This is a genomic window from Leclercia sp. M50 (assembly GCF_037150775.1).
Classification (GTDB): domain Bacteria; phylum Pseudomonadota; class Gammaproteobacteria; order Enterobacterales; family Enterobacteriaceae; genus Enterobacter.
Genome location: NZ_JBBCPK010000008.1, coordinates 1 through 81,752, shown reverse-complemented (window position 1 = coordinate 81,752; position 81,752 = coordinate 1). Strand labels below are relative to the sequence as shown.

The 81,752-nt window shown below is 56.7% G+C and carries 75 protein-coding genes, 6 tRNA genes and 1 rRNA gene; 61 read left to right on the top strand and 21 right to left on the bottom strand.

Annotated elements, in window-relative coordinates:
• From rrf to WFM46_RS03575, 3 genes are all read left to right on the top strand, one after another.
• A 5S ribosomal RNA gene (rrf, locus tag WFM46_RS03585) occupies window positions 1-106 on the top strand; the annotation flags it as partial.
• Between the two features lie 55 nt (window positions 107-161).
• Window positions 162-238 (top strand) — tRNA-Asp (locus WFM46_RS03580).
• A 50-nt stretch (window positions 239-288) separates the two neighbouring features.
• Window positions 289-364, top strand: a tRNA-Trp gene (locus WFM46_RS03575).
• Between the two features lie 101 nt (window positions 365-465).
• Here WFM46_RS03575 and hdfR read toward each other — a convergent pair.
• Window positions 466-1,287 carry an HTH-type transcriptional regulator HdfR gene (gene hdfR / locus WFM46_RS03570; RefSeq protein ID WP_156655365.1) on the bottom strand — a complete coding sequence of 274 codons (822 nt, stop codon included), beginning with the start codon at window positions 1,285-1,287 and terminating at the stop codon, window positions 466-468.
• Between the two features lie 118 nt (window positions 1,288-1,405).
• Between hdfR and WFM46_RS03565 the strand changes: the two genes are divergently transcribed.
• Complete coding sequence (locus WFM46_RS03565; protein ID WP_039031246.1) at window positions 1,406-1,744, top strand: DUF413 domain-containing protein; 339 nt, start codon at window positions 1,406-1,408, stop codon at window positions 1,742-1,744.
• 25 nt (window positions 1,745-1,769) lie between these two features.
• On the opposite strand, the gene WFM46_RS03560 is transcribed toward WFM46_RS03565, so the two are convergent.
• Window positions 1,770-3,290 carry a YifB family Mg chelatase-like AAA ATPase gene (locus WFM46_RS03560; RefSeq protein ID WP_336997073.1) on the bottom strand — a complete coding sequence of 507 codons (1,521 nt, stop codon included), beginning with the start codon at window positions 3,288-3,290 and terminating at the stop codon, window positions 1,770-1,772.
• Window positions 3,291-3,632: 342 nt separating this feature from the next.
• Here WFM46_RS03560 and ilvL point away from each other — a divergent pair, with 342 nt between their 5' ends.
• The 7 genes from ilvL (at window position 3,633) to ilvA (ending at window position 10,187) form a co-directional block, all read left to right on the top strand.
• A complete protein-coding gene (ilvL, locus tag WFM46_RS03555) occupies window positions 3,633-3,731 on the top strand; it encodes an ilv operon leader peptide (RefSeq protein WP_001311244.1) in 99 nt (32 codons plus the stop codon).
• A gap of 86 nt (window positions 3,732-3,817) precedes the next feature.
• A complete protein-coding gene (gene ilvX / locus WFM46_RS03550) occupies window positions 3,818-3,868 on the top strand; it encodes a peptide IlvX (protein WP_197090613.1) in 51 nt (16 codons plus the stop codon).
• A gap of 2 nt (window positions 3,869-3,870) precedes the next feature.
• Entirely contained in the window at window positions 3,871-5,517 is a 1,647-nt protein-coding gene (ilvG, locus tag WFM46_RS03545; RefSeq protein ID WP_180210058.1) for an acetolactate synthase 2 catalytic subunit, read from the top strand.
• The gene (gene ilvM, locus WFM46_RS03540) at window positions 5,514-5,783 is read left to right on the top strand and encodes an acetolactate synthase 2 small subunit (protein ID WP_103177473.1); all 270 of its coding nucleotides are present in this window, start codon (window positions 5,514-5,516) and stop codon (window positions 5,781-5,783) included. Before ilvG ends, ilvM begins: the two co-directional genes overlap by 4 nt.
• 16 nt (window positions 5,784-5,799) lie before the next feature.
• Window positions 5,800-6,729 (top strand): branched-chain-amino-acid transaminase, encoded by a 930-nt coding sequence (ilvE, locus tag WFM46_RS03535; RefSeq protein ID WP_103825309.1) that lies wholly within the window; start codon window positions 5,800-5,802, stop codon window positions 6,727-6,729.
• 60 nt (window positions 6,730-6,789) lie between these two features.
• Window positions 6,790-8,640 (top strand): dihydroxy-acid dehydratase, encoded by a 1,851-nt coding sequence (ilvD, locus tag WFM46_RS03530; protein WP_336997072.1) that lies wholly within the window; start codon window positions 6,790-6,792, stop codon window positions 8,638-8,640.
• Window positions 8,641-8,642: 2 nt separating this feature from the next.
• Window positions 8,643-10,187, top strand: a complete 1,545-nt coding sequence (gene ilvA / locus WFM46_RS03525) for a threonine ammonia-lyase, biosynthetic (RefSeq protein ID WP_180210059.1) — start codon at window positions 8,643-8,645, stop codon at window positions 10,185-10,187.
• Here the strand turns inward: ilvA and ilvY are convergent.
• Window positions 10,184-11,074 carry an HTH-type transcriptional activator IlvY gene (ilvY, locus tag WFM46_RS03520; protein WP_103181002.1) on the bottom strand — a complete coding sequence of 297 codons (891 nt, stop codon included), beginning with the start codon at window positions 11,072-11,074 and terminating at the stop codon, window positions 10,184-10,186. The genes ilvA and ilvY overlap by 4 nt on opposite strands.
• A gap of 151 nt (window positions 11,075-11,225) precedes the next feature.
• On the opposite strand from ilvY, the gene ilvC reads away from it, so the two are divergent.
• Complete coding sequence (gene ilvC, locus WFM46_RS03515; RefSeq protein WP_156655362.1) at window positions 11,226-12,701, top strand: ketol-acid reductoisomerase; 1,476 nt, start codon at window positions 11,226-11,228, stop codon at window positions 12,699-12,701.
• Between the two features lie 86 nt (window positions 12,702-12,787).
• Here the strand turns inward: ilvC and ppiC (WFM46_RS03510) are convergent, their stop codons facing one another.
• Window positions 12,788-13,069, bottom strand: coding sequence for a peptidylprolyl isomerase PpiC (gene ppiC / locus WFM46_RS03510; protein ID WP_008501570.1), 282 nt, complete (start codon window positions 13,067-13,069; stop codon window positions 12,788-12,790).
• A gap of 49 nt (window positions 13,070-13,118) precedes the next feature.
• Window positions 13,119-13,400, bottom strand: coding sequence for a peptidylprolyl isomerase PpiC (gene ppiC / locus WFM46_RS03505; protein WP_103825311.1), 282 nt, complete (start codon window positions 13,398-13,400; stop codon window positions 13,119-13,121).
• A 112-nt stretch (window positions 13,401-13,512) separates the two neighbouring features.
• Here ppiC (WFM46_RS03505) and rep point away from each other — a divergent pair, with 112 nt between their 5' ends.
• The gene (gene rep, locus WFM46_RS03500) at window positions 13,513-15,534 is read left to right on the top strand and encodes a DNA helicase Rep (RefSeq protein WP_180210060.1); all 2,022 of its coding nucleotides are present in this window, start codon (window positions 13,513-13,515) and stop codon (window positions 15,532-15,534) included.
• Between the two features lie 45 nt (window positions 15,535-15,579).
• Here rep and gppA read toward each other — a convergent pair whose 3' ends face one another.
• Complete coding sequence (gppA, locus tag WFM46_RS03495) at window positions 15,580-17,064, bottom strand: guanosine-5'-triphosphate,3'-diphosphate diphosphatase (protein ID WP_180210061.1); 1,485 nt, start codon at window positions 17,062-17,064, stop codon at window positions 15,580-15,582.
• Window positions 17,065-17,068: 4 nt separating this feature from the next.
• Entirely contained in the window at window positions 17,069-18,334 is a 1,266-nt protein-coding gene (gene rhlB / locus WFM46_RS03490) for an ATP-dependent RNA helicase RhlB (RefSeq protein ID WP_336997071.1), read from the bottom strand.
• Between the two features lie 144 nt (window positions 18,335-18,478).
• Here rhlB and trxA point away from each other — a divergent pair, with 144 nt between their 5' ends.
• The 17 genes from trxA to WFM46_RS03405 all read left to right on the top strand — a co-directional run bounded on the left by trxA (window position 18,479) and on the right by WFM46_RS03405 (window position 33,705).
• Window positions 18,479-18,808: a thioredoxin TrxA gene (gene trxA, locus WFM46_RS03485; protein ID WP_006179218.1), complete on the top strand. Its 330-nt coding sequence runs from the start codon at window positions 18,479-18,481 to the stop codon at window positions 18,806-18,808.
• Window positions 18,809-19,145: 337 nt separating this feature from the next.
• Entirely contained in the window at window positions 19,146-20,405 is a 1,260-nt protein-coding gene (rho, locus tag WFM46_RS03480; RefSeq protein ID WP_001054528.1) for a transcription termination factor Rho, read from the top strand.
• 240 nt (window positions 20,406-20,645) lie between these two features.
• A complete protein-coding gene (gene wecA / locus WFM46_RS03475) occupies window positions 20,646-21,749 on the top strand; it encodes a UDP-N-acetylglucosamine--undecaprenyl-phosphate N-acetylglucosaminephosphotransferase (protein ID WP_103177465.1) in 1,104 nt (367 codons plus the stop codon).
• Between the two features lie 12 nt (window positions 21,750-21,761).
• Window positions 21,762-22,808 carry an ECA polysaccharide chain length modulation protein gene (gene wzzE / locus WFM46_RS03470; RefSeq protein WP_103177464.1) on the top strand — a complete coding sequence of 349 codons (1,047 nt, stop codon included), beginning with the start codon at window positions 21,762-21,764 and terminating at the stop codon, window positions 22,806-22,808.
• Window positions 22,809-22,865: 57 nt separating this feature from the next.
• Window positions 22,866-23,996 carry a non-hydrolyzing UDP-N-acetylglucosamine 2-epimerase gene (gene wecB, locus WFM46_RS03465; protein WP_336997070.1) on the top strand — a complete coding sequence of 377 codons (1,131 nt, stop codon included), beginning with the start codon at window positions 22,866-22,868 and terminating at the stop codon, window positions 23,994-23,996.
• Window positions 23,993-25,255, top strand: coding sequence for a UDP-N-acetyl-D-mannosamine dehydrogenase (gene wecC, locus WFM46_RS03460; RefSeq protein ID WP_336997069.1), 1,263 nt, complete (start codon window positions 23,993-23,995; stop codon window positions 25,253-25,255). The genes wecB and wecC overlap by 4 nt, the downstream gene beginning before the upstream one ends.
• On the top strand, window positions 25,252-25,929 hold the full coding sequence (gene rffC / locus WFM46_RS03455; RefSeq protein ID WP_103177461.1) for a dTDP-4-amino-4,6-dideoxy-D-galactose acyltransferase: 678 nt from the start codon (window positions 25,252-25,254) through the stop codon (window positions 25,927-25,929). The genes wecC and rffC overlap by 4 nt, the downstream gene beginning before the upstream one ends.
• 4 nt (window positions 25,930-25,933) lie before the next feature.
• Complete coding sequence (rffA, locus tag WFM46_RS03450; RefSeq protein ID WP_336997068.1) at window positions 25,934-27,064, top strand: dTDP-4-amino-4,6-dideoxygalactose transaminase; 1,131 nt, start codon at window positions 25,934-25,936, stop codon at window positions 27,062-27,064.
• 1 nt (window position 27,065) lies between these two features.
• Window positions 27,066-28,316 carry a lipid III flippase WzxE gene (gene wzxE / locus WFM46_RS03445; protein ID WP_214422512.1) on the top strand — a complete coding sequence of 417 codons (1,251 nt, stop codon included), beginning with the start codon at window positions 27,066-27,068 and terminating at the stop codon, window positions 28,314-28,316.
• Window positions 28,313-29,392: a TDP-N-acetylfucosamine:lipid II N-acetylfucosaminyltransferase gene (locus WFM46_RS03440; RefSeq protein WP_336997067.1), complete on the top strand. Its 1,080-nt coding sequence runs from the start codon at window positions 28,313-28,315 to the stop codon at window positions 29,390-29,392. Before wzxE ends, WFM46_RS03440 begins: the two co-directional genes overlap by 4 nt.
• Entirely contained in the window at window positions 29,389-30,741 is a 1,353-nt protein-coding gene (gene wzyE, locus WFM46_RS03435) for an ECA oligosaccharide polymerase (protein ID WP_103177457.1), read from the top strand. Before WFM46_RS03440 ends, wzyE begins: the two co-directional genes overlap by 4 nt.
• 12 nt (window positions 30,742-30,753) lie before the next feature.
• A complete protein-coding gene (gene wecG / locus WFM46_RS03430; RefSeq protein WP_325942059.1) occupies window positions 30,754-31,494 on the top strand; it encodes a lipopolysaccharide N-acetylmannosaminouronosyltransferase in 741 nt (246 codons plus the stop codon).
• A gap of 268 nt (window positions 31,495-31,762) precedes the next feature.
• Window positions 31,763-33,145 carry a bifunctional threonine/serine APC transporter ThrP gene (gene thrP / locus WFM46_RS03425; RefSeq protein WP_336997066.1) on the top strand — a complete coding sequence of 461 codons (1,383 nt, stop codon included), beginning with the start codon at window positions 31,763-31,765 and terminating at the stop codon, window positions 33,143-33,145.
• A gap of 105 nt (window positions 33,146-33,250) precedes the next feature.
• Window positions 33,251-33,327: transfer RNA gene (locus WFM46_RS03420), tRNA-Arg, on the top strand.
• Between the two features lie 74 nt (window positions 33,328-33,401).
• Window positions 33,402-33,477, top strand: a tRNA-His gene (locus WFM46_RS03415).
• A 21-nt stretch (window positions 33,478-33,498) separates the two neighbouring features.
• Window positions 33,499-33,584, top strand: a tRNA-Leu gene (locus tag WFM46_RS03410).
• Between the two features lie 44 nt (window positions 33,585-33,628).
• Window positions 33,629-33,705: transfer RNA gene (locus WFM46_RS03405), tRNA-Pro, on the top strand.
• Between the two features lie 501 nt (window positions 33,706-34,206).
• Here WFM46_RS03405 and WFM46_RS03400 read toward each other — a convergent pair.
• From WFM46_RS03400 to hemC, 5 genes are all read right to left on the bottom strand, one after another.
• Window positions 34,207-35,412 (bottom strand): MFS transporter, encoded by a 1,206-nt coding sequence (locus WFM46_RS03400; RefSeq protein WP_336997065.1) that lies wholly within the window; start codon window positions 35,410-35,412, stop codon window positions 34,207-34,209.
• A gap of 159 nt (window positions 35,413-35,571) precedes the next feature.
• Entirely contained in the window at window positions 35,572-36,771 is a 1,200-nt protein-coding gene (gene hemY, locus WFM46_RS03395) for a protoheme IX biogenesis protein HemY (protein WP_103825327.1), read from the bottom strand.
• A 2-nt stretch (window positions 36,772-36,773) separates the two neighbouring features.
• The gene (gene hemX, locus WFM46_RS03390) at window positions 36,774-37,946 is read right to left on the bottom strand and encodes a uroporphyrinogen-III C-methyltransferase (protein ID WP_336997064.1); all 1,173 of its coding nucleotides are present in this window, start codon (window positions 37,944-37,946) and stop codon (window positions 36,774-36,776) included.
• A 21-nt stretch (window positions 37,947-37,967) separates the two neighbouring features.
• A complete protein-coding gene (hemD, locus tag WFM46_RS03385) occupies window positions 37,968-38,708 on the bottom strand; it encodes a uroporphyrinogen-III synthase (RefSeq protein ID WP_336997063.1) in 741 nt (246 codons plus the stop codon).
• Window positions 38,705-39,646, bottom strand: a complete 942-nt coding sequence (gene hemC / locus WFM46_RS03380) for a hydroxymethylbilane synthase (protein WP_336997062.1) — start codon at window positions 39,644-39,646, stop codon at window positions 38,705-38,707. Before hemC ends, hemD begins: the two co-directional genes overlap by 4 nt.
• Window positions 39,647-39,991: 345 nt before the next feature.
• Between hemC and cyaA the strand changes: the two genes are divergently transcribed.
• Window positions 39,992-42,538, top strand: a complete 2,547-nt coding sequence (cyaA, locus tag WFM46_RS03375) for a class I adenylate cyclase (protein ID WP_103177448.1) — start codon at window positions 39,992-39,994, stop codon at window positions 42,536-42,538.
• A gap of 91 nt (window positions 42,539-42,629) precedes the next feature.
• Here cyaA and cyaY read toward each other — a convergent pair whose 3' ends face one another.
• Window positions 42,630-42,950, bottom strand: a complete 321-nt coding sequence (gene cyaY, locus WFM46_RS03370) for an iron donor protein CyaY (protein ID WP_103177447.1) — start codon at window positions 42,948-42,950, stop codon at window positions 42,630-42,632.
• Window positions 42,951-43,086: 136 nt separating this feature from the next.
• Here cyaY and lptM point away from each other — a divergent pair, with 136 nt between their 5' ends.
• The 8 genes from lptM to corA all read left to right on the top strand — a co-directional run bounded on the left by lptM (window position 43,087) and on the right by corA (window position 50,041).
• On the top strand, window positions 43,087-43,290 hold the full coding sequence (gene lptM, locus WFM46_RS03365; protein WP_103177446.1) for an LPS translocon maturation chaperone LptM: 204 nt from the start codon (window positions 43,087-43,089) through the stop codon (window positions 43,288-43,290).
• A 32-nt stretch (window positions 43,291-43,322) separates the two neighbouring features.
• Entirely contained in the window at window positions 43,323-44,147 is an 825-nt protein-coding gene (gene dapF, locus WFM46_RS03360) for a diaminopimelate epimerase (RefSeq protein WP_114388254.1), read from the top strand.
• Window positions 44,144-44,851: a DUF484 domain-containing protein gene (locus WFM46_RS03355; RefSeq protein ID WP_336997061.1), complete on the top strand. Its 708-nt coding sequence runs from the start codon at window positions 44,144-44,146 to the stop codon at window positions 44,849-44,851. Before dapF ends, WFM46_RS03355 begins: the two co-directional genes overlap by 4 nt.
• Window positions 44,848-45,750 (top strand): tyrosine recombinase XerC, encoded by a 903-nt coding sequence (gene xerC, locus WFM46_RS03350; RefSeq protein ID WP_156655353.1) that lies wholly within the window; start codon window positions 44,848-44,850, stop codon window positions 45,748-45,750. Before WFM46_RS03355 ends, xerC begins: the two co-directional genes overlap by 4 nt.
• Complete coding sequence (gene yigB / locus WFM46_RS03345; protein ID WP_103177442.1) at window positions 45,750-46,466, top strand: 5-amino-6-(5-phospho-D-ribitylamino)uracil phosphatase YigB; 717 nt, start codon at window positions 45,750-45,752, stop codon at window positions 46,464-46,466. The genes xerC and yigB overlap by 1 nt, the downstream gene beginning before the upstream one ends.
• 107 nt (window positions 46,467-46,573) lie before the next feature.
• Complete coding sequence (uvrD, locus tag WFM46_RS03340; protein ID WP_103177441.1) at window positions 46,574-48,736, top strand: DNA helicase II; 2,163 nt, start codon at window positions 46,574-46,576, stop codon at window positions 48,734-48,736.
• Between the two features lie 149 nt (window positions 48,737-48,885).
• A complete protein-coding gene (gene ysgD, locus WFM46_RS03335) occupies window positions 48,886-48,942 on the top strand; it encodes a YsgD/CorL family protein (protein WP_212743980.1) in 57 nt (18 codons plus the stop codon).
• Between the two features lie 148 nt (window positions 48,943-49,090).
• Complete coding sequence (corA, locus tag WFM46_RS03330; RefSeq protein WP_039031208.1) at window positions 49,091-50,041, top strand: magnesium/cobalt transporter CorA; 951 nt, start codon at window positions 49,091-49,093, stop codon at window positions 50,039-50,041.
• Between the two features lie 90 nt (window positions 50,042-50,131).
• Here the strand turns inward: corA and rarD are convergent, their stop codons facing one another.
• Window positions 50,132-51,028: an EamA family transporter RarD gene (rarD, locus tag WFM46_RS03325; protein ID WP_114316424.1), complete on the bottom strand. Its 897-nt coding sequence runs from the start codon at window positions 51,026-51,028 to the stop codon at window positions 50,132-50,134.
• A gap of 51 nt (window positions 51,029-51,079) precedes the next feature.
• A complete protein-coding gene (gene yigI / locus WFM46_RS03320) occupies window positions 51,080-51,547 on the bottom strand; it encodes an acyl-CoA thioesterase YigI (RefSeq protein ID WP_103177439.1) in 468 nt (155 codons plus the stop codon).
• A 156-nt stretch (window positions 51,548-51,703) separates the two neighbouring features.
• On the opposite strand from yigI, the gene pldA reads away from it, so the two are divergent.
• The 3 genes from pldA to rhtC all read left to right on the top strand — a co-directional run bounded on the left by pldA (window position 51,704) and on the right by rhtC (window position 55,167).
• Window positions 51,704-52,564, top strand: a complete 861-nt coding sequence (pldA, locus tag WFM46_RS03315) for a phospholipase A (RefSeq protein WP_103177438.1) — start codon at window positions 51,704-51,706, stop codon at window positions 52,562-52,564.
• Between the two features lie 91 nt (window positions 52,565-52,655).
• Window positions 52,656-54,485: an ATP-dependent DNA helicase RecQ gene (recQ, locus tag WFM46_RS03310; protein ID WP_103825341.1), complete on the top strand. Its 1,830-nt coding sequence runs from the start codon at window positions 52,656-52,658 to the stop codon at window positions 54,483-54,485.
• A gap of 61 nt (window positions 54,486-54,546) precedes the next feature.
• The gene (rhtC, locus tag WFM46_RS03305; RefSeq protein ID WP_336997060.1) at window positions 54,547-55,167 is read left to right on the top strand and encodes a threonine export protein RhtC; all 621 of its coding nucleotides are present in this window, start codon (window positions 54,547-54,549) and stop codon (window positions 55,165-55,167) included.
• On the opposite strand, the gene rhtB is transcribed toward rhtC, so the two are convergent.
• Complete coding sequence (gene rhtB / locus WFM46_RS03300) at window positions 55,164-55,784, bottom strand: homoserine/homoserine lactone efflux protein (protein WP_180210071.1); 621 nt, start codon at window positions 55,782-55,784, stop codon at window positions 55,164-55,166. The genes rhtC and rhtB overlap by 4 nt on opposite strands.
• Before the next feature lie 109 nt (window positions 55,785-55,893).
• On the opposite strand from rhtB, the gene pldB reads away from it, so the two are divergent.
• The 3 genes from pldB (at window position 55,894) to WFM46_RS03285 (ending at window position 58,694) form a co-directional block, all read left to right on the top strand.
• A complete protein-coding gene (pldB, locus tag WFM46_RS03295) occupies window positions 55,894-56,886 on the top strand; it encodes a lysophospholipase L2 (RefSeq protein WP_114316427.1) in 993 nt (330 codons plus the stop codon).
• 25 nt (window positions 56,887-56,911) lie between these two features.
• Entirely contained in the window at window positions 56,912-57,712 is an 801-nt protein-coding gene (gene yigL / locus WFM46_RS03290; RefSeq protein ID WP_103177433.1) for a sugar/pyridoxal phosphate phosphatase YigL, read from the top strand.
• Between the two features lie 82 nt (window positions 57,713-57,794).
• Window positions 57,795-58,694, top strand: coding sequence for a carboxylate/amino acid/amine transporter (locus WFM46_RS03285; protein WP_180210072.1), 900 nt, complete (start codon window positions 57,795-57,797; stop codon window positions 58,692-58,694).
• Here WFM46_RS03285 and metR read toward each other — a convergent pair.
• Window positions 58,582-59,535 (bottom strand): HTH-type transcriptional regulator MetR, encoded by a 954-nt coding sequence (gene metR, locus WFM46_RS03280; protein WP_180210073.1) that lies wholly within the window; start codon window positions 59,533-59,535, stop codon window positions 58,582-58,584. The genes WFM46_RS03285 and metR overlap by 113 nt on opposite strands.
• Before the next feature lie 117 nt (window positions 59,536-59,652).
• Between metR and metE the strand changes: the two genes are divergently transcribed.
• On the top strand, window positions 59,653-61,914 hold the full coding sequence (gene metE, locus WFM46_RS03275; RefSeq protein WP_336997059.1) for a 5-methyltetrahydropteroyltriglutamate--homocysteine S-methyltransferase: 2,262 nt from the start codon (window positions 59,653-59,655) through the stop codon (window positions 61,912-61,914).
• Window positions 61,915-62,014: 100 nt separating this feature from the next.
• Here metE and WFM46_RS03270 read toward each other — a convergent pair whose 3' ends face one another.
• On the bottom strand, window positions 62,015-62,824 hold the full coding sequence (locus tag WFM46_RS03270) for a dienelactone hydrolase family protein (protein ID WP_336997058.1): 810 nt from the start codon (window positions 62,822-62,824) through the stop codon (window positions 62,015-62,017).
• Window positions 62,825-63,075: 251 nt separating this feature from the next.
• Between WFM46_RS03270 and udp the strand changes: the two genes are divergently transcribed.
• The 9 genes from udp (at window position 63,076) to tatD (ending at window position 70,943) form a co-directional block, all read left to right on the top strand.
• Window positions 63,076-63,837, top strand: coding sequence for a uridine phosphorylase (gene udp, locus WFM46_RS03265; RefSeq protein ID WP_045417628.1), 762 nt, complete (start codon window positions 63,076-63,078; stop codon window positions 63,835-63,837).
• A 139-nt stretch (window positions 63,838-63,976) separates the two neighbouring features.
• Entirely contained in the window at window positions 63,977-65,401 is a 1,425-nt protein-coding gene (gene rmuC, locus WFM46_RS03260; protein ID WP_103177425.1) for a DNA recombination protein RmuC, read from the top strand.
• Window positions 65,402-65,490: 89 nt separating this feature from the next.
• Window positions 65,491-66,246 (top strand): bifunctional demethylmenaquinone methyltransferase/2-methoxy-6-polyprenyl-1,4-benzoquinol methylase UbiE, encoded by a 756-nt coding sequence (ubiE, locus tag WFM46_RS03255; RefSeq protein ID WP_103177424.1) that lies wholly within the window; start codon window positions 65,491-65,493, stop codon window positions 66,244-66,246.
• A 13-nt stretch (window positions 66,247-66,259) separates the two neighbouring features.
• Entirely contained in the window at window positions 66,260-66,865 is a 606-nt protein-coding gene (ubiJ, locus tag WFM46_RS03250) for a ubiquinone biosynthesis protein UbiJ (RefSeq protein WP_336997057.1), read from the top strand.
• Complete coding sequence (gene ubiB / locus WFM46_RS03245; RefSeq protein WP_103177422.1) at window positions 66,862-68,502, top strand: ubiquinone biosynthesis regulatory protein kinase UbiB; 1,641 nt, start codon at window positions 66,862-66,864, stop codon at window positions 68,500-68,502. The genes ubiJ and ubiB overlap by 4 nt, the downstream gene beginning before the upstream one ends.
• A gap of 76 nt (window positions 68,503-68,578) precedes the next feature.
• Window positions 68,579-68,833, top strand: coding sequence for a Sec-independent protein translocase subunit TatA (gene tatA, locus WFM46_RS03240; protein ID WP_103177421.1), 255 nt, complete (start codon window positions 68,579-68,581; stop codon window positions 68,831-68,833).
• 3 nt (window positions 68,834-68,836) lie between these two features.
• Window positions 68,837-69,364: a Sec-independent protein translocase protein TatB gene (tatB, locus tag WFM46_RS03235; RefSeq protein ID WP_336997056.1), complete on the top strand. Its 528-nt coding sequence runs from the start codon at window positions 68,837-68,839 to the stop codon at window positions 69,362-69,364.
• 2 nt (window positions 69,365-69,366) lie between these two features.
• A complete protein-coding gene (tatC, locus tag WFM46_RS03230) occupies window positions 69,367-70,119 on the top strand; it encodes a Sec-independent protein translocase subunit TatC (protein ID WP_103177419.1) in 753 nt (250 codons plus the stop codon).
• 41 nt (window positions 70,120-70,160) lie between these two features.
• Window positions 70,161-70,943: a 3'-5' ssDNA/RNA exonuclease TatD gene (gene tatD, locus WFM46_RS03225; protein ID WP_336997055.1), complete on the top strand. Its 783-nt coding sequence runs from the start codon at window positions 70,161-70,163 to the stop codon at window positions 70,941-70,943.
• On the opposite strand, the gene rfaH is transcribed toward tatD, so the two are convergent.
• Window positions 70,940-71,431, bottom strand: coding sequence for a transcription/translation regulatory transformer protein RfaH (rfaH, locus tag WFM46_RS03220; protein ID WP_103177417.1), 492 nt, complete (start codon window positions 71,429-71,431; stop codon window positions 70,940-70,942). The two genes, tatD and rfaH, sit on opposite strands and share 4 nt — an antisense overlap.
• Window positions 71,432-71,614: 183 nt before the next feature.
• Here rfaH and ubiD point away from each other — a divergent pair, with 183 nt between their 5' ends.
• Window positions 71,615-73,099 carry a 4-hydroxy-3-polyprenylbenzoate decarboxylase gene (ubiD, locus tag WFM46_RS03215; RefSeq protein ID WP_336997054.1) on the top strand — a complete coding sequence of 495 codons (1,485 nt, stop codon included), beginning with the start codon at window positions 71,615-71,617 and terminating at the stop codon, window positions 73,097-73,099.
• A 43-nt stretch (window positions 73,100-73,142) separates the two neighbouring features.
• A complete protein-coding gene (gene fre / locus WFM46_RS03210) occupies window positions 73,143-73,844 on the top strand; it encodes an NAD(P)H-flavin reductase (protein ID WP_103825360.1) in 702 nt (233 codons plus the stop codon).
• 183 nt (window positions 73,845-74,027) lie between these two features.
• Here the strand turns inward: fre and fadA are convergent, their stop codons facing one another.
• A complete protein-coding gene (fadA, locus tag WFM46_RS03205; RefSeq protein ID WP_336997053.1) occupies window positions 74,028-75,191 on the bottom strand; it encodes an acetyl-CoA C-acyltransferase FadA in 1,164 nt (387 codons plus the stop codon).
• A gap of 9 nt (window positions 75,192-75,200) precedes the next feature.
• Entirely contained in the window at window positions 75,201-77,390 is a 2,190-nt protein-coding gene (fadB, locus tag WFM46_RS03200) for a fatty acid oxidation complex subunit alpha FadB (RefSeq protein WP_336997052.1), read from the bottom strand.
• Between the two features lie 187 nt (window positions 77,391-77,577).
• Between fadB and pepQ the strand changes: the two genes are divergently transcribed.
• Genes pepQ through hemG form a run of 4 tightly spaced genes read left to right on the top strand, consistent with a single transcriptional unit; the run spans window position 77,578 to window position 81,569 of the window.
• Entirely contained in the window at window positions 77,578-78,909 is a 1,332-nt protein-coding gene (gene pepQ, locus WFM46_RS03195; RefSeq protein WP_336997074.1) for a Xaa-Pro dipeptidase, read from the top strand.
• The gene (locus WFM46_RS03190) at window positions 78,909-79,523 is read left to right on the top strand and encodes an IMPACT family protein (protein WP_263950163.1); all 615 of its coding nucleotides are present in this window, start codon (window positions 78,909-78,911) and stop codon (window positions 79,521-79,523) included. Before pepQ ends, WFM46_RS03190 begins: the two co-directional genes overlap by 1 nt.
• A 40-nt stretch (window positions 79,524-79,563) precedes the next feature.
• Window positions 79,564-81,015, top strand: a complete 1,452-nt coding sequence (gene trkH / locus WFM46_RS03185; RefSeq protein WP_103177409.1) for a Trk system potassium transporter TrkH — start codon at window positions 79,564-79,566, stop codon at window positions 81,013-81,015.
• A gap of 11 nt (window positions 81,016-81,026) precedes the next feature.
• Window positions 81,027-81,569 carry a menaquinone-dependent protoporphyrinogen IX dehydrogenase gene (gene hemG / locus WFM46_RS03180; protein WP_336997051.1) on the top strand — a complete coding sequence of 181 codons (543 nt, stop codon included), beginning with the start codon at window positions 81,027-81,029 and terminating at the stop codon, window positions 81,567-81,569.
• Window positions 81,570-81,752: the final 183 nt, after the last annotated feature.

Genomic DNA, 81,752 nt, shown 5'->3' with positions numbered 1-81,752 from the left:
GTAGCGCGGTGGTCCCACCTGACCCCATGCCGAACTCAGAAGTGAAACGCCGTAGCGCCGATGGTAGTGTGGGGTCTCCCCATGCGAGAGTAGGGAACTGCCAGGCATCAAATTACGTAGTAAACCGGGGCAATAAACCGGTAGTTGTAGAAGTATTCGGTGGAGCGGTAGTTCAGTCGGTTAGAATACCTGCCTGTCACGCAGGGGGTCGCGGGTTCGAGTCCCGTCCGTTCCGCCACTTATTTAAACTAAGCCTGCTACATTAGCAGGCTTAGTAGTAAGAAATTTAGGGGCGTAGCTCAGTTGGTAGAGCACCGGTCTCCAAAACCGGGTGTCGCGAGTTCGAGTCTCTCCGCCCCTGCCATATAAAGAATCCTTTGCTTCGGCGAAGGATTTTTTTTTTGCCTGTAATATTTCAACTTTCCCCTCTTTAAGCCTTTAATTGCGTCCCTGCAACAGGCTGATTCACTCCATCACGCTGATTTTAAGTAGATCTTTGATCTGCCCCTGTTTATCACTGTTCTGAAGCCAGATAGCGTACAGCGGCCTCTGGAGCAGGGCTGAATCGGTAACCGCATACAGGCCTGGTTTATTACTGGCCCAGCGTTGTGGTAACCAGGTACAACCTTTAAGCGCTGCGAGTTGTTGGCAGGCTATTTCAGCAGAACTGGTTGTCAGGACTGGAACATCGTCCGCTGCAATCAACCCCGCCTCATGAGGCTGAAAATCGGGGCCCCATTCAAGGCGCAGATAATTCAGGTCGCTTTTCAGAGCGGAAGGTTCCGCCGCATAGAGTCCCAGACTGAACTGGCCGAGAACCTGGCTGCTGAATTCATCCATTTTCGGTGCTTCGGTAGTGATCAGAAGATCCAGTTGTCTTTCATGCAGTTGCTTAACCAGCGACTGCCGTTGCGCAATACGCGCCTCAAACTGCAGATGCCCGTGAGAGCGATATAGCCGACTCAGCCACGGGCTAAGCATGCACTCCCATAGCGAGGCGCTGGCACCGATAGAGAACTCATTATGCTTTGAGGTATGAGCAACCTCTTTACGTGCCGCCTGCCAGGTGTTCATGAGCGTTTCGGCATACGGCAGAAGTTTCTCTCCCGCTGGCGTTAAGCGGATGTTGTTGCGGTGGCGGGTGAAAAGGTTTACACCGAGCTGATTTTCAAGCTGTCGAATACGAAAGCTCACTGCCGACTGCGTCAGATAAAGCGCTTCTGCGGCGCGCCCAAAGTGGCGAGTTCTGCTCACTTCGAGAAAAGTTTTTAGCAATTCCGTATCCACGGGATTCTCCGCAAAATTATTTGTCGTTATGATTTAAATGTTTTGTTTGACGCTCTGTCAAGCGTAACTAATACTCCGCGCCATAAATAGCTCGGCCAAAGATATAGGAGCGTGTAGGATGGCGGAAAGCTTTACGACGACTAATCGTTTTTTCGACAACAAAAATTATCCACGCGGATTTTCTCGCCATGGTGATTTCACCATCAAAGAGGCACAACTGCTTGAGCGCCATGGTTATGCCTTCAATGAACTGGATTTGGGAAAACGTGAACCCTCCACTGAAGACGAAAAATCATTTGTTGCCGTCTGCCGTGGCGAGCGCGAGCCAGTAACGGAAGCGGAGCGCGTATGGATCAAATATATGGCGCGTATCAAGCGTCCAAAGCGTTTCCATACTCTGTCTGGTGGTAAACCACAGATGGAAGGTGCGGAAGACTACACCGATTCAGACGATTAATAAAAAGGGGCTAAGGCCCCTTTTTTTATGCCAGCATCTTTTGCAGGTGTAGCAGCAGGCGGTCAATAGCGCGATAGCTCAGCGCTTCCTGTAGATGCCTGCGTTCAATATTTTCACACTCCTCCAGATCGGCAATAGTACGGGCAACTTTTAACAACCGCTGCCACGCACGTACTGACAGACCAAAATGGGTAAGTGTCTCCTCCAGCCACAGCGCGTCATCTGCCGCTAGCCGGCAAAAAGTGCGGATCTCAGCGTTATCCAGATGCGCGTTACGTTTCTTCTGCCTTGCCAGCTGCCTCTCCTGTGCGGCAATCACTCGGTTTCGCACGGTGAGGCTTGATTCCCCCGTTTTATGCGCCTGGCTTAGTAAGCCTGGCGGCGGGAGTGGGATCTCGAGCGATAGATCGAAGCGGTCGAGGAATGGCCCGGACAAGCGACCCAGATAGCGGAGCGTCTGCTCGGGCGAGCAGCGATTATGATTGCCTTGATAGTGCCCCGTTGGGCTGGGGTTCATGGCGGCGATAAGCTGGAAGCGTGCCGGATAACTGATCTTGGCGCGCGTGCGGGAGATATTAATTTGCCCGGATTCAATGGGCTCGCGTAAGGCGTCCAGCACGCGACGCTCAAACTCGGGCAATTCGTCCAGAAACAGAATGCCATTATGTGCCAGTGAGATCTCTCCCGGCGCGGGGATTGCACCTCCACCCACCATGGCTACCAGCGAGGCACTATGATGCGGGGCCCGGAAAGGGCGCTGACGCCATTGTTTATACATTGATGTGGCGCTGACCAGGCTTACGATAGCCGCGCTTTCCAGCGCCTCATGGTTACTGAGTGGCGGCAGCAGAGTGTTGAGCCGGCTCGCGAGCATGGTTTTGCCGGTGCCGGGTGGGCCAATGAGCAGCAGGTTATGCGCACCAGCTGCGGTGATCTCCAGCGCCCTCTTACCCTGTTCCTGGCCGATGATATCGCTGATGTCACACTCGTTATGTTCGGCAACAAACGGCTCCCCAACGGGCGCGGCCAGCTCATGACGCCCCTCAAGGAAAGCGCATACTTCCTGGAGGTGTTCAGCAACCAGGCAGCCTTTTTCTTCAATAAGGCTAACTTCAGCAGCATTATCTCTGGCGACGATAATCTCTCTCCCGGCGCGTATAGCCGCCAGAGCGCCAGATATCGCGCCAGGAACCCCTCTTAACGCGCCTGTAAGCGCCAGCTCACCCACAAACTCATATGCGCTTATCCTGGAGGAGGAGAGCTGCTCAGAGGCGACGAGAAGCGCGATGGCGATAGGTAAATCGTATCGTCCCCCTTCCTTAGGGAGATCGGCTGGGGCCAGATTGATGGTGATCTTCTTGGCCGGGAAGGTATAACCACTATTGATGATCGCGCTGCGTACCCGGTCTCTGGCCTCCTTAACGGTAGTTTCGGGCAAGCCGACCAGCGTCAGGCCAGGCAGGCCATTACTGAGATGAACTTCTACGCAAATAAGCGGTGCTTCAACGCCTAATGCAGCGCGGGTATAGACAACCGACAATGACATAAATCGCCTCCTTGTCGTGCCACTATGTCATCTGCCCGACGCGATTTTTACCGTCAGTTCGCGTTTTTACGTGGCCTGTTCATGAATATTTTCCCTTAATTGTAATGTTTTCATCACCATGGAGGCCTGCTCGCAAAAGGGTAATAAGCTTGTCTTCTCACCCTCATTGCCCAGGAAAAAATGAAAATAATTCATTTTCTATTTTTGTCATAAAAAACAATGATTTTTATCTAAACTATTAGCGTAATAAGCAAATGAATTATAAAAAAATGTTGTGTTTGATTCGATATCTGTGATAACTCTTTAGGTATTCCTTCGAACAAGATGCAAAAAGAACAGCAAATGACAGCCCTTCTACGAGTGATTAGCCTGGTCGTGATTAGCGTGGTGGTGATTATTATCCCACCGTGCGGGGCTGCACTTGGACGAGGAAAGGCTTAATAATCAAGCCTTAACGAACTAAGACCCCCGCACCGAAAGGTCCGGGGGTTTTTTTATGACCTTAAAACATAAGCGAGGAGCAGAGGATGAGTAACAGCATAAAATTCTGTTTCTCCCGATTTACGACGGGGAAGTAACTATGAATGGCGCACAATGGGTAGTACATGCGTTGCGAGCGCAGGGAGTCGAGACAGTATTCGGTTACCCGGGTGGTGCAATTATGCCGATTTACGATGCTCTGTATGACGGCGGCGTGGAACATCTGTTGTGCCGACACGAGCAGGGCGCAGCAATGGCGGCCATCGGTTATGCGCGTGCTACGGGAAAAACTGGCGTATGTATGGCGACTTCTGGCCCGGGCGCGACCAACCTCATCACCGGTCTGGCTGACGCACTGCTCGATTCCGTTCCCGTTGTGGCCATCACCGGTCAGGTTGCCTCTCCCTTCATCGGCACCGATGCTTTCCAGGAAGTGGACGTTCTCGGTTTGTCACTGGCGTGTACGAAACACAGCTTCCTCGTCCAGTCACTCGAAGAGCTGCCTCGCGTCATGGCGGAGGCATTTGAGGTGGCAAACTCAGGCCGTCCTGGTCCGGTTCTGGTTGATATTCCTAAAGATATCCAGGTTGCGCTGGGCGAGCTGGAGCCTCACTTCTCTACCGTTGAGAACGCCGATGATTTCCCGCATACCGAAGCAGATGAAGCGAGCCAGATGCTGGCCCACGCGCAAAAACCGATCCTCTACGTAGGCGGCGGCGTTGGGATGGCGCAGGCCGTTCCAGCCCTGCGTGAATTTATCGCGGTTACCCAAATGCCCGCGACCTGCACACTGAAAGGGCTGGGCGCGGTGGATGCCGACTACCCGTATTATCTGGGTATGTTGGGGATGCACGGCACGAAAGCGGCCAACCTCGCGGTGCAGGAGTGCGACCTGTTGATCGCTGTGGGCGCGCGCTTTGACGATCGTGTCACCGGCAAGCTGAATACCTTCGCGCCGAATGCAAAAGTTATTCATATGGATATCGATCCGGCAGAGATGAATAAGCTCCGTCAGGCGCATGTGGCTTTGCAAGGGGATCTCAACGCGCTGTTGCCTGCGTTGCAACAGCCATTAGCGATTGACGCCTGGCGTCAGCATGCGGCAGCAATGCGCCGCGAACATGCCTGGCGCTATGACCATCCGGGTGACGCTATCTATGCGCCGCTGCTGCTGAAACAGCTGTCGGATCGTAAGCCAGCCGACAGCGTAGTCACCACCGACGTGGGCCAGCACCAGATGTGGTCAGCCCAGCACATGACCTACACGCGCCCGGAAAATTTCATCACGTCCAGCGGCTTAGGCACGATGGGCTTTGGTCTGCCTGCCGCCGTTGGGGCGCAGGTAGCGCGCCCGGACGATACGGTCATCTGCATCTCCGGTGACGGCTCCTTCATGATGAACGTACAGGAGCTCGGCACCATCAAGCGTAAGCAGTTGCCGGTGAAGATCGTGCTGCTGGATAACCAACGTTTAGGCATGGTTCGCCAGTGGCAGCAGCTCTTTTTCCAGGAGCGTTACAGCGAAACCACCCTGACCGATAACCCCGATTTCCTCGTCCTGGCCAGCGCCTTCGGCATCCCTGGCCAGCACATCACCCGTAAAGACCAGGTTGAAGCGGCACTTGATGAAATGTTGTCCAGCAAGGGGCCTTACCTGCTTCATGTCTCAATCGACGAACTTGAGAATGTCTGGCCGTTGGTGCCGCCCGGCGCCAGTAACTCACAAATGCTGGAGAAATTATCATGATGCAACATCAGGTCGCCGTTCAGGCTCGCTTCAACCCGGAAACGTTAGAACGTGTATTGCGCGTGGTGCGCCATCGTGGGTTCCAGATCTGTTCGATGAACATGGAAACCGCCACCGACGCGCAGAACATAAATATTGAATTGACCGTTGCCAGTCAGCGCCCCGTCGAATTACTGTTTAGCCAGTTGAGCAAACTTGTCGACGTCGCCCGGGTTGATATCCAGCAGCGTGCCGCTTCATCACAAACACAACAAATTCGCGCCTGAGCGCAAAGGAAGAAAAATGACGACGAAAAAAGCTGATTTCATTTGGTCCAATGGTGAGATGATTCGCTGGGAGGACGCTAAAGTCCACGTGATGTCCCATGCGCTTCACTACGGTACTTCTGTATTTGAAGGTATCCGTTGCTACGACTCACACAAAGGCCCGGTGGTGTTCCGTCATCGTGAACACATGCAACGTCTGCGTGATTCAGCCAAAATTTATCGCTTCCCTGTTTCTCAGAGCGTCGACGAGCTGATGGAAGCTTGCCGCGCGGTGCTGCGTAAAAACAACCTGACCAGCGCCTATATTCGTCCGCTGGTTTTCGTGGGTGATGTGGGTATGGGCGTCAACCCGCCAGCCGGTTACACCACCGATGTGATCATCGCCGCGTTCCCGTGGGGAGCATACCTGGGCGCCGAAGCGCTGGAACAGGGGATCGATGCGATGGTCTCCTCCTGGAACCGTGTGGCGCCAAACACTATCCCGACCGCAGCCAAAGCGGGCGGTAACTATCTCTCCTCCCTGCTGGTAGGCAGCGAAGCGCGCCGTCACGGTTATCAGGAAGGTATCGCCCTGGATGTGAACGGCTATATCTCTGAAGGTGCGGGTGAGAACCTGTTTGAAGTGAAAGATGGCGTCCTCTTCACCCCGCCATTCACCTCTTCCGCCCTGCCGGGGATCACCCGCGACGCCATTATCAAACTGGCGCAGGATCTGGGCATTGAAGTGCGCGAGCAGGTGCTGTCCCGTGAATCACTGTATCTGGCCGATGAAGTGTTCATGTCCGGTACCGCAGCAGAGATCACCCCGGTACGCAGCGTCGACGGCATCCAGGTCGGTGAAGGCCGCCGTGGCCCGGTCACTAAACGTATCCAGGAAGCCTTCTTCGGCCTCTTCACCGGCGAAACCGAAGATAAATGGGGTTGGTTGGACCAGGTTAATCCATAAGCATAAATATGGGACGGCACGCACCGTCCCATTTACCAGATAGACGGGAGTAAATAACGCATGCCTAAGTACCGTTCCGCCACCACCACTCACGGCCGCAATATGGCGGGTGCCCGCGCGCTGTGGCGCGCTACCGGAATGACCGATGCCGATTTCGGGAAACCGATTATCGCCGTGGTCAACTCTTTTACCCAGTTTGTGCCGGGCCACGTGCACCTGCGCGACCTCGGGAAGCTGGTTGCCGAGCAGATTGAAGCCTCCGGCGGCGTGGCAAAAGAGTTCAACACCATCGCCGTGGATGACGGGATCGCAATGGGGCACGGGGGCATGCTCTATTCACTGCCGTCGCGCGAGCTGATTGCCGACTCGGTGGAGTACATGGTGAACGCCCACTGCGCCGATGCCATGGTCTGTATCTCCAACTGCGACAAAATCACCCCGGGGATGCTGATGGCCTCCCTGCGCCTGAACATTCCGGTGATCTTCGTCTCCGGCGGCCCAATGGAAGCGGGTAAAACCAAGCTCTCCGATAAGATCATCAAGCTCGACCTGGTCGACGCGATGATTCAGGGCGCGGACCCGAAAGTCTCCGACGAGCAGAGCGAACAGGTTGAACGTTCAGCGTGCCCGACCTGCGGCTCCTGCTCCGGGATGTTCACCGCCAACTCGATGAACTGTCTGACCGAAGCGCTGGGCTTATCTCAGCCGGGTAACGGCTCGCTGCTGGCGACCCACGCCGATCGTAAGGAGCTGTTTATCAATGCCGGTAAACGCATCGTTGAGCTGACCAAACGCTACTACGAGCAGGACGATGCCAGCGCGCTGCCCCGCAATATCGCCAGCAAAGCGGCATTTGAAAACGCCATGACGCTGGATATCGCTATGGGCGGTTCCACTAACACCGTTCTGCACCTGCTGGCCGCGGCGCAGGAAGCGGAGATCGATTTCACCATGAGTGATATCGACAAGCTCTCCCGCAAAGTGCCGCAGCTGTGTAAGGTTGCACCAAGCACGCAAAAATACCACATGGAAGATGTTCACCGTGCCGGTGGCGTGCTGGGGATCCTCGGTGAGCTGGATCGCGCCGGGTTGATGAACCGCGACGTGAAAAACGTGCTGGGCCTGACGCTGCCGCAGGCGCTGGATCAGTATGACGTGATGCTGACCAAAGATGAGTCAGTGAAAAAAATGTTCCGCGCCGGTCCGGCCGGTATCCGTACCACCCAGGCGTTCTCGCAGGATTGTCGCTGGGACAGCCTGGATGACGATCGCGCAGAGGGTTGTATCCGCTCGCTGGAACATGCCTACAGCAAAGATGGTGGCCTGGCGGTTCTGTACGGCAACTTTGCGGAAAACGGCTGTATCGTTAAAACCGCAGGCGTGGATGACAGCATTCTGAAATTTACCGGTCCGGCAAAAGTCTACGAGAGCCAGGACGAGGCGGTAGAAGCGATCCTCGGCGGCAAAGTGGTTGAAGGCGATGTCGTGGTGATCCGCTACGAAGGGCCGAAAGGCGGGCCTGGAATGCAGGAGATGCTCTACCCGACCACCTTCCTGAAATCGATGGGCCTCGGTAAAGCCTGTGCGCTGATCACCGACGGTCGCTTCTCCGGCGGTACCTCCGGTCTCTCTATCGGCCACGTTTCGCCGGAAGCGGCCAGCGGCGGCAACATCGCTATCATCGAAGATGGCGACCTGATTGAAATCGATATTCCGAATCGCGGTATTCAGCTGAAACTGAGCGACCAGGAAATTGCAGCCCGCCGCGAAGCTCAGGTTGCGCGTGGGGATAAAGCCTGGACGCCGAAAGATCGCCAGCGTGAAGTCTCCTTCGCCCTGCGCGCATATGCGACCCTCGCGACCAGTGCAGATAAAGGCGCAGTGCGCGATAAATCTAAACTTGGGGACTAATGATGGCCGAATCCCAACCCTTATCCGCCGCCCCTGAGGGGGCGGAGTATCTCAGGGCGGTACTACGCGCGCCGGTCTATGAAGCGGTGCAGGTCACGCCGCTGCAAAAAATGGACAAGCTCTCGGCGCGCCTCGATAACGTCATTCTGGTAAAACGTGAAGACCGTCAGCCGGTACACAGCTTTAAGCTGCGCGGCGCTTACGCGATGATGGCCGGGCTGACCGATGAGCAAAAAGCGCGTGGGGTGATCACGGCGTCTGCGGGCAACCATGCCCAGGGCGTGGCGTTCTCGTCTGCGCGTCTGGGGCTGAAAGCCCTGATCGTGATGCCTGTGGCAACCGCAGATATCAAAGTCGATGCGGTGCGGGGATTTGGCGGTGAAGTGCTGCTCCACGGCGCCAATTTTGACGAAGCGAAAGCCAAAGCCATTGAGCTGGCGCAGCAGCAGGGCTTCACCTGGGTGCCGCCGTTCGATCACCCGATGGTGATTGCCGGGCAGGGTACCCTGGCGCTGGAACTGCTGCAGCAGGATGCCCATCTTGACCGCGTATTTGTTCCGGTCGGCGGCGGTGGCCTGGCGGCGGGCGTGGCGGTACTCATCAAACAGCTGATGCCGCAGATCAAAGTGATTGCCGTGGAAGCGGAAGATTCTGCCTGCCTGAAGGCGGCGCTGGATGCCGGACACCCGGTAGACCTGCCGCGCGTTGGGCTGTTTGCCGAAGGCGTGGCGGTGAAACGCATCGGGGATGAGACCTTCCGCGTCTGCCGGGAGTATCTCGACGACATCATCACCGTCGACAGCGATGCCATCTGCGCAGCAATGAAAGATTTGTTCGAGGATGTGCGTGCGGTAGCAGAACCGTCCGGCGCGCTGGCGCTGGCGGGGATGAAAAAATATATCGCCCAGCACAATATTCGCGGCGAGCGTCTGGCCCATGTCCTTTCCGGCGCTAACGTCAACTTCCACGGCCTGCGCTACGTTTCCGAGCGTTGCGAGCTGGGTGAGCAGCGTGAGGCCCTGCTGGCGGTGACCATCCCGGAAGAGAAGGGCAGCTTCCTCAAGTTCTGCCAGCTGCTGGGCGGCCGTTCGGTAACCGAGTTCAACTACCGTTTTGCCGATGCTAAAGATGCCTGCATTTTTGTCGGCGTGCGTTTAAGCCGCGGTCTGGAAGAGCGCAAAGAGATCCTCAGCCTGCTGCATGAAGGTGGCTACAGCGTGGTGGATCTCTCTGATGATGAAATGGCGAAGCTGCACGTGCGCTACATGGTGGGCGGGCGTCCGTCTAAACCGTTACGGGAGCGTCTGTTCAGCTTTGAGTTTCCGGAGTCGCCGGGTGCGCTGCTGAAGTTCCTGCATACCCTGGGCACGCACTGGAACATCTCCCTGTTCCACTACCGCAGCCACGGCACCGACTACGGTCGGGTACTGGCGGCGTTTGAACTGGGCGAGCACGAGCCGGATTTCGAAACGCGGCTGAACGAACTGGGCTACGAATGTCATGACGAAACCCACAACCCGGCGTTCCGTTTCTTCCTGGCGGGCTAGTGGTTGGGCAATATCTTCCAGAACGCATCAATAAGCGGCTCATGCAGCCGCTTTTTTTGTGCGCAGACGCCAAGCTCAAACGGCGTTTTCTCGTCGCTGCGCTCCAGAATCATCACGCGATTGCGCACCGGCTCCGGACTGTTCTCCAGCACCACTTCCGGCAGCAGCGCCACGCCGCAGCCGAGCGCCACCATTGAGACCATCGCCTCATGGCCGCCCACTGTCGCATAGATGGAGGGGTTGCTGATTTTCTGACGACGGAACCACAGCTCAATGCGACGACGCACCGGCCCCTGATCGGCCATGATAAAGGGCACCGTTGACCAGTCGGGCTTCTCCACCGACACCTGGTTGCGCACCGGGCAGGGCAGCGCCGGAGCGATCAGCACTACGGCCAGATTTTCCAGCATTGAGAAGGCCACCGCCCCCGGCAGGGTTTCCGGTTTGCCGGCAATGGCCAGATCCGCTTCACCCGTCACCACCTTTTCCATCGCATCGGCGGCATCGCCGGTGGTGAGTTTAATTTCAACCGAGGGATGCTCCGCGCGGAAGCGGTCAAGAATGGGGGGAAGATGGCTATAGGCGGCGGTCACCGAGCAGAAGATGTGGAGCTCGCCGGACAGAGAGGGCCCCTGCTGGTCGATGGTGTGGCGCAGCTGCTGATACTGCAATAACGTCTGTTGGGCAAACGTACGCAACTCTTCCCCCGCTTCGGTGAGCGTCACCGTGCGGTTATCACGCACAAACAGCGGCTGGCCGAGATCCTCTTCCAGACGCTGGATCTGGCGGGAAAGCGTGGAGGGGCTGACATGCATCGCCCGCGCGCTGCGGCCAAAATGGCGGCTTTCCGCCAGATGCAAAAACATTTTTAGATCGCGTAAATCCACCGATTCCACTCCCCCATTTTACATTGCAAATATTGCAACGTGACGTTGTGAATATATCAATTTCCGCAATAAATTTCCTGTTGTAATGTGGGTACATTCTTGCTGAACAGCGAACCGAACAATAAGACACACAACATCACGAGGTATCACCATGGCTAACTACTTCAACACACTGAACCTGCGCCAGCAGCTGGCGCAGCTGGGCAAATGCCGCTTTATGGCGCGCGATGAATTTGCCGATGGCGCAAGCTACCTTCAGGGTAAGAAAGTGGTCATCGTCGGCTGTGGCGCACAGGGTCTGAACCAGGGCCTGAACATGCGCGACTCCGGCCTGGATATCTCCTACGCCCTGCGTAAAGAAGCGATTGCTGAGAAGCGTGCTTCCTGGCGCAAAGCGACCGAAAACGGCTTCAAAGTGGGTACCTACGAAGAGCTGATCCCACAGGCAGATCTGGTTGTTAACCTGACGCCAGACAAACAGCACTCTGACGTTGTGCGTTCCGTACAGCCTATGATGAAAGATGGCGCGGCGCTGGGTTATTCCCACGGCTTCAACATCGTTGAAGTGGGCGAGCAGATCCGTAAAGACATCACCGTCGTGATGGTGGCGCCGAAATGCCCGGGTACCGAAGTGCGCGAAGAGTACAAGCGTGGTTTCGGTGTGCCGACCCTGATCGCGGTTCACCCGGAAAACGATCCGAAAGGCGAAGGGATGGCGATCGCCAAAGCATGGGCAGCAGCTACCGGCGGTCACCGTGCGGGCGTGCTGGAATCCTCCTTCGTGGCCGAAGTGAAATCTGACCTGATGGGCGAGCAGACCATTCTGTGCGGCATGCTGCAGGCCGGTTCTCTGCTCTGCTTCGATAAGCTGGTGGAAGAGGGTACTGACCCGGCATACGCGGAAAAACTGATTCAGTTCGGCTGGGAAACCATCACCGAAGCGCTGAAGCAGGGCGGCATCACCCTGATGATGGATCGCCTGTCTAACCCGGCGAAACTGCGTGCCTTCGCCCTGTCCGAGCAGCTGAAAACCATCATGGCACCGCTGTTCCAGAAACATATGGACGACATCATCTCCGGCGAGTTCTCTTCCGGCATGATGGCTGACTGGGCCAACGACGATAAGAAACTGCTGACCTGGCGCGAAGAGACCGGTAAGACCGCGTTTGAGACCGCTGAGCAGTATGAAGGCAAAATCGGCGAGCAGGAGTACTTCGATAAAGGCGTTCTGATGATTGCGATGGTGAAAGCGGGCGTTGAGCTGGCGTTCGAAACCATGGTGGATTCCGGCATCATCGAAGAGTCTGCTTACTATGAATCCCTGCACGAGCTGCCGCTGATCGCGAACACCATCGCCCGTAAGCGTCTGTATGAGATGAACGTGGTTATCTCCGATACCGCTGAATACGGTAACTACCTGTTCTCTTATGCCTGCGTACCGCTGCTGAAAGAGTTCATGACCACCCTGCAGCCAGGCGATCTGGGCAAAGCGATTGCCGAAGGTGCGGTAGATAATGCCCAGTTGCGTGACGTGAACGAAGCGATTCGCAGCCACGAGATCGAGAAAGTAGGTCACAAACTGCGTGGCTATATGACCGATATGAAACGTATCGCAGTAGCAGGCTAAAACCTCATGTCGGGTGGCGCTGCGCTTACCCGACCTACAAAGCTGTATCAAGTAGGCCGGGTAAGGCGAAGCCGCCACCCGGCTTTTTATTTGCGGTACAGCACTTTAATAACGTGGTAACCGAACTGAGTGTGCAGCGGGCCGGTTGGCTCCAGCACCGGGCAGGAGAAGACCACTTTATCGAACGCCGGAACCATCTGACCCTGGCGGAATTCACCCAGATCGCCGCCGCGTTTGCCTGACGGGCAAATAGAGTGCTTCTTCGCCAGCTTGCCGAAGTCGGCGCCGTTTTTAATCTGCTCCAGAAGATCCAGAGCCAGTTTCTCTTCTTTAACAAGAATATGCAGTGCTGCTGCTGTTTTTGCCATGATCGTGCCTTGAAGGGTTGAGTTAAATCGGGGCGCAATATACCACGCGTTAGCGGCGATACAGCACCTTAATGATATGGTAGCCATACTTCGTTTTGACCGGGCCGTAGGGTTTTAGCAGCGGGCAGCTAAAAACCGCCTCATCGAAAGGGCCCACCATCACACCCTGCTTAAATTCCCCTAAATCGCCGCCGTTGCGCCCGGAGGGACATTTAGAGTAGCGCTTCGCCAGATGATCGAAGCTGATGCCGCGTTCCAGTTTGGCAAGGATCTCCTGCGCCAGTTTCTCTTCTTTTACCAGAATGTGCAGGGCCGCTGCGCTCTTTTTCATGGTTCTGCTCTCGGGGTTAATCGCGTTTTGTTCACTTTATCATTAGCCGGTAAATCTGCGCCCGGCTTTCTGCTACAATCCCCACCCCGTTCGAAGATTGAGCAATATTCCCATGCGTTTAAACCCTGGACAACAACAAGCGGTCGAATTCGTTACTGGACCATGCCTGGTGCTGGCAGGGGCGGGTTCCGGTAAAACCCGCGTCATCACCAACAAAATCGCTCACCTGATCCGCGGCTGCGGCTATCAGGCACGCCACATCGCCGCGGTGACCTTTACCAACAAAGCGGCGCGCGAGATGAAAGAGCGTGTCGGGCAGACGTTAGGACGCAAAGAGGCCCGCGGCCTGATGATCTCCACCTTCCATACCCTGGGGCTGGATATCATAAAGCGCGAATATGCGGCGTTGGGGATGAAAGCCAACTTCTCGCTGTTTGACGATACCGATCAGGTGGCATTGCTCAAGGAGCTGACCGAAGGGCTGATCGAAGATGACAAAGTGGTGCTGCAGCAGTTGATCTCCACGATCTCAAACTGGAAAAACGATCTGATGAGCCCTGCCCAGGCCGCCGCAAGCGCCAAAGGGGAGCGGGATCGGATCTTCGCCCACTGCTACAGCCTGTATAACGATCATCTCAAAGCCTGCAACGTGCTCGACTTTGACGACCTGATCCTGCTGCCCACGCTGCTGCTGCAAAGCAATGAAGAGGTGCGTGAGCGCTGGCAGAACAAGATCCGCTACCTGCTGGTGGATGAATATCAGGACACCAACACCAGCCAGTACGAGCTGGTGAAACTGCTGGTGGGTCAGCGGGCGCGTTTCACCGTGGTGGGTGACGATGACCAGTCGATCTACTCCTGGCGCGGCGCTCGTCCACAGAACCTGGTCCTGCTCAGTAAGGACTTCCCGGCGCTGCAGGTGATCAAGCTGGAGCAGAACTACCGCTCATCCGGGCGTATTCTGAAGGCGGCCAACATCCTGATCGCCAATAACCCACATGTGTTTGAAAAACGCCTCTTTTCCGAACTGGGATACGGCACGGAGCTGAAGGTGCTCAGCGCCAACAATGAAGATCACGAAGCCGAGCGCGTGGCGGGCGAACTGATTGCCCATCACTTCGTTAACAAAACCAACTACAAAGATTACGCCATTCTCTATCGCGGAAATCACCAGTCGCGCGTCTTTGAAAAGATGCTGATGCAGAACCGCATCCCGTACAAAATTTCCGGCGGAACCTCGTTCTTCTCGCGCCCGGAAATCAAGGATCTGCTCGCCTACCTGCGGGTACTGACCAACCCGGACGATGACAGTGCTTTCCTGCGGATCGTCAATACGCCGAAGCGTGAGATTGGCCCGGCGACACTGCAAAAACTGGGTGAGTGGGCGATGACCCGCAACAAGAGCCTGTTAACGGCCAGTTTCGATATGGGTCTGAGCCAGACCTTAACCGGGCGTGGCTATGAATCGCTGACCCGCTTTACCCACTGGCTGCGCGAGATCCAGCAGCTCAGCGAGCGGGAGCCGATTAATGCGGTGCGGGATCTGATCCGCGGCATCGACTATGAATCCTGGCTGTATGAAACTTCCGCCAGCCCGAAAGCGGCCGAGATGCGGATGAAGAACGTCAACCAGCTTTTCACCTGGATGACTGAGATGCTGGAAGGGACGGAGATCGATGAACCGATGACCCTGACCCAGGTGGTTACCCGCTTTACCCTGCGCGATATGATGGAGCGTGGTGAAAGCGAAGAGGAGGCGGATCAGGTGCAGCTGATGACCCTGCATGCCTCGAAGGGGCTTGAGTTCCCGTATGTCTATCTGGTGGGCATGGAAGAGGGCTTGCTGCCGCATCAGAGCAGCATCGATGAGGATAACGTCGATGAAGAGCGTCGTCTGGCCTATGTAGGCATCACGCGGGCGCAAAAAGAGCTGACATTTACGCTGTGTAAGGAGCGGCGTCAGTATGGAGAGCTGGTGCGTCCGGAGCCGAGCCGCTTCCTGCTGGAGTTACCTCAGGATGACGTACTCTGGGAGCAGGAACGTAAGGTCATCACCGCCGAAGAGCGGATGCACAAGGGGCAGGCCAGCATCGCCAATATTCGCGCCATGATGGAAAAAGCGAAAAACCGCTAGCCTGAAGACCCGGTATGCGTAGCGCTACCGGGCATATCATCGTAATTAATGAACCTCAAGCGCCCAGTGCACGTAGCTCTGCCACTGGGACTCCTGTACCAGCATTTCGGCACCCAGCGGATGCGTATCGAGCCAGTTTTCCGGCAAGGTTAGCGTCAGCTTCTCTCCTTCCGCTTTCAGCGTGATGGCCGGCAAGAGATCGTCCCGGCGACGGCTGGCAAAGAGGATCGCCAGACGCAGCAGACGGCACAGATGTTCCGCCACGCGCGGCGGAACCGCATTTTGCTGGTGGAGCGAAGAGAGATCGACAGGGTTGGTCTGGTTTAACAGCAGCGTGGCCAACAATTTCTTTTGCGCCGGAGTAAAGCCGGGCAAATCGAGATTGCGCACCAGATACGCCGCATGCAGCGGCGCTTGTTTGAAATCGACGCTCAGGCCAATTTCATGTAGCTGGCAGGCGCTAAGCAGTAATTCGCGACAGATGGGCTCAATATGCCACTCATTTTCGACGTGATCGAGAAAACGTGTCGCCAGATTCGCTACCCGGTGCGCCTGTTCAATATCGACCATGAATCGCCGCTGGATGTTGCGCAGCGTATGGTCGCGAATATCCTGATCGACCGCCAGATGCAACATGCCGTAGACCAGCCCTTCCCGCAGCGCGCCGCCTGCAAGGGTCATGCACTGAATATTCAGTTCGGTGAAAATGGCAATCAGGATCGCCAGCCCGCTCGGGAAGACCAGCGCGCGCTCAAGGGTTAGCCCTTCAATTTCCAGCTCTTCCAGGCGTCCGCAGAGGATCGCGCGCTGTTTTAACTGCTGAAGTTTCGCCAGCGTGATGCGCTCATCCATCCCCTGCGCCATCATGATTTCCTGCAACGCCTGAACGGTGCCGGACGCGCCAACGCAGACTTTCCAGCCGTGATAACGCAGTTCATCGGCCACCGGACGCAGCACTTCGCGCGCGGCTTTTTCCGCGTCATCAAAGTTTTCTTGCGCCAGATTGCGATCGGTGAAGTAGCGTTCAAGCCAGGTGACACAACCCATCGATAAGCTGTTCAGGGATGTCGCCTGGGCGCCATTACCGGTGACCAGCTCAGTGCTTGCACCACCGATGTCCACCACCAGACGACGCTCGTCACCGCCCGTGGTATGCGCTACCCCCTGATAAATCAGGCGGGCTTCTTCTTCACCGCTGATCACCTGTATCGGGCAGCCAAGGATCTGCTGAGCAGTGGCAATAAATTCACCGGCATTCACCGCCAGACGCAGGGTTGCGGTAGCGACGACGCGGATTTGCTGAGAAGGGATATCCTGCAGACGTTCGGCGAAAAGACGCAGACATTGCCAGCCGCGCTCCATGGCTTCTGGAGAGAGCTGATTATCAGCACTCAGGCCCGCCGCGAGGCGAACCTTGCGCTTTATACGCGTCAGTGTTTGAACACTGCCCGCCACCTCGCGTACAACCAGCATATGAAAACTATTTGAACCTAAATCAATAGCTGCATAGAGCGAGGTAGACCGGAGCATATTTTTAGCCTGAACGACGACGATTACGCGGTGCGCTGTTACGGCGCGGACCATTGCCAGAACGTGCGCGGGTCAGGCGCTTCGGCGGTGGAAGCTCGCTCAACAGCGCTTCCGGGTTATATTTGCTGACCGGAATTGAGTGGCCGATATAGGTCTCAATCGCAGGCAGGTTCAGCGCGTACTCTTCACAGGCCAGGCTGATGGAGTGCCCGCTGGCGCCCGCACGACCGGTACGCCCGATACGGTGAACGTAATCTTCGCAGTCGTCCGGCAGGTCATAGTTGAAGACGTGCGTAACCGCCGGGATGTGCAGACCGCGCGCGGCAACGTCCGTTGCAACCAGAATATCGAGATCGCCACGGGTAAACTCTTCAAGAATGCGCAGACGTTTTTTCTGTGCGACATCGCCCGTCAACAGACCAACACGGTGCCCATCCGCAGCCAGGTGGCCCCAGATATCTTCACAGCGATGTTTGGTATTGGCGAAAACGATGGCGCGATCCGGCCACTCTTCTTCAATGAGCGACTGCAGCAGACGCATTTTCTCTTCGTTAGAAGGGTAAAAAAGCTCTTCTTTAATACGGTGGCCGGTTTTCTGTTCCGGTTCCACTTCGACGTATTCGGCGTTGTTCATCTGTTCGAACGCCAGTTCACGGACGCGATAAGAGAGCGTGGCCGAGAACAGCATATTCAGACGCTGGTTAGCGGCAGGCATGCGACGGAACAGCCAGCGGATATCTTTAATAAAGCCGAGATCGTACATGCGATCGGCTTCGTCCAGCACCACAACCTGGATAGCGCCGAGGTTAATGTGGTTCTGCTTCGCGTAATCGATAAGACGGCCGGTGGTGCCGATCAGAATATCGACGCCGCTTTCCAGCACTTTCAGCTGTTTGTCATAACCGTCACCGCCGTAGGCCAGGCCAAGTTTCAGGCCGGTAGCTTGCGCCAGGGGTTCTGCATCAGCGTGGATCTGTACCGCCAGTTCTCGCGTCGGTGCCATAATCAGCGCGCGCGGTTGGTTAACTTTACGGTCAGCAATTGCCGGATGAGAGAGTAAATAATGAAACGTTGACGTTAAAAACGCCATCGTTTTGCCGGTACCGGTTTGCGCCTGCCCTGCAACGTCGCGACCCGCCAGCGTCAGCGGAAGGGCGAGAGCCTGAATGGGCGTGCAGTTATGAAACCCTTTTTTTTCAAGGGCTTCGATCACTTTTGGGTGCAGGGCGAAGTCGGAAAACTTCTGTTCTGTTAAATGTGTTTTGCTCATAGTGTGGTAGAATATCAGCTTACTATTGCTTTACGAAAGCGTATCCGGTGAAATAAAGTCAACCTTTAGTTGGTTAATGCTACATCAACAGGTCGTTGATGGATGCAAGATCAACGCGCCAGGCTTATTCCTGTGGAGTTATATATGAGCGATAAAATTATTCACCTGACTGACGACAGTTTTGACACGGACGTACTTAAAGCTGACGGGCTGATCCTCGTCGATTTCTGGGCTGAATGGTGTGGTCCTTGCAAAATGATCGCCCCGATTCTGGATGAGATCGCCGACGAATATCAGGGCAAACTGACCGTGGCTAAACTGAACATCGACCAGAACCCGGGCACCGCGCCAAAATATGGCATCCGCGGCATCCCGACTCTGCTGCTGTTTAAAAACGGTGAAGTGGCAGCGACCAAAGTGGGCGCCCTGTCCAAAGGTCAGCTGAAAGAGTTCCTGGACGCCAATCTGGCGTAAGGCTTCTCGTCTGTGCGTCCAGGGTTTCTAAATTGTTTGGATCTCTGGACGCCCGGCTTGAGTCGTGCTAAGTTACCTATGACTTCGTTTTAAACATACCTTGTTGTTTGAATCTTGTTTTACCCGATACTTCCCGTTGTTGACATAAACAGTGCGAGAAGTGGATAGATTCCGGGCTTGTCACTCAATCCGTCTTGTCGTTTCAGTTCTGTGCTTTCCCTGTGAGCAGACAGCGAACAGACATGAGTTGATAGCCGTTAACAGGCATGGATGACCCTGCCATACCATTCACAAATTAAGTTCGAGTATTACCCCGAGTTTAAGAACCCACACCATTATGAATCTTACCGAATTAAAGAATACGCCGGTTTCTGAGCTGATCACTCTCGGCGAAAATATGGGGCTGGAAAACCAGGCTCGTATGCGCAAGCAGGACATCATTTTTGCCATCCTGAAGCAGCACGCAAAGAGTGGCGAAGATATCTTTGGCGACGGTGTGCTGGAGATATTGCAGGACGGATTTGGTTTCCTCCGCTCTGCAGACAGCTCCTACCTCGCCGGTCCTGATGATATCTACGTTTCTCCCAGCCAAATCCGCCGTTTCAACCTCCGCACTGGTGACACCATTTCAGGTAAGATTCGTCCTCCTAAAGAGGGTGAACGCTACTTTGCGCTGCTGAAAGTTAACGAAGTTAACTACGATAAGCCGGAAAACTCGCGCAATAAGATCCTGTTCGAAAACTTAACGCCGCTGCACGCGAACTCTCGCCTGCGCATGGAGCGTGGTAACGGTTCTACTGAAGACTTAACCGCTCGCGTTCTGGATCTGGCTTCGCCGATTGGTCGCGGTCAGCGTGGTCTGATTGTCGCGCCGCCAAAAGCGGGTAAAACCATGCTGCTGCAGAACATCGCGCAGAGCATCGCTTACAACCACCCAGACTGCGTACTGATGGTACTGCTGATTGACGAACGTCCGGAAGAAGTGACCGAGATGCAGCGTCTGGTGAAAGGTGAAGTTGTGGCGTCGACCTTTGACGAACCTGCCTCCCGCCACGTTCAGGTTGCTGAAATGGTTATCGAGAAGGCGAAGCGTCTGGTTGAGCATAAGAAAGACGTTATCATCCTGCTTGACTCCATCACTCGTCTGGCGCGTGCTTACAACACCGTGGTTCCGGCGTCCGGTAAAGTCTTGACCGGTGGTGTGGATGCCAACGCCCTGCATCGTCCGAAGCGTTTCTTCGGTGCTGCGCGTAACGTGGAAGAGGGCGGTAGCCTGACCATCATCGCAACCGCGCTGATCGATACCGGTTCGAAGATGGATGAAGTAATTTACGAAGAGTTTAAAGGTACAGGCAACATGGAACTGCACCTGTCGCGTAAAATCGCTGAAAAACGCGTCTTCCCGGCTATCGACTACAACCGTTCCGGTACCCGTAAAGAAGAGCTGCTCACCACTCAGGAAGAGCTGCAGAAAATGTGGATCCTGCGCAAAATTATCCATCCAATGGGTGAAATCGACGCGATGGAGTTCCTCATTAACAAGCTGGCGATGACCAAAACTAACGATGATTTCTTCGATATGATGAAACGCTCGTAATATAAATAAAGCGCCGAAACGCCACGTTTTTACGTGGCGTTTTTCTTTTATGGCTTATACGCTGTAACAGTAAGCTGTCAAATTATACTGCCGGGGACGAAAATCGGAATGTTCGTCAAAGCAGAAAAGTAATTGTCTGAAAAATAAACAAAGGGACTTGGGCGAGGCCTGCTTTTTCCTTCTTGAGCCGAGCCTTCAAGGTTATACTTTCGGGATTAACATTTGTTGAGAGCATCCATTGTGAATCTACTCACTGCGGTGACTGAGCTAATCAGTATTTTTCTTTTTACCACCTGTTTTTTATTCCTCGCCCGTAAGGTCGCGAAGAGAGTCGGACTGGTGGATAAGCCCAATTATCGTAAACGCCATCAAGGCTTGATTCCGCTGGTTGGTGGGATCTCGGTTTACGCGGGTATCTGCTTCACCTTCGCCATTGCGGATTATTATATCCCTCATGCGGCACTCTATCTGGCCTGTGCCGGCGTGCTGGTGCTGGTTGGCGCGCTGGATGACCGATACGATATCAGCGTCAAATTCCGCGCCGCGGTTCAGGCGGCTATCGGCGTCATCATGATGGTGGTAGGGAAACTCTATCTCAGCAGCCTGGGCTACATCTTTGGCACCTGGGAGATGGTACTGGGGCCATTCGGCTACTTCCTGACGTTGTTTGCCGTATGGGCGGCGATTAACGCCTTTAACATGGTAGACGGCATTGACGGTCTGCTTGGTGGGCTCTCCAGCGTCTCCTTCGCGGCTATCGGCATCATCCTCTGGTTTGATGGCCAGTACAGCCTGTCGATGTGGTGCTTCGCGATGATCGCCGCCATTCTGCCTTATATCTGCCTTAACCTCGGTGTCCTGGGACGTCGCTACAAGGTCTTTATGGGGGATGCCGGCAGTACGCTGATTGGCTTTACCATCATCTGGATCCTGCTGGAAACTACTCAGGGTAACACCCATCCAATCAGTCCGGTGACGGCACTGTGGATCATCGCCATTCCATTGATGGATATGGTGGCAATTATGTACCGCCGTCTGCGTAAAGGCATGAGTCCCTTCTCCCCAGACCGCCAGCATATTCATCATCTTATTATGCGTGCCGGCTTCACCTCACGACAGGCATTTGTCTTGATTACGCTGGCCGCTGCGCTGTTAGCCGGGATTGGCGTTGCCGCAGAATATGCACATTTCATTCCTGAATGGGTAATGTTGGTATTATTCTTGCTTGCATTTTTCCTGTACGGCTACTGTATTAAACGCGCATGGAAAGTGGCGCGCTTTATTAAACGCGTAAAACGCCGTATGCGTAGAAATAATGGCAATAACCCAACTTTAACTAAGTAAATCGGGACTGTAATGACTCAACCGTTGGCGGGAGCAAAATCAGTGGTAACTGAGAATGAGCTGGATGTTCGTGGCTTGTTCCGCGTGTTATGGGCGGGCAAGTTTTGGATTGCAGGTATTGCGCTGGGCTTTGCACTTATCGCTCTGGCCTATACCTTTTTCGCCAGACAAGAGTGGAGTGCGACGGCGATTACCGACCGTCCTACGGTGAATATGCTTGGAGGTTTCTACTCTCAGCAACAGTTTCTGCAGAATCTGGATGTAAAAGCGAATCCTGCGACCGCCGACCAGACTTCGGTAATGGACGAGTCCTACAAAGAGTTTGTTATGCAGCTCGCCTCCTGGGATACGCGCCGTGATTTCTGGAACCAGACCGACTATTTCAAACAGAGAATGGTCGGCAACAGCAAAGCCGATGCAGCCCTGCTGGATGAGCTGATCAACAACATCCAGTTTATGGCGGGCGATCCGCTGCGCAACATCAACGACAGCGTCAAGCTGATCGCTGAAACCGCGCCGGACGCGAATAACCTGCTGCGTCAGTATGTCGCTTTCGCCAGCCAGCGCGCAGCAAGCCACCTTAATGATGAGCTGAAAGGCGCCTGGGCGGCGCGTACCGTGCAGATGAAAGCGCAGGTCAAACGTCAGGAAGAGGTCGCCAAAGCCATCTTTAACCGCCGGGTACATAACCTCGATCAGGCGCTGAAGATTGCTGAAAAGAGCAATATCTCGCGCAGTGAAACCGATGTGCCTGCCGATGAACTGCCCGATTCTGAAATGTTCCTGCTGGGGCGTCCTATGCTCCAGGCGCGCCTGGAAAATCTGCAGGCCGTGGGGCCAGATTTTGACCTCGATTACGACCAGAACCGCGCCATGCTCAACACCCTCAACGTCGGTCCGACACTGGACCCGCGTTTTCAGACCTATCGTTATTTGCGAACACCTGAAGAACCTGTAAAACGCGATAGTCCACGTCGCGCATTCCTGATGATTATGTGGGGGATTGTGGGTGCTTTAATTGGCGCAGGCGTGGCATTAACCCGTCGTCGCAAAATTTAAGAACGCCGTCTACGATGAAGGCTGCTGGCCTTCATCGCTTAATCGAAGAGAATCGATGTGAAAGTACTCACTGTCTTTGGTACAAGGCCGGAAGCCATCAAGATGGCGCCTCTGGTCCATGCGTTGGCAAGCGACCCTTATTTTGAGGCGAAAGTTTGCGTTACTGCGCAGCATCGGGAGATGCTGGATCAGGTCCTAAAACTCTTTTCCATTGTTCCCGACTACGACCTCAATATTATGAAGCCGGGGCAAGGGCTAACCGAAATTACCTGCCGTATTCTGGAAGGTTTAAAACCTATTCTGGAGTCGTTCAGGCCGGATGTCGTGCTGGTGCACGGCGATACCACCACCACCATCGCCACCAGTCTGGCGGCCTTCTATCAACGTATTCCGGTTGGACATGTCGAAGCCGGTTTACGCACGGGCGATCTCTCCTCCCCGTGGCCCGAGGAGGCGAACCGGACCCTGACCGGGCATCTGGCGATGTATCACTTTGCGCCAACCGAGAACTCCCGTCAGAACCTGCTGCGCGAAAACGTTAACGACCAGCACATCTTTGTCACCGGCAACACGGTGATCGACGCGCTGATCTGGGTGCGCGACCGGGTGCTGGCGAACGACAGCCTGCGTGGGCAACTGGCCGAACAGTATCCGTTCCTCGCTAACGGTAAAAAGATGATTCTGGTCACCGGACACCGGCGGGAAAGTTTTGGCCAGGGCTTCGAGCAAATCTGCCATGCGCTGGCTGAAATCGCCGCGCGTAACGAAGATGTCCAGATCGTCTATCCGGTGCATCTGAACCCTAACGTCAGCGAGCCGGTCAACCGCATCCTGGGGCATGTCAAAAACGTCATACTTATTGAGCCGCAGGACTATCTGCCATTCGTCTGGCTGATGAACCATGCCTGGCTGATCCTGACGGACTCAGGCGGTATTCAGGAAGAAGCGCCTTCACTGGGGAAACCGGTGCTGGTGATGCGTGAAACCACCGAGCGTCCTGAAGCGGTTAAAGCGGGGACGGTAAGGCTGGTGGGGACCGATTCACGAGCCATCGTGGAAGAGGTGACGCGCCTGCTACTTAACAACGAAGAGTATCAGGCCATGAGCCGGGCCCATAACCCGTATGGTGATGGCCAGGCCTGTGACCGCATTTTGTACGCACTTAAACACAATCGGGTATCGCTATGAGTTTTACTACCATTTCTGTCATTGGTCTTGGCTACATTGGGCTGCCCACGGCGGCGGCATTTGCCTCCCGTCAAAAACAGGTAGTGGGTGTTGATATCAACCAGCATGCGGTTGAGACGATCAACAAGGGTGAAATTCATATCGTTGAGCCAGATCTCGACAAGGTGGTAAAAACCGCCGTTGAAGGGGGATACCTCAGGGCCAGTACCACACCAGTGGTTGCCGATGCCTACCTGATTGCTGTGCCGACGCCATTCAAAGGCGAGCATGAGCCGGATATGGCCTATGTCGAAGCGGCAGCGAAATCCATCGCCCCGGTACTGGAAAAAGGCGCGCTGGTGATCCTCGAATCCACCTCACCGGTGGGTGCCACCGAGCAAATGGCCCAGTGGCTGGCTGAGGCGCGCCCGGATCTGACTTTCCCGCAGCAGGCGGGCGAGCAGGCCGATATCAACGTCGCCTACTGCCCGGAGCGCGTGCTGCCGGGGCAGGTGATGGTCGAACTGATTAAAAACGATCGGGTTATTGGCGGCATGACTCCGGTCTGTTCCGCCCGCGCCAGCGAGCTGTATAACATCTTCCTCGAAGGCGAGTGCGTGGTGACCAACTCCCGTACCGCTGAGATGTGCAAACTCACCGAAAACAGCTTCCGCGACGTGAACATTGCGTTTGCTAATGAGCTGTCGCTGATTTGCGCCGATCAGGGGATTAACGTCTGGGAACTGATTCGTCTGGCGAACCGCCATCCGCGCGTGAATATCCTGCAACCCGGGCCGGGCGTAGGCGGTCACTGCATCGCGGTCGACCCGTGGTTTATCGTGTCGCAGAACCCCCAGCAGGCGCGTCTTATCCGTACCGCCCGCGAAGTTAACGACAGCAAGCCGCACTGGGTACTGAACCAGGTGAAAGCCACCCTGGCAGATTACCTGACCCAAAGCGGCAAGCGCGCGAACGAGGTGACCATCGCCTGTTTTGGTCTCGCCTTTAAGCCGAACATTGACGATCTGCGTGAAAGCCCGGCGATGGAAATTGCTGAGATGATTGCCGACTGGCACAGCGGTGAAACGCAGGTGGTGGAACCCAATATTCATGAACTGCCGAAAAAACTGGCTGGACACTGCGCCCTGACCAGCGTTGAAGAGGCGTTGGCAACCGCCGATGTGTTGGTGCTGCTGGTGGACCATAACGAGTTTAAAGCGATCCAGGGCGAGGCCGTCCGTCAGGAATTTATCGTTGATACCAAAGGGGTCTGGCGTTGAGTCAGCTCCACGGTGCGTTACAGCCGCTGGAGTGGGAAAGCGAGTTTTTTGCCCTTCCCACGGCGCTTGTGCGCCTCTCTGATGATGCTCCGCTGCTGACGGCTTCCGGGCTGGACGCCTGGCAGCGGGTGCAGGCTAAAATTCCGGCCACCCGCGCCGACTGGCTGGACGCGTTACAGGCGCAGGGCTTCAGGCTGGTGGAAGGCGAAGTCGATCTCGCCATTACCGTGACGCACCACGCTTGCCCTGGCGCGGAACCTGCGATGGAGCAGGATATCCCGGCGCTGCGCCAGCTGGCTGCTCAGGCCTTTGCGCAGAGCCGCTTTCGCGCCCCCTGGTACGCACCTGACGACAGCGGTCGCTTCTATGCCCAGTGGATCGAGAATGCGGTAAAAGGCACCTTCGACCATCTCTGCCTGGTGTTCCGCGCGCCGGATGGCGCCATCCAGGGCTTTGTCTCCCTGCGCAAGCTCAGCGACAACGAGGCGCGTATCGGTCTGCTGGCCGGGCGCGGTATGGGCGAGAAGTTAATGCAGGCGGCGCTGCACTGGGCGCAGCAACAGCAGATTTCTACTTTGCGGGTGGCGACCCAGATGGGCAACACCGCCGCGCTTAAACGTTATATCGCAAGCGGCGGCAACATCGAAACGACCGCTTACTGGCTATACAGGTGACAAGATGATCCCATTTAATGCGCCTCCTGTGGTGGGCACCGAACTCGATTACATGCAGTCTGCGATGGGCAGCGGCAAACTTTGCGGCGATGGCGGCTATACGCGCCGTTGCCAGCAGTGGATGGAGCAGCGCTTTCAGAGCGCGAAAGTCCTCCTGACCCCCTCCTGCACCGCCTCGCTGGAGATGGCGGCCCTGTTGCTGGACATCGGTCCTGGCGATGAAGTGATCATGCCGAGCTACACCTTTGTCTCCACCGCCAACGCTTTCGTGCTGCGCGGGGCGAAAATCGTCTTTGTCGATATCCGTCCGGATACCATGAACATTGACGAGACGCTGATTGAAGCGGCGATCACCGACAAGACCCGCGCCATCGTGCCGGTACACTATGCCGGGGTGGCGTGCGAGATGGACACCATCATGGCGATTGCCAAAAAGCATAACCTGTACGTGGTGGAAGATGCCGCACAGGGAGTTATGTCCACCTACAAGGGCCGCGCGTTGGGCACCATCGGGCACATCGGCTGCTTCAGCTTCCACGAAACCAAAAACTACACCGCAGGCGGAGAAGGCGGCGCGACGTTGATTAACGATCGCGCCCTGGTGGAGCGTGCGGAGATCATCCGCGAGAAAGGGACCAACCGCAGCCAGTTCTTCCGTGGGCAGGTGGATAAGTACACCTGGCGCGATATCGGCTCCAGCTATCTGATGGCGGATCTGCAGGCGGCGTACCTGTGGGCACAGCTGGAGGCGGCAGACCGTATCAACCAGCAGCGTCTGGCGCTGTGGCAGACCTATCACGATGCGCTGGCTCCCCTGGCGCGCAAGGGCCGTATCGAGCTGCCGACCATTCCGGCGGATTGCGTCCATAACGCCCATATGTTCTATATCAAGCTGCGGGATAACGACGATCGCAGCGCGCTTATTGCATATCTGAAAGAGGCCGAAATTCTGGCGGTGTTCCACTATATTCCGCTGCACTCCAGCCCGGCGGGGGAAGCCTTTGGTCGGTTCGTGGGTGAAGATCGCTTTACCACCAAAGAAAGTGAGCGGTTACTCCGCTTACCGCTGTTCTACAACCTCGCGGCGGTCAACCAGCGCACGGTGATCAATACCCTTCTGAGTTATTTCGGCTGATATGTCTCTGGCGAAAGCATCGGTGTGGACCGCCGCGTCCACACTCGTCAAGATCGGCGCGGGATTGCTGGTGGTAAAACTGCTGGCCGTCTCCTTTGGCCCGGCGGGTGTCGGGCAGGCGGGGAACTTTCGCCAGCTGGTCACCGTCCTCGGTGTACTGGCCGGGGCGGGGATCTTTAACGGCGTGACCAAGTACGTGGCGCAATATCATGACGATAAGGCGCAATTACGCACGGTGGTGGGTACCTCATCAGCGATGGTGCTGGGCTTTTCCACCCTGCTGGCGGTCGTCTTTTTACTGGCGGCTGCACCCATCAGCCAGGGGCTGTTCGGTCACACGGGCTATCAGGGTCTGGTAAGGCTGGTGGCGCTGGTGCAGATGGGCATCGCCTGGGCGAACCTGCTGCTGGCGCTGATGAAAGGCTTTCGCGATGCTGCCGGCAATGCGCTGGCGCTCATCGTCGGTAGCGTCATCGGGGTGGTTGCCTATTACGTCTGCTACCGGCTGGGCGGCTATGAAGGCGCACTGCTGGGGCTGGCGCTGGTGCCCGCGCTGGTGGTCGTTCCGGCGGCGTTTATGCTGATGCGCAGGGGCACAATTCCGCTGCACTATCTGAAGCCCGGATGGGATCGGCTTCTGGCGGGGCAGCTGGGCAAATTTACCCTGATGGCGCTTATCACCTCCGTCACCTTGCCGGTGGCCTACGTGATGATGCGAAACCTGCTGGCGGCGCACTACAGCTGGGATGAGGTGGGGATCTGGCAGGGGGTCAGCAGCATCTCCGATGCCTATCTGCAGTTTATTACCGCCTCCTTTAGCGTCTACCTGCTGCCCACGCTCTCACGGCTCACCGCCCGGCAGGAGATCACCCGCGAGATCCTCCGTTCGCTGCGCTTCGTCTTACCGGCGGTGGCGGTTGCCAGCTTTACCGTCTGGCTGCTGCGCGATGTCGCCATCTGGCTGCTGTTTTCCGCCAAATTTACCGCGATGCGCGACCTGTTCGCCTGGCAGTTGGTGGGGGACGTACTGAAAGTAGGCGCTTACGTCTTTGGCTATCTGGTGATTGCTAAAGCGTCGCTGCGGCTCTACATTCTGGCGGAAATCAGCCAGTTTGCGTTGCTGACGGCATTCTCTCACTGGTTGATCCCCGCGCATGGCGCGCTGGGAGCGGCTCAGGCCTATATGGCCACCTATATTGTCTATTTTGCTGCCTGTTGCGGCGTCTTTTTACTTTGGCATAAACGCGCATGACTGCACTGATTCACGTCCTGGGATCGGATATCCCACACCATAACCAGACCGTACTGCGGTTCTTTAATGATGAACTGGCTCCCGGCAGCGCGCTGGCGCGCGAATTTATGGTGGTGGGTAAGGACACCGGCCTTAGCGCCGCCTTCCCGGCACTGCAGCTGACCTTCTGGCCGGACAAAGCTACGCTTGCGAAAGCGGTGATCGCTAAAGCCAAAGCCAACCGCCAGCAGCGGTTCTTTTTTCACGGGCAGTTTAATACCGGCCTGTGGCTGGCCTTGTTGAGTGGTGGGATCAGGCCCGCGCAGTTTAACTGGCATATCTGGGGCGCCGACCTGTATGAAGTCTCCCGGGGCTGGAAGTTCCGTCTCTTCTACCCGCTGCGGCGTATGGCGCAGGGGCGGGTGGGCTGCATCTTTGCCACCCGCGGCGATTTAAACTATTTCGCAAAACAGCACCCGAACGTGCGCGGTGAGCTGCTCTATTTCCCGACCCGCATGGACCCGTCGCTGAACGGGTTAGCCCGGGAGGTGAAACGGGAGGGTAAACTGACGATTCTGGTGGGTAACTCCGGAGATCGCAGTAACGAACATATTGCGGCCCTGAAGGCGGTTCATCAGCAGTTTGGCGATACGGTCAACGTGATCGTGCCGATGGGCTATCCTGCTAATAACGCGGCATACATCGATGAAGTCCGTCAGAGTGGACAGGCATTATTCAGCCCGGACAATTTGCAGATCCTCAGCGATAAGCTGGCCTTTGATGACTACCTGGCATTGCTGCGTCAGTGCGATCTGGGCTATTTCATTTTCGCGCGCCAGCAGGGGATCGGCACGCTCTGTCTGCTGATCCAGGCGGGCATTCCCTGTGTGCTTAATCGCGACAACCCGTTCTGGCAGGACATGGCCGAACAGCACATTCCGGTGCTGTTTACCACCGATGACCTGAACGAAGAGGTGGTGCGTGAAGCCCAGCGACAGCTTGCGCAGGTGGATAAAAACGCCATCGACTTCTTCAGCCCGAACTACCTTACGCCGTGGCACCAGGCGCTGCGGATCGCCTCAGGAGAGAATGCATGAGCCAGTTGCAATTTAGCGGCCTGCTGGTCATCTGGCTTCTGAGCGCCTTGTTTATCGCCACGCTGACGTGGTTTGAATTCCGCCGGGTGCGCTTTAACTTCAACGTCTTCTTCTCGCTGCTGTTTCTGCTGACCTTTTACTTCGGCTTCCCGCTGACCAGCGTGCTGGTGTTCCGCTTCGATGTGGCCGTCGTACCGCCGGAGATCCTGATGCAGGCGCTGCTGTCGGCCACCTGCTTCTATGGGGTCTATTACGTCGCCTATAAGACGCGGCTGAAACCGGCCAGCAGCGACGCATCGCGACGGCCTTTGTTCACCATGAACCGGGTTGAGACGCATCTGACCTGGATGATGCTGATGGGCATTGCCCTTGTCACTGTCGGTATCTTCTTCATGCACAACGGCTTTTTGCTGTTCAAGCTGCACTCCTACAGCCAGATCTTCTCCAGCGAAGTCTCCGGGGTGGCGCTTAAGCGTTTCTTCTATTTCTTCATTCCGGCGATGCTGGTGATCTATTTCCTGCGTCAGGATGCCCGGGCGTGGCTCTTCTTCCTGGTCAGTACCGTGGCGTTTGGCCTGCTGACCTATATGATTGTCGGCGGCACGCGCGCAAACATCATTATCGCCTTCGCGATCTTCCTGTTTATCGGCATTATTCGCGGCTGGATCTCGCTGTGGATGCTGGCTGCGGCGGGTGTGCTGGGGATTGTGGGGATGTTCTGGCTGGCGCTGAAGCGCTACGGCATGGATGTCAGCGGCGACGAAGCGTTTTACACCTTCCTGTACCTCACCCGTGACACCTTCTCGCCGTGGGAAAACTTAGCCCTGCTGCTGCAGAACTACGACAAAATCGATTTTCAGGGGCTGGCACCCATTGTTCGCGATTTTTATGTCTTTATCCCCACCTGGCTGTGGCCGGACAGACCGGGCGTGGTGCTGAATACGGCAAACTACTTTACCTGGGAAGTGCTGAACAACCACTCCGGGCTGGCAATCTCACCGACGCTGATCGGTTCGCTGGTGGTGATGGGCGGCGGCTGGTTTATCCTGCCTGGGGCGATTGCCGTTGGGCTGATTATAAAATGGTTCGACTGGCTCTATACGCTGGGCAATCAGGAGACCAACCGCTATAAGGCAGCGATTTTGCATAGTTTCTGTTTCGGTGCCATTTTCAATATGATCGTACTGGCGCGAGAAGGGCTGGATTCGTTCGTCTCCCGCGTGGTCTTTTTCATGGTGGTTTTTGGCGCCTGTCTGCTGATGGCGAAGCTGCTGTACTGGCTGTTCGACAGCGCCGGGTTAGTGCATAAGCGCGAACCGGTAAACGGCAGGGCGCTTTCGCGAGTCTGAGTAAGGATAATAATGACTGATAATACCTCAGCACCGCAGTATGACTTGCGGGGCCTGAAGCTGATTGGCTGGCGTGATATGCAGCATGCGCTGGACTATCTCTGTGCCGGGGACGGGATCAAAACCGGCACGCTGGTGGCCATCAATGCAGAAAAAATGCTTACCCTTGAGGATAACGCCCAGGTGCGCGACCTCATCGAGGCGGCCGAATTTAAATATGCGGACGGGATAAGTGTGGTGCGCTCCGTGCGTAAGAAGTACCCGGGGGCGAACATCTCTCGCGTCGCGGGGGCCGATCTCTGGGAAGCGCTGATGGCGCGGGCGGGGGCAGACGGTACGCCAGTCTTCCTCGTCGGCGGCAAACCTGGGGTGCTGGCGCAAACCGAGCAGAAATTGCGTGATCAGTGGCAGGTGAATATCGTCGGCAGCCAGGACGGCTATTTCAGCCCTGACGAGCAGCAGGCGCTATTTGCCCGTATTCGAGACAGCGGGGCGAAGATCATCACCGTCGCGATGGGTTCACCGCGCCAGGAGATCCTGATGCGCGACTGCCGTCAGGTCTATCCGGATGCGCTCTATATGGGCGTGGGCGGCACTTACGATGTCTTTACCGGCCATGTAAAGCGCGCGCCAAAAGTGTGGCAGAACCTGGGGCTGGAGTGGCTCTATCGCCTGTTATCCCAGCCGAGCCGGATCACCCGCCAGCTCCGTCTGCTGCGTTATCTCGGCTGGCACTACTCCGGACGCCTGTAATATCTGAATCGCAGCGCGATATACTGCTCGCGCTGCAATACGCCCGTAAATCTGCTGCTTTTCTCAACAATACATTCATTTTTTTAACGCATCGTTTGCCATTTCACAAAATTTAAGAAACCATTCCCCCCCGTCACTACCGTACCAGGCTGTTTTTGCATCACCCGTAAACATAAACGGTCCATTACGCACAGCCTGTGATAGCGCATCTGTACCTATAACAATAACCGGCGCAGGCCGGGAGAGTCGCAAGCACAACCGAGGATTTATGTCAGAGAAAAAACCGGAGCTTCAGCGTGGGCTGGAAGCTCGTCATATCGAACTTATCGCCCTTGGCGGGACGATTGGCGTGGGCCTGTTTATGGGCTCCGCCAGCACCCTGAAATGGGCCGGGCCGTCGGTCCTGCTGGCGTATATCATCGCCGGGCTGTTCGTCTTCTTTATCATGCGTTCCATGGGGGAGATGCTGTTCCTCGAGCCGGTCGCCGGTTCGTTCGCCGTTTATGCGCATCGCTACATGAGCCCGTTTTTTGGCTATCTCACGGCGTGGTCGTACTGGTTTATGTGGATGGCGGTGGGCATATCTGAGATCACCGCCATTGGGGTTTACGTGCAGTTCTGGTTCCCGGAAATGGCGCAGTGGATACCTGCGCTTATCGCCGTGGGGCTGGTGGCGCTGGCGAACCTCGCCGCCGTGCGCCTGTACGGTGAGATCGAATTCTGGTTTGCGATGATTAAAGTAACCACCATTATCGTGATGATTGTCATCGGCGTGGGGGTGATCTTCTTCGGCCTGGGTAACGGGGGTCAGGCGATTGGCTTTGGCAACCTGACGGAACACGGCGGTTTCTTTGCTGGCGGCTGGAAGGGCTTTCTGACGGCGCTCTGCATTGTGGTGGCGTCCTATCAGGGGGTTGAGCTTATCGGGATCACTGCCGGGGAGGCGAAAAACCCGCAGGTGACCCTGCGCAGCGCGGTCGGCAAGGTGCTGTGGCGTATCCTCATCTTCTATGTCGGCGCGATTTTTGTCATCGTCACTATCTTCCCGTGGAATGAGATTGGCAGTAACGGCAGCCCGTTCGTGCTCACCTTTGCCAAAATCGGCATTACCGCAGCGGCGGCGATTATCAACTTTGTGGTGCTGACGGCGGCGCTCTCCGGCTGTAACAGCGGCATGTACAGTTGCGGGCGTATGCTCTACGCGCTGGCGAAAAACCGTCAGCTGCCGGCGGCGGTGGGGAAAGTCTCCGGCGCCGGAGTGCCGGTGGTGGGCGTTGCCATCTCGATTATTATTCTGCTGGTGGGGTCATGCCTGAACTACATCATCCCGAACCCGCAGCGTGTCTTCGTTTATGTCTACAGCGCCAGCGTTCTGCCAGGTATGGTGCCGTGGTTTGTGATCCTGATTAGCCAGCTGCGTTTTCGTCAGGCGCATAAAAACGCGATTGCCAGCCATCCGTTCCGCTCCATTCTCTTCCCATGGGCTAACTATTTAACGATGGTGTTCCTGATCTGCGTGCTGATCGGCATGTACTTCAACGAAGACACCCGCATGTCGCTGTATGTCGGGGCGATATTCCTGGCGGCCGTTAGTGCGGGATACAGGCTTTTTGGCCTGGAGCGACACGTGGAAAGGGTCAAAACGCAGTAATATGCGGCAAAGTGCGCAAAGTCTAAGCAAACGCGCATTTATTTTAAAAAAGCACTAGACAGCAGACCGAGACCTCCGTAATATCCAGCCCCGCAACGGCGCTAAGCGCCCGTAGCTCAGCTGGATAGAGCGCTGCCCTCCGGAGGCAGAGGTCTCAGGTTCGAATCCTGTCGGGCGCACCATTCACCCGGTGCTGGAGCTGCGGTGGTCTGTTAAGTAGGCAGAACCGCGTGAAAGAGTAAAGAATCAAGTAGTGGTGGCTATAGCTCAGTTGGTAGAGCCCTGGATTGTGATTCCAGTTGTCGTGGGTTCGAATCCCATTAGCCACCCCATTATTTAAAGAGTTGTGAATTGCGAAGGTGGCGGAATTGGTAGACGCGCTAGCTTCAGGTGTTAGTGTCCTTAGGATGTGGGGGTTCGAGTCCCCCCCCTCGCACCACGACTTTTAATGAATTGAACTAAAAATTCAAAAAAGCAGTATATCGGCGAGTAGCGCAGCTTGGTAGCGCAACTGGTTTGGGACCAGTGGGTCGGAGGTTCGAATCCTCTCTCGCCGACCAATTTTGAACCCCGCTTCGGCGGGGTTTTTTGTTTTCTGCTTTTCCTGCCCCTGTTGTTTATTGCCGACAGCGATATCCTGGCCTGTCGTGAATAAGTGACATATAACCTATTGATATGAATCAATATATCGCTTTACCCGTCAGCCTGTCTCTTCCTGGAGACACTTTGGACTGATTATTGGCCCATTCTGCTGCCCGTTTCCTGACTGACCGGGATAATTTCCTTTTATCTTAAAAAGTTGAGATACATACAACTTCGTAATGCAACATTGGCACATTGCATGCAATAATATGCGTGTAGATGCTCATTCCACCTCTTATGTTCGCCTTAGTGCCTCATAAACTCCGGAATGACGCAGAGCCATTTACGGTGCTTATCGTCCACTGACAGATGTCGCTTCGGCCTCATCAAACACCCTGGACACAACGTTGAGTGAAGCACCACAAGTTGTCAAACAGACCTGTTTAACGCCTGCTTTTTAGCAGGCGTTTTTTTATGCCTTATCTGCAGTAGCGCGTCAGGATCCCCACCACCATTAGCAGGGCACAGCCCGAAACGCCATACAGCGCCTGTAGCGGCCCCAGCACGTCAGCAACCAGTGCCGTGAGGCCGGTAAAGAGCGATGCGCTGGCGGTTTGCCATCGCCAGGCCCTGCCGCTGGCCGAGGAGATCAGGTCAGCCTGAAAGCTGCTTAACAGGCTAAAAGTGCCCACCGCAAAAACGACGTTCGAAGCGAGATGGGCGACAAAAACGACCCCCAGCGCTTGCATCCCCGATAGCAGCGGGATCGTCCCGTAGGCGAGTAAAAAGAGGCCGAGGCAGGTCAGCAGGAGGCGGTTTTGCCCGGCGTAGCGGGGCAGGCTCTCTCTTTTCAGCAGCAGCGGGCCGCACAGCTGTCCCATGCTGCGGGCAAAAAGCAGAGGCAGGGCCAGCCCGGCAGCATCATTCGGCTCGATCTGCTGCGCCAGTGCAGGCAGCAGCGCCATAGCGGGTGAACCCACGGTGGCGAGGGCAGGAAGCAGCAACAGGCTGCGTTTTTGCTGCGCTCCCAGTGCCTGCCAGCGCATCGCCACCGGTCTTTCGGTTTCTGCTGCCTGCTCAGGCGCCAGAGAAGGCAACGCGCTGCCAGTGAGGCGCAGCATCAGCAAGGAGCCCGCAAAGGTGAGCGCGTCGATCCCCAGCAGTGCCAGCGCGGGCAGATGATGAAACAGCACCATACCCAGCCCGGTGCCCAGTAGCACCTGCGAAGCAAAAATCATCGTCTCCAGGCAGGTCGCCGCAGGCAGCTCGGCTTCGGACAATCCTCGCCGAAACAGCAGGGCCAGCGCGGGCCAGCTCATGCCCGTCAGAAAGGCCTCGGTGGACTGCACCGCCAGCAGCGCTACCATGCTGTGAAACTGAATGCCCAGCAGGGGAAACAGCAGGGCGAGCAGACCCAGCCACTCTGTCAGGAGCAGCAGGCCGATGGGTGAAAAACGCATACAGAACTTCTCCCCGACGAGGCTGCCCAGAAATCCCGGTAGCAGGGCAAACAGATATGCCAGGGTCAGTAAAGAGGCGGGAGCCTGCCACTCTAGCAGCAGACCAAAGACCATCACCTGGGTTAAGCCATTCCCTACAGAGGTGAACAGAAAAGCGCAGGCCAGCAGGCGCAGCCAGCGATGACAGCGCAGCGCGTGAAAAAGCGCATACAAAAGCGTGTTCATGAAACGATCCTTTCAAAAACGATTTAATCCACGCCGTAAAAGGCGTGTACAGAAAAAATGTTCAATGAAAGGAGATCGTTACATTGGCGGAGTGGGTCTCTGAAGAAGATGCTAAGAATGTAGCAAATAAAAAAGGAGGCCGTCAGGCCTCCTGTGCAATTATTGCTGCGGGGGATTGTTCTGTAATGTAAGCAGCAGACCGTCGCGGCGCATTTCGGCAGCCTCTTCCGGCAGATGCAGTTTATCCAGCGTATCCGCCAGCCAGGCATAATCGAACGCATCCGGGCGCTGTTTTAACGCGGCGCGGAAGGCGAGGCTGGCCTCTTTCCATTCGCCATGTCTGGCCAGTGACTGACCCAGAGTGCTCCACAGCAGAGGGCGATCGCCCACGGTTTTGATCTGCTGGCGCAGCATTTTCTCGATCTGCTCCGGATTATTGGTTTTCAGGCGTGGGATCACCATCACCAGACGATCGTCGTACTGGCGTTTCAGGCCATCAAGGATGATGCTCTGGGCGGTATCGTGATCGTCACACTCAATCAGGTGTTCCGCCATCGCCACCTGCAGGGGCACCTGCTGGCGCGTTTTGCGGCTCTGATTTTTCCACCAGGCCTTCAGGCCATCGCTACCCTGATCGGCTCGCGCCTGGTCCATCAGCCCGATCCATGCCTGACGTTGCAGGCTGTCGCGCTGCTCTTCATCGCCGACGTCGGCTTTCGCCATCGACGGGATGATGTCCAGCAGCGAGCCCCACGCGCCGGTGCGGATATAGGCCTGCTCAGCCAGACGCAGCACCTCCGGATGACGCGGCGCGATCTCCAGCAGGCGATCGACGCCGTGACGGGCGGCATGGTTTTCGTTACGCGCCAGCTGCAGGCGCACACGGGTGATCTCAACCGGGATCGGATCGTTTTCAGCCAGCTCGGCGGCACGCTCCAGATGCTGATTGGCGCGTGCTTCGTCGCCGCGCTGCTGTGCGGCTTCCGCCGCCAGCAGATAGTTGACCACCGGCTGTTCAGCATGATCGGCATTCTTCGACATCAGCTTCTCAACCTGCTGATAGTCCCCTTCAGCCAGTTTCAGCAGGGCCTGTTCGGTCTGCTTACGGGCACGGCGGCGCTTGCGGCCGACAAACCAGCTGCGGGTATGGGCCCCGGTACGGAAGATGCGGCGCAGGATCCACTCGATCGCCAGAAATGCCACCATCACCAGGATCAAAATGATCACCAGCCCGGTGACGCTGGTTTCGATATTGTAGTTATCGGTCTGGATCAGCACGTAGCCCTGATGACCCGCCAGCATAGGACCCAGCACGATCCCGGCGAGCAGCAGTGCGAAGAGTAATAAAACTTTTAACATAATTACTCTCCTTGCGGTGCGCTGTCAGGGGCGGGAGCTGGGGCAGGAGACTGCTCCGCCGCTTCGCCCGGCTGTGCCAGCAGGTTACGCACGCGCGTCTGCATCAGCTTCTCCAAAATCGGCTGGCTCTCCAGCTTATCCGGAACGTTCATGGTGATGTTCTGTTGGCTCAGCTTGTCCACCTCTTCGAGGAAAGCGGTAGTGGTGGCATCGTCGGTATCGTAGTAAGCGCGTACCCAGGTGGAGACATTATCCAGCGCCTGCTTGTAGGTCTCTTCCTGATGGCGAGGCACAGCCTGCGCGGCCACCAGCAGACGTGAACGCAGGTTCTCGCGCAGGTAGACGTCCTGATTCGGCGCGAGCAGCGGCACGGCGGTCTCATCGCGGCGGCGAACGGTGATAAAGCTGTCCATAAAGTTCTGCCAGCTTTTTTGCAGGTTGATGCGCCACTCGCTCAATGAGCTGGAGAGTTCGCTGCTGTCGGAATCCATCGGGGAGTCGTCGTCGTTATTATCTGCCAGACGCAGGTTATCGATCTGGTTCGACAGCTGATTCACTTTCAGGATGATGCCGTCATAATCCACCTGCGATACGGTCGACAGGCTGGCGATATCCGCAGTGAGTGCCCGGCGGGCAGTGATCAGGCTTGGGTCGTTCATGTCGCCCAGGCTGGCATCGGCGCTTTTCAGCAGCGCGGCAGCGGTGGTGACATCCTGATCGCTCCACAGCTTGCGCCCGGCCAGTTTGACCAGGAAATCAGCCTGCGCCAGCAGCCAGGTTTTGGCATCGGTACCGGAAATAGCCGCCACTTTTTGCTGCATTTCATCCAGCTGTTTGGTCAGCTCGTCCTGCTTACGGGTGGCAGCGGCCAGCTGATCGGCCTGCTGTTTGATCACCCCATCCAGCTCGGCTTTTTGCGACTGCTGCGCCTGTTGCAGGGCGGTGATTTGCGTCACCAGTTCGTCGTTCGTGGCAACCTGATTGGTCGCTTGTTTTTTCACCAGTCCATACAGACCGACGCCAGCGGCCAGCGCAATGGCGATGGCAATCGCGCTTAACGCCAGACTGGTTTTATTGCTGCCATGCTTTTTCTCTGTCGTTTCTGGCTGTGGCGTGGTGTCCACAGTCTCCCTGGTCTCTTCAACCACGGCGGAGGATTTTTCTTGTTCCGTCATTATGGCTTCCCATTATGAGAGTTATTGTAATGCGCGCAGCAGCGCATCGTTGTCGGCGTTATCAGCGATCCGAATATCTTGCCAGCCCAGTTCCCGGGCGAGGTTCGCCAGACGCTCACTGACGACCAGAAGCCGACAGCGGAGTAACCAGTTTTCACGATACCATTGTGGGATCAGCGACCAGAGGTGTTGCAACATTTCGCCGCTGGTCACCACAAGGGTAGTGACGCCGCGCGACTGCCAGCGCATCGCCTCTTCTGCACCGTCATAGTATTTATTACAACGTTGATAACATTCGCAAAATGTCACTTCTGCTCCGCGCTCGCGCAGCGTGTCGCCCAGCAGTTCCCGCCCACCGTTGCCGCGCAAAATCAGAATGCGCTTTCCCACAACGGTTTGTAATTCAGGTAATTGTAGCAACACTTCGCTGGTTTCCCGATCCAGCGGATAGCGAATCTCTTTGCCACTTTCGGTATGCAGCGCCAGGGCGGTGGTTCTGCCGATAGCGAAATAGCGTGGCGCATCCGGCCAGCGCTGGCCTTCCTGCTGCAGCCGGGCGTGGGCAAATGCCACGGCATGTTGCGACAGGGCAAACAGCATGTCATCGGCCCGCAGCGCGGCAAGATGGCCCGCGAGCAGGGGAAGTTCCCGGCCCGGGGTGAACTCAATCAGCGGAAAGCTCCACGCCACCTGCCCCAGTGCGCGCAGACGGCTCACTAACTGATCTCCTGCGGGAGAAGGGCGGGTGACGAGAATACTCATGCCGGGGGTTCTCCATTATAGACATCCGCGAGAATTTCACGGGCGCCGTTATCCAGTAGCTCTTCCGCCAGCGAAATACCCAGCTGTTCGGCGTCCTGCGGTTTGCCGCGACGTTCGCCGCGTACCATCTGCGAACCGTCCGGCGCGCCAACCAGCGCGCGCAGCCACAGTTCGCCATCTGTTAATTCAGCATAGCTGCCAATCGGCACCTGACATCCCCCTTCCAGGCGGGTATTCATGGCGCGCTCCGCCTGCACGCGGATTGCGGTCTCGTCGTGATTGAGCGGCGCCAGCAGCGCATGGGTACGGGTATCGTCGAGCTGGCACTCAATGCCCACCGCGCCCTGGCCCACGGCCGGCAGCGACTGTTCCGGGGAGAGCGCCGCCTTGATACGCGACTGCAGGCCCAGGCGTTTCAGGCCAGCTACCGCCAGAATAATGGCGTCATATTCACCGTTATCCAGCTTGCTCAGGCGGGTGCCGACGTTACCGCGCAGGGAGCGGATGATGAGATCCGGGCGATACTCGGCCAGCTGGCACTGGCGGCGTAAACTTGACGTGCCAACGATGCTCCCTTGTGGCAGAGCATCCAGGGAGTCGTAATGATTCGAGACAAAGGCATCGCGTGGATCTTCCCGCTCGCAAATGGTGACCAGACCCAGCCCTTCAGGGAAATCAACCGGGACGTCCTTCATGGAGTGAACCGCGATATCGGCGCGACCTTCAAGCAGTGCCAGCTCAAGCTCTTTTACGAACAGGCCTTTCCCGCCCACTTTCGCCAGCGGTGTATCAAGGATGACATCGCCGCGCGTCACCATCGGCACCAGCTCTACACGCAAACCTGCATGGCAGGCCTCAAGGCGCTGCTTAACATAATGTGCCTGCCAGAGCGCAAGGGGGCTTTGGCGTGTGGCAATTCTTAAAACATTGTCTAACATGCTTGTTACCGTCTTAATCGTCTGCTGACCATCCTAACATTGTTGTCTCAGGACTGTCAGGTTTACGGACGTAGAAGGGGTTCAGGACAGGGCAGCGATTCAGGTTGCCTGCTGCCGTATTCAGGAATTTACACGTTCAGAACGGTGCTACACTTGTATGTAGCGCATCTTTCTTTACGGTCAAACGGCAAGGTGTTAAATTGATCACGTTTTAGACCATTTTTTCGTCTCCATGACCATAAAGATAAGGGCGAAAAAGGGTGACGGCTACTTTCGAAATACTGTGAACGCGTAATCCTCGGTCTTGCTGAAGGTGAGCGCTTTCTGAACATCAGGCGATACGTCTTGTACCTCTATATTGAGACTCTGAAACAGCGACTGGATGCCATCAATCAACTGCGCGTCGATCGCGCGCTTGCTGCAATGGGACCTGCTTTCCAGCAGGTTTACAGTCTGCTGCCGACATTGTTGCATTATCACCATCCGCTGATGCCGGGTTACCTCGATGGTAACGTTCCCAAAGGCATCTGCCTTTTCACGCCTGATGAAACCCAACAGCACTATCTGAAAGAGCTGGAACTCTATCGCGGTATGCCGGCGCAGGAGTCGCCAAAAGGCGAACTGCCTATCACCGGCGTCTACACCATGGGCAGCACCTCTTCGGTGGGGCAAAGCTGCTCGTCGGATCTCGATATCTGGGTCTGCCATCAATCCTGGCTTGATAATGAAGAACGTCAACTGCTGCAGCGTAAATGCAGCCTGCTGGAGAGCTGGGCGGCATCGCTCGGCGTGGAAGTCAGCTTCTTCCTGATTGATGAAAACCGTTTCCGCCATAATGAAAGCGGCAGTCTGGGGGGTGAAGACTGCGGCTCGACCCAGCACATCCTGTTGCTGGATGAGTTTTACCGTACCGCCGTGCGCCTGGCCGGGAAGCGTATCTTGTGGAGTATGGTGCCGTGCGACGAAGAGGAGCATTACGACGATTACGTCATGAAGCTCTATGCCCAGGGTGTCCTGACGCCAAACGAGTGGCTGGACCTGGGGGGCTTAAGCTCGCTCTCTGCGGAAGAGTACTTTGGCGCCAGCCTGTGGCAGCTCTATAAAAGTATCGATTCCCCGTACAAAGCGGTGCTGAAAACGCTGCTGCTCGAAGCCTATTCCTGGGAATACCCAACCCCGCGCCTGCTGGCGAAAGACATTAAACAGCGTCTGCATGATGGCGAGATCGTCTCTTTCGGTCTTGATGCCTACTGCATGATGCTTGAGCGCGTCACCGAATACCTGAAAGCCATCGACGATCCGACCCGTCTCGATCTGGTCCGTCGATGTTTCTATCTTAAAGTTTGTGAGAAGCTCAGCCGCGAACGCGCCTGCGTCGGCTGGCGTCGTGAAGTGGTCAGTCAGTTAGTTAAAGAGTGGGGATGGGACGAAGAGCGCCTGTCGATGCTCGATAACCGCGCCAACTGGAAGATCGATCAGGTGCGTGAAGCGCACAACGAACTGCTCGATGCGATGATGCAGAGCTACCGTAACCTGATCCGCTTTGCCCGTCGTAACAACCTCAGCGTTTCCGCCAGCCCGCAGGACATCGGGGTGCTGACCCGTAAGCTGTACGCGGCGTTTGAAGCGCTGCCGGGTAAAGTGACGCTGGTGAACCCACAGATTTCGCCGGACCTGTCTGAACCGAACCTGACCTTTATCTATGTTCCACCGGGTCGTGCGAACCGTACCGGCTGGTATCTGTATAACCGTGCGCCGAGCATGGATTCGATCATCAGCCATCAGCCGCTGGAATATAACCGTTACCTGAACAAGCTGGTGGCGTGGGCCTGGTTCAACGGCCTGCTGACCTCCCGCACGCGTCTGTTTATTAAAGGTAACGAGATTGTCGATTTAGCCAAGCTGCAGGAAATGGTCGCTGATGTGTCGCACCACTTCCCGCTGCGTCTGCCTGCGCCGACGCCGAAAGCGCTCTACAGTCCGTGCGAAATTCGCCATCTGGCGATTATCGTCAACCTGGAATATGACCCGACGGCGGCGTTCCGCAATCAGGTGGTCCATTTTGATTTCCGCAAGCTGGACGTCTTCAGCTTTGGCGAGCAGCAAAACTGCCTGGTGGGCAGCGTCGATCTGCTCTACCGCAACTCGTGGAACGAAGTGCGTACCCTGCACTTCAACGGCGAGCAGGCGATGATCGAAGCGCTGAAAACGATTCTCGGTAAAATGCACCAGGATGCCGCGCCGCCGGACAGCGTCGAGGTGTTCTGTTACAGCCAGCATCTGCGCGGCCTGATCCGTACCCGTGTACAGCAACTGGTCTCTGAATGTATCGATCTGCGCCTCTCCAGTACCCGTCAGGAAACCGGGCGCTTTAAAGCGCTGCGCGTCTCCGGCCAGACCTGGGGCCTCTTCTTTGAACGTCTGAACGTCTCGGTGCAGAAGCTGGAAAACGCCATTGAGTTTTACGGCGCCATTTCGCATAACAAGCTGCACGGTTTGTCGGTACAGGTTGAGACCAACCACGTTAAACTGCCGCAGGTGGTGGACGGCTTCGCCAGTGAAGGGATTATTCAGTTCTTCTTTGAGGAGACGGGGGAGGATGCCGGGTTCAATATCTACATCCTCGACGAAACCAACCGCGCCGAAGTGTATCACCACTGTGAAGGCAGCAAAGAGGAGCTGGTGCGCGACGTCAGCCGCTTCTACTCCTCTTCCCATGACCGCTTCACCTACGGCTCCAGTTTTATCAACTTCAACCTGCCGCAGTTCTATCAGATTGTGAAGGTGGATGGCCGTGCGCAGGTGATCCCGTTCCGCACCCAGGCGATTACCCCGGTCGTCCCTGACAGACAGGACGCCAGTACCCCGCTGTTGCAGCAGTATTTCTCCTGACGGCCATTGCCCGGTGGCGCTACGCTTACCGGGCCTACAAAGGCACGAACCCGTAGGCCGGATAAGCGAAGCGCCATCCGGCAAAACAGCCTTAGCGGAAGCTAACCTCTTCACCCGACTGCTGCGTCGCAGCCTGCTCAAGCAGATCCCAGAAGGTCTCACCGCTGCGATCGCAAATCCACTCGTCGCCTTTCAGGTCGAAGTGGTAGCCGCCCTGTTTGGTGGCGAGCCAGACCTGGTGAAGCGGCTCCTGGCGGTTAATAATGATTTTGCTGCCGTTTTCAAAGCTGATGGTCAGCACGCCGCCGTTGATTTCACAATCGATGTCGCTGTCGCCATCCCAGTCATCCAGGCGTTCTTCGATGGTTTGCCACAGGTTATCGGCGAGGCGATGGAATTCACTGTCATTCATGGTTCTGTTCCTGTTTTTCGTGATGGCGGCAGTATAACGCTAAATAATTCCGGTTGCAGGTTAGCGGCAAACTCTTGCTTTTGTGCCTTCTCCTGCGATGATAGAAAACAGATTTGAACTTACAGGCAACATGATAATGAAAAACGTTTTTCGAACGCTTGCCGTTCTCCTTACGCTGTTTAGCCTGACCGGATGTGGTCTGAAAGGGCCGCTCTATTTCCCGCCAGCAGATGAAACCGCACCACCGCCGACCAAAAAAGTGGAAAGCCCAGTGCAAACCACGATGCCGGATCGTAACGATCGTGGCGACAACAACGGTCCAAGCCAGGTCAATTACTGACAAGCGCTCCTGTCCGCGCAATGGAGTAAATAATGCAGTTTTCTAAGATGCATGGCCTTGGCAATGACTTTATGGTCGTCGACGCGGTAACGCAGAATGTCTTCTTTTCCCCGGAGCTGATCCGCCGTCTGGCCGATCGGCACCTGGGGGTGGGGTTTGATCAGCTGCTGGTGGTTGAGCCGCCCTACGATCCGGATCTCGATTTTCACTATCGTATCTTTAATGCCGACGGCAGCGAAGTCTCCCAGTGCGGCAACGGCGCGCGCTGTTTTGCCCGTTTTGTCCGTCTGAAGGGGCTCACCAACAAGCGCGATATTCGCGTCAGCACCGCCAACGGACGGATGGTACTGAGCGTGACCGACGACGAGCTGGTGCGGGTGAATATGGGCGAGCCGAACTTCGAACCCTCGCAGGTGCCGTTCCGCGCCAACAAAGCGGAAAAGACCTATATCATGCGCGCGGCGGAACAGACAGTCTTGTGCGGCGTGGTCTCCATGGGGAACCCACACTGCGTGATTCAGGTTGATGACGTGGCGACGGCGCCCGTCGAAACCCTCGGCCCGGTGCTGGAGAGCCATGAGCGTTTTCCGGAACGCGCCAACATTGGATTTATGCAGGTTCTCACCCGCGAACACATCCGTCTGCGCGTTTTTGAACGTGGCGCAGGCGAGACGCAGGCGTGCGGCAGCGGTGCCTGTGCGGCCGTTGCGGTGGGGATTACGCAGGGTTTACTGGCACCAGAGGTTCGCGTGGATTTACCAGGCGGGCGTCTTGATATCGCCTGGAAAGGCCCGGGCCAGCCGCTCTATATGACCGGCCCGGCGACACAAGTTTATGACGGGTTTATCCATCTATGAAACAACCAGGAGAAGAACTGCAGGAGACGCTGACGGCAATGGACGACCGGGCGGTTGTTGATTACCTGTTGCGCCATCCTGATTTCTTTATTCGCAATGCGCGTGTCGTTGAAGAGATGCGTGTCCCGCACCCGGTCCGCGGCACGGTCTCGCTGGTTGAGTGGCATATGGCGCGCGCGCGTAACCATATTAACCATCTTGAAGAGAACATCTCCCTGCTGATGGAGCAGGCGAGCAGTAATGAAGGGCTGTTCTATCGCCTCCTGCACCTGCAATCCCGGCTGGCGTCGGCCAGCAGCCTGGACGAATTTCTTCTCCGTTTGCATCGCTGGGCGCGGGATCTGGGGCTGGCGGGTGCCACGATACGCCTCTTCCCGGACCGCTGGCGCATTGGCGCGCCCTCACGTTTTACCCATCTGGCCCTGTCGCGTCAGGCGTTTGAGCCGCTGCGCATTCAGCGTATGGGACAAGCGGACCACTATCTTGGACAGCTGAATGGTCCTGAACTCCTGGTGGTGCTGCCAGAGGCCAAAGCCATTGGGTCGGTAGCTATGTCGCTGATGGGGCGCGACGGCGAGCTTGGTGTAATGCTGTTTACCAGCCGCGATCCGCATCATTACCAGCAGGGACAAGGCACACAACTGCTGCAGGAGATTGCGCAGATGCTGCCCGAGCTGCTGGAGCGCTGGATTGAACGCGTATGACGGACGCTCAGCTGGCACCTGCCGTTACCCGTTTTCTGCGCTATCTGGGCGTTGAGCGCCAGCTCAGCCCGATCACCCTGTTGAACTATCAGCGTCAGCTTGATGCCATCATGCAGTTAGCCGATGAAATCGGCCTGACGAGCTGGCAACAATGTGATGCCGCCACGGTGCGCACGTTTGCCGTGCGCAGCCGCCGTAAAGGGCTAGGCCCGGCCAGCCTTGCGCTTCGGCTCTCGGCACTGCGCAGCTTCTTTGACTGGCTGGTCAGCCAGGGCGAACTCAGCGCCAATCCGGCCAAAGGGATCGCCGCCCCGAAAGCGCCGCGCCATCTGCCCAAAAATATCGACGTGGATGACGTTAACCGCCTGCTGGATATCGATCTCAACGATCCGCTGGCGGTGCGTGACCGCGCCATGCTGGAGGTGATGTACGGCGCCGGCCTGCGTCTTTCCGAGCTGGTTAACCTGGATATCAAACATCTCGATCTGGATACCGGGGAAGTGTGGGTGATGGGCAAAGGCAGCAAAGAGCGGCGCTTGCCCATTGGCCGCAATGCCGTGGTGTGGATTGAGCACTGGCTCGATCTGCGTGGCCTGTTCGGTACCGAAGAGGAGGCGCTCTTCCTCTCGAAGCTCGGCAAGCGCATCTCGGCGCGTAATGTGCAAAAACGGTTTGCTGAGTGGGGGATTAAGCAGGGGCTGAACAGCCATGTTCATCCCCATAAACTGCGCCATTCGTTCGCCACCCACATGCTGGAGTCCAGCGGTGACCTGCGTGGCGTCCAGGAGCTGCTGGGTCACGCCAATTTGTCCACCACCCAAATCTATACCCATCTCGATTTTCAACACCTTGCCTCGGTGTACGACGCGGCGCATCCACGCGCCAAACGGGGGAAATAATGCGTTTTTATCGTCCATTAGGCCAAATCTCAGCCCTGACGTTTGACCTTGATGACACCCTTTACGACAACCGTCAGGTGATCCTGCGAACCGAGCAGGAAGCACTGGCCTTTGTACAAAACTATCATCCGGCGTTAAAAGCGCTGGAAAACAAAGAGTTTCACCGTCTTCGCCAGGCGTTACGGCAGACCGAGCCGGAAATCTATCACGATGTGACGGAATGGCGCCGTCGGGCCGTTGAGCTGGCTATGCTCAACGCGGGTCTGACCGCTGCCGAGGCCGCGCTTGGCGCAGAAGCCTCGATGGCGCACTTCGCGACATGGCGCAGCCGTATCGACGTCCCGCAGGAGACGCACGATACGCTGGCTGCGCTTGCTGAAAAGTGGCCACTGGTGGCTATCACCAACGGCAATGCCCAGCCGGAACTGTTCGGCCTTGGCGACTACTTCCAGTTTGTGCTGCGCGCAGGCCCGCACGGGCGCTCGAAGCCCTTTAACGATATGTACCATCTGGCGGCGGAGAAGCTCGACCTGCCGCTGGGGAATATTCTTCACGTGGGCGATGACCTGACCACCGATGTTGCTGGGGCGATCCGCTGCGGCATGCAGGCCTGCTGGATCAAGCCTGAAAATGCCGATCTGATGACTACGCTGGACAGCCGTCTGCTGCCGCACCTGGAAATTTCACGGTTGGCATCCCTCACCACGCTGATATAATCACCAGTAATATTGTATAAATTACCAGGGTTTTGCGGTCGAAGGCCCGGTAAGCGAAGCGCCAGCGGGCGTTTTGCAGTGTTCCTGATTACTACGTGACGGTGCCAATGGACGTTTCTTACCTGCTCGACAGCCTCAATGACAAACAGCGTGACGCGGTTGCCGCGACGCGCACCAACATGCTGGTACTGGCTGGGGCGGGCAGTGGTAAGACACGCGTGCTGGTGCACCGTATTGCCTGGCTGCAGAGCGTGGAGAACTGTTCGCCATACTCCATTATGGCGGTGACCTTCACCAACAAAGCGGCGGCGGAGATGCGCCACCGTATCGCCCAGCTGATGGGCACCAGCCAGGGCGGCATGTGGGTGGGTACCTTCCACGGGCTGGCGCACCGCCTGCTGCGTGCGCACCACCTGGACGCTAACCTGCCGCAGGACTTTCAGATCCTCGACAGCGAAGACCAGCTGCGTCTCCTGAAGCGCCTGATCAAGGCGATGAACCTCGACGAGAAGCAGTGGCCGCCGCGTCAGGCGATGTGGTACATCAACAGCCAGAAAGACGAAGGGCTGCGTCCGCACCATATCCAGAGCTTTGGTAATCCGATAGAGCAGACCTGGCAGAAGGTCTACCAGGCCTACCAGGAAGCCTGCGATCGCGCAGGACTGGTAGATTTTGCCGAGCTGCTGTTGCGCGCTCATGAACTGTGGCTCAACAAACCGCATATTCTGCAGCACTATCGCGAACGCTTTACCAACATCCTGGTCGATGAATTCCAGGATACCAACAACATTCAGTATGCCTGGATCCGCCTGCTGGCGGGCGACTCCAGCAAAGTGATGATCGTCGGCGACGACGACCAGTCGATCTACGGCTGGCGCGGCGCGCAGGTCGAGAACATCCAGCGCTTCCTGAAGGATTTCCCGGGCGCAGAGACCATTCGCCTGGAACAGAACTACCGCTCCACCAACAACATTCTGAGCGCCGCCAACGCCCTGATTGAAAATAACAACGGGCGCCTGGGCAAAAAGCTCTGGACCGAGGGCATCGACGGCGAGCCGATCTCCCTCTACTGCGCCTTTAACGAGCTGGATGAAGCCCGCTTTGTGGTCAACCGGATCAAAACCTGGCAGGACAACGGCGGGGCGCTGGAGCAATGCGCCATCCTCTATCGCAGTAACGCCCAGTCGCGTGTGCTGGAAGAGGCGCTGCTACAGGCCAGCATGCCCTACCGCATCTACGGCGGCATGCGCTTCTTCGAACGTCAGGAGATCAAAGACGCGCTCTCCTATCTGCGTCTGATCGCCAATCGCAACGACGACGCAGCCTTCGAGCGCGTGGTCAACACGCCAACCCGCGGCATCGGCGATCGCACCCTCGACGTGGTGCGTCAGACCTCCCGGGATCGCCAGCTGACGCTGTGGCAGGCGTGTCGCGAGCTGCTGCAGGAGCGGGCGCTTGCCGGACGCGCAGCCAGCGCGCTCCAGCGCTTCCTGGAGCTTATCGAAGCTCTGGCCCAGGAAACCGCCGACATGCCGTTGCACGTTCAGACCGACCGGGTGATCAAAGACTCCGGCCTGCGCATGATGTATGAGCAGGAGAAAGGCGAGAAGGGCCAGACCCGTATCGAGAACTTAGAAGAGCTGGTGACCGCCACGCGTCAGTTCAGCTACAACGAAGAAGATGAAGACCTGATGCCGCTACAGGCGTTCCTGTCCCATGCCGCGCTGGAAGCGGGCGAAGGGCAGGCCGACACCTGGCAGGACGCGGTGCAGCTGATGACCCTCCACTCGGCCAAAGGTCTGGAGTTCCCGCAGGTATTTATTGTCGGCATGGAAGAGGGTATGTTCCCGAGCCAGATGTCGCTGGATGAGGGCGGACGTCTGGAGGAGGAGCGTCGTCTGGCCTATGTGGGCGTGACCCGCGCGATGCAAAAGCTGACCCTGACCTATGCCGAAACCCGCCGTCTGTACGGCAAAGAGGTCTATCACCGCCCGTCACGCTTTGTCGGCGAGCTGCCGGAGGAGTGTGTGGAAGAGGTACGCCTGCGCGCCAGCATCAGCCGCCCGGTGAGCCATCAGCGTCTGGGGACGCCGGTCTCGGAAAGCGACAGCGGCTTTAAGCTGGGCCAGCGCGTTCGCCATGCCAAATTTGGCGAAGGCACCATCGTCAATCTGGAAGGCAGTGGCGAGCACAGCCGTCTGCAGGTGGCGTTCCAGGGGCAGGGCATCAAATGGCTTGTGGCCGCTTACGCCAGGCTGGAAACCGTGTAACTTTCAGAAAAATATCACTATTTTGTAACTATCTGCTAGCCTTATATGTATAAGGCTATTTATTACCCTTCAGCGTTCCGTTGCGAGTTGACGCCGCCGTGACTGCTGGCGTAACATGCGCGCACGATTACGCTAAGAGGACATTCGCCTTGGACACACCCAGTAGATACTGGCTCAATTCCCTGTCATCCAGGAACAACTCCTAAGGCTATCTCCTCACGCTGATGGCCTTAGTGGTTGTCAGCGACACTTCTTCCCGTCGCGCTGAGTCAGGCTGTTTAATGGTCTGAAACCCAAATTGTTTCTGTGTGCCCACCGAACTGTCCGATATTTTTTGCATTGGGAGTCCCGGTCATGCTGAGCGCATTTCAACTGGAAAAAAACCGACTGATTCGGCTTGAAGCTGAAGAGTCACAACCCCTCATTGATGCCGTTTGGGTGGATCTGGTCGAACCGGATGACGACGAACGCCTGCGCGTACAATCTGAGCTCGGACAAAGCCTGGCCACCCGCCCGGAACTGGAAGACATCGAAGCATCGGCCCGTTTCTTCGAAGACGAAGACGGCCTGCATATTCACTCCTTTTTCTTCTTTGAAGATGCAGAAGATCACGCCGGTAACTCCACCGTCGCATTCACCATCCGCGATGGCCGCCTGTTTACCCTGCGCGAGCGTGAACTGCCTGCGTTCCGCCTCTACCGTATGCGCGCCCGTAACCAGGCGATGGTGGACGGCAACGCCTACGAGCTGCTGCTTGACCTGTTTGAAACCAAAATCGAACAGCTGGCGGATGAGATTGAGAACATCTACAGCGATCTGGAAGAGCTGAGCCGGGTGATCATGGAAGGGCATCAGGGCGATGAGTACGATGAAGCGCTGTCAACGCTGGCAGAGCTGGAAGATATCGGCTGGAAAGTCCGTCTGTGTCTGATGGATACCCAGCGCGCGCTGAACTTCCTGGTGCGCAAGGCACGTCTGCCGGGTGGGCAGCTGGAGCAGGCGCGTGAGATCCTCCGCGATATCGAATCCCTGCTGCCGCACAACGAATCCCTGTTCCAGAAGGTGAACTTCCTGATGCAGGCGGCGATGGGCTTTATCAACATCGAGCAGAACCGCATCATCAAGATCTTCTCGGTGGTGTCGGTGGTCTTCCTGCCGCCTACCTTAGTGGCGTCCAGCTACGGGATGAACTTCGAGTTTATGCCGGAGCTGAAGTGGAGCTTTGGCTACCCGGGGGCGATTGTCTTTATGGTGCTTGCCGGGCTGGCGCCGTATCTCTACTTCAAGCGCCGTAACTGGTTGTGAGTGTTGCGCCCGGTGGCGCTACGCTTACCGGGCCTGGAAAAGCACGAACCCGTAGGCCGGATAAGCGAAGCGCCATCCGGCAAAAAAGCACTACAGCCCTCTGCGCGTCCTGCGCTGGGTATAAATCGCATCCGCCACAAACACCGCCAGCGCCACCCAGATAAACGCGAAAGTCACCATCTTATCCGCACCCGGCACTTCGCCGTAGAACAGCACCGCCAGCAGGAACATCAGCGTCGGGCCGATATACTGGAAGAAGCCCAGCGTTGACAGGCGCAAGCGCGTTGCCGCACCGGTAAAGCAGAGCAGCGGGATGGTCGTGACCACACCGGCCGCCATCAGCATCACGTTCAGCGTCCACGGGTTGCTGCCCATATGGCTGGTGCTGCTGTCGGCGATAGCAAACAGATAAATGGCGGCTACCGGCAGCAGCCACAGGGTTTCAAACAGCATCCCGGTTTGCGCTTCGACGGCGATTTTTTTACGCACCAGACCATAAAAGGCGAAGCTGAACGCCAGCCCCAGAGCGATGATCGGCAGCGAGCCAAAGGTCCACAGCTGAACCAGCACGCCACAAAAGGCCAGCAGCACCGCCAGCCACTGCATCCGACGGAAGCGCTCGCCGAGGAACAACATCCCCAGCACGATATTCACCAGCGGGTTAATGAAATAGCCGAGGCTCGCCTCCAGCATATGCTGGTTGTTCACCGCCCAGATGAACAGCAACCAGTTACCGCCAATCAATACGGCGGAGAGCGCCAGCAGGAAAATTTTCTTAGGCGTTTGCAGAAGCGTTTTCACCCCTGACCACTGACGGCTTACGCTCATCAGGGCCACCATAAAGAAAAACGACCAGATCACGCGGTGAGTGAGAATTTCATCGGCAGGAACGTAGTGAATCAGCTTGAAGTAGGCGGGCGCGATACCCCAAATAAAATAAGCGGCAAGTGCGAGTAAAACGCCCTGCCGCGTCTGTTTAGCATCCATCAGGAAAATCCGTTACAAATATGTCACGCAATTTTACCTGATTTTACCCTCTCAACCCACCATATAAGTGGCAGTTGCGCTGGCGATATAGAGCTGCTCTTCGTTATGCAGTTCCACGCGGGCGACGGCGACTTTATTGCCTGCACGCAGCAGGCTGCTGCTGGCGGTGAAGCGATTGCCGCGACCCGGACGCAGATAATCGACGCGCAGGTCGATGGTTCCCATTCGCGACAGGCGCTGGCGCAGCTCATCTTCGTTAATGGTGTCGTGGCGGGTCAGGGTGCTGCCAACGCAGACCAGACCGGCTGCAACGTCGAGGGCGGAGGCAATAACGCCGCCATGCAGAATGCTTTGAGCCCAGTTACCGACCATCATTGGCTGATTGTTAAAGCTCAGTTGGGCGAAATCTTTTTCGTAGCGCTCAAGCTCCAGCCCCAGAGCACGGTTGAACGGCATGTGGTAGACGAAAATCTCGCCGACAAGCTTCAGCGCTTCTTCGGCAGTAAGCGTGGCAGACATAACACGTCACATCCTTATTGTTAAAAGAATGTTGATTTTATGCCCCATCAAATTGAATTGCCAGATTCGGAGCACAGGTGAAGCCACTCATCATTAAATATGCTAAAAGGGATCAAAATATTTCTCATTAAAACGCTTTGCAGGAGAGCAACACCGATGCGGACATATCAGGCCGTACTCATGGCGGCGGCTGCGCTGCCTCTTTCGGCATTTGCGCAGGACGCGACAACTCAGGAGGTGCCTGCCGTGCGGGGCAGCATCATCGCTAACCTGTTGGAGGAGCACGATAATCCCTTTACGCTCTATCCTTACGACAGCAATTACCTGATCTATACCGTGACCAGCGACCTCAATAAAGAGGCGATCAAAACCTATGACTGGGCCGACGATTCGCAGAAAGATGAGGTGAAATTCCAGCTGAGTCTCGCCTTCCCGCTGTGGCGCGGGATTCTGGGGCAGAATTCCATTCTGGGCGCCTCCTATACGCAGAAGTCATGGTGGCAGTTATCTAACAGCGATGAATCGTCGCCGTTCCGTGAGACCAACTACGAGCCGCAGCTGTTCCTTGGCTTCGCCACCGACTACTCGCTGGCGGGCTGGACGCTGCGGGACGTGGAGTTTGGCTACAACCATCAATCCAACGGTCGCTCCGACCCGACCTCGCGCAGCTGGAACCGTATCTATAGCCGCCTGATGGCGCAGAACGGCAACTGGCTGGTGGAGGTGAAGCCCTGGTATGTAGTGGGTAACATCGACGATAACCCGGATATCACCAAATACATGGGCTACTACCAGCTGCGGGTGGGCTATCAGCTGGGCGAAGCGGTGCTGAGTGTGAAAGGGCAGTACAACTGGAACACCGGCTATGGCGGCGCAGAGATGGGCGTCAGCTACCCGCTGACCAAACATGTTCGTCTGTATACCCAGGTCTACAGCGGCTATGGCGAATCCCTCATCGACTACAACTTCAACCAGACCCGCGTGGGTGTGGGCGTGATGCTGAACGATCTTTTCTAGCCTCCTCGAATGTTTTTCTCTTAAACGTTGAAGTTTCTCTCGCAGGCGCTGAAAATAGCGCCTGTTTTAATTTCGGGCAAATGGGGTTGATGTGGTGCAGGCGGAAGTCGTTAATCAGGAGTCGCTGGCTAAACAGGTTTTGCATGAAACCTTTGGCTATCACCAGTTCCGCCCGGGCCAGGAAACCATCATCAACACGGCCCTTGAGGGGCGTGACTGTCTGGTGGTCATGCCGACAGGCGGCGGTAAATCGCTGTGCTATCAGGTTCCCGCGCTGGTACTGAATGGCCTGACGGTGGTGGTTTCACCGCTGATCTCGCTGATGAAAGACCAGGTCGACCAGCTGCTGGCGAACGGCGTGGCGGCGGCCTGCCTCAACTCTACCCAGACCCGCGAGCAGCAGCAGGAGGTGATGGCCGGGTGCCGCACCGGGCAGGTTCGTCTGCTCTATATCGCTCCGGAGCGTCTGATGCTGGATAACTTCCTTGAGCATCTGGCACACTGGAACCCGGTACTGCTGGCGGTAGACGAAGCGCACTGTATCTCCCAGTGGGGGCATGATTTCCGCCCGGAGTATGCCGCCCTCGGTCAGCTGCGTCAGCGCTTCCCGTCGGTGCCGTTTATGGCCCTTACCGCTACCGCCGACGACACCACCCGGCAGGATATTGTCCGTCTGCTGGGGCTCAACGATCCGCTGATCCAGGTCAGCAGCTTCGACCGCCCGAACATCCGCTATATGCTGATGGAGAAATTTAAGCCCCTCGATCAGCTCCTGCGCTACGTCCAGGAGCAGCGCGGCAAATCCGGCATTATCTATTGCAACAGCCGGGCGAAGGTTGAAGACACCGCCGCCCGTCTGCAAAGCCGCGGCTTCAGCGCCGCGGCCTATCATGCGGGGCTGGAAAACCACATCCGTGCCGACGTGCAGGAGAAATTCCAGCGCGACGATCTGCAAATTGTGGTGGCGACTGTCGCCTTCGGTATGGGTATCAACAAGCCGAACGTGCGCTTTGTGGTGCATTTCGACATTCCGCGCAATATCGAATCCTACTACCAGGAGACAGGCCGTGCCGGGCGTGACGGCCTGCCCGCCGAGGCGATGCTCTTCTACGATCCGGCGGATATGGCCTGGCTACGTCGCTGCCTGGAAGAGAAACCGCAGGGGCAGTTGCAGGATATCGAGCGTCACAAGCTCAACGCGATGGGCGCCTTTGCCGAAGCGCAAACCTGCCGCCGTCTGGTGCTGCTGAACTATTTTGGCGAGGGGCGCCAGGAGTCGTGCGGCAACTGCGATATCTGCCTCGACCCGCCGAAGCAGTACGACGGGCTGATGGACGCCCGCAAGGCGCTCTCCACCATTGGCCGCGTCAATCAGCGCTTCGGGATGGGCTACGTGGTGGAAGTGCTGCGCGGCGCCAACAATCAGCGCATCCGCGAGATGGGGCATGACAAGCTGCCGGTGTATGGCATTGGCCGCGATCAGAGCCATGAGCACTGGGTCAGCGTGATCCGCCAGCTTATCCACCTGGGCTTTGCCACCCAGAACATTGCCCAGCACTCCGCGCTGCAGCTCACCGAAGCCGCCCGTCCGGTGCTGCGCGGCGAAGTCGAATTGCAGCTCGCCGTGCCGCGCGTGGTGGCGCTGAAACCGCGTGTGATGCAGAAATCCTACGGCGGCAACTATGACCGTAAGCTGTTTGCCAAGCTGCGTAAGCTGCGCAAAGCCATCGCCGACGAAGAGAATATCCCACCTTATGTGGTGTTCAACGATGCCACGCTGATTGAGATGGCCGAGCAGATGCCGCTCAGCGCCAGCGAAATGCTCAGCGTCAACGGCGTGGGCACCCGCAAACTGGAGCGCTTCGGCAAAGAGTTTATGGCGCTTATTCGTTCTCATACCGATGGTGATGATGAGGAGTAGTCAGCCCGGCAAAAAAGTGCCAGGATGATTGCTCCCTGAACTATTTCCCCGCGAGTTAATTATGTTAACCCTGTTTCTGACCGTGGCGCTGGTGCATATTGTGGCGCTGATGAGCCCTGGCCCCGACTTTTTCTTCGTGTCCCAAACGGCGGTGAGCCGTTCGCGCAAAGAGGCGATGATGGGCGTGCTGGGCATTACCCTTGGCGTTATGGTCTGGGCTGCCCTGGCCCTGCTGGGCCTGAACCTGATCCTCGCTAAGATGGCCTGGCTGCATAACATCATTATGGTCGGCGGCGGTCTCTATCTGTGCTGGATGGGCTATCAGATGCTGCGCGGGGCGTTCAAAAAAGAGGATAACGAAGCGTCTGAGCCTAAAATGGAGCTGGCGGCCAGCGGACGCAGCTTTGTGAAAGGGCTGCTGACGAACCTCGCTAATCCAAAAGCCATTATCTATTTCGGCTCGGTATTTTCACTGTTCGTGGGTGAGGATGTCGGTGCTGGGGCGCGCTGGGGCATCTTCCTGCTGATCGTCCTGGAGACGTTTGCCTGGTTCACCGTGGTGGCAAGCCTGTTTGCGTTACCCTCCATGCGACGCGGCTACCAACGTCTGGCGAAGTGGATTGACGGCATTGCCGGCGCGTTATTCGCCGGCTTCGGCATTCACCTGATCCTGTCGCGTTAAGCGTGCCTTGCTGATGCCAGCAGCGCACCCACCAACATAAACAGCGAACCGAATACTTTATTCAGGGCCTTCATCTGACGAGGCCCTTTAATCCATGCCGCAATCCGCGTAGCCAGCGTCGCATAGCCAATCATCACAATGATATCGACCACAACAGTGGTCACGCCGAGCACCACGTACTGCATGATCTGGGGCTGATGCGGCACGATGAACTGCGGAAACAGGGCGGCAAGAAAGACGATGCTCTTCGGGTTGGTCAGGTTCACAAATACCGCCCGCTTAAACAGTTTTCCACGGCTTTGCGTCTGGGCGAGCGTGTTGAGGTCAAGGGACCCTGCGGCGCGCCACTGCTGAATACCCAGCCAGATCAGATAGGCTGCCCCGGCCCATTTCAGCACTTCGAAGGCCAGCACCGAACGGGAGAAGAGCGTGCCGAGCCCCACGCCGACCAGCACAATGTGAATAGCCAGCCCGGTTTGCAAGCCGGCAATCGACGCCGCTGCGCCGCGATAGCCGTGGTTCATGGCGGTGGTCATGGTATTGATCGCCCCTGAACCCGGTGAAAGGCTGAGGATAATGGATGTCAGCAGGTAGGCGAACCACCACTCAAAGGTCATTTGAAACTCCCGAATCGTCTATTTTTATGCCACAATACGCTAATGTTGCGTCATTTTACGGCCTGTCACAAAAAAACGATATTCCTTGGCTTACAGGGGCGTAAACCCGATGTTTCAGCTGAATAAGGACTGGGAAACGCGAGAAAAGGCATTTGCTGCTTTCTCCATGGGACCGTTGACCGATTTCTGGCGCCAGCGCGAGGAAGATGAGTTTACGGGCGTTGGGGATATCCCGGTACGCTTCGTTCGTTTCCGTGATGAAAAAAATGACCGGGTGATTGTCGTCTGCCCCGGGCGTATCGAAAGCTACATCAAATATGCCGAGCTGGCGTACGATCTGTTCCATCTGGGTTTTGATGTGTTAATTATCGACCATCGTGGGCAGGGACTTTCCGGTCGGATGTTGCCGGATACCCATCGTGGCCACGTGGAAAACTTCAGCGATTACGTCGACGATCTGGCCGCATTCTGGCAGCAGGAAGTGCAGCCTGGCCCGTGGCGCAAGCGCTATATTCTTGCGCACTCCATGGGCGGCGCCATCTCTACGCTCTTTTTGCAGCGCTACGATCACCAGTGCGATGCCATTGCGCTTACCGCGCCGATGTATGGCATTGTGATACGTTTTCCGGACTGGATGGTGCGCCATCTTCTCGACTGGGCTGAGGGCCATCAGCGCATTCGTGAAGGCTACGCCATCGGAACAGGACGCTGGCGGGCTTTGCCGTTTGCCATCAACGTCTTAACCCACAGCCAGCAGCGTTATCGCCGCAACCTGCGTTTCTATGCCGATGAACCGCGCTTGCGCGTTGGCGGCCCCACCTGGCATTGGGTACGCGAAGGTATTCTGGCGGGTGAAGAGGTGTTGGCGGGTGCCGGTCAGGACGATACGCCCACGCTCATCCTTCAGGCTGAAGAGGAGCGGGTAGTGGATAACCGCATGCACGACCGCTTCTGTGAACTCCGGGCCGCAGCCGGCCACCCCTGTGAAGGGGGTAAACCGCTGGTCATAAACGGCGCGTACCATGAGATCCTTTTCGAAAAGGACGCCATGCGATCGGTCGCACTCCACGCCATCGTCGACTTTTTCGACAGGCATAACTGATATTCACCAGAGGTTAAATTTTTCTATGTACCAGGTTGTCGCGTCTGATTTAGATGGCACGCTGCTCTCCCCCGATCACACTTTATCGCCCTACGCGAAAGAGACCCTGAAACTCCTGACCGCCCGAGGCGTGAATTTTGTCTTCGCCACCGGTCGCCACCACGTTGATGTGGGGCAGATCCGCGATAATCTGGAGATCAAATCCTATATGATCACCTCCAACGGCGCCCGCGTGCACGATCTGGACGGTAATCTGATCTTCACCCATAACCTCGATCGCGACATCGCCACCGATCTGTTCGGGATCATGCACAACAACCCCGACATCATCACCAACGTCTATCGCGACGACGAGTGGTTTATGAACCGTCACCGCCCGGACGAGATGCGTTTCTTTAAAGAGGCGGTATTCAACTATTCGCTGTATGAGCCGGGTCTGCTGGAGCCGGAAGGCATCAGCAAGGTGTTCTTCACCACCGACAGCCACGAAGCGCTGCTGCCGCTGGAGCAGGCGATTAACGCCCGCTGGGGCGATCGGGTTAACGTTAGCTTCTCCACGCTGACCTGCCTGGAAGTGATGGCGGGCGGCGTCTCCAAGGGGCATGCCCTTGAAGCGGTAGCCAAACGCCTGGGCTTTGATCTTAAGGACTGCATCGCCTTTGGCGACGGCATGAACGACGCCGAAATGCTCTCCATGGCAGGCAAGGGCTGCATCATGGAAAACGCCCACCAGCGCCTGAAAGATCTGCACCCGGAGCTGGAAGTGATCGGCACTAACGGCGATAACGCGGTGCCAAAATATCTGCGTAAGCTGTTTCTTGAATAATCTTCATTTGGTTGTTTAACGTTCAGTTGTCAACCGCGGAGTTCGCTACAATGCCTGTCCATCTTTTCAAGAGACAAGCATTGTGGCGCTACTCATTATCACCACTATTCTGTGGGCCTTCTCCTTTAGCCTTATCGGTGAATATCTCGCCGGACATGTCGACAGCTATTTCTCGGTGCTGATGCGCGTGGGGCTGGCGGCGCTGGTGTTCCTGCCGTTCCTGCGTACGCGCGGACAAACGCTGAAAACCCTTCTGCTGTACATGCTGGTAGGCGCGATGCAGCTCGGCATCATGTACCTGTTCAGCTTCCGCGCTTACGTCTACCTGTCGGTATCGGAATTCCTGCTGTTTACCGTGCTCACGCCGCTCTATATCACGCTGATTTACGATCTGCTGAGCAAACGCCGTTTGCGCTGGGGCTACCTGCTGAGCGCGGCGCTGGCGGTGGTGGGTGCGGCGATCATTCGCTACGACAAAGTGAGCGACCATTTCTGGACCGGGCTGATGTTCGTCCAGCTCGCCAACATCAGCTTTGCCATCGGTATGGTGGGGTATAAGCGTTTGATGGAAACCCGCCCGATGCCGCAGCACAACGCCTTTGCCTGGTTTTATATGGGCGCGGCGATTGTGGCGGTCGCAGCATGGTTCATGCTGGGGAACCCACAAAAACTGCCGACCACGACGGTGCAGTGGAGCGTGCTGGTCTGGCTGGGAGTGGTGGCATCCGGGCTGGGTTACTTCATGTGGAACTACGGCGCCACGCAGGTGGACGCCGGGACACTCGGGATTATGAACAACGTTCACGTCCCGGCGGGCCTGCTGGTGAACCTCGCCATCTGGCAGGAACAACCGCACTGGCCGAGCTTCATTATTGGGGGGACGGTGATCCTGGCTTCACTGTGGGTGCATCGCCGTTGGGTCGCTCCGCGCTCCGGACAAACGGCAGATGATCGCAAGCGTGATTCCGCGCTGAGCGAATAAAGGCCTCGGTAACCGGTTGACGCTGCTCGCCATCGCGCACGGCGGCGTACAACCGGCTCCACAATCCCTCGCCCAGGGTTCTGGTCACTACCAGGCCCTGGCGTTCAAAGCTCTCCACCACCCAGTGTGGTAACGCGGCAATACCCATGCGGGCCGCCACCATCTGAATTAACAGCAGAGTATTGTCCACGCTTTTCAGCTGCGGGCTGATACCCGCCGGCTGCAGGAAGTGACGCCAGATATCCAGACGACTGCGCTGGACCGGGTAGATCAGCAGCGTTTCGGTCGCCAGATCTTCCGGCGTAATGCGCGTTCTGGCAGCCAGTGGATGATCCGGGGCCAGCACCAGGCGAACTTCAAAATCAAACATCGGCGAATAGTGCAGGCCACTGCGCGGCAGAATATCCGAGGTCATGACCAGATCCAGCTCGCCCTGCTGGAGTGACGGTTGCGGGTCAAAGGTCACGCCGGATTTAAAGTCCATCTCCACCTGCGGCCATCTCTGGCGGAAGTTCTCAAGCGCGGGTGTCAGCCACTGGATACAGCTGTGGCACTCAATGGCGATGCGCAGCCGGGTTTGCTGGGGCTCATGGCAGGCCTGCAACGCGCTGGCGATCTGCGGCAACACCTGATTCGCCAGCTGCAATAGCACCTCTCCCTGCGGCGTGAAGCGTAGCGGCTGACTCTTACGCACAAACAGACGAAAGCCAAGGCGCTGTTCCAGATCGCTGAACTGGTGGGAAAGGGCGGATTGCGTCTGGTGCAGCGCCGCCGCCGCCGCCGCAAGAGAGCCGCAGTTCCGCAACGCCTGGAGCGTTTTCAGGTGTTTTATCTCGATCATGAATGTCCTTCACTTCGCCATGAACAATTTGCGCTTGAGGAATATACAGTACCTACACATTATGGAAGTGTAAACATCTGGACGGCTAAATACTGAAAATTCCATAAGGGGCACATCATGACAATTCGCAACCATACCCTCGGTTTCCCGCGCGTCGGCCTGCGCCGCGAGCTGAAAAAAGCGCTCGAAAGCTACTGGGCGGGTAACGCCACCCGTGATGAACTGCTGGCGGTGGGACGCGAACTCCGTGCCCGCCACTGGGATCAGCAGAAGCAGGCGGGCATTGACCTGCTGCCGGTGGGCGATTTCGCCTGGTACGACCATGTTCTGACGACCAGCCTGCTGCTGGGCAACGTGCCGGCTCGTCATCAGAACAACGATGGCTCGGTAGATATCGACACCCTGTTCCGCATTGGCCGTGGCCGTGCGCCAACGGGTGAACCCGCGGCGGCGGCAGAGATGACCAAATGGTTCAACACCAACTACCACTACATGGTGCCGGAGTTCGTGAAGGGCCAGCAGTTCAGACTGACCTGGACCCAGTTGCTGGATGAGGTGGACGAAGCCCTGGCCCTCGGCCATCAGGTGAAACCTGTTCTGCTGGGGCCGGTAACGTACCTGTGGCTCGGTAAAGTGAAGGGCGAACAGTTTGATCGCCTGAGCCTGCTGCATGAGATCCTGCCGGTGTACCAGCAGGTGCTGGGCGAACTGGCGAAACGCGGCGTTGAGTGGGTACAGATCGACGAACCGGCGCTGGTGCTGGAGCTGCCGCAGGCATGGCTGGATGCCTTCAAACCGGCATACGACGCCCTCGCGGGCCAGGTGAAGCTGCTGCTCACCACCTATTTCGAAGGCGTGACGCCAAATCTCGATACCATCACTGCGCTGCCGGTGCAGGGGCTGCATGTTGATCTGGTGCACGGTAAAGATGACGTGGCAGAACTCCATTCCCGTCTGCCGTCCGACTGGCTGCTCTCTGCCGGGCTGGTGAACGGTCGCAACGTCTGGCGCGCCGATCTGACAGAAAAATATGGTCAGATTAAAGAGATCGTTGGCAAACGCGATCTGTGGATCGCCTCATCCTGCTCCCTGCTGCACAGCCCGATCGACCTCAGCGTCGAAACCCGTCTGGATGCCGAAGTGAAGAGCTGGTTTGCCTTTGCCCTACAAAAATGCGAAGAGCTGGCCCTGCTGCGCGATGCGCTGAACAGCGGCGATACGGCGGCGATTACCGCATGGAGCGCGCCAATTCAGGCCCGCCGCCACTCTACCCGCGTGCACAACCCGGCGGTTGAGAAACGTCTGGCCGCCATCACCGCGAAGGAGAGCCAGCGTCAGAGTCCTTATGAGGTGCGTGCTGAAGCCCAGCGTGCCCGCTTTAAACTCCCGGCCTGGCCGACCACCTCTATCGGCTCCTTCCCGCAGACCACCGAGATCCGCGGCCTGCGTCTGGACTTCAAAAAGGGCAATCTGGATGCAGGCAACTACCGCACCGGCATCGCCGAACATATCAAGCAGGCGATTGTGGAGCAGGAGCGCCTGGGGCTGGATGTGCTGGTCCACGGCGAAGCCGAGCGTAACGACATGGTGGAGTACTTCGGTGAGCATCTGGACGGTTTCGTCTTTACCCAGAATGGCTGGGTGCAGAGCTACGGCTCCCGCTGCGTGAAACCGCCGGTGGTGATCGGGGACGTCAGCCGCCCGGAAGCGATCACCGTCGAGTGGGCGAAGTATGCCCAGTCCCTGACCGACAAACCGGTAAAAGGCATGTTGACCGGGCCGGTGACTATTCTCTGCTGGTCCTTCCCGCGTGAGGATGTGACGCGTGAGACCATCGCGAAGCAGATCGCGCTGGCGCTGCGTGACGAAGTGGCGGATCTGGAAGCCGCTGGTATTGGCATTATCCAGATTGACGAACCGGCACTGCGCGAAGGGCTGCCGCTGCGTCGCAGCGACTGGGATGCCTATCTGAAGTGGGGGGTGGAAGCCTTCCGCATCAACGCTGCGGTGGCGAAGGATGAGACCCAGATCCACACCCACATGTGTTACTGCGAGTTCAACGACATCATGGACTCCATCGCCGCGCTGGATGCCGACGTGATCACCATCGAAACCTCACGCTCGGATATGGAGCTGCTGGAGTCGTTTGAAGAGTTCGACTACCCGAACGAGATCGGCCCGGGCGTCTATGACATTCACTCCCCGAACGTCCCGAGCGTAGAGTGGATTGAAGCCCTGCTGCAAAAAGCGGCTCAGCGCATTCCGGCAGAGCGCCTGTGGGTGAACCCGGACTGCGGCCTGAAAACCCGCGGCTGGCCTGAAACGCGCGCCGCACTGGCGAATATGGTGAAGGCGGCGCAGAATTTGCGTCAGGGTTAATGATATCGGCAGTTTGCCCGGTGGCGCTACGCTTACCGGGCCTACAAAATCGGCTGTAGGCCGGGTAAGGCGAAGCCGCCACCCGGCAATTTACCCGAACCTACGGTTGCTTTTTATTCCCGTACTGCGCAAACCACGCCAGCATCCGCTGCCAGCCATCCTTCGCTGACTCTTCGTGATAGCTCGGACGGTAATCGGCATTAAACGCGTGACCCGCTCCCGGATAGACCACAATCTCCGCCGTTGCGTTCGCCGCCCGCAGGGCATGACGCATCGTCTCGACGGTATCCAGTGGAATGCCGGTGTCTTCGGCGCCATAGAGCCCCAGCACGGGGGCGTTTAAATCGGTAGCCACATCCACCGGATGCTTTGGTGAGTTCAGGGTTTTCTCGCCGACCAGTTTGCCATACCACGCCACGGCTGCTTTCAGCTGCGGGTTATGGGCGGCATAGAGCCAGCTGATCCGTCCGCCCCAGCAGAAACCGGTCGCCAGCAGACGATGAGGATCGCCACCGTTGCGCGCTGCCCAGTTGGCGACATGATCGAGATCCGCCAGCACCTGCGCGTCCGGTACTTTACTGACCAGATTGCTGAACAGGGTAGGGATGTCGCTGTACTCGTTCGGATCGCCCTGACGGAAGTAGAGCTCCGGCGCGACCGCCAGATAGCCTTCCAGCGCCAGGCGGCGACAGATATCGCGAATATGCTCATGTACGCCGAAAATTTCCTGAATCACGATGACGATCGGCAATGCCCCTTGCGCATTTTTGGGCCGGGCATGGTAAGCAGGCATATTATCGCCCTGGGTCGGAATCGAGGTCTCCCCGGCGGTAATCGCCTCGTCGGGGGTAGTGACAACGGTTGAGGCTTGCAGATCAGCAGCAGGGGCAAATCCAGATGTTCCAGTCATGGCATTCTCCGTACCAATTAGCGCAAAAGTAAATATAGTCCGCAGGTTAACAATCCACAGTGCCCGAAACAGGCTATCTTTTGTGCAACAGATAACGATATAAGTCGTTAATGTGATGTTAATCACTATTTCATGGTAATTAAATGCAATCAATTTCATTTGCGGTGATATCTGTCACGAAATTAAGCTATATGCTCCGGTAAAGTACCGCTTTGCTTCTGCTGACAAACTGACCCACAGAGGAGTTTTCTATGTCTAAGTCTGATGTTTTTCATCTCGGCCTCACTAAAAATGATTTACAAGGGGCTACGCTCGCTATCGTCCCTGGCGATCCTGAGCGTGTGGAAAAGATCGCCGCGCTGATGGATAAGCCGGTTAAGCTGGCAGCCCATCGCGAATTCACGACCTGGCGGGCAGAGCTGGATGGCAAAGCGGTGATCGTCTGCTCAACCGGTATCGGTGGCCCGTCTACCTCTATTGCCGTTGAAGAGCTGGCACAGCTGGGCATCCGTACTTTCCTGCGTATCGGTACGACCGGTGCGATCCAGCCGCACATCAACGTTGGCGACGTACTGGTCACCACCGCGTCCGTGCGTCTGGACGGCGCGAGCCTGCACTTTGCCCCGATGGAGTTCCCGGCAGTGGCCGATTTCGAGTGCACCACCGCGCTGGTGGAAGCCGCGAAATCCGTCGGCGCAACCACTCACGTTGGCGTGACCGCCTCCTCAGACACCTTCTACCCGGGCCAGGAGCGCTACGATACCTTCTCCGGTCGCGTGGTCAGCCGTTTCAAAGGCTCGATGGAAGAGTGGCAGTCTATGGGCGTTATGAACTATGAAATGGAATCCGCTACGCTGCTGACCATGTGTGCAAGCCAGGGTCTGCGTGCCGGTATGGTTGCGGGTGTCATTGTGAACCGTACCCAGCAAGAGATCCCGAACGCCGAGACCATGAAGCAGACCGAAAGCCACGCGGTGAAAATCGTGGTGGAAGCGGCCCGCCGCCTGCTGTAATTACTCCTTTTCTTTGCCAAAGGCCGACCCGTTCGGCCTTTTTCTTTGCGTAGCTCCTCGCAGAAAACCCTTTTCAAACTGGACGTTTATACAGCACAATTCTATTTTGTGCGGGTCATACCTTGATGCAGGGGGCGTCGTGGATATTTCCATCCTTTTTTATGTCGTTATCGCGCTGGTCAGCGTCGGCGTGGGCTGGTTGTTCGCCAGCTATCAGCATGCGCAGCAAAAAGCCGATCAGCTGGCCGAACGTGAGGAGATGGTGGCTGCCTTAAGCGCGCTGAAACAACAGGCGGCGCAAAGCGGACACTGGCGCGACGAGTGCGAGCTACTCAATAACGAACTGCGTAATCTGCGGGATATCAACACCTCGCTGGAAGCCGACCTGCGCGAAGTCACCACCCGCCTGGAATCCACCCAACTGCATGCGGAAGATAAAATCCGCCAGATGATCAACAGCGAACAGCGCCTGAGCGAGCAGTTCGAAAACCTGGCGAACCGCATCTTTGAGCAGAGCAACCGCCGTGTTGACGAGCAAAACCGTCAGAGCCTGAACGGTCTGCTGACTCCCCTGCGCGAACAGCTGGACGGTTTTCGTCGCCAGGTGCAGGACAGCTTTGGCCAGGAGGCGCGGGAGCGACACACGCTGGCCCATGAAATTCGCAATCTCCAGCAGCTAAATGCCCAGATGGCCCAGGAGGCGATCAACCTGACCCGGGCGCTGAAAGGCGACAATAAAACCCAGGGCAACTGGGGCGAAGTGGTGTTGACCCGCGTACTGGAAGCTTCCGGCCTGCGTGAAGGGCATGAATATCAGACCCAGGTCAGTATCGAAACAGAATCCCGCGCGCGGATGCAGCCGGATGTCATTGTCCGCCTGCCGCAGGAGAAGGATGTGGTCATCGATGCCAAAATGACGCTGGTGGCCTATGAGCGTTACTTTAATGCCGAGGACGACTACACCCGCGAGACGGCGTTGCAGGAGCATATCGCCTCGGTGCGGAACCACATTCGCCTGCTGGGGCGTAAAGATTATCAGCAGTTACCCGGCCTGCGTTCGCTTGACTATGTGCTTATGTTTATCCCGGTTGAACCCGCCTTCTTACTGGCGCTGGACCGCCAGCCGGAGCTGATCTCCGAAGCGTTAAAAAACAACATTATGCTGGTCAGCCCGACCACGCTGCTGGTGGCGCTGCGTACCATTGCTAATCTTTGGCGCTACGAGCATCAGAGCCGCAATGCCCAGCAGATTGCCGATCGCGCCAGCCGGTTGTACGACAAAATGCGCCTGTTCGTCGATGACATGTCGTCCGTTGGGCAGAGTCTGGATCGCGCCCAGGATAACTATCGTCAGGCGATGAAAAAGCTGGCCTCCGGTCGCGGCAACCTGCTGGCTCAGGCCGAATCGTTCCGCAGCCTTGGCGTGGAGGTTAAACGCGAGATTAATCCGGATTTAGTCGAGCAGGCCACCGCGCAGGATGAAGAGTACCGGTTGCGTGGCGAGGGCGATGTTCAAAAGACAAACAATACGTTAGCAGAGGCACACGCGTCGGCAGACCTGTAGGGCGTTATTCCTGGGGTGGTTGAATCGTAGGGCAAATTCGCCCAATCTGTTACACTTCTCGTACATTTGATTGATAAGCAGGCTCTGAGATGGTTGAAGATTCACAAGACACAACGCACTTTGGCTTTCAGACTGTCGCTAAAGCGCAGAAAGCTGACATGGTGGCCCACGTATTCCATTCCGTGGCGGCGAAGTACGATGTAATGAATGACCTGATGTCATTCGGCATTCATCGCTTGTGGAAGCGCTTCACTATTGATTGTAGCGGCGTGCGTCGTGGGCAAACCGTGCTTGATCTGGCGGGCGGGACCGGCGACCTTACCGCGAAATTCTCGCGTCTGGTAGGGGAAACAGGCCGCGTTGTGCTGGCTGATATCAACGACTCCATGCTGAAAATGGGGCGTGAGAAACTGCGCAATCTCGGTGTGGTCGGCAACGTTGAGTACGTCCAGGCGAACGCCGAGGCGCTGCCTTTCCCGGATAACACTTTTGACTGCATCACCATCTCGTTCGGTCTGCGTAACGTCACCGATAAAGAGAAAGCGCTGCGTTCCATGTACCGCGTGCTGAAACCGGGTGGACGCCTGCTGGTGCTGGAGTTCTCTAAACCGATTATTGAGCCCCTGAGCAAAGCGTACGACGCTTACTCTTTCCACATTCTGCCGCGCATTGGTGAAGTGGTTGCTAACGATGCCGACAGCTATCGCTACCTGGCCGAGTCCATCCGTATGCACCCTAACCAGGACACGTTAAAGGCTATGATGCAGGATGCGGGCTTTGACAATGTTGATTACTTCAACATGACCGCGGGCGTTGTCGCCCTGCATCGCGGGTACAAGTTCTGAGTGGAGGTGGCAGATGCCGTTTAAACCCTTGATCACAGCCGGTGTTGAAAACGTACTCAATACCTTTCTGTATCGCTCGCCCGCGCTCAAAACGGCACGCCAGCGACTGAACGGTAAAGTGCTGCGCGTGGTGGTAAAAGAGTTTTCCACCCCGCTGGTGCTGGTATTTAGCGAGCGTCAGCTCGACGTGCTGGGCGAGTGGGAGGGCGAGGCTGACTGCTCTGTTATCACCCATATGAGTACGCTGCCTAAACTGCGCGATCGCCAGCAGCTCACCGCCCTGATCCGTAGCGGTGAGCTGGAAGTCGAAGGCGATATCCAGGTGGTACAAAACTTCGTTTCGCTGGCTGACCTGGCGGAATTTGAACCGGCAGAACTGCTGGCTCCCTGGACGGGCGATATTGCCGCAGAGGGGATCAGTAAAGTGCTGCGCGGCGGCGCCTCATTGCTGAAAAAAGGTTTTCAGCGTCAGCAGCGCTATGCTGCGGAGGTGCTTACCGAAGAGTGGCGCATGGCTCCCGGGCCGCTGGAAGCAGCATGGTTTGCAGAAGAAACCGCAGCGGTTGAACGTTCGGTTGATGCACTGACTAAAAGGCTTGAAAAGCTGGAGGGCAAATGACGCCAGGTGAAATTCGGCGCCTCTATTTTATCATCCGCACCTTTTTGAGCTACGGGCTCGATGAGTTGATCCCTCGAATGCGTATTACCTTGCCGCTGCGCCTCTGGCGGCAAACGCTATTCTGGATGCCAAATCGCCATAAAGACAAGCTGCTCGGTGAGCGGCTGCGGCTGGCGTTGCAGGAGCTGGGTCCGGTCTGGATCAAGTTCGGCCAGATGCTCTCGACCCGCCGCGATCTCTTCCCTCCCCAGATTGCCGATCAGCTGGCTCTGCTGCAGGATAAAGTCGCCCCGTTCGATGGCCGGCTGGCAAAGCGGCAGATCGAAAAGGCGATGGGTGATATCCCGGTAGAAAGCTGGTTCGATGACTTCGACATCCAACCGCTGGCTTCGGCCTCTATCGCCCAGGTTCACACCGCGCGGCTGAAAGAGAACGGCAAAGAGGTGGTCATCAAGGTGATCCGCCCGGATATTCTGCCGATCATCAGAGCCGACATGAGACTCATCTACCGTCTGGCTCGCTGGGTGCCGCGTCTGTTGCCTGATGGCCGTCGCCTGCGTCCGATGGAAGTGGTGCGTGAATATGAAAAGACGCTGATTGATGAGCTGAATCTGCTGCGTGAATCGGCGAACGCGATTCAGCTGCGCCGCAATTTTGAAAACAGCCCGATGCTGTATGTGCCGGAGGTCTACTCCGACTATTGCAGCCAGGACATGATGGTGATGGAGCGCATCTACGGCATCCCGGTATCGGACGTCGCGACCCTCGAAAAGCAGGGCACCAACATGAAGCTGCTGGCCGAGCGTGGCGTACAGGTCTTCTTTACCCAGGTGTTCCGCGACAGCTTCTTCCATGCCGATATGCACCCGGGCAATATCTTTGTTAGCTACGAGCACCCAGAAGATCCGCAATACATCGGCATTGACTGCGGTATCGTCGGCTCGCTGAACAAAGAAGATAAGCGCTATCTGGCCGAGAACTTTATCGCCTTCTTTAACCGCGATTACCGCAAAGTGGCTGAACTGCACGTCGACTCCGGTTGGGTTCCACCGGACACCAACGTCGAAGAGTTTGAGTTCGCCATTCGTACGGTTTGCGAGCCCATTTTCGAGAAACCGCTGGCGGAGATCTCGTTTGGCCATGTGCTGCTGAACCTGTTCAATACCGCCCGTCGCTTCAATATGGAAGTGCAGCCGCAATTAGTTTTACTGCAGAAAACATTACTTTACGTTGAAGGGGTGGGGCGGCAACTCTATCCTCAGTTAGACTTATGGAAAACGGCAAAACCGTTCCTTGAGTCCTGGATCAAAGACCAGGTTGGGCTGCCTGCCCTGGTCCGCTCCCTGAAAGAGAAAGCACCTTTCTGGATCGAAAAAATGCCCGAACTGCCGGAACTGGTGTACGACAGTTTGCGTCAGAGCAAAAACTTGCAACATAGCGTAGATAAAATCGCTCGTGAGCTGCAAACCAATCATGTGCGTCAGGGCCAGTCCCGGTATCTGTTTGGTATAGGCGCCACGCTGTTGTTAAGCGGCACGCTATTGCTAATCAACCGTCCTGACTGGGAGTTGATGCCCGCCTGGCTGATGGCCGGTGGAGTGGTGGTCTGGCTGGCAGGATGGCGTAAAACACGCTGAATTGCATCGCTATCGCAGGGCCGCATAACGTATAATGCGGCCTGATTAATTTATCATCTACAACTGAGGAAGAAGTATGGGTGGTATCAGTATCTGGCAATTGGTGATTATTGCCGTCATCGTCGTGCTGCTTTTCGGTACCAAAAAACTGGGTTCTATCGGTTCCGATCTTGGCGCCTCCATCAAAGGCTTCAAGAAAGCGATCAAAGACGATGACGAGAAGCAGGACAAATCCAGCCAGGACGCGGATTTCACTGCTAAATCTATCGCCGATAAACCAGACGACGTCAAAAAGGAAAATGCTAAACGCCACGATAACGAGCAGGTGTAATCCGTGTTTGATATTGGTTTTAGCGAACTGCTGCTGGTATTCGTGATTGGCCTCATTGTACTGGGGCCACAGCGTTTGCCGGTGGCAGTAAAAACAATTGCAGGCTGGGTGCGGGCGCTACGTTCGCTTGCGACAACGGTTCAAAACGAGCTGGCGCAGGAGCTTAAGCTGCAGGAGTTTCAGGACAGCCTGAAAAAAGTGGAGAAGGCGAGCATGGAAAACCTGACGCCGGAACTCAAAGCCTCCATGGATGAACTGCGCGAAGCGGCGGAATCCATGAAGCGCTCCTACAGCGTTAACGACCCGGAAAAAGCGAGTGATGAAGCCAACACCATTCGCAACCCGCTGGTCAAAGATAACGAAGCGCAGCACGAAGGCGTGACGCCTGCTACCGCAGAACACCAGGCCAGTGCGCCCGAACAGACGCCTTCAGAGCCGGTGATCAAAAATTCAGAACCGACGCCAGCGTCCGCAGAGAAGAAGCCTGCCCCCGTCGCTGATGCGTCCCCCTCGTCGAGTGATAAAGCGTAAATATGGCAGTAGATGAAACTCAACCGCTGATTACGCACCTGATCGAGCTGCGTAAGCGCCTGCTGAACTGCATTATTGCGGTCTTCCTCATTTTTATAGGCCTGGTCTATTTCGCCAACGACATCTATCAGGTGGTCTCTGCGCCGCTGATTAAACAGATGCCGCTGGGCGCAACCATGATTGCGACCGATGTCGCGTCGCCCTTCTTCACGCCGATTAAGCTGACCTTCTGGGTGTCGCTGATTGCTTCTGCCCCGGTGATCCTTTACCAGGTCTGGGCCTTTATTGCCCCTGCGCTGTATAAGCATGAACGCCGTCTGGTGATCCCGCTGCTGGTCTCCAGCTCGCTGCTGTTTTATATCGGCATGGCCTTCGCCTACTTCGTGGTTTTCCCCCTGGCCTTTGGCTTCCTGGCAAACACCGCGCCGGTAGGGGTCCAGGTCTCGACGGACATTGCCAGTTATCTGAGCTTTGTGATGGCGCTGTTTATGGCCTTCGGCGTGGCGTTTGAGGTGCCGGTTGCCATCGTGCTGCTCTGCTGGGTGGGGATCACCACGCCGGAAGACTTGCGTAAAAAGCGTCCGTACATTCTGGTGGGTGCCTTCGTCATTGGCATGATGCTAACGCCGCCGGATGTCTTCTCGCAAACCCTGCTGGCAATCCCGATGTATTGCCTGTTTGAGGTCGGCGTCTTCTTCTCGCGCTTCTATATTGGAAAGCGACGTGAAGATCACGAGGAAGAGTCAGAAGAATAAAACCAACCGCCCGCCAGGGCGGTTGTCATATGGGAGCGAGTATGTTTGATATCGGTCTTAACCTGACCAGTCCCCAGTTTGCCCAGGATCGCGATGAGGTCGTTGCCAGGGCCTTCGCTGCCGGGGTAAAGGGCTTACTGCTGACGGGCACCAACCTGGATGAAAGTGAGCAGGCGCAGCAGCTGGCGCAACGTTACGATCGCTGCTGGTCAACGGCAGGCGTTCATCCTCACGACAGCAGCCAGTGGACGACAGAGAGCGCAGATACGCTGCGGGCGTTAGCCGCCTCGCCTGAGGTGGTGGCAATCGGAGAGTGTGGCCTCGACTTTAATCGCAACTTCTCCACCCCCACCGAGCAGGAGCATGCCTTTAGCGCCCAGCTTGCACTGGCCGCGGAGCTGGGTATGCCGGTATTTATGCACTGCCGTGACGCTCACGAACGCTTTCTGGCGTTGCTGGAACCTTGGCTGGATAAACTGCCCGGCGCGGTGCTGCACTGTTTTACCGGCACGCGTGAGGAGGCGATAGCTTGTCTGGATCGTGGCTTATATCTGGGGATCACCGGCTGGGTCTGCGATGAACGGCGCGGGCTGGCGCTGCGTGAACTGTTGCCGGTTATTCCTGCCGAGCGCCTGCTGATTGAGACCGATGCGCCGTACCTGCTGCCGCGCGATCTCAGCCCTAAACCGGCCTCACGGCGTAATGAGCCAGCCTTGCTGGGCCATATTCTTGAGCGGGTGGCCCACTGGCGCGGCGAAGAGACGCAGTGGCTGGCTGCGCAGACGGATGACAACGTGCGTCGTCTGTTTGGCGTCGACTTTTAAACTTTGCGGAAACTGGTGTTTTTCACGCTCTGCTTCACTTCTTTATTCAGCAAGTTCAGCAGCAGCATGGAGCGGGCTTCCCCATCCGGCTCAGCGAAAATCGCTACCAACCCTTCGAACGCCCCTTCGGTGATCACCACATCATCGCCGGAGAAGGGCGTATCAGGATCGGTCATGCCTTCTGGCTGTTTATAAACCGAGAGCTGGTGGATGACGGAAGAGGGCACCGTGGCCGGATGAACGCCAAAGCGCACGAAGTGGCTGACGCCGCGCGTCGCATTGATGGTGGTGGTGTGGATCACTTCAGGGTCGAATTCAACAAACAGATAGTTAGGGAACAGCGGCTCGCTGACGGTTGTACGTTTACCGCGAACCATTTTTTCCAGCGTGATCACAGGCGTCAGACAGTTCACTGCCTGGCGTTCCAGATGTTCCTGAGCACGCTGAAGTTGCCCACGCTTGCAATACAGTAAATACCAGGCCCGCATAATGACTCTTTTCCGCTTGTTATGCCGGCAAGCATATCAAAACCCTGGCGGGATCGCTAAGCTGATTATAATGGCAGTACGCAGAAGAAGCCGTGAATCTTCACGCTAATTTAACAAAAATACAGCATCACGCAGTCTTACGCCGTATAATGAACCGCATACAGAGAGAGCTTGACTAACTGCATGAAATACAACGATCTACGCGACTTCCTGGAACTGCTGGAAAAGCAGGGCGAACTCAAACGTATTACCCTGCCTGTCGATCCTTATCTGGAGATGACAGAGATTGCCGACCGCACCCTGCGTGCCGGTGGGCCCGCGCTGCTGTTTGAAAATCCGAAAGGCTACACCATGCCGGTGCTCTGTAACCTGTTTGGCACACCCAGGCGTGTGGCGATGGGGATGGGGCAGGAAGATGTCAGCGCGTTGCGTGAAGTAGGTAAGCTGCTGGCTTTTCTGAAAGAGCCTGAGCCACCAAAAGGTTTTCGCGATCTCTTTGATAAGCTGCCGCAGTTTAAGCAGGTGTTGAACATGCCGACCAAACGGCTGCGTGGTGCCCCCTGCCAGCAGAAAATCGTGGAAGGCGATGCGGTCGATCTGACCCGAATTCCCATCATGCAGTGCTGGCCAGAAGACGCCGCCCCGCTGATCACCTGGGGCCTGACCGTAACGCGCGGGCCGCACAAAGAGCGCCAGAATCTTGGGATCTACCGTCAGCAGCTGATCGGTAAAAACAAACTCATTATGCGCTGGCTGTCGCACCGCGGCGGCGCGCTTGATTTCCAGGAGTGGTGTGCTGCGCATCCGGGCGAACGCTTCCCGGTCTCCGTGGCGCTGGGTGCCGATCCGGCCACTATACTCGGCGCAGTGACGCCGGTGCCCGACACGCTGTCGGAATATGCCTTTGCCGGGTTACTGCGTGGCACCAAAACCGAAGTGGTGAAGTGCGTTTCTAACGATCTGGAAGTGCCCGCCAGCGCTGAAATCGTCCTCGAAGGCTACATCGAATCTGGAGAGATGGCCCCGGAAGGGCCGTATGGCGACCACACCGGCTATTACAATGAAATAGACAACTTCCCGGTATTTACCGTAACGCACATTACCCAGCGGGAAGATGCGATTTACCACTCCACTTATACCGGCCGTCCACCAGATGAACCTGCCGTACTGGGCGTGGCGCTCAACGAAGTGTTTGTGCCTATTCTGCAAAAACAGTTCCCGGAGATCGTTGATTTCTATCTGCCGCCGGAAGGGTGCTCTTATCGCCTGGCGGTAGTAACCATTAAGAAGCAGTATGCGGGTCACGCTAAACGGGTGATGATGGGCGTATGGTCTTTCCTGCGCCAGTTTATGTATACCAAGTTTGTGATCGTTTGCGATGATGACGTCAACGCCCGAGACTGGAATGACGTAATCTGGGCCATTACCACCCGTATGGATCCGGCACGCGATACCGTGTTAGTCGAAAACACGCCAATTGATTACCTGGATTTTGCCTCGCCGGTTTCCGGTCTTGGCTCAAAAATGGGACTGGATGCCACCAATAAATGGCCCGGCGAAACCCAACGTGAATGGGGTCGACCGATCAAAAAGGATCCTGAGGTGACTGCGCGAATTGACGCGATCTGGGATGAACTGGCCATAATGAATAACGGTAAAGACGCCTGAAGGCGCCCGTTATGCCCTATAGACTTCCCGACAGAGAGAGCGAATGACAACCTTAAGCTGTAAAGTGACCTCGGTAGACGCTATCACCGACACTGTATATCGCGTCCGTTTAGTACCTGAATCGGCGTTCTCCTTCCGCGCTGGCCAGTATTTGATGGTGGTGATGGATGAACGGGATAAGCGCCCTTTCTCAATGGCCTCCACGCCGGATGAGCAAGAGTTTATCGAGCTGCACATTGGGGCGTCGGAGCTCAACCTGTATGCGATGGCGGTGATGGATCGCATTCTGAAAGAGAACGTGATTGAAGTTGATATGCCTCACGGGGAAGCCTGGCTGCGCGATGACGAAGAGCGTCCACTGATCCTGATTGCCGGCGGCACCGGTTTCTCCTACGCGCGCTCTATTCTGCTGACGGCGCTGGCGCGTAATCCGGACCGGGATATCACCATCTACTGGGGTGGCCGCGAGTCGAAGCACCTTTACGATCTGTCCGAGCTGGAAGCGCTGAGCGTGACCCATCCAAACCTGCGCGTTGAGCCGGTGGTGGAGCAGCCGGAAGAGGGATGGCGCGGCCGCAGCGGCACCGTGTTAACGGCGGTACTGCAGGATCATGGCACCCTGGTAAATCACGATATCTATATTGCCGGTCGTTTCGAAATGGCGAAAATTGCCCGTGACCTGTTCTGCAACGAGCGTGGCGCGCGTGAAGATCGTCTGTTTGGCGACGCATTTGCCTTTATTTGAGACGAAAAAAACCCGCCCCTGACAGGCGGGAAAACGGCAACTAAAACTTTCCCCGTCATCATTCACGCTGCCTCTTTGTTGGCTGCCTTTGCTCACCCCGGTCACATAGTTAACTATGCTCCCGGGGATTCGCGCAGTTGCCGCCGCGATGCAACGCGAATGATTTAGGGGAATATTCTTCGATTACACCCTCTCAAACACCGTCGCGATCCCCTGACCCAGGCCGATACACATGGTCGCCAGACCAAACTGAGCATCTTTACGTTCCATCAGGTTAATCAGCGTGGTGCTGATACGCGCCCCGGAACAGCCCAGCGGGTGACCCAGCGCAATGGCGCCGCCGTTGAGGTTAATCTTCTCGTCGATCTGATCCATCAGGCCCAGATCCTTAATGCACGGCAGGATCTGCGCGGCGAAGGCTTCGTTCATCTCGAACACGTCGATATCGCTGGTGGAAAGCCCGGCTTTTTTCAGCGCCAGCTTTGAGGCCGGTACCGGGCCGTAACCCATAATCGATGGATCGCAGCCCACGACCGCCATCGAGCGGATACGGGCGCGCGGCGTCAGACCCAGCTCGCGGGCGCGGCTTTCGCTCATGACCAGCATGGCGGCAGCACCATCGGAGAGGGCGGAAGAGCTGCCCGCCGTCACGGTGCCGGTCACCGGATCAAAGGCCGGTTTCAGCGTGGAGAGCGCTTCAACGGTGGTTTCCGGACGGATCACTTCGTCGAAGTAGAACTGTTTCAGCACGCCATCGGCATCGTGGCCGCCCGTCGGCAGGATCTCATTTTTGAAGGCGCCGGACTGCGTCGCGGCCCAGGCACGGGCGTGCGAGCGGGCGGCAAAGCTGTCCTGCATTTCACGGCTGATGCCGTGCAGACGGGAGAGCATCTCTGCCGTCAGCCCCATCATGCCCGCGGCTTTCGCCACGGTACGGCTCATGCCGGGATGAAAATCGACGCCGTGGCTCATCGGCACGTGGCCCATGTGTTCCACGCCGCCAATCATGCACACCTGCGCGTCGCCGGTCATGATCATGCGTGCCGCATCGTGCAGGGCCTGCATCGACGAACCGCACAGGCGGTTGACGGTGACAGCCGGTACTGAGTGCGGGATTTCCGCCAGCAGCGCGGCGTTACGGGCAATGTTAAAACCCTGCTCCAGGGTCTGCTGTACGCAGCCCCAGTAGATATCGTCTAGCGCGGTGGCTTCCAGCGCCGGGTTGCGCGCCAGCAGGCTACGCATTAAATGTGCGGAGAGATCTTCCGCGCGCACGTTACGAAATGCGCCGCCCTTCGAACGGCCCATCGGGGTGCGAATTGCATCGACAATGACAACCTGTTCCATTGTGACTCCTTAAGCCGTTTTGATTGCGCCAACCGGACGGGCAGGCTCAACCGGGGGATAGTACGCTTCGTTGTGACGCGCTTTGGCACGCAGACCTTCCGGGGCGTGATACAGCGGGCCGAGATGCTCGTACTGTTGCGTCATATCCAGATAGCGGGCGCTGCCGAGCGTATCCAGCCAGCGGAACGCGCCGCCGTGGAACGGAGGGAAGCCCAGGCCGTACACCAGCGCCATATCGGCTTCCGCCGGGCTGGCGATAATGCCCTCTTCGAGACAGCGCACCACTTCATTGACCATCGGGATCATCATGCGGGCAATGATCTCTTCGTCGCTGAAATCGCGCTTCGCCTGGCTGACATCTGCCAGCAGGCTGTCCACGGTGGCATCTTCCTCTTTCTTCGGTTTGCCCTTGCTGTCTTCTTTATAACGCCAGAAGCCGAGGCCGTTTTTCTGACCGTAGCGATTCGATTCAAAGAGTGCGTCGATGGCGTCGCGGTAATCTTTCTGCATCCGCGCCGGGAAACCAGCCGCCATCACCGCCTGGGCGTGATGGGCGGTATCAATGCCGACCACATCCAGCAGATAGGCCGGGCCCATTGGCCAGCCAAACTGTTTTTCCATCACTTTGTCGATCTTGCGGAAATCCGCCCCGTCGCGCAGCAGCTGGCTGAAACCGGCAAAGTAGGGGAACAGCACGCGGTTGACGAAGAAGCCCGGGCAGTCATTCACCACAATCGGGGTTTTGCCCATCTTGCTGGCCCACGCCACCACTTTGGCGATCGTTTCATCGGAGGTCTTTTCTCCGCGAATCACTTCAACCAGCGGCATACGGTGCACCGGGTTAAAGAAGTGCATACCGCAGAAGTTTTCCGGGCGCTTCAGCACGCTGGCCAGTTCGCTGATTGGTATGGTAGAGGTGTTGGATGCCAGCACAGTCTCCGGGCGAACCTTCTCTTCTGTTTCCGCCAGCACCGCTTTTTTCACTTTCGGGTTTTCAACTACCGCTTCGACGACCACATCCACGCGATCGAAACCGCTGTATTCCAGCGTCGGATGAATAGTAGAGATCACCCCGGAGAGCTTCAGACCGTCGATCTTGCCGCGCTCCAGCTGTTTGTTCAGCAGCTTGGCCGCTTCCGTCATGCCCAGCGTCAGGGATTTGTCGTTGATATCTTTCATGACAACCGGCACGCCTTTCCATGCCGACTGATACGCAATACCGCCGCCCATAATGCCCGCACCCAGCACCGCAGCCTGTTTTGGCGTCTCGACATGTTTGGTCAGCTGCTTCGCTTTGCCCTTCACGAACTGATCGTTGAGGAAAATACCCACCAGGGCACGCGCTTCGTTGGTGTGAGCCAGCGGAACGAAACTTTGGTTTTCTAATTTCAGTGCTTCGTCACGGCCCAGACGTGCGGCGGCTTCGATGGTTTTCACCGCGGTGATGGGCGCCGGATAGTGTTTACCCGCCGTCTGCATCACCATGCCTTTAGCGATGGTGAAGCTCATGGTGGCTTCAATTTTACTTAAGTGCAGCGGCTCCAGTTTCGGCTGGCGTTTTGCTTTCCAGTCGAGATCGCCGTTAATCGCCTGGCGCAGTATCGCCAGTGCCCCTTCATGAAGTTTTTCCGGCTTAACGACGCCATCCACCAGACCGAGTTTTAATGCCTGATCGGCACTGACATCTTTACCCGCGGCAATAATTTCCAGGGCGCTATCGGCACCCAGCAGGCGCGGCAGACGTACCGAGCCGCCAAAGCCCGGCATGATGCCCAGCTTCGTTTCAGGCAGACCAATGCGCAGATCCGGCGTCGCCAGACGATAATCGGTCGCCAGCACGCATTCACAGCCGCCACCCAGCGCATAGCCATTAACCGCAGAAAGGGTCGGAACCGGCAGATCTTCCAGACGGTTAAAGACGCTGTTGGCGAAATGGAGCCACTGGCTCAGCTGCTCCTGTGGTACCAGGAACAGCGAGAGGAATTCGGTGATGTCTGCGCCGACAATAAATGCCGCTTTTTCGGAACGCAGCAGCAGACCTTTTAAATCGGTTTGTTTTTCAAGAACGTCCAGCGCCTGGCCAAGGCTGGCCACGGTTGCGGTATCAAGCTTGTTCACTGAGCCGGGGGCGTCGAACACCAGTTCGGCAATGCCACCTTCCAGCCAGTCTACGTACAGGGTGTCGCCTTTGTAGAGCATGTCAGTCTCCTGAATCCAGCAATTGGATCTGGTCATACCAGATGAAACGGAGTGTGGGTTTTGTGTTAATGAAATGCAAATTAGTCATTAAATAATTGTAGGTCTGATCACGCTCGGCGAAGATCTCGCAGCTTTTCTGAGGTGTGCTAAGATGCGGGGACTTGAGGTCAAAACGAAAGGAATAATGATGGACTCACTGGCCGCGCTCTACAAAAATCATATTGTTACGTTACAGGAACGTACACGCGACGTACTGGCTCGCTTTAAGCTGGATGCGTTGCTCATCCACTCCGGCGAACTGTTTAATGTCTTCCTTGACGATCATGCTTATCCCTTCAAGGTGAATCCGCAATTTAAAGCCTGGGTGCCGGTAACGCAGGTTCCCAATTGCTGGTTGCTGGTGGATGGTGTGAACAAGCCGAAACTCTGGTTCTATCTGCCAGTGGATTACTGGCACAACGTGGAGCCGCTGCCGACCTCATTCTGGACGGACGAGGTAGAGGTGATTGCCCTGCCGAAAGCGGACGGTATTAGCAGCCAGTTACCCGCGGCTCGCGGTAACATTGCCTATATTGGCCCGGTGCCTGAACGGGCACTTGCCATGGAGATCACAGCGGAAAACGTCAATCCGAAAGGGGTGATCGACTATCTGCACTATTACCGCTCATATAAGACCGATTATGAACTGGCGTGTATGCGTGAAGCGCAAAAAACCGCGGTTAACGGCCATCGTGCGGCACATGAAGCGTTCCTGTCCGGCATGAGCGAGTTCGATATTAACCAGGCTTACCTGACGGCGACCGGCCATCGTGATACCGATGTGCCTTACAGCAACATCGTGGCGCTGAACGAACATGCGGCGGTGCTGCATTACACCAAACTCGATCACCGCGCGCCGTCCGAAATGCGCAGCTTCCTGCTGGATGCCGGGGCGGAATATAACGGTTATGCCGCTGACCTGACCCGTACCTGGGCCGGAAACAGCGACACCGAGTTCGCTGCGCTTATCAAAGACGTGAATGATGAACAGCTTGCCCTGATCGCCACCATGAAGGCGGGCGTGAGCTACGTGGAGTACCACATCCAGTTCCATCAGCGCATTGCGAAACTGCTGCGTAAGTACCAGATCGTCAGCGATATGAGCGAAGAGGCGATGGTGGAAAACGACCTGACCGGGCCCTTTATGCCGCACGGTATCGGCCATCCGCTGGGTCTGCAGGTCCACGATACGGCGGGCTTTATGCAGGATGATACCGGTACGCACCTGGCGGCGCCGTCTAAATATCCCTACCTGCGCTGCACCCGTATTCTGCAACCGCGCATGGTGCTGACCATCGAGCCGGGCATCTACTTTATAGAGTCGCTGCTGGCGCCGTGGCGTGAAGGGCAGTTCAGCAAACACTTCAACTGGCAGAAAATCGAAGCGCTGAAGCCGTTTGGTGGGATCCGTATCGAAGATAACGTGGTGATCCACGAGAACGGTACTGAAAACATGACGCGAGATCTGAAGCTGGCGTAATGGAAAGCTGGCTCATACCGGCAGCGCCGGTCACCTTTACGGAAGAGATCAAGAAAAGCCGTTTCATCACGCTGTTGGCGCATACCGACGGCGTGGAGGCGGCGAAGGCGTTTGTAGAGTCAGTAAGAGCGGAGCATCCCGACGCCCGCCACCATTGCGTGGCGTGGGTGGCCGGGCCGCCTGACGACTCGCAAAAGCTCGGGTTCTCGGATGATGGTGAACCGGCGGGCACGGCGGGCAAACCTATGCTCTCTCAGCTCATGGGCAGCGGCGTTGGCGAAATCACCGCCGTCGTGGTGCGATACTACGGCGGCGTGTTACTGGGAACGGGTGGGCTGGTCAAGGCCTATGGCGGCGGCGTCCAGCAGGCGCTTAATCAGCTGACGACTATCCGCAAAACGCCACTTACCGAATATACTTTATTGTGCGATTACGCCCAGTTATCCGGCATCGAGGCCTTGCTGAAGCAGTATCAGGGCCTGATCGTACACAGTGACTACCAGGCGATGGTGCACTTGCGGGTGGCATTACCCCAGGCGGCGCTTCCGGCATTCTCAGCAAAACTGGCTGATTTTAGTCGTGGTTCGTTGCAATTGCGGCCGATTGAAGAATAATCCCCACCCTACTTATTGAATACCAAAGGAAGCGGCAGAGATGCATTTTCGTGCCATAACCCGAATTGTTGGATTGCTGGTCATACTTTTCTCCGGGACGATGATCCTTCCGGGACTGGTAGCGCTTATTTATCGGGATGGTGCGGGCCGCGCCTTTACGCAGACCTTTTTCGTCGCGCTGATGATTGGCTCCCTGCTGTGGTGGCCTAACCGCCGTCAGAAAGGAGAGCTGAAATCCCGGGAAGGCTTCCTGATCGTGGTGCTGTTCTGGACCGTGCTGGGCAGCGTGGGGGCATTACCCTTCATCTTCTCGGAACAACCCAACCTGACGATCACCGATGCCTTCTTCGAATCCTTTTCGGGGCTGACCACCACCGGAGCCACCACGCTGGTGGGGCTGGACTCATTACCTCATGCCATCCTTTTTTACCGACAGATGCTGCAATGGTTTGGCGGTATGGGGATCATCGTATTAGCCGTAGCTATCCTGCCAATATTGGGCGTCGGGGGGATGCAGCTCTACCGTGCCGAAATGCCGGGGCCGCTGAAAGATAATAAAATGCGCCCGCGTATTGCCGAGACGGCCAAAACGTTATGGCTGATCTATGTTCTGCTGACGGTCGCCTGTGCGCTGGCGCTGTGGTTCGCCGGGATGCCAGCCTTTGATGCCATTGGCCATAGTTTTGCCACCATCGCCATTGGTGGGTTCTCAACCCATGATGCCAGCGTCGGCTATTTTGATAGCCCTACAATCAACACCATCATTGCTATCTTCCTGCTTATCTCCGGCTGTAACTACGGCCTGCACTTCTCGCTGTTAAGCGGCCGTAACCTGAAGGTGTACTGGCGCGACCCGGAGTTCCGCATGTTCATTGGCGTGCAACTGACGCTGGTGGCTATCTGTACCCTGGTGCTGTGGCTACACGATGTCTATGACTCGGCGGTCACCACCCTTAATCAGGCTTTCTTCCAGGTGGTATCGATGGCGACCACCGCAGGGTTCACCACCGACAGTATCGCGCGCTGGCCGCTCTTCCTGCCTGTGCTGCTGCTCTGTTCGGCCTTTATCGGCGGCTGTGCCGGTTCGACGGGCGGTGGCCTGAAGGTGATCCGCATTCTGCTGCTCTTTAAACAGGGGAACCGCGAGCTTAAGCGTCTGGTACACCCGAATGCGGTTTACAGCATCAAACTGGGCAACCGCGCACTGCCGGAGCGTATTCTGGAGGCGGTGTGGGGCTTCTTCTCTGCCTACGCGCTGGTCTTTATCGTCAGCATGCTGGCGATCATCGCGACGGGCGTGGATGACTTTTCGGCGTTTGCCTCCGTGGTCGCCACACTGAACAACCTGGGGCCGGGCCTTGGCGTGGTCGCAGACAACTTTGCCAGTATGAACCCAACCGCGAAGTGGATCCTGATTGCCAATATGCTGTTCGGGCGTCTTGAGGTCTTTACGCTGTTGGTTCTCCTGACACCAACATTCTGGCGCGAATAAGGGAGCCGTTTGTGAAAACATTAATTCTATTTTCAACGCGCGACGGGCAGACGCGGGAGATTGCCGCTTTTCTGGCTTCTGAGTTAAAAGAGCAGGGTATCTATGCGAATGTCGTCAATCTGAACCGCACAGAAGAGATTGCGTGGCAGGAGTATGACCGCGTGGTGATTGGCGCCTCGATTCGTTACGGTCATTTCCATCCTGCGGTGGATCGCTTCGTGAAAAAGCATACGGCAATGCTGAATAGCCTGCCTGGCGCTTTCTACTCTGTGAATCTGGTGGCGCGTAAAGCGGAAAAGCGCACGCCGCAAACCAACAGCTACACGCGCAAGTTTTTACTGAACTCACCCTGGAAGCCAACTGCCTGTGCCGTCTTTGCGGGTGCGCTGCGTTATCCGCGCTACCGCTGGTACGATCGCTTTATGATCCGCCTTATTATGAAGATGACAGGCGGCGAAACGGATACCCGTAAAGAGGTGGTCTATACCGACTGGTCCCAGGTCTCCAGTTTCGCCCGGGAAATTGCGCAATTAACCCGCAATTCGCGGCATTAATAGTCGCAAAGGTCGAAAAGTAAGCGAACGGAAAACTTTTTAAGATTTCTGCTTGTCACCGTCAGATAACTCCCTATAATGCGCCACCACTGACACGGAACAACGGCAAACACGCCGCCGGGTCAGCGGGGTTCGGTAAGAACCTCACGGAGAAAAGCGAAAATAATCGCTTGACTCTGAGGC

Coding starts and splice junctions, on each gene's coding strand:
- WFM46_RS03565 (WP_039031246.1), top strand. CDS start 1,406: ATGGCGGAAAGCTTTACGACGACTAATCGTTTTTTCGACAACAAAAAT.
- WFM46_RS03560 (WP_336997073.1), bottom strand. CDS start 3,290: ATGTCATTGTCGGTTGTCTATACCCGCGCTGCATTAGGCGTTGAAGCA.
- ilvL (WP_001311244.1), top strand. CDS start 3,633: ATGACAGCCCTTCTACGAGTGATTAGCCTGGTCGTGATTAGCGTGGTG.
- ilvG (WP_180210058.1), top strand. CDS start 3,871: ATGAATGGCGCACAATGGGTAGTACATGCGTTGCGAGCGCAGGGAGTC.
- ilvM (WP_103177473.1), top strand. CDS start 5,514: ATGATGCAACATCAGGTCGCCGTTCAGGCTCGCTTCAACCCGGAAACG.
- ilvE (WP_103825309.1), top strand. CDS start 5,800: ATGACGACGAAAAAAGCTGATTTCATTTGGTCCAATGGTGAGATGATT.
- ilvD (WP_336997072.1), top strand. CDS start 6,790: ATGCCTAAGTACCGTTCCGCCACCACCACTCACGGCCGCAATATGGCG.
- ilvA (WP_180210059.1), top strand. CDS start 8,643: ATGGCCGAATCCCAACCCTTATCCGCCGCCCCTGAGGGGGCGGAGTAT.
- ilvC (WP_156655362.1), top strand. CDS start 11,226: ATGGCTAACTACTTCAACACACTGAACCTGCGCCAGCAGCTGGCGCAG.
- ppiC (WP_008501570.1), bottom strand. CDS start 13,069: ATGGCAAAAACAGCAGCAGCACTGCATATTCTTGTTAAAGAAGAGAAA.
- ppiC (WP_103825311.1), bottom strand. CDS start 13,400: ATGAAAAAGAGCGCAGCGGCCCTGCACATTCTGGTAAAAGAAGAGAAA.
- rep (WP_180210060.1), top strand. CDS start 13,513: ATGCGTTTAAACCCTGGACAACAACAAGCGGTCGAATTCGTTACTGGA.
- gppA (WP_180210061.1), bottom strand. CDS start 17,064: ATGCTCCGGTCTACCTCGCTCTATGCAGCTATTGATTTAGGTTCAAAT.
- rhlB (WP_336997071.1), bottom strand. CDS start 18,334: ATGAGCAAAACACATTTAACAGAACAGAAGTTTTCCGACTTCGCCCTG.
- trxA (WP_006179218.1), top strand. CDS start 18,479: ATGAGCGATAAAATTATTCACCTGACTGACGACAGTTTTGACACGGAC.
- rho (WP_001054528.1), top strand. CDS start 19,146: ATGAATCTTACCGAATTAAAGAATACGCCGGTTTCTGAGCTGATCACT.
- wzzE (WP_103177464.1), top strand. CDS start 21,762: ATGACTCAACCGTTGGCGGGAGCAAAATCAGTGGTAACTGAGAATGAG.
- wecC (WP_336997069.1), top strand. CDS start 23,993: ATGAGTTTTACTACCATTTCTGTCATTGGTCTTGGCTACATTGGGCTG.
- rffA (WP_336997068.1), top strand. CDS start 25,934: ATGATCCCATTTAATGCGCCTCCTGTGGTGGGCACCGAACTCGATTAC.
- wzxE (WP_214422512.1), top strand. CDS start 27,066: ATGTCTCTGGCGAAAGCATCGGTGTGGACCGCCGCGTCCACACTCGTC.
- WFM46_RS03440 (WP_336997067.1), top strand. CDS start 28,313: ATGACTGCACTGATTCACGTCCTGGGATCGGATATCCCACACCATAAC.
- wzyE (WP_103177457.1), top strand. CDS start 29,389: ATGAGCCAGTTGCAATTTAGCGGCCTGCTGGTCATCTGGCTTCTGAGC.
- wecG (WP_325942059.1), top strand. CDS start 30,754: ATGACTGATAATACCTCAGCACCGCAGTATGACTTGCGGGGCCTGAAG.
- thrP (WP_336997066.1), top strand. CDS start 31,763: ATGTCAGAGAAAAAACCGGAGCTTCAGCGTGGGCTGGAAGCTCGTCAT.
- WFM46_RS03400 (WP_336997065.1), bottom strand. CDS start 35,412: ATGAACACGCTTTTGTATGCGCTTTTTCACGCGCTGCGCTGTCATCGC.
- hemY (WP_103825327.1), bottom strand. CDS start 36,771: ATGTTAAAAGTTTTATTACTCTTCGCACTGCTGCTCGCCGGGATCGTG.
- hemX (WP_336997064.1), bottom strand. CDS start 37,946: ATGACGGAACAAGAAAAATCCTCCGCCGTGGTTGAAGAGACCAGGGAG.
- hemD (WP_336997063.1), bottom strand. CDS start 38,708: ATGAGTATTCTCGTCACCCGCCCTTCTCCCGCAGGAGATCAGTTAGTG.
- hemC (WP_336997062.1), bottom strand. CDS start 39,646: ATGTTAGACAATGTTTTAAGAATTGCCACACGCCAAAGCCCCCTTGCG.
- cyaY (WP_103177447.1), bottom strand. CDS start 42,950: ATGAATGACAGTGAATTCCATCGCCTCGCCGATAACCTGTGGCAAACC.
- lptM (WP_103177446.1), top strand. CDS start 43,087: ATGAAAAACGTTTTTCGAACGCTTGCCGTTCTCCTTACGCTGTTTAGC.
- dapF (WP_114388254.1), top strand. CDS start 43,323: ATGCAGTTTTCTAAGATGCATGGCCTTGGCAATGACTTTATGGTCGTC.
- WFM46_RS03355 (WP_336997061.1), top strand. CDS start 44,144: ATGAAACAACCAGGAGAAGAACTGCAGGAGACGCTGACGGCAATGGAC.
- xerC (WP_156655353.1), top strand. CDS start 44,848: ATGACGGACGCTCAGCTGGCACCTGCCGTTACCCGTTTTCTGCGCTAT.
- yigB (WP_103177442.1), top strand. CDS start 45,750: ATGCGTTTTTATCGTCCATTAGGCCAAATCTCAGCCCTGACGTTTGAC.
- uvrD (WP_103177441.1), top strand. CDS start 46,574: ATGGACGTTTCTTACCTGCTCGACAGCCTCAATGACAAACAGCGTGAC.
- corA (WP_039031208.1), top strand. CDS start 49,091: ATGCTGAGCGCATTTCAACTGGAAAAAAACCGACTGATTCGGCTTGAA.
- rarD (WP_114316424.1), bottom strand. CDS start 51,028: ATGGATGCTAAACAGACGCGGCAGGGCGTTTTACTCGCACTTGCCGCT.
- yigI (WP_103177439.1), bottom strand. CDS start 51,547: ATGTCTGCCACGCTTACTGCCGAAGAAGCGCTGAAGCTTGTCGGCGAG.
- pldA (WP_103177438.1), top strand. CDS start 51,704: ATGCGGACATATCAGGCCGTACTCATGGCGGCGGCTGCGCTGCCTCTT.
- rhtC (WP_336997060.1), top strand. CDS start 54,547: ATGTTAACCCTGTTTCTGACCGTGGCGCTGGTGCATATTGTGGCGCTG.
- rhtB (WP_180210071.1), bottom strand. CDS start 55,784: ATGACCTTTGAGTGGTGGTTCGCCTACCTGCTGACATCCATTATCCTC.
- pldB (WP_114316427.1), top strand. CDS start 55,894: ATGTTTCAGCTGAATAAGGACTGGGAAACGCGAGAAAAGGCATTTGCT.
- yigL (WP_103177433.1), top strand. CDS start 56,912: ATGTACCAGGTTGTCGCGTCTGATTTAGATGGCACGCTGCTCTCCCCC.
- metR (WP_180210073.1), bottom strand. CDS start 59,535: ATGATCGAGATAAAACACCTGAAAACGCTCCAGGCGTTGCGGAACTGC.
- metE (WP_336997059.1), top strand. CDS start 59,653: ATGACAATTCGCAACCATACCCTCGGTTTCCCGCGCGTCGGCCTGCGC.
- WFM46_RS03270 (WP_336997058.1), bottom strand. CDS start 62,824: ATGACTGGAACATCTGGATTTGCCCCTGCTGCTGATCTGCAAGCCTCA.
- udp (WP_045417628.1), top strand. CDS start 63,076: ATGTCTAAGTCTGATGTTTTTCATCTCGGCCTCACTAAAAATGATTTA.
- ubiE (WP_103177424.1), top strand. CDS start 65,491: ATGGTTGAAGATTCACAAGACACAACGCACTTTGGCTTTCAGACTGTC.
- ubiJ (WP_336997057.1), top strand. CDS start 66,260: ATGCCGTTTAAACCCTTGATCACAGCCGGTGTTGAAAACGTACTCAAT.
- ubiB (WP_103177422.1), top strand. CDS start 66,862: ATGACGCCAGGTGAAATTCGGCGCCTCTATTTTATCATCCGCACCTTT.
- tatA (WP_103177421.1), top strand. CDS start 68,579: ATGGGTGGTATCAGTATCTGGCAATTGGTGATTATTGCCGTCATCGTC.
- tatC (WP_103177419.1), top strand. CDS start 69,367: ATGGCAGTAGATGAAACTCAACCGCTGATTACGCACCTGATCGAGCTG.
- tatD (WP_336997055.1), top strand. CDS start 70,161: ATGTTTGATATCGGTCTTAACCTGACCAGTCCCCAGTTTGCCCAGGAT.
- rfaH (WP_103177417.1), bottom strand. CDS start 71,431: ATGCGGGCCTGGTATTTACTGTATTGCAAGCGTGGGCAACTTCAGCGT.
- ubiD (WP_336997054.1), top strand. CDS start 71,615: ATGAAATACAACGATCTACGCGACTTCCTGGAACTGCTGGAAAAGCAG.
- fre (WP_103825360.1), top strand. CDS start 73,143: ATGACAACCTTAAGCTGTAAAGTGACCTCGGTAGACGCTATCACCGAC.
- fadA (WP_336997053.1), bottom strand. CDS start 75,191: ATGGAACAGGTTGTCATTGTCGATGCAATTCGCACCCCGATGGGCCGT.
- fadB (WP_336997052.1), bottom strand. CDS start 77,390: ATGCTCTACAAAGGCGACACCCTGTACGTAGACTGGCTGGAAGGTGGC.
- pepQ (WP_336997074.1), top strand. CDS start 77,578: ATGGACTCACTGGCCGCGCTCTACAAAAATCATATTGTTACGTTACAG.
- WFM46_RS03190 (WP_263950163.1), top strand. CDS start 78,909: ATGGAAAGCTGGCTCATACCGGCAGCGCCGGTCACCTTTACGGAAGAG.
- trkH (WP_103177409.1), top strand. CDS start 79,564: ATGCATTTTCGTGCCATAACCCGAATTGTTGGATTGCTGGTCATACTT.